This window comes from Siphonobacter sp. SORGH_AS_0500 (assembly GCF_002838835.1).
Taxonomy (GTDB): domain Bacteria; phylum Bacteroidota; class Bacteroidia; order Cytophagales; family Spirosomataceae; genus Siphonobacter.
The window spans coordinates 1-88,829 of the sequence record NZ_NHPP01000019.1; the positions used below are offsets into that span (position 1 = coordinate 1).

At 45.6% G+C, this 88,829-nt stretch carries 73 protein-coding genes and 2 pseudogenes; 37 read left to right on the top strand and 38 right to left on the bottom strand.

Features of this window, described 5'->3' with window-relative positions; genetic code table 11:
* Nucleotides 1-288: 288 nt before the first annotated feature.
* Nucleotides 289-2,069, bottom strand: a pseudogene (locus BWI96_RS18205) (ABC transporter ATP-binding protein).
* Between the two features lie 194 nt (nucleotides 2,070-2,263).
* Between BWI96_RS18205 and kduI the strand changes: the two are divergent.
* Nucleotides 2,264-3,094, top strand: coding sequence for a 5-dehydro-4-deoxy-D-glucuronate isomerase (gene kduI / locus BWI96_RS18210; protein WP_106637955.1), 831 nt, complete (start codon nucleotides 2,264-2,266; stop codon nucleotides 3,092-3,094).
* Between the two features lie 292 nt (nucleotides 3,095-3,386).
* Nucleotides 3,387-4,640 carry an amidohydrolase family protein gene (locus BWI96_RS18215; RefSeq protein ID WP_106637956.1) on the top strand — a complete coding sequence of 418 codons (1,254 nt, stop codon included), beginning with the start codon at nucleotides 3,387-3,389 and terminating at the stop codon, nucleotides 4,638-4,640.
* On the opposite strand, the gene BWI96_RS18220 is transcribed toward BWI96_RS18215, so the two are convergent.
* Nucleotides 4,641-5,969 (bottom strand): Nramp family divalent metal transporter, encoded by a 1,329-nt coding sequence (locus BWI96_RS18220; RefSeq protein ID WP_106637957.1) that lies wholly within the window; start codon nucleotides 5,967-5,969, stop codon nucleotides 4,641-4,643.
* Between the two features lie 159 nt (nucleotides 5,970-6,128).
* Between BWI96_RS18220 and BWI96_RS18225 the strand changes: the two genes are divergently transcribed.
* The 5 genes and pseudogenes from BWI96_RS18225 (at nucleotide 6,129) to BWI96_RS18245 (ending at nucleotide 13,601) form a co-directional block, all read left to right on the top strand.
* Nucleotides 6,129-6,791 (top strand): metal-dependent transcriptional regulator, encoded by a 663-nt coding sequence (locus tag BWI96_RS18225; RefSeq protein ID WP_106637958.1) that lies wholly within the window; start codon nucleotides 6,129-6,131, stop codon nucleotides 6,789-6,791.
* A gap of 141 nt (nucleotides 6,792-6,932) precedes the next feature.
* Nucleotides 6,933-8,011 (top strand): annotated as a pseudogene (locus tag BWI96_RS18230) (LptF/LptG family permease).
* Nucleotides 8,012-8,149: 138 nt separating this feature from the next.
* The gene (locus BWI96_RS18235; RefSeq protein ID WP_106637959.1) at nucleotides 8,150-9,061 is read left to right on the top strand and encodes a DMT family transporter; all 912 of its coding nucleotides are present in this window, start codon (nucleotides 8,150-8,152) and stop codon (nucleotides 9,059-9,061) included.
* A 66-nt stretch (nucleotides 9,062-9,127) separates the two neighbouring features.
* The gene (locus BWI96_RS18240; protein ID WP_106637960.1) at nucleotides 9,128-11,608 is read left to right on the top strand and encodes a prolyl oligopeptidase family serine peptidase; all 2,481 of its coding nucleotides are present in this window, start codon (nucleotides 9,128-9,130) and stop codon (nucleotides 11,606-11,608) included.
* A gap of 175 nt (nucleotides 11,609-11,783) precedes the next feature.
* On the top strand, nucleotides 11,784-13,601 hold the full coding sequence (locus BWI96_RS18245; protein ID WP_198555300.1) for a M61 family metallopeptidase: 1,818 nt from the start codon (nucleotides 11,784-11,786) through the stop codon (nucleotides 13,599-13,601).
* A gap of 1 nt (nucleotide 13,602) precedes the next feature.
* Here BWI96_RS18245 and BWI96_RS18250 read toward each other — a convergent pair whose 3' ends face one another.
* From BWI96_RS18250 to BWI96_RS18265, 4 genes are all read right to left on the bottom strand, one after another.
* Nucleotides 13,603-14,007, bottom strand: coding sequence for a phage holin family protein (locus BWI96_RS18250; protein WP_106637962.1), 405 nt, complete (start codon nucleotides 14,005-14,007; stop codon nucleotides 13,603-13,605).
* Between the two features lie 68 nt (nucleotides 14,008-14,075).
* Entirely contained in the window at nucleotides 14,076-14,327 is a 252-nt protein-coding gene (locus BWI96_RS18255; protein ID WP_106637963.1) for a DUF6582 domain-containing protein, read from the bottom strand.
* Nucleotides 14,328-14,389: 62 nt separating this feature from the next.
* Nucleotides 14,390-14,746, bottom strand: coding sequence for a hypothetical protein (locus BWI96_RS18260; protein ID WP_106637964.1), 357 nt, complete (start codon nucleotides 14,744-14,746; stop codon nucleotides 14,390-14,392).
* A 212-nt stretch (nucleotides 14,747-14,958) separates the two neighbouring features.
* Nucleotides 14,959-15,723, bottom strand: a complete 765-nt coding sequence (locus BWI96_RS18265) for a hypothetical protein (protein ID WP_106637965.1) — start codon at nucleotides 15,721-15,723, stop codon at nucleotides 14,959-14,961.
* Between the two features lie 393 nt (nucleotides 15,724-16,116).
* Here BWI96_RS18265 and BWI96_RS18270 point away from each other — a divergent pair, with 393 nt between their 5' ends.
* The 5 genes from BWI96_RS18270 (at nucleotide 16,117) to BWI96_RS18290 (ending at nucleotide 23,951) form a co-directional block, all read left to right on the top strand.
* A complete protein-coding gene (locus BWI96_RS18270) occupies nucleotides 16,117-17,313 on the top strand; it encodes a glycosyltransferase family 87 protein (RefSeq protein ID WP_106637966.1) in 1,197 nt (398 codons plus the stop codon).
* Between the two features lie 37 nt (nucleotides 17,314-17,350).
* Nucleotides 17,351-18,058, top strand: a complete 708-nt coding sequence (locus tag BWI96_RS18275) for a glycosyltransferase (RefSeq protein WP_232793800.1) — start codon at nucleotides 17,351-17,353, stop codon at nucleotides 18,056-18,058.
* Complete coding sequence (locus tag BWI96_RS18280) at nucleotides 18,033-18,821, top strand: polysaccharide deacetylase family protein (protein ID WP_106637968.1); 789 nt, start codon at nucleotides 18,033-18,035, stop codon at nucleotides 18,819-18,821. The genes BWI96_RS18275 and BWI96_RS18280 overlap by 26 nt, the downstream gene beginning before the upstream one ends.
* 594 nt (nucleotides 18,822-19,415) lie before the next feature.
* Nucleotides 19,416-22,487 (top strand): amidohydrolase family protein, encoded by a 3,072-nt coding sequence (locus tag BWI96_RS18285; protein WP_106637969.1) that lies wholly within the window; start codon nucleotides 19,416-19,418, stop codon nucleotides 22,485-22,487.
* Between the two features lie 168 nt (nucleotides 22,488-22,655).
* A complete protein-coding gene (locus BWI96_RS18290; protein ID WP_106637970.1) occupies nucleotides 22,656-23,951 on the top strand; it encodes an amidohydrolase family protein in 1,296 nt (431 codons plus the stop codon).
* A 146-nt stretch (nucleotides 23,952-24,097) separates the two neighbouring features.
* On the opposite strand, the gene BWI96_RS18295 is transcribed toward BWI96_RS18290, so the two are convergent.
* Nucleotides 24,098-25,024, bottom strand: a complete 927-nt coding sequence (locus BWI96_RS18295) for an NAD(P)-dependent alcohol dehydrogenase (protein WP_106637971.1) — start codon at nucleotides 25,022-25,024, stop codon at nucleotides 24,098-24,100.
* Nucleotides 25,025-25,215: 191 nt separating this feature from the next.
* Here BWI96_RS18295 and BWI96_RS18300 point away from each other — a divergent pair, with 191 nt between their 5' ends.
* The 4 genes from BWI96_RS18300 to BWI96_RS18315 all read left to right on the top strand — a co-directional run bounded on the left by BWI96_RS18300 (nucleotide 25,216) and on the right by BWI96_RS18315 (nucleotide 28,866).
* Nucleotides 25,216-25,755: an RNA polymerase sigma factor gene (locus tag BWI96_RS18300; RefSeq protein WP_106637972.1), complete on the top strand. Its 540-nt coding sequence runs from the start codon at nucleotides 25,216-25,218 to the stop codon at nucleotides 25,753-25,755.
* A gap of 136 nt (nucleotides 25,756-25,891) precedes the next feature.
* Nucleotides 25,892-26,458: a DUF4136 domain-containing protein gene (locus tag BWI96_RS18305; protein ID WP_106637973.1), complete on the top strand. Its 567-nt coding sequence runs from the start codon at nucleotides 25,892-25,894 to the stop codon at nucleotides 26,456-26,458.
* A gap of 167 nt (nucleotides 26,459-26,625) precedes the next feature.
* Nucleotides 26,626-27,306 carry a response regulator transcription factor gene (locus BWI96_RS18310; RefSeq protein ID WP_106638018.1) on the top strand — a complete coding sequence of 227 codons (681 nt, stop codon included), beginning with the start codon at nucleotides 26,626-26,628 and terminating at the stop codon, nucleotides 27,304-27,306.
* A gap of 174 nt (nucleotides 27,307-27,480) precedes the next feature.
* The gene (locus BWI96_RS18315; protein WP_106637974.1) at nucleotides 27,481-28,866 is read left to right on the top strand and encodes a HAMP domain-containing sensor histidine kinase; all 1,386 of its coding nucleotides are present in this window, start codon (nucleotides 27,481-27,483) and stop codon (nucleotides 28,864-28,866) included.
* Nucleotides 28,867-28,912: 46 nt separating this feature from the next.
* On the opposite strand, the gene BWI96_RS18320 is transcribed toward BWI96_RS18315, so the two are convergent.
* Nucleotides 28,913-29,386 (bottom strand): DinB family protein, encoded by a 474-nt coding sequence (locus BWI96_RS18320; RefSeq protein ID WP_106637975.1) that lies wholly within the window; start codon nucleotides 29,384-29,386, stop codon nucleotides 28,913-28,915.
* Nucleotides 29,387-29,678: 292 nt separating this feature from the next.
* Here BWI96_RS18320 and BWI96_RS18325 point away from each other — a divergent pair, with 292 nt between their 5' ends.
* A complete protein-coding gene (locus BWI96_RS18325; protein ID WP_106637976.1) occupies nucleotides 29,679-30,899 on the top strand; it encodes a sulfite oxidase in 1,221 nt (406 codons plus the stop codon).
* Nucleotides 30,900-30,988: 89 nt separating this feature from the next.
* The gene (locus tag BWI96_RS18330; RefSeq protein WP_106637977.1) at nucleotides 30,989-31,384 is read left to right on the top strand and encodes a hypothetical protein; all 396 of its coding nucleotides are present in this window, start codon (nucleotides 30,989-30,991) and stop codon (nucleotides 31,382-31,384) included.
* Nucleotides 31,385-32,205: 821 nt separating this feature from the next.
* Here BWI96_RS18330 and BWI96_RS18335 read toward each other — a convergent pair.
* From BWI96_RS18335 to BWI96_RS18355, 5 genes are all read right to left on the bottom strand, one after another.
* On the bottom strand, nucleotides 32,206-32,751 hold the full coding sequence (locus BWI96_RS18335) for a YceI family protein (protein ID WP_106637978.1): 546 nt from the start codon (nucleotides 32,749-32,751) through the stop codon (nucleotides 32,206-32,208).
* A gap of 12 nt (nucleotides 32,752-32,763) precedes the next feature.
* A complete protein-coding gene (locus BWI96_RS18340; RefSeq protein ID WP_106637979.1) occupies nucleotides 32,764-33,675 on the bottom strand; it encodes a DUF5777 family beta-barrel protein in 912 nt (303 codons plus the stop codon).
* Nucleotides 33,676-33,704: 29 nt separating this feature from the next.
* Nucleotides 33,705-34,148, bottom strand: coding sequence for a ubiquinol-cytochrome c reductase iron-sulfur subunit (locus BWI96_RS18345; RefSeq protein ID WP_198555302.1), 444 nt, complete (start codon nucleotides 34,146-34,148; stop codon nucleotides 33,705-33,707).
* Between the two features lie 154 nt (nucleotides 34,149-34,302).
* Nucleotides 34,303-35,631, bottom strand: a complete 1,329-nt coding sequence (locus tag BWI96_RS18350) for a hypothetical protein (RefSeq protein WP_157830430.1) — start codon at nucleotides 35,629-35,631, stop codon at nucleotides 34,303-34,305.
* The gene (locus BWI96_RS18355) at nucleotides 35,603-36,187 is read right to left on the bottom strand and encodes an RNA polymerase sigma factor (protein WP_232793801.1); all 585 of its coding nucleotides are present in this window, start codon (nucleotides 36,185-36,187) and stop codon (nucleotides 35,603-35,605) included. The genes BWI96_RS18350 and BWI96_RS18355 overlap by 29 nt, the downstream gene beginning before the upstream one ends.
* A gap of 220 nt (nucleotides 36,188-36,407) precedes the next feature.
* Between BWI96_RS18355 and BWI96_RS18360 the strand changes: the two genes are divergently transcribed.
* From BWI96_RS18360 to BWI96_RS18370, 3 genes are all read left to right on the top strand, one after another.
* Nucleotides 36,408-36,920 (top strand): hypothetical protein, encoded by a 513-nt coding sequence (locus BWI96_RS18360; RefSeq protein ID WP_157830431.1) that lies wholly within the window; start codon nucleotides 36,408-36,410, stop codon nucleotides 36,918-36,920.
* A complete protein-coding gene (locus BWI96_RS18365; RefSeq protein ID WP_157830432.1) occupies nucleotides 36,917-37,234 on the top strand; it encodes a cytochrome c family protein in 318 nt (105 codons plus the stop codon). Before BWI96_RS18360 ends, BWI96_RS18365 begins: the two co-directional genes overlap by 4 nt.
* Nucleotides 37,235-37,364: 130 nt before the next feature.
* The gene (locus BWI96_RS18370; protein ID WP_106637983.1) at nucleotides 37,365-37,802 is read left to right on the top strand and encodes a nuclear transport factor 2 family protein; all 438 of its coding nucleotides are present in this window, start codon (nucleotides 37,365-37,367) and stop codon (nucleotides 37,800-37,802) included.
* Between the two features lie 63 nt (nucleotides 37,803-37,865).
* Here BWI96_RS18370 and BWI96_RS23460 read toward each other — a convergent pair whose 3' ends face one another.
* Nucleotides 37,866-38,183, bottom strand: a complete 318-nt coding sequence (locus tag BWI96_RS23460) for a hypothetical protein (RefSeq protein WP_369804216.1) — start codon at nucleotides 38,181-38,183, stop codon at nucleotides 37,866-37,868.
* A complete protein-coding gene (locus BWI96_RS18375) occupies nucleotides 38,180-39,334 on the bottom strand; it encodes a peptide MFS transporter (protein ID WP_369804217.1) in 1,155 nt (384 codons plus the stop codon). The genes BWI96_RS23460 and BWI96_RS18375 overlap by 4 nt, the downstream gene beginning before the upstream one ends.
* A gap of 77 nt (nucleotides 39,335-39,411) precedes the next feature.
* Between BWI96_RS18375 and BWI96_RS18380 the strand changes: the two genes are divergently transcribed.
* Nucleotides 39,412-40,095: a peptidoglycan DD-metalloendopeptidase family protein gene (locus tag BWI96_RS18380; protein WP_106637984.1), complete on the top strand. Its 684-nt coding sequence runs from the start codon at nucleotides 39,412-39,414 to the stop codon at nucleotides 40,093-40,095.
* A 376-nt stretch (nucleotides 40,096-40,471) separates the two neighbouring features.
* Here BWI96_RS18380 and BWI96_RS18385 read toward each other — a convergent pair whose 3' ends face one another.
* Both BWI96_RS18385 and BWI96_RS18390 read right to left on the bottom strand, forming a co-directional pair.
* The gene (locus BWI96_RS18385) at nucleotides 40,472-42,100 is read right to left on the bottom strand and encodes a hypothetical protein (protein WP_106637985.1); all 1,629 of its coding nucleotides are present in this window, start codon (nucleotides 42,098-42,100) and stop codon (nucleotides 40,472-40,474) included.
* A 135-nt stretch (nucleotides 42,101-42,235) separates the two neighbouring features.
* Nucleotides 42,236-42,775: a hypothetical protein gene (locus tag BWI96_RS18390; RefSeq protein ID WP_106637986.1), complete on the bottom strand. Its 540-nt coding sequence runs from the start codon at nucleotides 42,773-42,775 to the stop codon at nucleotides 42,236-42,238.
* Between the two features lie 456 nt (nucleotides 42,776-43,231).
* Here BWI96_RS18390 and BWI96_RS18395 point away from each other — a divergent pair, with 456 nt between their 5' ends.
* Both BWI96_RS18395 and BWI96_RS18400 read left to right on the top strand, forming a co-directional pair.
* Nucleotides 43,232-44,506: an aminotransferase class I/II-fold pyridoxal phosphate-dependent enzyme gene (locus tag BWI96_RS18395; protein ID WP_232793802.1), complete on the top strand. Its 1,275-nt coding sequence runs from the start codon at nucleotides 43,232-43,234 to the stop codon at nucleotides 44,504-44,506.
* A gap of 221 nt (nucleotides 44,507-44,727) precedes the next feature.
* The gene (locus tag BWI96_RS18400; protein WP_106637987.1) at nucleotides 44,728-44,910 is read left to right on the top strand and encodes a histone H1; all 183 of its coding nucleotides are present in this window, start codon (nucleotides 44,728-44,730) and stop codon (nucleotides 44,908-44,910) included.
* Between the two features lie 61 nt (nucleotides 44,911-44,971).
* Here the strand turns inward: BWI96_RS18400 and BWI96_RS18405 are convergent, their stop codons facing one another.
* Entirely contained in the window at nucleotides 44,972-45,373 is a 402-nt protein-coding gene (locus tag BWI96_RS18405; protein WP_106638022.1) for a MaoC family dehydratase, read from the bottom strand.
* A 379-nt stretch (nucleotides 45,374-45,752) separates the two neighbouring features.
* Between BWI96_RS18405 and mdh the strand changes: the two genes are divergently transcribed.
* The gene (mdh, locus tag BWI96_RS18410) at nucleotides 45,753-46,673 is read left to right on the top strand and encodes a malate dehydrogenase (protein ID WP_106637988.1); all 921 of its coding nucleotides are present in this window, start codon (nucleotides 45,753-45,755) and stop codon (nucleotides 46,671-46,673) included.
* A gap of 93 nt (nucleotides 46,674-46,766) precedes the next feature.
* Here the strand turns inward: mdh and azu are convergent, their stop codons facing one another.
* Nucleotides 46,767-47,243 carry an azurin gene (gene azu / locus BWI96_RS18415; protein WP_106637989.1) on the bottom strand — a complete coding sequence of 159 codons (477 nt, stop codon included), beginning with the start codon at nucleotides 47,241-47,243 and terminating at the stop codon, nucleotides 46,767-46,769.
* Nucleotides 47,244-47,999: 756 nt separating this feature from the next.
* Between azu and pgeF the strand changes: the two genes are divergently transcribed.
* The gene (gene pgeF / locus BWI96_RS18420; protein WP_369804219.1) at nucleotides 48,000-48,752 is read left to right on the top strand and encodes a peptidoglycan editing factor PgeF; all 753 of its coding nucleotides are present in this window, start codon (nucleotides 48,000-48,002) and stop codon (nucleotides 48,750-48,752) included.
* A 50-nt stretch (nucleotides 48,753-48,802) separates the two neighbouring features.
* Here the strand turns inward: pgeF and BWI96_RS18425 are convergent, their stop codons facing one another.
* The 9 genes from BWI96_RS18425 to pyk form a co-directional block, all read right to left on the bottom strand.
* Nucleotides 48,803-49,933: an alpha/beta hydrolase gene (locus BWI96_RS18425; RefSeq protein ID WP_106637991.1), complete on the bottom strand. Its 1,131-nt coding sequence runs from the start codon at nucleotides 49,931-49,933 to the stop codon at nucleotides 48,803-48,805.
* Nucleotides 49,934-50,430: 497 nt separating this feature from the next.
* The gene (locus BWI96_RS18430; RefSeq protein WP_106637992.1) at nucleotides 50,431-53,055 is read right to left on the bottom strand and encodes a glycoside hydrolase family 2 TIM barrel-domain containing protein; all 2,625 of its coding nucleotides are present in this window, start codon (nucleotides 53,053-53,055) and stop codon (nucleotides 50,431-50,433) included.
* Nucleotides 53,056-53,165: 110 nt separating this feature from the next.
* Nucleotides 53,166-55,457: a GH92 family glycosyl hydrolase gene (locus BWI96_RS18435; RefSeq protein ID WP_106637993.1), complete on the bottom strand. Its 2,292-nt coding sequence runs from the start codon at nucleotides 55,455-55,457 to the stop codon at nucleotides 53,166-53,168.
* A gap of 444 nt (nucleotides 55,458-55,901) precedes the next feature.
* Nucleotides 55,902-56,867: a lipid A deacylase LpxR family protein gene (locus BWI96_RS18445; protein ID WP_106637995.1), complete on the bottom strand. Its 966-nt coding sequence runs from the start codon at nucleotides 56,865-56,867 to the stop codon at nucleotides 55,902-55,904.
* Between the two features lie 716 nt (nucleotides 56,868-57,583).
* Nucleotides 57,584-60,694, bottom strand: a complete 3,111-nt coding sequence (locus BWI96_RS18450) for an efflux RND transporter permease subunit (RefSeq protein ID WP_106637996.1) — start codon at nucleotides 60,692-60,694, stop codon at nucleotides 57,584-57,586.
* A 28-nt stretch (nucleotides 60,695-60,722) separates the two neighbouring features.
* Complete coding sequence (locus BWI96_RS18455; RefSeq protein ID WP_106637997.1) at nucleotides 60,723-61,805, bottom strand: efflux RND transporter periplasmic adaptor subunit; 1,083 nt, start codon at nucleotides 61,803-61,805, stop codon at nucleotides 60,723-60,725.
* A 36-nt stretch (nucleotides 61,806-61,841) separates the two neighbouring features.
* Entirely contained in the window at nucleotides 61,842-63,131 is a 1,290-nt protein-coding gene (locus BWI96_RS18460) for a TolC family protein (RefSeq protein ID WP_106637998.1), read from the bottom strand.
* Nucleotides 63,132-63,425: 294 nt separating this feature from the next.
* The gene (locus tag BWI96_RS18465) at nucleotides 63,426-64,244 is read right to left on the bottom strand and encodes an ion transporter (protein ID WP_106637999.1); all 819 of its coding nucleotides are present in this window, start codon (nucleotides 64,242-64,244) and stop codon (nucleotides 63,426-63,428) included.
* Between the two features lie 115 nt (nucleotides 64,245-64,359).
* On the bottom strand, nucleotides 64,360-65,871 hold the full coding sequence (gene pyk / locus BWI96_RS18470) for a pyruvate kinase (protein ID WP_106638000.1): 1,512 nt from the start codon (nucleotides 65,869-65,871) through the stop codon (nucleotides 64,360-64,362).
* Between the two features lie 523 nt (nucleotides 65,872-66,394).
* Here pyk and BWI96_RS18475 point away from each other — a divergent pair.
* Both BWI96_RS18475 and BWI96_RS18480 read left to right on the top strand, forming a co-directional pair.
* Nucleotides 66,395-67,462, top strand: coding sequence for a plastocyanin/azurin family copper-binding protein (locus BWI96_RS18475; protein WP_106638001.1), 1,068 nt, complete (start codon nucleotides 66,395-66,397; stop codon nucleotides 67,460-67,462).
* 2 nt (nucleotides 67,463-67,464) lie between these two features.
* Nucleotides 67,465-68,955 (top strand): hypothetical protein, encoded by a 1,491-nt coding sequence (locus BWI96_RS18480; RefSeq protein ID WP_106638002.1) that lies wholly within the window; start codon nucleotides 67,465-67,467, stop codon nucleotides 68,953-68,955.
* A gap of 334 nt (nucleotides 68,956-69,289) precedes the next feature.
* On the opposite strand, the gene BWI96_RS18485 is transcribed toward BWI96_RS18480, so the two are convergent.
* Together BWI96_RS18485 and BWI96_RS18490 are read right to left on the bottom strand one after the other, a co-directional pair.
* Nucleotides 69,290-69,706: a biopolymer transporter ExbD gene (locus BWI96_RS18485; RefSeq protein WP_106638003.1), complete on the bottom strand. Its 417-nt coding sequence runs from the start codon at nucleotides 69,704-69,706 to the stop codon at nucleotides 69,290-69,292.
* A gap of 83 nt (nucleotides 69,707-69,789) precedes the next feature.
* Nucleotides 69,790-70,482: a MotA/TolQ/ExbB proton channel family protein gene (locus tag BWI96_RS18490; RefSeq protein WP_106638004.1), complete on the bottom strand. Its 693-nt coding sequence runs from the start codon at nucleotides 70,480-70,482 to the stop codon at nucleotides 69,790-69,792.
* Nucleotides 70,483-70,742: 260 nt separating this feature from the next.
* Between BWI96_RS18490 and BWI96_RS18500 the strand changes: the two genes are divergently transcribed.
* From BWI96_RS18500 to BWI96_RS18530, 8 genes are all read left to right on the top strand, one after another.
* Nucleotides 70,743-71,537, top strand: coding sequence for a hypothetical protein (locus tag BWI96_RS18500; RefSeq protein WP_157830433.1), 795 nt, complete (start codon nucleotides 70,743-70,745; stop codon nucleotides 71,535-71,537).
* A 105-nt stretch (nucleotides 71,538-71,642) separates the two neighbouring features.
* The gene (locus BWI96_RS18505) at nucleotides 71,643-73,859 is read left to right on the top strand and encodes a M16 family metallopeptidase (protein ID WP_232793803.1); all 2,217 of its coding nucleotides are present in this window, start codon (nucleotides 71,643-71,645) and stop codon (nucleotides 73,857-73,859) included.
* Entirely contained in the window at nucleotides 73,820-74,437 is a 618-nt protein-coding gene (locus BWI96_RS22600; RefSeq protein ID WP_232793804.1) for a pitrilysin family protein, read from the top strand. The genes BWI96_RS18505 and BWI96_RS22600 overlap by 40 nt, the downstream gene beginning before the upstream one ends.
* Nucleotides 74,438-74,775: 338 nt before the next feature.
* Nucleotides 74,776-76,056 (top strand): MFS transporter, encoded by a 1,281-nt coding sequence (locus BWI96_RS18510; protein WP_198555303.1) that lies wholly within the window; start codon nucleotides 74,776-74,778, stop codon nucleotides 76,054-76,056.
* A gap of 154 nt (nucleotides 76,057-76,210) precedes the next feature.
* On the top strand, nucleotides 76,211-76,858 hold the full coding sequence (locus BWI96_RS18515) for a GDSL-type esterase/lipase family protein (RefSeq protein ID WP_106638007.1): 648 nt from the start codon (nucleotides 76,211-76,213) through the stop codon (nucleotides 76,856-76,858).
* Between the two features lie 133 nt (nucleotides 76,859-76,991).
* Complete coding sequence (locus tag BWI96_RS18520) at nucleotides 76,992-77,948, top strand: D-2-hydroxyacid dehydrogenase (RefSeq protein WP_106638008.1); 957 nt, start codon at nucleotides 76,992-76,994, stop codon at nucleotides 77,946-77,948.
* A 430-nt stretch (nucleotides 77,949-78,378) separates the two neighbouring features.
* Nucleotides 78,379-78,729 (top strand): BlaI/MecI/CopY family transcriptional regulator, encoded by a 351-nt coding sequence (locus BWI96_RS18525; RefSeq protein ID WP_307142239.1) that lies wholly within the window; start codon nucleotides 78,379-78,381, stop codon nucleotides 78,727-78,729.
* A 1-nt stretch (nucleotide 78,730) separates the two neighbouring features.
* A complete protein-coding gene (locus tag BWI96_RS18530) occupies nucleotides 78,731-80,071 on the top strand; it encodes a M56 family metallopeptidase (RefSeq protein WP_106638009.1) in 1,341 nt (446 codons plus the stop codon).
* A 33-nt stretch (nucleotides 80,072-80,104) separates the two neighbouring features.
* On the opposite strand, the gene BWI96_RS18535 is transcribed toward BWI96_RS18530, so the two are convergent.
* The 8 genes from BWI96_RS18535 to BWI96_RS18570 all read right to left on the bottom strand — a co-directional run bounded on the left by BWI96_RS18535 (nucleotide 80,105) and on the right by BWI96_RS18570 (nucleotide 87,477).
* Nucleotides 80,105-80,899, bottom strand: a complete 795-nt coding sequence (locus tag BWI96_RS18535; RefSeq protein ID WP_106638010.1) for a YgcG family protein — start codon at nucleotides 80,897-80,899, stop codon at nucleotides 80,105-80,107.
* Between the two features lie 77 nt (nucleotides 80,900-80,976).
* Nucleotides 80,977-81,408 (bottom strand): TPM domain-containing protein, encoded by a 432-nt coding sequence (locus BWI96_RS18540; protein ID WP_106638011.1) that lies wholly within the window; start codon nucleotides 81,406-81,408, stop codon nucleotides 80,977-80,979.
* A 49-nt stretch (nucleotides 81,409-81,457) separates the two neighbouring features.
* A complete protein-coding gene (locus BWI96_RS18545) occupies nucleotides 81,458-82,039 on the bottom strand; it encodes a LemA family protein (RefSeq protein WP_106638012.1) in 582 nt (193 codons plus the stop codon).
* 162 nt (nucleotides 82,040-82,201) lie between these two features.
* Nucleotides 82,202-83,152 carry a glycosyltransferase family 2 protein gene (locus BWI96_RS18550; RefSeq protein WP_106638013.1) on the bottom strand — a complete coding sequence of 317 codons (951 nt, stop codon included), beginning with the start codon at nucleotides 83,150-83,152 and terminating at the stop codon, nucleotides 82,202-82,204.
* A 52-nt stretch (nucleotides 83,153-83,204) separates the two neighbouring features.
* Entirely contained in the window at nucleotides 83,205-83,426 is a 222-nt protein-coding gene (locus BWI96_RS18555; protein WP_106638014.1) for a hypothetical protein, read from the bottom strand.
* A gap of 71 nt (nucleotides 83,427-83,497) precedes the next feature.
* Nucleotides 83,498-84,853 (bottom strand): hypothetical protein, encoded by a 1,356-nt coding sequence (locus BWI96_RS18560; RefSeq protein ID WP_232793805.1) that lies wholly within the window; start codon nucleotides 84,851-84,853, stop codon nucleotides 83,498-83,500.
* A gap of 40 nt (nucleotides 84,854-84,893) precedes the next feature.
* On the bottom strand, nucleotides 84,894-86,306 hold the full coding sequence (locus BWI96_RS18565) for a DUF6056 family protein (protein WP_106638016.1): 1,413 nt from the start codon (nucleotides 86,304-86,306) through the stop codon (nucleotides 84,894-84,896).
* A gap of 34 nt (nucleotides 86,307-86,340) precedes the next feature.
* Nucleotides 86,341-87,477, bottom strand: coding sequence for an acyltransferase (locus BWI96_RS18570; protein ID WP_106638017.1), 1,137 nt, complete (start codon nucleotides 87,475-87,477; stop codon nucleotides 86,341-86,343).
* Between the two features lie 530 nt (nucleotides 87,478-88,007).
* Between BWI96_RS18570 and BWI96_RS18575 the strand changes: the two genes are divergently transcribed.
* Entirely contained in the window at nucleotides 88,008-88,769 is a 762-nt protein-coding gene (locus tag BWI96_RS18575) for a polyprenol monophosphomannose synthase (protein ID WP_106638025.1), read from the top strand.
* Nucleotides 88,770-88,829: the final 60 nt, after the last annotated feature.

Sequence of the window (88,829 nt, forward strand, 5' to 3'; positions counted from 1 at the left end):
AACGATGGGGTTGTTATCACTTTCCACCAATCCACGGACGGCGTTAGCAACGCGTTTCTGCATTTCAGGGTTTGAACGCTGAATGGCGTTTAACTCAATATAGGCCTCTGGCCGAGTGATATTGAAATATATTTGGGGTAAGATGCAGTATTTCGTTACCTGGACTTTTTTGAGTCAGACGGCCAGAGGCCTACAGCCAGGTAGTCACTCGGCTAGAGCCGAGCGACTGCGGGTGTCTCTACCATTGGTAACTGGACTCAAAACGCTCAATCCAAAACTCCCAACCTACTAAGCTTCTTCGCCTTGCAACTGCTTTTCGTATAACTCACGGTACGCCCCGTTTTTCTTCATTAATTCTTCGTGCGTGCCTTGCTCTACAATTTCGCCTTCGTCGAGTAATACAATCTGGTCGGCTAGTTTAGCAGAAGATACCCGGTGGCTGATAATCAGTGAAGTACGATTTTGCATAATACCTTTCAGGTTCGAAAGAATCGTCGATTCCGTTTTGGTATCAACGGCAGATAAACAGTCGTCCAAAATCAGAATTTTAGGTTCCCGGGCAATGGCTCGGGCAATGCTTAACCGTTGCTTTTGACCCCCGGAAAGGGTGATGCCGCGTTCTCCGATTTTAGTTTCAAAACCTTCGGGAAAATCCACGATGTTCCCGTATAATCCGCGTCTTTCGTGGCCTGAACTACTTTATCTTGAGGTAAGTCGGGCAGCCCGAACCGTACGTTATTCGAAATATTATCCGAAAACAGGAACACATCCTGTGGCACATAACCCATCTGACGACGCAGCGTCGGAATGTCATAGGCCTGAATAGCTTCCTGATCAATCAGAATTTTCCCCGAAGAGGTATCATACATGCGAGTCAGCAGGTTCGCCAGCGTACTCTTACCCGAACCCGTTCCACCGAGAATGGCTACCGTTTCTCCGGCTTTTATACGCAGGTTAAAATTCTTCAGAGCAATAATACCTGAATCGGGATAAATGAAGGTAACGTGCTTGAATTCAACGTCTCCTGAAATTTCTTTTTGTAGATTTTCGGTAGAAACAAGATCCGTTTTCTGTTGCAGGAATTCATTGATCCGGGTTTGTGAAGCCGCCGCCCGCTGAATTTGTGAGGTCGTCCAGCCCAGAGCCGTTACTGGCCAGGTCAGCATGTTCACATAAATGAGAAATTCGGCAATGTTACCGGGTGTTAATCGACCCGCGATAACTTCCTGACCACCAATGTATACGCAAAGAATGTTGGAAAGCCCCACCAGCAGGAAAATCAGCGGCGTGAATAACGAATCGACTTTAATCAGATTTAATGATTTATTACGATAGTTTTCTGACTGATTTTCAAACTGTTTAGTCGAGAACGATTCCTGAACGTACGCCTTTAACACCCGAATGCCCGAGAATGCTTCCTGAGCGTTGGTCGAAAGCATGGAAAGATTCCGCTGAATTTCCTCTGAACGTTTATTGATAATGTTAGAAACGAAGAAAATACTCACGGAAAGAATCGGTAGAGGTAATAACACGTAAAAAGTTAGGTGTGGACTTACCGAAAGCATGTAACTAATGACCATTACAAAGAGCGTAATGAGGTTCAGTCCGTACATGATACTCGGTCCGACATACATCCGAACTTTCGAAACGTCTTCGGAGATACGAGCCATTAAGTCCCCCGTGTTATGCCGGCGATAAAAACTTAAGGGCAGGGTTTGGTAGTGTTCATAGATTTCGTTTTTCAGATCAAACTCAATGTGACGTGACATCACGATAAGCGTCTGTCGAACGAGGAACAGAAAGACACCTTTGAGTAGGGCCATGGCGAGGATTAATACGCCGTAAATCAGAATGTTATAGGCAAAATCTTCGTAAATGTTAGCCTGAACTTTCGATCCGTCAAAAAGAAAATACAGATCCAGTGTTTCTTTGACCAGATCCAGGGCATGCCGGACGATCTGAGCCGGAATAATTCCGAAAAGATTGGAAACTACGGTAAATAAAGTGCCCAGCAAAAGGGTGCCTTTATACTTCCACAAGTATTTGTTAAGATAAGCGAGGGATTTCAAGAGTATAAATGTTCGATGTATGAATGCAATCAGGGCTCGTCGTAAGGGTGGCCATTTCAGTCAATTACCGCAAAAAATGAAAGACTGTAGACTGAAAACAAAGATACATCGGAATGGTTCGCTTCTTTTGCAATTGAAGGGTATTCGGCACGGAAGTCGTCTATTTCTTAGCTGTAGCAACTATTCAAACTCCTATGCAGACTCGTTATGCACACCATCCCGACGACGTTCGGCACTACGACACCGACCGTTTACGGGAGCAATTCCTGATTGAAGACGTCATTGCCGACGATCAGTTTCAATTTACGTATTCCCATTATGACCGCTTTATTGTAGGCGGTGTGAAACCCGTTAACGAAGTATTAAGCTTACCCACGTATGACGAGTTACGCTCCGGGTTTTTCCTCGAACGCCGCGAGTTAGGAATCATTAACGTAGGTGGCCCCGGCGTAGTTACCGCTGATGGCGAAACCTACGAATTAAGCAAACTGGAAGCCCTTTATCTCGGTAAGGGCACGGTTGATGTAACTTTTGCCAGTGCCGATGCGACCAGCCCGGCAGTATTTTATCTGGCTTCTACACCCGCTCACCGCGTGTGCCCTAATGCCAAACTGACGAAAGAAGGAGCTTCTCCCGTTCAGGCAGGAACCAAGGAAACAGCTAATGAGCGTACCATTTATAAATACATTCACGCCGAAGGTCTGGAGTCTTGCCAACTGGTGATGGGGCTGACTATCCTGAGTACGGGTAGTATCTGGAACACCATTCCCGCCCATGTGCACGATCGTCGAATGGAGGCTTATTTTTATTTTGATGTTCCTGAAAATCAGCGGGTGTTCCATTTCATGGGCGAGCCTCAGCAAACCCGTCATTTGCTGGTGAATAACTATCAGGCGATTTTGTCGCCACCGTGGTCGATTCACTCTGGGGCGGGAACGGCAGCTTATTCCTTCATTTGGGCGATGGCTGGTGAAAACTATACGTACACCGACATGGATCTGGTGGACCTGAAAGAATTGAAGTAATACAAACTTTTGAAAGTAATAAGCCCGAAATCGGTATGGTTTCGGGCTTATTACTTTTCAAAACGCTGCCAGCTTCTTTCTTCTTTAGATTATCCCCTAGTGCTATTTATGTTACCCCCGCTGGGGTTATGGTAACTAATTAATTACAAAGCAGAGCTGCGAACTACTTAAATTAATACTTGATAATAACCCCAGCGGGATTAAATTTACAATAGTCCCGGGTGTTAACCTGCGGAAGAGGATGATTTCATTAACCTCATCTTAAAAGCATAACTCCTCATTTCCCATCCTGATGAAACGACTTTTAGTATTCTTGGTTTTCCTAAGCACGCTAGTGAATGCTCAATCTTCAAAACCGTACTTATTGATTCCTGATCGGGTTTTTGATGGGAAAGAGGTGCATACGAACTGGCAGGTATTAGTCATTAATAATAAAATTGAAGCCGTGGGGGCTAACCTCAAGAAGCCGGAGGGAACGGAAGAAATCATTCTCAAGAATCAGACTTTGTTACCCGGTTTAGTAGAAGGTCATTCCCACCTGTTTTTACATCCGTATAACGAAACGTCCTGGGACGATCAGGTCTTGAAGGAATCACCGATGGAGCGAGCTGCCCGGGCGGTTATTCATGCGGAAAAAACCTTATTAGCTGGGTTTACCACCGTTCGGGATTTAGGAACGGAAGGAGCCGATTTCGATGATGTGGGTCTGAAACAGGCCATTGAAAAAGGCATTATTCCCGGCCCGCGGATGATTACGGTCGGACGGGCGTTGATTGCTACGGGAAGCTATGGCCCGAAAGGGTATAATACTCGCTCGAATGTACCGCAGGGAGCCGAAGAGGCCGACGGTAACGACCGATTAATACAAGCTGTTCGCGGACAAATAGGGCGTGGCATTGACGTCGTGAAAATTTACGCCGACTATCGCTGGGGGTTAATGGGCGAAGCGAAAGCGACGTTTCTTCAGGAAGAAATTGAGTTAATGGTGAAAGTAGCTGCCTCATCGGGCCGGTCGGTAGTGGCCCATGCTTCTACCGAAGAAGGCATTCGCAGAGCGATTTTAGGCGGATGCAAAACCATTGAGCACGGGGATGCCGCTACCGCAGAGCTATTTCAGTTAATGAAAGATAAAGGCGTAGCCTATTGCCCAACCTTAGCGGCCAGTGATGCCATTTCGCAGTATCGCGGCTGGAAAAAAGGGCAGGAAGCTGAACCCGAACGTGTTCAGCAAAAACGGAAAAGCTTCAAAGCCGCTCTGGAATCGGGCGTGGCGATTGTGATGGGGGGCGATGTGGGTGTCTTTACCCACGGTGATAATGTTCGGGAAATGGAATTAATGAACACCTATGGCATGAAACCACTGGACGTGTTACGCTCGGCGACTTCCGTTCCCGCGAAAATATTTGAAATGAAGCAGTTGGGGGAAATAAAATCGGGTTACCTCGCCGACTTGATTGCCGTAGAAGGTAACCCGACTGAAACCATTTCTGCCTTAAGAAAGGTAACGATGGTGATGAAAAATGGACAATGGTATAAGAGACCCTGACTAAATCGTTTGGATCAGCAGGTAGCTATTCAGTAACAGAATAATTCCTGCAATAACCCAGCTCACAACTTTCAGTACCGAAGAGTTTACAAATGCTCCCATCATTTTGGCGTTCGAGGTAAACATAACTAATGGGATAACCGCGAAACTCAATTGAATGGAAAGCACTACCTGACTGAAAACCAGTAACTCGGAGGTACCTTTTTCGCCGTACCATGCTGTAGCTACAAAAGCCGGAATAATGGCAATCGAGCGGGTTAACAAGCGGCGAACCCAGGGCTTCAGTCGCAGATTCAGAAAACCTTCCATAACGATTTGCCCCGCCAGAGTTCCAGTAACGGTAGAGTTTTGTCCGGCGGCAAGTAGAGCTACGGCAAATGAAATACTCGCCAGCTTCACCCCCAAAACGGGATCGAGTAAACGATGGGCATCGGTAATGTCGGCCACATCCTGATTGCCGGTAGCGTGAAAAGCAGCGGCGGCTACGATCAGAATGGCGGCGTTGATGAAGAAGGCTAGGAATAGCGAAATCGTGGAATCAAGCGTGGCAAACTTAATGGCTTCCCGCTTGCCAGTATCGTCCCGATTAAAATTACGGGTTTGCACAATGCTACTGTGCAGGTATAGATTATGCGGCATCACAGTCGCTCCTAAAATGCCGATGGCCACGTAGAGCATGGGGCCGTTGGTGATGATTTCAGGTTTGGGAATCAGGTTCTGAACAATCGCTGGGAGGCTGGGATTAGACGCAATCATCTGATACACAAAGCAACAGAGAATCACGAAGATTAACCCCCCCACAATACTTTCCAACGCTCGGAATCCCCTATTCTGAAAATACAGAATCACCAGAACGTCCAGAATGGTAATGACCACGCCCACCGTAAGGGGGAGTCCAAAAAGCAGATTCAGGGCAATGGCAGAACCTAAGACTTCGGCCACATCGGTAGCAGCAATGGCAATTTCGGCAAATATCCAAAGGATAAATCCAACGGGTTTGGAGAAATGATCGCGACAAGCCTGGGCTAGATCTCGTCCGGTCGCAATGCCTAGCTTTAAGGCTAGATGCTGCAGAACCATCGCGAAGAGATTGGAGATCAGTACCACGGAAAGAAGGGTGTAGCCAAACCGCGAGCCACCTTCAATATCGGTTGCCCAGTTACCGGGGTCCATGTAACCCACCGCTACCATTAAACCAGGACCAACAAAAGCCATGAACTTTTTCCAGTTGCTGGCATTGTGCGGAATCTGGATAGACGCATGAGATTCGGGAAGGGACTGCTCCAATAAATTATATTTATGATCTGTGTTGGGTATAGGCGTATTCATCTATTATTGATCTATTCGTCTGATTGTGTGTGCAATGTCTGAATGAGTAAAACAAATGTAATGAAGGTTTTGTTAAATCAAAATAAAAATTTAGACTCACCTAAATTTTTATTTTGCACGGTGAGAATCTACCTTTGCAGCCAACTTCCGAAAACTTGAATGGCTTCATTAGCAGAAGAGAACTATCTGAAACTGATCTATCATCTGTCCGGCTCCGGTGCAGATGAAGTCAGTACCAACGCCCTGGCGGAACAAACACAGACGCGAGCGGCTTCGGTGACGGATATGTTACGTAAGCTAGCTGAAAAAAATCTAGTCCACTACAAGAAGTATCAGGGCGTTCGGTTAACTGCGGAAGGGCAGGAGGTAGCTTTGCAGGTGATCCGTCGGCATCGGCTCTGGGAAGTCTTTATGGTTCAGAAGCTGGGTTTTCGCTGGGACGAAGTACATCCCATTGCGGAAGAACTCGAACATATTGCTTCGGAAGAACTTATTAATCGTTTGGATGCGTTTCTGGATTTTCCCGTTTCTGATCCGCACGGTGACCCCATTCCGACGGCAGCGGGGAAGATGCCTTCCGCTGAATACGAGAAGCTTTGCGAAGTAACCGCCGGGAAACAGGTAACGATGATGGGCGTTTCTGAGCACGCCGCTTCTTTTTTGCAATTTTTAAGTAAAGCGGGATTAATTCCCGGAAGTGTAGTTTCGGTGCTGGAAATCAATGACTTCGACCGATCCATGCTATTGAAAATAAACGAATCCGGCCCTTCTTTTGTCAGTTACGAAGTGGCCAGAAATATTTTGATTAAGTTTTCAGTTTAAGTTCAATGAGGGAATGAGTGAAGGATAGAATCAGGAATGTTCAGAAGGCTGGGTTGACATTGATAAATCAGGGCTGAAGGATTCCATTTTTTACAAGTCATCCCTGAAAACCGCAAACTGACCACAGACAAATCATAGGCAGTGAAAATACTAGACTGGTATATTTTTAAACGATTCCTGACGACTTATGTCTTCGTCGTTTCGCTCGTAACGCTGATTATTTTAGTAATCGACTATACCGAAAAGGTAGAAAACTTCATTCGTTACAAACCTTCCACGTACGAACTACTGGTTACGTATTACATGAATCTGGCCATTTTCTGGGCGAATTACGTAAGCCCGTTGATGGTGTTTATTACGGTCGTTTTCTTTACGGCCAACATGGCGGCAAAGACCGAAATCATTGCCATTTTTAGTACTGGCGTTAGCTTTATTCGCTTCATGCGTCCGTATATGATGGCCTCCACGCTGATTGCCAGTATTATTTTCTGTCTGGTAGCTATGTAATTCCGGCAGCTGACAAAAAGCGACTGGCTTTTGAGCAGAAATACGTTGAGGGGGGTACCTATTACTTCGACAAACGCGACGTTCATATTCAGGTAGGCCCTAGTGTGTACGCCTATCTTTCCAGTTATAACAACACCACACAGCAGGGCGATAAGTTTACGCTGGAAAAGTTTGAAGATAATAAGCTGGTTCAGAAGCTTTCGGCTGCTTACATCGTCTGGAAACCGGAGATTAAGAAATGGTCGGCGGTAGACTATAGCATTCGAACCATTACCGAAACGGGTGAAACCATGACGTATGGAAAGTTAATAGATACCACGATTGCTCTGGAACCCAAGGATTTTGAAAATACGAACAATCTGGAGAAAACCTTCACCCTTTCCGAGCTTAACAATCACATCGCCAAACTTCAGAGTCGCGGAGCCGAAGGGGTGGTGTTATTTCAGATTGAACGTTATACCCGGATCGCTAATCCTTTCGGTATCATCATTTTGACCGCCATTGGCGTTATCGTTTCGGCCCGTAAATCACGCGGAGGCGTGGGGTTCCAGATCGCTCTCGGTTTTGGTCTGGCCTTTGTTTATATCCTCTTCTTCATGATGAGTAGCGGCATTGCCAAGAAAGGAGCGTTCGATCCCTTCCTGGCCGTCTGGCTACCCAATATCGTATTCTCTCTCATTGGCCTGGTTCTATACCGAACCGTCCCTAAATAGTTTTCAGTTGTCGGTTTATAGTTTTCAGTAGGTTGCTCACCGTAAAGACAGGATAGTGAATTAAAATTCTATCATTCACGCCTTCTATTATTCAAAATTCATTGAAAACTGTAAACCGAAAACGGCACACTGGATTCCATGAAACCATCGTTACAATCGTATTTGCAGCTACACTTTGTGGTGCTGATTTTTGGCTTTACGGCCATTTTAGGTCAATTGATTAGTATTCCGCCGCTGGCTTTGGTCTTCTGGCGAACGGGGCTGGCTACGGTCGGGATGTGGGCTTTTCTAAAAACTCAGAAAAGTACGTCTAAAGCTTCCGCCGGATTAATCATTCGTCTGTTGCTGACGGGTGGATTGGTGGCTCTGCACTGGATATTATTTTTCGGCTCGGCCCGGGTTTCCAACGTTTCGGTATGCCTCGCAGGTTTATCGACGAGTTCTTTATGGACGGCTTTACTCGAACCCCTTTTTACCCATCGTCGGCTGAGTCTAGTGGAGGTTTTTCTTGGATTATTAGTGATGGTAGGCTTATACCTGATTTTCCTGTTCGAGTTTAACCATGCCTTAGGATTAACCATGTCCGTGGTGGCAGCGTTGTTATCGGCTTTATTTTCCATTTTCAATTCCCTTTTTGCAAGGACGTTAGAGCCTCGTCGGATCACGGCCTACGAAATGGCCGGGGCCTGGATAAGTACGACGATCTTTCTGCCCATTTATTACTTCCTGATTGCTCCTGAAGAAAAAATGAATCTTATTCCGCAGGGTTGGGACTGGCTTTGGGTGCTTATTCTGGCGGGTGTCTGTACCGTTTATGCCTACGCGGCTTTTGTACGTTTATTCCAGACGTTCTCTGCTTTTGTCATGAATTTGACCACTAACCTGGAGCCGATTTATGGGATTATCCTCGCCTTTCTCATTTTTGGTAGTGCTGAAAAAATGACGGCGGGCTTCTATGCGGGAGCTTCTTTGATACTGGGAGCAGTGCTGTTGTATCCGATTTTAAACCGTTGGTCGAATCGGCGGGCAAAGGCTTCGGTAATCTCTTAACTTGTTCATCCAATTAGAGCATTGGATTACCGAAGTACTGAACTTCATCTCCTAACAAATTCTTGCATGAAAAAACAACTCCTTGTGCTGGTTCTGGCCTTGGGTATGGTTTCGTTTGTACAGGCTCAGGACGCCACGTATCAGACGCCGCCGAAAGCTCTGGCCGATTTAGTGAACACGCCGCCAACGCCCGGTTTTAGTGTAGACTCTAAAGGGCAGTGGGTCATTATTACCGAACGGGCTGCAAACCCTTCCATCGCTGAGTTATCTCAACCTGAGTTACGCATCGCTGGTCTGCGAATTAACCCCGCTAATAACGGTCCCAGCCGTGGTTTTCCGCTCATCAACCTAAAGTTGCGTAAACTAAATGGTAAGGAAGAAATTCAGGTCAAAGGCTTACCTCAAAAGGCCGCGATTTCTAACCTGAGCTGGTCGCCCGATGATGCGAAAATCGCCTTTACTAACTCGACAGATACGAAAATCGAGTTATACGTCATCGACGTGGCTACGGCTACAGCTCGCAAGGTTACCGACCTGGCCCTGAATGCCGCTTTAGGTTCCCCCGTGAGCTGGGTTTCTGATGCTCAGTCTCTGATCGTTACTACTGTTCCTGCCTCTCGAGGAGCGGCTCCCGAAGTAAGTCGCGTACCCGTAGGGCCGACCATTCAGGAAAACCTGGGTAAAAAAGGTCAGGCTCCTACGTATCAGGATTTGCTGAAAAACCCATCGGATGAAAAGCAGTTTGAGTATTACGCCACCGCTCAGGTCGTGAAATTAGGACTGGATGGTTCGGTGAAGAATATCGGTCAGCCCATGCTGGTACGTGACGCAACGCCTTCTCCCGATGGTAAATACGTGTTAGTGGAAAGCGTGCACCGTCCTTTCTCGTACATCGTTCCGCTGCGTTATTTCCCTTCGAAAGTAGAGATTTTTGATACGAACGGATCCGCCATTAAAATGCTGACGGATAACCCGCTGGTAGAAAATGCTCCCTGGGGTTCTGACGCCACGATTCCTTTTCCTCGTAACTACAACTGGCGGGCCGACGTGCCTGCAACGGTAACCTGGGTAGAGCCTAAAGATGGCGGCGATTCCCGTAAGAAAGTAGCGATTCGCGATGTATTGAAAGCTCTGGAAGCTCCCTTCTCTGGCGAAGCAAAAGACTTATACTCAAGTGCGTTGCGTTTCGGTGGCGTGGTTTGGGGGAACGCTACAACGGCCATCGTTTCTGAACGCTGGTGGCAAAACCGGAAGCTGGTGACGAAGATTCTGAATCCTTCCGACCCTGCTAATCCCGTTGTGCTGTTAGAACGTTCGTTCGAAGACAAATACTCCGATCCTGGTCAGCCCGAAACGAAGAAAAATCAGTACGGTCGTCAGGTGCTGGACATTAATGCGAAAAATGAAGTCTATTACCTCAACACAACCGGAGCCTCTCCCGAGGGCGACCGTCCGTTTGTGAGTGTGCTAAACCTGAAAACGAAGGAGAATAAAATCATTTGGCGTTCAGAAGCACCTTATTTTGAAATTCCAGTAAGCATTCTGAATGCGGAAAAAGGCGAAGTATTGACCCGTCGCGAAGCCGTTGACCAGAATCCGAATTACTTCGTTCGTAACCTGAATTTCACCGCCAAAAAGAAGAAGAAAAATGAAACAGCTCTGACGCAGGTAAGCTTCTTCCCCGATCCTTATCCACAACTGAAAGGGATTCAGAAACAGGTGCTTCGCTACAAGCGTAACGACGGCGTAGACTTAACGGCAACGTTATACCTGCCTGCGGGGTATAAAAAAGAAGACGGTCCATTGCCTACATTCCTGTGGGCGTATCCGGCTGAGTTCAAGAGCAAGGATGCGGCTGGTCAGGTGAGTGGTTCGCCTTATAAATTCAACGCCATCAGTTTCTGGGGTGCGGCGGCTTTCGTTACGATGGGTTATGCGGTTCTCGACAATGCCTCTATCCCCATTATCGGCGAAGGTGACAAAGAGCCTAACGATACATACGTTGAACAATTGGTAGCTTCAGCCAAAGCCGCCATTGAAACGGGCGTGAAAATGGGTGTGGTAGATTCCAGCCGCGTAGGCGTAGGGGGGCACTCATACGGAGCTTTCATGACCGCCAATTTATTAACGCATAGCAAGTTGTTTAAGGCAGGTATTGCCCGGAGTGGTGCGTATAACCGGACGTTAACGCCATTCGGTTTCCAGAATGAGCAACGCACCTACTGGCAGGCACCGGATGTCTACAATACGATGTCGCCGTTTATGAACGCTGATAAAATGAAGACCCCCCTGTTGCTAATTCACGGGGAAGCGGATAACAACACGGGCACTTTCCCAGTGCAGTCCGAGCGTTATTTCAATGCGTTGAAAGGAATGGGAGCAACAGCGAAACTGGTATTTTTACCTTACGAAAGTCACCATTATGATTCGCAGGAGTCACTCATGCACATGTTGAGCGAAATGAATAACTGGCTCGACAAATACGTGAAAAATGCCGGAAAAACCACGGGAGCTTCGGGTTCTGTGGGTGGTAAAGGTGAAAAGTAATTAGAAGTTTATTGTTGATTAAAAAGGCCTGCTGAAAACTCAGCAGGCCTTTTTATTGTCTTAATTAATAGTTAATAAGAGATTCAGGCCCGGCTCAGCCGGGCTTTTTCATTAAAGGACCTTTTGGAATATTGCTTTGTAAAAGGATCAATATGCGGTATTATTGATGGTGATTATGGAATATGACATTCTTTCTTCCATTGATATGCTGCGTTTTTACAAAGGTATGATAAGCCTTCTGCTTCTCTTCTTTTCTAATACCATCTGGGCTCAGTCGATTGCCTATACAGTTCGGATGGAAAACCCTCAAAACCATACTTATCAGGTAAGTCTTACGTATACCGGGCTGACCTCCTCCGTGCTTGAGCTGAAAATGCCAGTCTGGACGCCGGGATATTACCAACTGATGAATTATGCCAAATCGGTAGAAGGTTTCGAGGCCAGTGATGAAGCAGGTAAAATCCTGCCGTTCGAGAAGTCCACACCTAGTACCTGGCAGGTTCGGACGGGTGGTAGTAAAACCTTAAAAGTAAAGTATCAGGTTCGGACAGGTATGTCTTTCGTAGCTAGCAACTATCTGGATGAAAACCGGGCCTATATCTCTCCAGCGGGTTTATTCCTATACCCGAGGGGCCAGTTGAATCAGAAGGTAATGGTCACTTTTGTACCTGATTCTTCCTGGAATCCTCGTATTGCGACGGGACTGGATTCCCTGGCAGGTTCGCCAAAAACCTACATTGCTCCGAATTTTGATATTTTATACGACAGCCCCATTCTGATTGGAAAGACGGAGGAATTAGTACCGTTTGAAGTGAAGGGCATTCCGCATTATTTCGTAGGATATAACATGGGCGAATTTGATCGGGTAACGTTCATGACTGATCTTAAAAAAATTGTAGAGCAGGCTTCCCAGGTTATTGGTGATATTCCCTACAAACACTACACCTTTATTGCGATTGGTCCCGGTGGAGGTGGGATTGAACATTTGAATTCCACTGCCGTGAGTTTCAGTGGCAAGCAGATGAATACACGATCCGGAAAATTGAAGATGTATAACTTTCTGGCTCACGAATATTTTCATCATTACAATGTTAAACGTATTCGTCCCATCGAACTGGGACCTTTTGATTATGATCAGAAAAATAAAACCAAAATGCTCTGGGTATCAGAGGGATTTACGGTTTATTATGAATACATGGCGGTAAAGCGGGCTGGATTGATGACAGACGAAGAGTTAATCAAAGCTTTCCAGAAGGAAATTCAGAGTTATGAAAATAAGCCCGGCCATTTGTTTCAATCGGCTACACAGTCGAGTTACGAAACCTGGGAAGATGGGCCGTTTGGACGAACAGGGGATGAGGTTAATAAAACGATTTCATATTACAACAAAGGCCCTGTGCTGGGAGCCATGCTCGATTTCGCTATTCGACATGAAACTCACAATAAGAAGTCGCTTGATGATGTCATGCGATTGCTCTATCAGCAATATTACCAGAAAAAGCAAAGAGGTTTTACAGAAGATGAATTTAGAAAAGGCTGCGAGAGAATCGCTGGAACTTCGTTGCAAGAAATCTTCGATTATGCTTCTACTACGCAGGAAATCAATTACCCAAAATATTTCGGTTACGCTGGGCTGGCGATAGATACCACCACAAAAGCCCTAGCCGGCGGGTGGTTGGGCATTAATGCGGCAACCAAAGGTGATTCATTACTCATTACAAACGTAGAGTACGAATCTCCTGCCTGGAAAGCGGGCTTGAGGAGTAAGGTCGCTATACTTGAAATAGACGATCAGCGGCCAACAGCGTTAGATGCTATTTGGAAGGATCGCAAAGTAGGAGAAATGGTGAAAATGAAGGTATGGCAGAATGGAAAGATCAAAGAAATAACTGTGACGCTTGGACAAAAAGGAACGAAAGATTTTACCCTTTCTTACCTGCCACAAGCTTCACCGTTACAAAAAGAAATTTTACAAAGCTGGCTGGGCCAGTAGCTTAAAAAGTTTGTATTGATGACACCGGCATGAGTTGCGTAACCGAGTCATAAGTAGCGGCATGAGTAGGAGCAAGCACCTGATCCAGAACAGCTCCAGCCACGGCAACTGCCAGGGCGATGACCAACGCGGGCCAGAAACCCTGAATGGTGAGACTGCTCATAAACGAGTCGACCAGCTTTAGTAAAAGAGCCGTAACGACCAGCCGAATGACAAATGACAAAGCGAAGAAGGTAACCAGATTACCGACTCCGCGTAAAAGCCAGCCAATCGTAACGTTTAGAAAAGCCAGGATAATAGCGACCAGAAAAGCTTTTCCAAAACTCTTCACGTCAACTTGGGGCATCACATAAGCCAGACCAAAAATGACAGCTGCGTCAAGTAGCAAATGCAGAATTAAATTCATCGATGAAATAATTTAAGGTTGAAAATACTTACTCAAACATAAAAAATGAGTAACAATGCGACGCATTATTACTCATTTTTTATTTCAATATGGTGTTGGTCGGCAGCTCGCCGAATCCGACTTTTAATTAATTCCAATTCATCTGAGTCATATGTAGAGGCATTGTCTTTGTGATGGATATAGCTCCAGGCCGCCCGGATGTGTTCTGGCGTATCGATGGGATATTTGTTATTGGTAGTATCGGCGAAGGAAACATCTCCGTATTTCCGTTCCCCTTCTTCGGGATTGACATCGTCCCGACGATCAATTTTTGTACTCATGGCTTGGTAGAGTTGGTTCAGGAAACCTGTAACAAACACTGTACCAGCCTCAGTATCCTCAGCTACCAGTTGTAAAGATTTTGTTCAAAAATTACTTTCTCATCTGTTAATTGCGAATATATTTCGCATAGACCAGGCTGATTATAAATGCGTACTAACATGAAATCACACAGCTTGGTACCATCGCAGCTATAGATCGTTACAAATGGACCAGCAATGCCACGGCTGGAAGTTACGGTTACATAAACCGTCTGATCCTGATAACGAGCCTGAGAAATTGACTCAACTGTCTGCGTCTTAGCCTTTAACCAGGACAAATCTTTGAGCGGACGTTTAACGCCACAGGTGTTGGGTATTACGTCTTTTTTGTTACAGCTCAGACCTAGGCCGAGTAAAAGAATAAGTAAAAGATAACGCATAATAAAGTGGGTTTTTACTAGTAAGACCCTTGAACAAGGGAGAAGGTTGGATTGAGAAAATACTAATTTCCAGGCATCCGCTGCCAGTGTGGTCGGCCCACTTTTTGCTAGTAGCGGTGCATGAACGCACTGTTAGCCCGCGTATGCGACGCTGAAGCATTATCCATGCATTTTTCTACTATTTGCGACGTCGAAATGTAAGGCATCACTCCTTAGGGCAAACGGTTTACCGCCATTACAAAACTCTGCAAATCCTGATTAAGCGAACGAATGCTGGATTGTAACTGATTCAGCAAATCAGCCCGGGTGTGCAAATCTTCGGCTTTGTATGTGCCGCCTTTACCAAACAATAATTGCTGTTTTTTCCCTCCCTTGTCACCATCAAATGCCAGGGTTAACCAGCGGTCGTGGATGGAGCGGATAATTCCCTGTTTATGCTCATTGCTGAAGCTTTTTTCATTGAGCATGTACCAGATGAAAGGCGTGTAGATTTCAGATTTCTCAGGCATTAACCAAATGTCCCTTAGTACATTTCTGGGATGATCGAACTGTACTTTCCGACCTTTAATCAAACTACTTCCCCCTAAGCCCCCGCTCATCAGACCACCCACCAGACCTACCGTTTTCTGGGTTGCGTCGGAGGGAATAGCTACGGTTAAAATGGTGGTTAAAGCACCCACGGTGATGGAGGCTACCGTGAGTAAATCGTTTCGGTGATCCGCCCGTTCGTCCAGATACGAGGCCAGTTGATCGGCTCGTTCGCCCTCGCAGTCCAGCTCGGCTGAAAAGGAATTAAGTTCCGTACTTACTAACAGAAGTCGGTTCTGTAGTTCATTCTTCAGGTGAAGCCGATTCACCTTGCCTGCCAGCGAAGAATCTGCCTGATTCTGAATCAGCTTTTCCAGAAAAGTCAAGGTTCCGGTGGCGTTTGCCATCAGAAGATCATGACTGGAGAAGTAAGGACTTAAACCCGTCATATGCTTGAGTAGCGAGTCCGTATTGGTTAATGGAATATAGGGATCTTCGACATGAAAAGCAGGTTGACAATAACTAGTTCTGACTGATGAGTGAATTCGGCTACAGCCTGAAATTACCAGACCTAAACCTATAAATAGTACAAGAGAGGATGACTTTAGATACATTCAATTCATTGATTAACAGATACTGAGATATGCTTATTAGTAAGATGAACCTATTTATTACTTCTACCAAAGCAACATTCTAAGCGACCACTGCTATAAAAGAAAGAAAACCTGAAAAACCAGATAAGTTGGATTGAATATTAAAATAATTTAATTCTTATTAATTATTAAGTATGTAATACTTCACTTAAAAAGTCTATACTTTTGCTTTCATAGTTACTCACCCCATTGCATGAAAAAAGTAAGGCCTTCTTTTCGAAAGAAGGGACAGTGCTCGTTAGTTTTCTGCTAATGGGTCTGATCGTGGGCATCCAGCATTATTTCATGGGCCCCAAATATTACAACAATTACCTCATCTTCCGGCAGTCGTTTGTACACCTGCTGGCGGGTACTAATCCGTACGTAGAGTACCCGGCTGAGTACTTTGATATTTTCCTCTATCATCCCAGCTTTTGCCTTTTCTTTAGTCCTTTTTCCTACCTCCCCATTTGGTTAGGCATGCCACTCTGGACGGCTGCGAGTGCTCTGGTACTCTTTTACGCCATCCGGCAGTTGCCAGTGACGTACTCGCAAAAGCTATTTTGCTGGTGGTTTGTTTTTCTGGAAGTAGTATTTGCGTTGCATTATCAGCAAACCAATCCACTTATTATAGCTCTGGGTTTGTTAACCTTCGCTTTTCTTGAAAAGGGGAAAATGGGCTGGGCTGCTTTATTTCCACTGTTGGCCTTCTGCATCAAGGGGTACGGGCTGATTTTCGCCGGAATGTTCTTGTTTTATCCGCGTCCCTGGCGGTATATCTTCAGTTCGCTGGGCTGGTTACTGATCCTGACTTTTCTGCCCTTACCTCTGCTGGGCTGGAGTCGTTTTGTAGAAGTATATCAGCAATGGATGGCCTGCTTACAGGCCGACTACAAAGTCAATTACGGCTTTTCCATCATGGGCCTCATCAAACTGGTACAGCCGACTTTTGAAGCCGTGGGAAAGGTGCAGGTGGTAGGTTTGTTACTACTGGCCTTAACCTGGGGCCTCTACTTCCTGAAATCGCTTTACCGGCCCTTGGATCTGGCTACCCGTTTGAGTTTACTGGCTTACTTATGCTTATGGGTCATTCTCTTTAATCATGCCGCTGAAGCTCAAACGTACATCATCGCTATTCAAGGGGCGGCTCTCTATATTTTACTCGAAAAAGAAAAGCGGCCCCGCTGGGCGTATACCTGTGCGGTGCTGGTCGTTTTGCTGGCCATTTTTCCTGCCACGGACCTTTGTCCCCCCCTCTGGCGTAGGGAGTTTTTCTATCCCTACCTCATGAAAGTCATTCCCTGTACGCTGATTTGGTTTGTTTTACAATTTGAATTGATTAGTCGTGGGCTTCAACAACGTAAGTACCGAACCCCTGAGAATCAGCCTAGTTATTCCGTGCTATAACCCCTCGGAAGGCTGGAGTAATTTGATTCTGAAACGTATGCAGGAACTCAAGGCCATTTGGCCCGCATACGAACTTGAATGCATCATTTCAAACGACGGTTCTACCCGTTTGCAAATGGAAGAAGTCGAACGCTTGAGCCGGGAGACCGGTATCCTTTTCTTAAACAATCAGGAAAACCAGGGCAAAGGAGCGTCCATTCGTAAAGGGGCGGCTTCTTCGCACGGTGAAATTATTATTTATACCGACATTGATTTTCCCTTCGGCATCGAACCGGTGGTAGAGATGGTGGAGTTACTACAAGTCAACCCGAGATGCCAGTTTGTGTATGGGGCTCGCAGTAAACAGTATTTCCGGCAGTTACCTTTCAAGCGGAAGGTAATATCCCAGTGTCTGAAAATGCTGAATGTATTTCTGCTTTCCCCCCGAATCAAAGATACGCAGGCGGGTATCAAGGCTCTGCGTCGGGAGGTGTTGAATGAAATGCTGGCCACGCAAACCAATTCATTTGTGTTTGAAATTGAGTTGATTCGAAAACTCATGCAGAGAAAAGTAGAGATTCGTTCGGTGGCGGTAAGTCCTGAACCCGGTTTGGTATTTAGTGACTTTGGCTCGCAGACGCTTTGGCGGGAACTCATTAACCTGGTTCGTATCTTTACCCGGAAAGCTCCCGTTGCGACGGCAGTGGAAATACCCATGATAGAAATCCAACCCGAGACGTATGCAGGCGGTTACGCTGACTTTTGATCTGGAAGAATTCGATATTCCCGAGGAGTACGGGCAGCTCGTACCTGAGCGTGAGCAAATGGAGGTCACGCGGCGGGGCACGGAGGCTTTATTAACCCTGCTGGATCAATATAAGGTTCGGGCTACCTTTTTCACGACGGGCCATTACGCCCGTATGAATCCTGATTTAATCAGGGCCGTAGCCGAACGGCATGAAATTGCTTCGCACGCACTGTATCACTCGCCCAGGCATGAATTCCAGATGGAAGATGTACGGGAGTCCAAGCAAATACTGGAAGCCTTAACCGGGCAGGAGGTAAAGGGGTTTCGAATGCCCCGACTGAAGCCTTTTGCGATGGAAAAGTTACTGGATTATGGCATTACCTATGATGCCTCCATTAATCCGGCTTACCTGCCCGGACGTTATAACTTGTTGCACGAAAATCCGCAGCCTCATCTTCGCAACGGTCTGATGGAGTTACCTAGTTCAACAACGCCTTTGCTTCGTTTACCCTTATTCTGGTTATCGTTCAAGAATCTGCCTGCGGCTTTATTTCGCTATTGGGCGGCTCAAACGCTGAACAAACGGCAGGTTTTAATGCTGTATTTTCATCCCTGGGAATTTGCTGATATTCATTCGTATAACGTGCCTTCTTACGTCAAAAAAGTGGATGGGGAAAGGTTACTGCAAAGACTTGAAAAGCTAATCGTATCGCTTCAAAAACAGAAAGCAACGTTCCTGACCTGCCAGGAATACATCCGGGAAATGCCTACGGGTCAATAGGTTTCTTCTTTCGTAGAAACGTCGATTTATCGCGTCTGGGTAGAGGCGGTTTTCAGGTACCTTGCTATCATTTCCATTACCCGGCGGAGACGCCATAAATGGATGTCTCTACGTTTTCGAATGTCCTTAACCTGACTGTCAACGAGTGAAATCCAGCTTCAGGTAAGGTTCTTCGCTTTGCTCTGAATGACAGCTGGAGGTAGAAAATAGGCCCTTATGCCGCAAACAGCGGTTGGTGAGACACCAACCACGGCGTAAAAGTTACTCCTCGATAAATTTCTTCAAGGTAGAGACGTCGATTTATCGCGTCTGGGTAGAGGCGGTTTTTATTACCTTTCAATTATTTCTATCTTCCGACTGAGACGCTATCAATGGACGTCTCTACATTTATTCAATATCCTGATTCTGTTATCCTGAACACAGAATAATTTTGTTTTTCGCAGAGAAAACAGTACAAAAGGAATGACTATTACACATCGTCGCAACTTTTCTTTTACTCGTCGTTGGGATGGATGAGGTTTCTTCTGAATTATCTTATGAAGGTTATCTTTGGTTTTTACTTCTCTAATTTCCACATTGATACTTCATCTATTTATGAAGAAACGATTACTCTTCTGGCTATGCCTCATTCTGGCAGGAATGCAGGCCATGGCCCAAACGCCGACGTTCCCTACGAACGGTGTTCAGGATGAGCGGCCCGGTCGGGTAGCGTTCACCAATGCCACCATTGTTACCGATGCCCAAACCACACTTGAAGGAGCTACGCTGTTGATTCAGGGCGGCTTGATTGAAGCGGTTGGCAAAAACGTAAAAATTCCCACGGGTACGCAGGTAATTGACCTGAAGGGCAAGCGAATTTATCCTTCGTTCGTCGAAGTGTATGCGGCTTATGGTATGCCCGAAGTAAAGCGGGAGGCTCGCATGGGTCGCGGAACGCCGCAGATGGAATCCAAGAAAAAAGGGGCTTACGGCTGGAATCAGGCCGTGTTACCCGAAGTGAAAGCCGCTGAAATGTTCAGTGGTAATGCTAAAGAAGCAGCAGAGTTACGGAATATCGGCTTTGGCTCGGCAGTAACCCACTCGCAGGATGGTATCGTTCGTGGAACATCGGCTCTGGTTGCTCTTTTGGATGCTAAAGATCAGGAAGCCCTTTTAAAATCGAATGTTTCTGCTCATTACTCGTATTCCAAAGGCAGTTCTACGCAGGATTATCCCAACTCACTTATGGGCTCAGTAGCTCTGGTTCGTCAGACGTATTACGATGCTCAGTGGTATAAAGGCTTGAAGGGTCGCACGGAAACAAACCTTTCGCTGGAAGCCTTCAATCAGAATCAATCTTTACCCCAGGTTTTTGAAGTAACAGATAAACTCGGGGTCTTACGCACGGCTAAAATTGGCAAGGAATTCGGCGTAACCTATATCATCAAAGGCAGCGGCGATGAATACCAGCGTTTACCCGAAATTAAGGCTACGGGTTTGTCCTTCATCCTGCCCGTGACTTACCCTACGGCTCTGGATGTGGAAGATCCTTTCGATGCAAGCGTAGTTTCGCTTTCAGACATGAAGCATTGGGAAATGGCTCCGGCCAATGCTGGGTTACTGGCGAAGCAATCCATTCCCTTTAGCTTTACCACTAGTGGTCTTCGCAGTAAAGCGGATTTTATGGCTAACGTTCGGAAAGCCATTGCGGCGGGTCTGGATGAAAAAGCGGCTTTGGCAGCTCTGACGACAGTTCCGGCTCAGTTGATGAAAATTGAAGATATGGTAGGAAGTCTGAAACCCGGAATGCTGGCCAACTTCCTGATTTCTTCTGAAAGTGTATTCAGTGAATCGAACACCCTGTACGAAAACTGGGTGAAAGGGACACGCTACATCGTGACCGATATGAATGCAAGCGATTTCCGTGGCTCCTACGATCTGGCCTTAGGTTCTCGCTCTAATCTGAAACTGAACATTACCGGGAAGGCGGATAAACCTACGTATCAAATTCAGGTAGATACCACCAAAATTACCCCGAAAGTAACTCGTCAGGGCGATTTATTAACCCTTTCGTTTAAACTCAATAAAGCCGAAAAGGGAGAGAACCGGATTTCTGCTTATTACGATGGTAAGAACATCAAAGGGGATGGGTTCGATGCGACGGGAGCTCCGTTGACCTTCCTGGCTACTTACAAATCAGCTCCCCAGGCGGATCGTGCTCGTTCGGATTCTAGTAGAAAAGCGGCTCCTTATGAAATGGGTAAATTGATTTTCCCATTCGCCGGGTACGGAAGCGAAGAAAAAGCCAAAGCTGAGACGATTCTCATTAAAAACGCAACGGTTTGGACGAACGAAAAAGACGGTATCGTTCCCAACACGGACGTGCTCCTGCAAAACGGTAAGATCGCGAAAGTAGGAAAAAGCCTTTCCACGCCTTCAGGGGCAAAAGTGATTGATGGCACGGGTAAACACCTGACTACTGGAATCTTCGATGAGCACTCACATATTGGCCTGTACTCCGTAAACGAAGGCACGCAGTCGGTTACTTCCGAGGTTCGGATGGGTGACGTAGTAAACTCGGAAGACGTCAACATTTACCGTCAGTTGGCGGGTGGGGTTACTTCCTCACAGTTATTACACGGTTCCGCGAACTGTATCGGTGGTCAGTCGGCGGTTATTAAACTCAAATGGGGCGAAACGCCAGACAATCTACTCATTCCCGAAGCTCAGTTTATCAAGTTTGCCTTGGGTGAAAACGTAAAGCAGGCGAACTGGGGCGATGCGGCCCGTGTGCGTTTCCCACAAACCCGGATGGGTGTGGAACAGGTGATGATGGATGCCTTCATTCGTGCCAAAGCTTACGAGAAAGAGTGGAAAGAGTATAACGGTTCTTCGAAGAAAGCTTCGATGGTAGCTCCCCGCCGTGATCTGGAGTTGGATGCTCTGGTGGAAATACTCAACAAAAAACGCTTCATTACCTGTCACTCTTACGTCCAGTCGGAGATCAACATGTTAATGAAAGTAGCCGATTCACTGGGCTTTACCATTAACACCTTCACGCACATTCTGGAGGGCTACAAAGTGGCCGACAAAATGAAAAAACACGGAGCCAACGGTTCGACGTTCTCTGACTGGTGGGCGTATAAAATGGAAGTAAAAGACGCGATTCCTTACAACGCGGCGATGTTATCGAAAGTGGGGGTAAATACGGCTATTAACTCCGATGACGCAGAGATGGCTCGTCGATTGAATCAGGAAGCGGCGAAGACGGTATTGTATGGTGGGGTTTCGGAAGAAGAGGCCTGGAAAATGGTAACGCTAAATCCAGCGAAAATGATGCACCTGGATAACCGTCTGGGTAGTATCAAAGTAGGTAAGGATGCCGACGTAGTACTTTGGAATAACAATCCTTTATCCGTATACGCCAAGCCCGAAAAAACCATCATTGAAGGAGCGATTTACTTCGATCTGGAAAAAGACAAAGTATTACGTAAGGAAATTGATACCGAACGGAACCGTTTAATCCAGAAGTTACTGACGGCAAAAGCTTCCGGTGCGGCAACGCAACGTCCAGCCATGCAACGTCCCCGTCACTTCCACTGCAATACCCTGGGTGGTTTGTCGGAAGAAGAAGGCCACATGCGTTTCTTCGGTCAGTTCAACTGCGACGGTTCTTGCGGGTTTTAATTGGTTTGATGAAGTTTGACAGAGTTAGATATAGTTTGAGATGTTTGAAAGTTTGATAGGATACAGATTGAATAAGTAAAGAATGTTTGATCAAACTTCTCAAACTTATTCAAACTTTTCAAGCCCAATATCTCAAACCTTTTCAAACGCTATCCTAAAGATATTTTAATGAAAAAGATAGTATTTACCCTACTGGCACTCAGCACGATGCTGAAGACGGCTCAGGCTCAGAATGAGGCTGCTGCTTCACCACAAACGGCTCCCATTGCCCTGACGGGAGGCACCATTCACGTAGGAACGGGCGAGGTCATTCAGAACGGGACTGTCGTTTTTGATAAAGGAAAAATTACTTACGTAGGCAGCGGAACGCCGACCTTACCCGCCGGAACGCAAAGCATTTCGGTCGCTGGAAAGCACGTGTATCCGGGATTAATCTCTCCTTCCAATCAATTAGGTCTCGTAGAAATTGCCTCCGTTCGGGCGACGAACGATCAGGAAGAAGTAGGCGATTATACCCCCAACGTGCGGGCTTTGATCGCTTATAATACCGATTCAGAAGTCATTCCAACCGTGCGGGGTAACGGGATTTTATTAACACAGGCTACGCCCGTTGGTGGAGTAGTGTCGGGCATGTCATCCGTTATGCAATTGGACGGCTGGAACTGGGAAGATGCCGCTCTGAAGAAAGACGACGGCGTTCACGTGAACTGGCCGGGTTACTTCCGCCGGGGATATAACTTCGAAACGGGGTCATTCAGTATCGGTAAAAATGATCGTCGTGAGGAGCAGTTCCGCGAATTGGATAAGCTGTTTAGCGATGCCATTGCTTATGCTCAAACGCCAGCGGCTTCGCCTGTTAATATGAAGCTGGAAGCTATGCGAGGGCTGCTTGACGGAACGAAAAACCTGTACGTAGCGGCTGATTATGGCAAGGAAATCATTGAAGCAGTACGTTTTGCGAAGGCTAAAGGCGTGAAAAAAGTAGTCATCATTGGTGGAGAAGAATCATTAATGGCGGCTGATTTCCTGAAAGAAAACAATATTCCGATTATCGTGAATACCACGCACCGTTTACCCAACCGTACGGACGATGATACGGATTTGCCTTATAAACTGCCTTACCTGCTTTCCCAAAAAGGGCTAACGGTAGGTTTGGGGTATGTGGGTCTGAACTGGCGGACGCGTAACCTGCCTTTTTTAGCTGGAACCGTGGGCGGTCATGGCATGACGGCGGAAGAGGCTTTGAAGCTGGTTACGCTGAATAATGCGAAGATTTTGGGGATCGATAACGTAGTAGGTTCACTCGAAAAAGGGAAACACGCCACGTTAATCGTTTCAGCCGGAGATATTCTGGACATGCGGACGGCTAAGGTTGAACAGGCTTATATTCAGGGTAAATCCTTAAACCTTGATGACAAGCAGAAGAAACTCTATCGTACGTTTTCCAGTAAATATGCGAAGTAGTTACTTCTGACTTTTTTACTAAAAACGGCCCTGAATCGAAAGACTCAGGGCCGTTTCATTTTGAGAAGGCGGACTATCAATCCGAAACAGCATTCGAGTATGATAGCAGCTTAACTATCGTGGAAGTTGAGCGGTCAAATCCACCTTTAAATAGTCACCGCTACTTTTCCCACAAAGTGCCCTTCTTCCAGTTTCTGGTGAGCCTGCGTAATATTTTCCAGCGGAAAAGCTTCGGCGACGTATGGCTTCAAGTGTCCTTCCTCCACCAGCATTTTAATCTTTTCCAGATCGTTGCCGTTGGGTTTCGCCATAAAAGGCCTTACCTGTTTACGAAAGATGACATCAATTGCCGTACTCACATCCTTAATTTCCGGGCGAGTAGTTACGTAATATGCATCTTCCGTCAAATGATCCTTGATGTCGTCGAAAGAAAACTTACCCGAAGCATCAAAAATCAGATCATAGCGTTTGGTGGCGGGAATGGATTGGGTTTTGTAGTCAATGACTTCGTCGCAACCCAGGTCACGGGCCGTTTGCACGTGCTCAGTGCTACACATACCAGTGACAATGGCTCCCCAACTTTTGGCGACCTGAACGGCAATGCTCCCTACGCCGCCCGTACAGCCATTAATCAGCACTTCGTCCCCTGCTTCGATTTGGCCATGGTCCACCAGACCCTGCCAGGCAGTGGTCGCTACCAGCGAAAGACTTCCGGCTTCTTCGAAGCTAATGTTCTTGGGTTTGATCGCTGCGATGTCTTCATCGACAGCGAGATATTCGGCGTAAGCTCCGCCTTTTACCGGACTAACATGTCCAAAAACTTCATCACCAATATTAAACTTATCAGACTTGGTAGCAATAACGGTACCGCTGAAATCACTGCCAATGATCTGATCTCCGAAGAGCCCAGAGGCTAGTTTCATTGCTCCTGAACGAATAATGGTATCAACCGGATTAACAGAAGAAGCCTCGTTCCGAATTAGAATTTGCCCTTCTTTGATGTCTGGGGTGGATGCTTCTCTGATAATAAACTGCTCCGCAGAGCCATAGGATTCTAACACAGCTGCTTTCATAAGGTTGGATATTAATTGGTTACTAAAAAATAGAAAGGACTCTCATGGAACCCTTCTATTACACCTATCTCCCCACACTAAAGCTGTTCCATCTGGACTTTAATAGCGTTTTAATGTGGCTTTAAATTCACCTTAACTCAGTTGCGGGACTTTTGGGTCAGAAATCGCCACAGTCTTAACTCTGTAAAGCCATGCAAACGGTCACTTTCCAACCTGAGAATCGCTTTGGCACTTTTAATGCCATTGTCAAAGTATACGAACGTAAACTGAACTATCACATTCGCCGCTACGTACGCGATCCCGAAGATGCCCGGGATGTGACTCAGGATGCTTTGTTAAAGATTTGGCAGGGGCTCCCTAATTTCAGAGGGGACTCTCAACTGTTTAGCTGGATGTATCGGATTGCGACCCACGAAGCCCTGAATTTTCTTCGTAAACAAAAGCACCACGTAGGTACGCAGATGGATACGGAAGTTCTGGAAAATCGTCCCGTTTTCGCGGATGTAGATACGACCTGGAACGGTGAAGAAGTAACCATCTGGCTTACGCAGGCCATTGAGCATTTACCCGAAAAACAGCGTCAGGTCTTTCGCTTACGCTATTTCAAGGAGTTACCCTACGAAGAAATTGCTACGCAAACCGGAACGTCGGTAGGAGCTCTTAAAGCTAATTACCACTTAGCCGTACAGAAAGTAGAGAAGTATATTCTCGGTCGTCGCAATGATTTTTAATCCTGCTATAATCTTGATTTTATACGGATTTCAGGTCGCGTTTCTACGTTTATGATACTCAAACGAAGCGTAAAGAATCGGAAGATACCCGATGAAACGAAAGGGGTTTTGAGATTAACTTAAACGACGGATTGCCATGAAAAAAATCCTGCTTCTGACAACGCTATTCCTGGGTCTGGTAACGCTCCATAGCTCCGCTCAGGTAACTATTGATAAAGATAATCAGGCCAATTTTAGCCAGTATCACACCTTTAATTGGGCCCCCGCTGACGTACGTACGGGAGCAAATCCGGTCTACCACAGCGATCTGATTCTTCAGAATATCCAGAATAATCTGGCCGACGAATTAAACGCTCGGGGCATTTCCCAAAGTGATGAGCCCGATTTACAAATCACCGTTCATACCTACACCGAAAATAAAACGCAACGGGTAATGAATGGCGGTTATGGCTACCCTTATTACGGTTTTGGCTGGGGCCGTGGATTTTTGTATAGTCCTTTCATGTATGGCTATGGTCCCAGCTACCAGAACTATCACTATACCGAAGGAACGCTGGTAATAGATATGATGGATACCCATACGCACCATCTGGTCTGGAGAGGCGTAGCTCAGGGAGCGTTAAATGGCCCTCGTGGACTGGAACGGGAAATTGCCAGAGGTATTCATAAAATGATGAAACACTATCCTGCCGGATTGGCTTAGGATCTGAAAATAAAAATGTTAGGTCGGTGCCTGATGCAGATTGCTTCTGCTCATCAGGCACCGATTCCTGCAGGAAAACCAACCGATTTTCAATATTAAAGTCGAAAGAGATGATGCTCTATCAAAATATTACTACTTTCCGGGAAGAAAATGTACCGACAACTCCTATGAAAGTATTGATTGTAGAGGATGAACCTAAACTAGCCGCCTTTGTAAAGCGTGGACTGGAAGCGGAAGCATTTGACGCAAAAGTAGCCTATGACGGAATGATTGGCCAGAAAATGGCTCTGAGTGAGTCTTTTGATGTGATAATTCTGGACGTTAATCTTCCCCATATTAATGGTTTTGATTTAGTAAAAAAGCTCCGGGCTGAAGGAGTTAATACACCCGTATTGATGCTGACGGCTTTAGGAGAGCTGGAGGATAAAGTAACCGGACTGGATTCAGGAGCGGATGATTACTTGGTAAAGCCTTTTGAATTCCGGGAGTTACTGGCTCGTCTACGGTCCTTATACCGCCGAAGCCAGTCGGGGCCGGTGAGTCAGCATATTTTACAGGTAGCCGATCTAGAGCTGGACCTGGAAGAAAAAGTAGCCCGCCGGGGTGGCCGTCGCATTGACCTGACTGCGAAAGAATTTAGCTTACTTGAATACCTTCTCAGAAATCGCGGACGAGTCGTCTCTCGCGTAGATATCGCCGAAAAAGTCTGGGATTTACATTTTGACACCGGAACCAATACGATTGAAGTATACATTAACTTCCTCCGTAAAAAAGTAGATAAAGATTTCCCCAAAAAGCTCATTCACACCGTGATTGGGATGGGTTATGTTTTGCGGGAAGAAAACTGAGTGAGTTTCCTGTGACGATAAAATAATAGCATGGCTGGTGTTTTCGCCAGCCATTTTTGCTATAGATTAAAAAGGCGAAATCTATCCCTTGGAGGGAATGAATTACTTCATTTCCTTTGTTAAACTGCGTGGCTTGGGCCTTTGTGGCGAACCAGAATATAACCTCGTACCTAGATGCTTATACGTAATAAATTAATCCTGCTTTTTACGCTCCTGACGATGGGCGTACTAATTCTGTTTTCAACCTTTCTTTACTCAACGTTTTCCTTATACCGTCAGGTCATTTTCCGGACGCGGCTAACTGAAAAGGCCCAGACAGCAGCGAGCTTGTTAATCAATCGTCGGCACCAGTTTGATGACTTTTTCAATCAGCTCATGGAGAGTGATATGCTCACGATTGTTGACGAGCACATTATGATTTTTGATGATCGTGATACGCTGGTGTATACCAACCGTCGTGGAGAATCGTCGCCGAGTTTGATGAACTTTATTCATACTCTGAAAACAAACCAACCCACCTTTGCTCAACTGGGCGAAAATGAAGCCGTGGGCATGGCTCACCGGGATTCTTCGCAGACTTTTCGGGTCGTGGCGATGGGGTATGACCGGGTTGGGTTCACCCGGCTCATTATGCTGAAACAGTTAATGATCTGGGGAAATCTGGGAAGTATAATTTTGCTGGTAGCGGTGGGGTACTTTTTCGTAAAAAGAATGCTGAAACCTATATCCAAAGCTATGGATGAGGTCGATACCATCACGGCCCAGCATTTGGACAAACGGCTGGACGAAGGAAACCGACGGGATGAAATAGCCCGATTGTCGATGACTTTTAACGAGATGTTAAACCGTCTTCAAAAGTCTTTTGAAGCTCAGAGGAGTTTTGTGTCCCATGCCTCCCATGAGTTGCGAACACCGCTGACCAATATGCTCGGTACGCTTCAAATCTCGCACGATTACGATCAGGATTCTGAAGAACTGAAAGCGTCGATTCGTTCGGCGATGGAGGAAATCCGGCAGTTAATTTCCTTAACGAACAGTCTGCTTTCGCTGGCCCGAACGGGCGAAGGGCTGGTTGGGCTGGAAACCATTTCGGTGGATGATTGTGTCACAAATGCTCTTGCACACATTCATAATAAATACCCCGATCGACAGATTCATTACGATTTTGGAATATTACCCGGGGATGACTCCGGGACATTTTTCGAAACCCAAGGGAATGGTTCTCTACTAACGACTTGTATTCTGAACGTGCTTGATAATGCCTGTAAGTATTCGGAAGGATCGGTAGAAATCGTATTAAGTCAGGAAGATATGATTTCGCTTTCGATAAAAGATCATGGCAACGGGATTAATCCCAGCGATTTACCCCATTTGATGGAGCCATTTTTCCGAAGTAATGAAGTTTCCAGCATAAACGGATTTGGCATTGGGCTGGCTGTTGTTCAGAAAATTATCGCTCTGCACGGGGGCACGATCCATTTTCAGTCGGAAGTAGGAAAGGGGACTAACGTAATGATTAAGCTACCGGTATCGTTGTCGAAGAAACTCATTACCAGTTAATTCATGAAAAAGCCTTCTCAAGTTATGCTGAGAAGGCTTTTTCATCTTATACTAACATCTTTTTCAAATGAGCCATCTGCCCGCTGTGATAGGCTTCGTGGTGAAGCATACCGTGTAAAAGCGTATAATAGTTATACCGTCGACCGGGAACCTGATCGTTCAGTTTATGGCTGCTAATTCGGCCCAGCGTTTCTACTAACTCTTCCTGCGTTTCCTGAAGATTATCTAAAATTTCCTGCCATTTGTCATCCGTTAATTCGTTAATAACCGACCAGTCGGCTTCAGAATTCAGGATGATATCGAAGCTCACGGAATCCGTTAGCTTTTCCAGGACAAAAATTCGCCAGTTAGTTAAGTGAACGGCAAGTTCAGCGATATTATGAACTGTTGGGGAGGGACGAAAAACTGCCATTTCAGGCGTAATCCCCGTCAGAATTTCCTGTGTGCTGGGGCCATGCCAGGCTTCCCCGTCATAGATGGCGGTTAACAAAGAGGTGATCCGATCAACTTCTACTCTCATTATTAGGTATATGTTTGGAATAAATGCTAGAAAATAGGGTTACTATTAAATTTTATGGAGGAAAATGCACTTCTTCCTGTAAAAGGTATTTTTTTTGAACTACTATCTTCCTTAGAATCAGTCGCAGCCGGATAGCTCTTCATCAGTCAAATATAGGAGCTTGTGCGGTAAAAATTGGCAGGTTTAGGGCAGGAAAGGCCTTGAAAAGAATCAGGTGTTAATCACGGATGAAAAGAGTAGCAGAGGGAATGCAAAAATTACATCGGTGAGTCATTATAAAACTTCTAAATCAATGCGTGAAAACGACCGACGGCGGTTTATCAAACAATCCGTTTTAGGAACTCTGGGGACCATTTTAAGTACAGAAGTAGTCTTTGCTATTCCAGAAGGATACAAGCCGCTTTTTTTTGACAATGATCGAGACGCCCTAAAGGGGAAAAGTGCAGAAATGGTGGTGCTGAACGACCGTCCCTGGAACGTAGAAGCTCCCGCTCATTTACTGGACGATGCCGTAACGCCTGCTGAGAAAATGTTCATTCGTAACAACGGCATTGTGCCCGAAACGATTGACGTAAATGGCTGGACCTTAACAATCAATGGCGAGTCAGCAAAGAATAAAAAGGTATATACGCTGGAGGATCTGAAGAAAAAGTTCAAGCACTATACTTATCAACTGACGCTCGAATGCGGCGGAAATGGTCGGGCAGGTTACTTCCCGAGCACCGCCGGCAATCAATGGACGAACGGCGGAATCAGTTGTGCGGAATGGACGGGTGTACGCCTGCGGGACATTCTTGAGGACGCAGGCATCAAGGATGATGCGGTGTACATCGGCTATTACGGAAAAGATATTCACCCCAGTCGCGAACCGGGCAAGGTGGTAATCTCGCGTGGTGTACCCCTTAAAAAAGCTCTTGAAGATGAATCGCTCATTGCCTGGGCGATGAACGGAAAAGATATTCCGGTGGTGCACGGGTATCCGCTGCGATTGGTTATCGGAGGCTGGCCAGCTTCGGTTTCGGGCAAGTGGTTGCATACGATTTCGATTCGTAATAAAGTGCACGACGGGCCTAAAATGACGGGGAAAAGCTACAAAGTGCCTATCAACCCCGTTGAGCCAGGCGTTGATCCACCAGAAGATCAGTTTCGGATTATTGAGTCCATGCCCGTAAAATCACTCATTACCTATCCACAAACGGGAGCGATGCTGGATTTCGGGAAAACCCTGGCCTTACGAGGCCACGCCTGGGCGGGAGACCTGGAAGTGAAACAGTTGGAAATTTCTATTGACTTTGGAGCTACCTGGCAAAAAGCAAAACTACAGGCTCCTAAGAATCGGCTGGCCTGGCAACACTGGACGGTAGAGGTACAATTTCCGAAAAAAGGTTATTACGAAGTTTGGGCTAAAGCCACGGATTCGAAGGGTGTAAGTCAACCCATGGTAATGCCCCAGTGGAATCCTGAAGGATACATTAATAACTCCTGCCATCGGATTGCGATAAAGGTAGTCTGAGGCTAGAGACGTGATGAATCGCGTCTGGGTAAAAGGCAATTTTGTACTAATACTGATTGGTGGAGGATCGGTAGACAGAAATCTATTTTATGAAATACCTATTCATGTTATCGGCCTTCCTGCTGCTGGGAAGTGTGGCCTGGACTTCGCAGTCCGGTAATAAGCCTACGACCATAACCAGGCAAGCCTGGGCCGATTCTGTAAAGAAAGACCCGGAAACGGGATTGGCTGTAGATACCAATTTGCCTTTGATCAAGGCTCATTGCACGGCTTGTCATTCCAGTAAGTTAATTACGCAAAATCATTTTACCCGAACGGGTTGGGTCGATAAAATTCGATGGATGCAGAAGTACCACAAACTCTGGGACTTAGGCCCATCCGAAGTGGCGGTACTGGATTACTTGGAAAAGTATTACGGACCCTCGAAACAAACCTTCGACGGACGTAGAAAACCACTGGAGAAACCAAGCTGGTACAAGCTTTAGAGTTTTGAGCGGCCGCCGCTGCGGTTTTGAGTTTTGAGTTTTGAGTTTTGAGTTTTGAGTTTTGAGTTTTGAGTTTTGAGTTTTGAGTTTTCAGTTTTCAGTTTTCAGTTTTCAGTTTTCAGTTTTCAGTTGGAAAGAGAAACCCGTAAAGGTAGGCAAGACGTTTGGAAATGGCAGGTATAACCCCAGCGGGGTTCAACACCAATAGCCCCGGATGATAATCCGGGTTTTTTCTTTGGCTGGTGTCTTCACCAGCAATTAATAGGAAGCCTAGTGGTTGGTGAGGACACCAACCATGGTGGAAATCGTATCTCCCTAGGCATGTTGCAGTTTTGGAATTACGTACTCGCCCCCCGGGTTGTCACCCGGGGCTATTCATATTAAACCCCTCTGGGGATGTTGTTTTCTCCGGCCATAGCGGATAATAATAGGAACGTCAGCGTCTGGAAGTATCAGATAGTAGACAAGGGTTTCATAAGTAGAGACGCGACTTCATCGCGTCTGGGTAAGAGGCGGTTTTAACACTAGTCCGTTATTTTCATCTCCCGGCCAGACGCAATGAAGTCGCGTCTCTACTTGCAGGATCGCCTGCCCTTTAGGGTTGTAATCAGAAGTATCCGACACCTAAATATTGGAATAAAAGATCATAAAGAGTGCCGAAAATACCTGCCCAGAAGCTAGCGAACTTCATTCTCAAGGATATTGTCGAAGAAAGTGAGGGCAAACCAACAGATAGATGAGCTTCTAAGAACACTAAAAAAGGTCTCTTAGGCGGCTAGTGAAACATGAACGTTCACTCAAAACCCAAAACAACGAAATACTCACTTCTTCGTAAGGGTAAACTGATTTTTCACGTCTATAACTTCGGCGATCTTTGCAAAGACCAGCTTGGGAACTTCGATCTTATGATCAACTAATGCGACTTGAAAATCAGATTGAAGGGTAATCTTATCGCCCTGAACGGTCAACTTTCCATTTAACGTTCGCTCTTTTTTTACGCCGTGCAAGTCAAAAGTCCCTACCGCCGACACGTCGTAAGTTCCCGGTTTATTAAGGTCAGGTATGGGTTGAATCTTTCCCCGAAACATCGCGTATGGATACTTTTCCGACTCCACGTAGTTTTCATTGAAGTGTTCCTGCATCAATTTATTGGGGAAATTAAAATCCGTCATAGTCATTCGTACGACGATCTCTCCCGTTTGCGTATTCAGCACCGATCCTACTTTTTTATTAACAGCCGATATATTTTCCATCGGCGTTTTTGAGAAAAAACTCGTTTCTCCGGTCTGAGTAATAAAGAGCTGAGCCTGAGCTGATCCTGCTGCCAAAATCAGCAAGGTTAGTATTCTGAAAATGGAGTTGGACATAAAAATCAAAGGTTAACGTTTGCGATCAAAACTAAACGTGCGGGAAATATTGAAGCCGTAATGAATATCGCCTTTGAAGAAGTTACCCGTCGTTTGCGTCAGGAATTGCTTTTCAATCATGCCCTGAGCGTTCGTGAAATGCAATTGAAAGACGTGACCACCCGTTTCAATATCCACACCTACGGCAAAAGCATTGTACGTATTAGCTCCGCCGGGAGCAATATTCTTCTGATCCGAACTCAGGAATCGTGCATAGTATTCAGCGTTAACAGATACCCGTTTACTGATTTTATAACGACCACCAATGCCCAGGGCTGTGACCGCCTCGGTTTCAGTGTCAGCCTTGCCCAACGTCACAAACGTGGGCATCAACTGTAAAGAAAACTTATCATTGAACTTACGAGCAATCAGAGCCTGAAACGTCCAGTTCTGGCGTTCGCCGTTGTTATAGTACAGCGTACTGGTGGCATTCTCCCGCGTGGGTTCGGTAATGATAGCATCCGAAGCAAAAAGGGTAATACTCACCGGAGATGAATGCTCGCCGGTGCTTTGGCGGAGCAGACGGTATTTGGCGTATAAATCCACCGTTTTCTGGATACTGCTACGACCAACGCCTACGGTTAAGCGGTCCGTAACTCCGTAATCAAGTCCGAGTCTGATGTAAGCTTCGTCGAGGCCATAAAAGTTATCTATGCCCGAATTTAAACGGCCAAAACGGTGAGAAATCAGAAAATCCAGGTGTTTCCTTTTTACCGTTTCAACGGTATGCCCATTCATGAGTCGAGTTCCCTTGAAGGTTGCTGACGTATAGGTTTTGACGGCGGGCTGGTCAAGTGATTTCAGTAAGTCATCGTCCTGAGCAAAAGATTTTTGCCCGCACAGACTCAACCCGGATAGGAGAAAAAAGAACAGAGAATGTTTCATAGAAGCTTGATGCTCTCGTGGAAAAAGGATTACTCAAATACTCGCAGAGTGGTGCCAGTCAGCTCCGTTTTGTACTGTTTTAGGGCTGAAGAAGCGGGGCCAGCCAATACCGTCCCTGTGGTACTAAAGCGTGAACCATGAGCCGAGCAATAGAAATCATTGTTTGCGGAACGATACTGCACCGATACGCCCTGATGCGTGCAGGCCTGAGAAACCGCAATGTACGCTCCGGCTGAGGTACGGGCCACGATAATTCCGCTGACATATACGTAACCTCCATTGGCATTTAGAGCGGAATAGGCGGTATTCGATAAATCAAGGGATAGACCCGTGCTACCACCCCCAGAACCGCTGCCTGGATTGACGGCTTCATCCTTTTCATTTTTACAACCTGAGAGGCAGTGTTGTAGTACAATAGCCCCGATGCTGGTACCTACCAGGGTCATGAATTGCTTGCGGTCCATCGATTTCATGTCGTTGATAATTAGTGTAAGCGTTTGGGTAAGGCAATAGTTGTGCTATAGCCCGAAAGAGCTACCAACCATTACGAGTGGTTTAAACACGGCGTTGCAAAAAAACTGTAAAATGTATGTTACTACAGGTAATTTATAATTAAACTATTGAAAATCAGTGCTTTTTAAGTTGGTACCGCAACGAGAAAAATACACCGCTACTGCGGAGCCGTACCTTGCCAAAGCCTACGCCGCCCAGTGGTGTCTTTACGAATGGTTCTATACGTACCAGTAGGCGTGGGAGGATAGGTCGTTCCAACCCTAAAGAGATATTGGCGGTAGCTAACCAGTGATTTCCCGTTCGTTTTTTCTCCAGTTCGTAGGTATACGTCGGATATTGGTAATAATAATCTTCCTTGAGCATCAGGTAAGACGTACTCCCCAGACTAACGAAAAACTGGTTTTGCTTCCACTTCCAGGCATCATACGTAATAGTTAGCGGCACGTCGAGCATCCGACAGGCGGCATCGATGACATCCGGGCGTTTGTACGTGGCCCAGTAACCCTGGTAAGGTCGGTAATCATAACTGCTGGCGGAGTAATTTTTGAGCGAATAAATAACCCCCGCCGAAGCCCGCCAACGCGGAGCGAAACGATATTCCAACTGCAAGCCGGTATTATAACCTGTGGCTGCTTGCCGCCCTGGCACTTGCGTGAAATCAGGAGAAAGTAGCAATTGCAAGGCCCAACGGCTAACCAACGGTTGAATCGGAATTTCTGGAGCTGATGCCAGGTCGGGCGTTTGCCAGCTTAAATTCACGGGTAACTTTTGCCACTTGGACGGCTTCAATCGGGATAATGCAAGGGTTGCTAAGGTATCAATAGATGTAACGTGGGAGTCCGAACTGAGCTCGGAGTGGATTGTTGCTGGGGTTGAATTCAATAGGATAGTATCAGAAACGGAGCGTTGTTGACCTGACTTCTTCTGAGCGGTAATGGGATAAAAGGGTTCATGTAAAACCTGTTTTCTAGGAATGGATTTTTGAGAAATCTTTGCCTTTTTAGCCGACGTTGCGGGTTGTTCAGCAAGGGCAGAGGAAGCGTTTGAGTTAAGTTCAGGAAGCCGCTCGTTCGCTTCCTGGGCATGCTCATGGCTACCTGGTATAACGTTTGACGATTTGTGTAAGGGATTTCTAGAACTGGATGGAAGGGTAGAGTGGGTCGGTGGGGCCGGCTTCTCTTGATGCTCTAACAGGGTTTGTTGATCCAATTGCGTAACAGCCCGGCCAGTGGTTAACCAGAACAGGCCCATCATAACCAGAATAACAATTCCTTCAATCAGTGTAAAACGTTTTAGTTTGGTTTGAAAATACTGATCCCCATCGAGCTTTTGCTCCATGCGTTTCCAGGCCTCTGGATCGAACGGCGGTTCGAATCCCGAAGCAGCTTTCCGGAACAGGTCGTCCAGCTGATCGTCAGGCATATTTGGAGGATCGTTCTTCATGACTTTTTTTTAATAGTTCCTTCAAATGCTGACGGGCTTTGGCCAGGTTTGATTTAGACGTGCCCACGTTAATGTTCAGTTGCTGGGCTACTTCCTCGTGCGAATACCCGTCAATAACGTAAAGGTTAAACACGGCCCGGTAACCCGGACTCAACTGCTGAATCAGGCCAATCAAATCTTCATAAGCCAGCCCGTCGAGCGGACTTTCGGTGATGGATGCAGGAACATGAATGTCTTCCAGTCCAACCTGACTGGAATATTTAAGCGTACTTCGATATTGATCAATCGCCGTATTAATGACGATTCGTTTGAGGTAACCAATGAACGACGGAACCGGATCGTGCTTTTCGATCTGATACTGACTCATGCCCTGGAAAACCTTCAAAAACCCATCATTCACTACCTCCAGACTCACTTCCTTATCGGGACAATACCGAAGGGCAATACCCATAGCGAACGAATAAAAAAGCCGGTATAGGGTCTCCTGGCTTTTTCGCTCGTTCCGGGTACACCCTTTTAGCAAGGGGAGTAGCTCTGCGGCGGTGATTTTCGTCACGGTTAAGGTCGTTTCAATCCCTTACTCGGTAGAAAATGCGGAAAGGTTGCCTGTGTGACCATATTTTTTAAAAATTTCATCGATAATAAGTAATGTATTGATTGTTAATAGATTATAATCTAAATAAATTTTTGGAACCGCTCTTTTTAAAGAAAAAACAGGCGAGTCATTGCGAATAAAAATTGCCTGTTACCACTGATCTTTTACCATATTTGTGCCTATGCAACGAGCCTTACTTCTGCTTTCATTTATACCCTTTTTAGCCTGTCAGCCTTCCTCTAAAAATACGCAGGAAAAGCCATCAGTCGATTCGACGCAAACGCTGGTTTCAGAGCTTGATTCCACCTCTATTGATCTGGTGGAAAAAAAAGCAACCCTCGGCAAAGCGGAAACCATTACGATTACCAATGACCCCGTTTTTCACAAAACTAAAACCTTCGAAGCCATTCCTTTAGTGAATGTTTTGAAGCAAATTCCAGCTTACGCCCATCTGAAACCAGAAGAAACGCAAGTGGTTTTTGAGTGTGAAGATGGCTATAATCCTTCGATGCCTTTAACCAAAATAATAAGCAGTAAGGCTTATCTGGCCATAAGAGATAAAGACGCTGCGGCAGGCGAAGACTGGACAACTTTGCAGAAAGGCCCGGAAACAAAAAAATTGCTCCGTTTTACATTTGTTATACGGATGGAAGGGATAACGATCCAACCTATAAATGGCCTTACAATCTGGTGAAAATTAGCCTGACTTCGGCTTCGAAAGAAACGGCAGCTTTGTTTCCGAAGCATGATGATTCGGTAGTGAAAGGGTACGGATTATTTAAAACCCATTGCCTGACTTGCCATGCCCTAAACGGCGTAGGTGGAACGTTAGGACCAGAATTAAACAGACCCAAAAGCGTAACGGAATACTGGAAAACGGAAGATTTGAAAGCCTTTATTGCTAACCCTGAGCGTTATCGGGACAAGGTAAAAATGCCGAATCTGGGTTTGAAGAAAAAGGAAATTGATGAGATCGTAGGGTATTTGTCTTACATGGCAAAACAGTAACTTCAAAGCGGTAGAGACGTCCATTTATGGCGTTTAGGTAAGAGGCGGTTTTATTAATAGTTATTGATTCCCGTTTTCTAACTATACGCAATAATGTCGCCTCTCTACCGAAATAAAACCGAATTTTTTTATGAAAATAATGATAACCCTTGCCTTAGCCCTGACAACCTTAAGTTTGAAAGCTCAGGATACAGAAGCAGTGAAAAGCGTCATTGACCGACTATTCGAAGGAATGGCAAAACACGATACAATTCTGGTGCGAAGTGTTTTTCATCCGACGGCTCGACTGCAATCAGCGGGATTAGATAAGCAGGGTACACCCGTGTTAACCTTAACTTCTATCGATGCTTTTGTAAAATCCATTGGCTCCATTCCAGCAACAGTTACAGTTGAGGAACGTCTGAAAAACTATGAAATCAGGGTAGATGATCGGTTAGCAACGGCATGGACCCCTTATGAATTTTACGTTAATGGCAAATTGAGTCACTCGGGCGTAGACGCTTTTCAGTTATACAAAACCGATCAGGGCTGGAAGATCATCCAGATTAGTGATACCCGTAAGAAATAAAAAATGCCCCCAAGTAGTGTCTAACTTCTGGGGGCACTCCAAAACCTTCAGCGTCGTTTTTTATTATTTAATTCCTCCCGTCCAGTTTTTCAAGGGTCGCTGTAATATAAAAATGATACTTCCAACCACAAGGCAGAACCATACAATGCTCATAAACATTTCGGGCATTTGATGAATATTTTCTTCGTCAAATCCACCAGCGAAGAGCCCTGCGAAAAGATTTCCTAAAGCAGCTGCAACAAACCAAATACCCATCAGCTGACTCAGGTATTTTTTAGGGGCAAGCTTTGTATAAGCACTGAGGCCGACCGGACTCAGGCAAAGTTCTCCGAGTGTATGGAATAAATAGGTAAAGGTCAGAACCCATGCGGAAGCTTTCACGCCGGAAAGTGCGGTTTTGCCCCAATCACCATGATGTAATAGCCAAGAGCTAGTAGAAAAAGTCCAATAGAAAACTTAATTAGTAAAGGAGGGTTGAGTCCCCGTTTTTCTAAAAAGACCCAGATACCACCTACAACAGGGGCAAATACGAGAATGTAAAACGGATTGAAGTTTTGAAACCAGCTAGAGGGCATTCCAAATGGAAGTTCAGAGTAACGATCTGCAAAAATCTGCAAAGAGGAGCCTTGCTGTTCAAAACCTGCCCAAAATAGTACGGCACCCCAAAATAGTATAAATAGAATGGCTAATCGTTTTTGTTCAACTCTATCAAAACCAGATGCGAAAAACATATTCAAAAAGTAAGTCATAACCACAGCAATGGCTAAAACTCCCATTGATGCTGCCACTGCCTGTTTACTATCCCACTTGAATGTGCCACTTACTTGCATGATAACCAGGAAGATGAATAATGAGCCGATCAGAATCCAGGTAAGCGTTTTGACAGGAGTTTTCTCTTCGGTATCTATACTGGCTTTGGGATATAACCCTTTCTCACCTAGATAAGTACTGGCAAATAAGCGATAGGCGACGAGGCCTAGTAACATGGCAATAGCGGCAGCTCCAAAGCCATAATGCCAACCTATTTTCTGTCCGAGATAGCCCACAATCGTGATTCCTAAAAAGGAACCCATGTTGATTCCCATATAAAATATTGAGAAGGCTGCATCTCGAATAGCTCCTCCTTCAGGATAAAGCTCACTGACAATTGAGCTGATGTTGGGTTTTAATAAACCTGTTCCAATGGCAACTAAAGCCAGCCCCGCAAAAAATACCGTTTGACTGGCAGGAAAAGCAAGAACAACGTGGCCCGCCATGATAGCAAGACCACCATACCAGATGGATTTACGTTGACCAAAGATATTGTCAGCTAGCCAACCCCCAGGTAAGGATAACAAATAAACGGAGAAGGTATAAAGCCCATAAATAGCTCCACCTTCTCCTTCATTCAATCCCATTCCTCCCTTTGTTTTGTCAAGTAGAAATAGTAATAATATGGCCCTCATACCATAGTATGAAAAACGCTCCCACATTTCTACAATAAATAAAAGAAAGAGGCCTCTAGGATGTCCTAGAAATTTTTTATCAGACATATTTTTTTAATTGTTGATAGAAATAAAAAATGGTCAAATATAAGCGAAGTTTGAGGTAAGCCAAATACAGGCCATCTATGAAACTTACTGAGACTCTTCAAAAATACCAAATTTCCTTTGCTCCGGTCATGTCTTTTGACTGGAAAAAAATGCCCGTAAAGATTCTGGATTTTACGGCGGGTAATCGGGCACTGGAACAGCAAAATCTGACACAAACGGCGGATTTTGCCGCTTTTGTAACCCAGGAAATTGAAGCGGCAGGGGCCGTTTATGGGGTAGGGGGGTATAATGAACACCGGGTTTTATACCGCCGAAGTCCGCATTTTCAGCAAGCGGAAGAACCCCGGGAAATTCATTTGGGAATTGATATTTGGGCAAAAGCCGGAACCCCAGTGGCTGCACCCCTAAAGGGAAGAATTCATAGCTTTCGGGATAATGCTAATTTCGGAGATTACGGGCCAACAATTATTCTTGAACACGAGCTCGACGGACAGCCGTTTTATACCTTATACGGTCATTTGAGTCGAACGTCTTTAGTGGGGAAAGAAGTTGGACAGCATATTCAGGCGGGAGAGGTATTTGCTGAATTAGGTCCCTTTCCAGAAAACGGCGACTGGCCGCCGCATTTACACATTCAGGTCATTGAAAATCTGGAAGGCTGGTCGGGAGATTATCCGGGCGTGTGTGCCGTTAGTCAGCGTGAAAAGTATCTGAATAACTGCCCCGATCCCAACCTGATTTTGCAGATCCCAGGGTTGTAAAGAATACTTTTTTACTACCCTGTCATCCAGAGCAAAGGACCTTCCTTATGTCCTAGCTAATTTCTTACAGGTAACTAGTAATTAGGGCCTTACAAAACGTAGAGACGCGACTTCATCGCGTCTGGCCGGGAAATGGAAGTATTTTAAAGGTACCTAGGCTGTGGTTGGTGTCTCACCAACCACGGTTTGCGTACAAATGACTGGTGAGACACCAGCCATGGCGGGGAGAACAGACGCGATATAGATGATAGAGAAAGGAACATTCAAGGCAACAGATAGAAGGAACAATAGATAATCTGAGCTAATCGATCTTTCGGATCTGTGATTCGAAATCCATCTGCAAGGGATTGGTAATCCTCTGCCGCCAACATCCTACTTAGAAAATGCTCCGCCATTCATAAGGCTTTAGCGTAATTACTACTGCCCCGGGCAAGCGAACGGCGAACGTTTCGTCGGTATGATTAGCGATTAAGGTCGTTTTCCAGCCGTTTGCTTTCTCCAGAATTAAACTGCTGCAACGCAAAGGTTGAGAAGTTCGGCTGGGAATAAGCTGCTCGGGCTTAAACTCACTTAAAAAAGCAAAAAGCTCGTAAACGGGCGTTGGACTCTCTTCATAGATAATGCCATCGGGACCGAAAAGGTCATAATAGGTGATCGCTTCAGCTCCGGCTTCGGCGAGGTATTTATAACTGCCAATGGTCCAACTGGCGGCAAAAGGTGTCTGAAGCCGTTCATCCGTTTGATCGGCAAATCGTACGGGCGAAATCTGAACAGGCTTTTCAGAAAGCTGAATGGCTGACCGAACGGTTTCGGCTTGTCCAGCCAGATTTTCAACAATAGAAACTTCATCAAAGCAATGGACCTGTGGACAGATGGAATAACTTACAAAGTCAACCCGTGCGTATTCAAAAGGATTACGGTTGAATTCTACGAAGAAGTTAGTCGTTCCTCCACCCATGCGTAAGGTAGGCCAGCGAGATTCTAACAGGGGTAAGGCTTGCTCCAATAACTCATTCGTGGTCAAACCGTTTTCGTTAAGCAGGACGACTTCTTTGATGAGTGACTTGGACTTAAAGACATTCAGATCGGGTACTGCATTCAAGTCAATTAAGACCGCCAGCAGAATAGGGATATTCAGCTTCTCGATTTCCCTGAAAGCGGCAAAAAATGTCTCCTGCCAGTGCTTTTCGGTTAAATCCAGTTCCAGGCGAATATGCGAAGGCGAAAGCTTCCGCAGCAGCTCAATTTCTTTTTCAGTAAGGGTACGGTTTTCCTTGGGCCAGCATAGACCCCACTTAGCCAGTGGCTGCGATTCTCCTGCTAAATCCACCCGTACATTTGGGTTGGGACTGATATACAAAGGCCATTCTCCCGAAAAAGATAAAAAAGCTTTTTGCTGAAAAACTTCACCTTTGCTTACGGCCACGGGCTTGGGTAAGCTCTGGGGTGTAGCGTAAGTTTTATAGGAAGTATCCGAGTAGTTCCGCTGATCTTCCGTTTCAAAAATGTCGCCTTCAAGCTGTAGCTGAGCTTTCAGGCCGTTGATGGCGTGCCATTCCAGGCCGGCAACGGTCATGAAAGGTTGATGCGGTAAGATCAAGTCCGGGAAGGTTGATGGCGTTTCTTCTCCGTTGGGATGAATAACCCTGACAATCTGATTTTTGAAGCCTTCAATGGGATGCAAAATGCAAAGGCCAAGTCGATTTTTAGAAAAATCTTCCAGAGCCGTACCCTGCCAGTCAAACGTGACGGTGCCGTCTGCTTCACCTGTAATGGTTACTTCACCTGCCATCTTGGGTTCGTCAGTCGTCCAGCGATAATATACCTTAAAAGTATCTTCCGATGGTTCAATGCGTTCGTCCTGAATAGTAATGTCAGCCGTGCCCCAATTTTCATCGCGGATGGCCACGTAAATCCTCCTCAGAATTTCCTGATCATTAATGGTAAAGTAGCGTAATGAGCCTTCGTGGTAAAGTAGCGTGAGGTTTCCGGCACGTAATAACATGGGGCATTCCATTTAATAGTGATCACTCAACTCGCAAAAAAAGAATGCCTGTGAAGCTTAACGTTTGGCTAACGATCAAGCATAATAGAGTCAACGGATGCGGGAGTTATGAAGTTGACACAAAACCATTCGAACTTACTCCTCTACCCTTCGAGGCTTAATCTTCCATTCCTGTAATAAACTATCTCTGAACAACTGAGCCGTCTGGGTAGTGGGAATTTCGAAGGAACTGATGGTCGGTAGACCCGCTACTTCAAGCCGGGTTCGGAGTTGCCGTTTGGCTGTGCTGTCCGGGTAATAATCAAAGTGCATCAAATGATGACCTTTAGGAAGGGGATAATAATAAGTATCTGTTTCGCGAATGAGTTTTTGCTGACGAATGACCATCTCTTTCTTCCAGAAATAAGGTCGATTAATAGCGGGAATCTGTGCGGGAAGCCAGTACAAATGGTACATTCCTGAAGTATCCTGCGTGACTTGGGGCTGATCACTGTCCAGGACGGGTTCTAACTTTAATGCTTTTCTCTGTTCGTTGAGACGTACACCGAAAGGCTCCGTGTGAAATAGATTTTGAGTACGCTGAGGATACGTTTGAATGAGATTCCAGGTTAGAATGCCTACACCGACGACTAAGATGAAAAAGATAAACCGATCAATTCTACGAAGAAAATGCATAAGGAGTATGGCTGTACAGCAAGGGTAACTTTCTAAAACAATAGTGGGAATTACAAACTACCATTAACGACCGATCTGGAAAATATAGACTGTAATTTATTGCAAGTCAGTAAATTACCGTTTCGGCCTATGGGTTTGATTAATGCTTGGAAGAGACAGGACAATTACTCGTAAAACAATTGATTCATGCTAGGGTTTATGGCTTTATACTTTTGTATGAAATCGTTAATATTTTTAAATTCGTCGCAAAATAGCCAAACTACTTAGACCCAATCAAAAAGCAAAAAACAATTGCTTGGTGTTATCGTAGAAAAATCCTATTTTAGCGGCGTAGAAATCGTGAAAAAGCAGTAATCAAACGGATGAAATTTTCGGGATGAAATCTCGGAAAAGTACTAGTAAAGAGCACCATTTTTTGATTACTGCTCAATGTTAACAATAAAAATCTGATTGAACGTGGCAGATATTTTTGAACGTCGTCTGGCTAACCTGGGGCCTCTCGGACAGTATTCCGACAAAGTCCATGGGTACTTTGCTTTTCCTTACCTTGAAGGAGAGATTGGCCCTCGTATGAAGTTCCATGGAAAGCAGATGCTGAACTGGAGCCTGAATAACTATTTAGGGTTAGCCAATCACCCGGAAGTACGGAAAGCAGATGCCGAAGCTGCTGCGGAATGGGGTATGGCCGCTCCGATGGGAGCCCGGATGATGTCGGGTCAAACGCCGTATCATGAGGCTCTGGAACGCCAACTGGCTGACTTCGTAGAAAAAGAAGACGCCTTCCTGCTTAACTTCGGTTATCAGGGGGTTATGTCCACCATCGAAGCCATTGTTGATTATAAAGATATTATCGTTTACGATGCAGAAAGTCACGCCTGTCTGATTGACGGTATTCGGCTGCACAAAGCGAAATTAGGTAAGTACTTTACCTTCAAGCATAACGACATGGAGTCCTTGGAGAAAAACCTCCAACGGGCTACGAAACTGGCCGACGAGCAGGGTGGTGGCGTTCTGGTTATTACGGAAGGTGTGTTTGGAATGTCTGGTAACATCGGTAAACTTGATGAAATCGTAGCTCTCAAGCAAAAGTACAATTTCCGTTTATTAGTAGACGACGCTCACGGTTTTGGGACGATGGGTAAGAATGGTTCAGGCGTAGCCGAGCACCTGGGTGTGCAGGCGGGTGTGGACTTGCATTTCTCAACGTTCGCTAAATCAATGGCTAGTATTGGTGGTTTCATTGCTGGACCTAAAGCCATCATCCAGTACCTGCGTTACAACATGCGTTCACAAACGTACGCCAAGTCACTGCCGATGCCACTGGTATTGGGTGCGATGAAGCGTCTGGAACTGGTTCGTACGCAGCCTGAATTGCGTGAAAATCTCTGGAATATCGTTCGTGCCGTGCAGAATGGTCTTCGCGAACGTGGTTTTGATATTGGTACGACGCAGTCGCCTGTTACGCCTGTGTTCTTACACGGACAATACGATGGTAGTGTGGTAACTCAGTTAGTAGCTGACTTACGCGAAAATCTGGGTATTTTCTGTTCTATCGTGGTGTACCCCGTTGTGCCGAAAGGAGTAATTATGTTGCGGATTATCCCAACGGCTGTTCATACGCTGGCAGATGTTGAAGAAACGCTGGATGCTTTTGATATCATTCAAGAGAAACTTACTAAGGGCGAATATGCGAATAAAGGATTTGCTGACGTAAGCAAAACTACGGTTTAGTAGCCCTAAACGCTGTTTACCCTTTACCTTTTATTCAGAAAAGACTGGATAAAATGGGGTATTTTTCTGCTCAAAGGATAAAATTGTATAATTTTTCCAAGAACTTTCACATTTTCGAGCCGGGTTCACTTGCGGGAATAGCGTAAATGCCTAAATTTCGCCAAAAATGCACTTTTGCATACTTTCAATCATTCGTTATACATTATAAACACCAGACTCACATGAGCAGATTCTCAGAACTCAAAGAATTGGTATTATCCCTAGAAGGCGACTTCGAAAAATTCTACGATAAACAAAACCAGGCTGCGGGCACACGTGTTCGCAAAGGTATGCAAGACCTAAAAGTGTTGGCTCAGGATATTCGTTCTGAAGTACAAGAAAAGAAAAATGAAAAAGAAGGCTAGTCGCCATCCTCTTTATCGATAACCCTCGAATGATCGCATTCGAGGGTTTTTTATTGCCTTGTTAGAAATGCTCTTTGTTCATTACCGCGGCCACGCCCCGGGTGGTTACTTTCTTGGTCTGGGCATCAATAATTTCGGTAGAGATCTCGGCAGTGTGTTTATCAGCATTAACGCTGAGCACTTCAAAACGAGCTTCATAAGCCACGTCTACAAACATGGGGCGTAAAAATTCGAGTGACTGCTTCACGTATACGCTACCCGCTCCGGGGAACTTCGTACCAATAACATTAGAAAAAATGCTGGCTCCCAGAATGCCGTGGATAATCGGTTTCTTGAACGGAGTTGTCGCTGCAAATTCAGCGTCTAAGTGTAATGGATTATTATCACCGGAAACTTCCGCAAAACGGATGACATCTTCTTGTGAAAACTGAAAGGAATGCTGGTAATTATCGCCAATAGTCATGATATGGAGTGATAGATAAGGAATGCAAATGATCCACAAAGGAAGGGGCTTCGCTTGATAAATGCATAGAAATAAATCAGCTTCTGAAGATTCATTCGGTCTTTTCTCTACAATATCAACGGGTTTCAGTAACATTGTCCTTTAGTCGAATTCAGCACTAGCATTTTGAGTTATGAAAAAAATCTGGGCGGCAATCCACAAATATCGCCAGTATATTGGCGTCGATGGAGCCATGTATTTATCGTTCATTATCGTCCTCATAATTCTCTTCATCTTTTTCTCGTGAATAAAGTTCAATAGTAAATGTTCTATTAATTGTTGGAATATTTACTTAATTGCAACGTATTCACCTTCGTTCACGATTTTAAACGTAGATTCCATGAAAATCACCGTTGTAGGAGCTGGAGCCGTTGGAGCTACCTGTGCTGATAACATCGTTCGGCGAGAATTGGCTCAGGAAGTAGTCTTGCTTGATATTAAAGAAGGACTGGCAGAGGGAAAGTCACTGGATATGTTTCAAACCGCCACTCTGCTGGATTTTGATTCCCGGATAGTCGGTTCAACCAATGATTACGCCAAAACGGCTGGCTCTGATGTCGTCGTGATTACCTCGGGAATTCCGCGAAAACCCGGCATGACCCGCGAAGAACTGATCGGTATTAACGCGGGGATTGTGAAAACGGTTACGACGCAGATTCTGGAACATTCGCCCGAAGCGATCATTGTTGTGATCTCCAATCCAATGGACACCATGACTTATTTAGCTCTGCAAACGGCGGGAGTTTCCAAGCATAAGATCATCGGCATGGGTGGAATTCTGGATTCAGCCCGATTTAAAACCTACCTGTCGCTGGCGATGGATGTGCCACCGTCGGATTTACAGGCTACGGTTATTGGCGGTCACGGCGATACCACGATGATTCCTCTGACTCGACTGGCAACTTATTCAGGAACGCCCGTCAGTCAATATCTGGATGAAACTACCTTACAGAAAGTAGCCTCAGATACGATGGTCGGTGGAGCAACGCTGACGGGATTAATCGGGACTTCAGCCTGGTATGCTCCGGGAGCTGCGGGAGCCTTACTCGTTGAAAGTATTGTCAGAGATCAGAAGCGGATTCTTCCCTGCTGTGTGTATCTGGAAGGTGAATACGGTCAATCAGATATTTGTTTGGGCGTGCCTGTAGTAATCGGCAAAAATGGCTGGGAAAAAGTCATTGACTTTGGTCTGACTGAAGCTGAACAGGCCGCATTCAATAAGTCAGCAGAAGCCGTTAGGAATATGAACAGTGTACTATAGTTTGAGAACGTTTTTAATAAAGTAAAAGCGGTCTGGAGAACCTCCAGACCGCTTTTACTTTATTAAAAACGTGAAGAATAGCTTCGTTTACGCTTATTCTACAACGAACTTACCCTGCATGATGCCATAGTGACCGGGGAAGCTACAGATATACGTATACGTTCCTTTTTTAGGAGCCGTAAATTCGATGGTATCGCTTTCGCCACCGCCTAGCAGTTTGGTATGAGCCACGATACTAGCTGACTCTGACTTAGGAATATATTCTGTACTGGAAGCCATATTAGCTTTCGAGGCAAAAGCTTGTAAATCGGTGCCGGGTTTTAGCAACACGAAGTTATGACCCATGGCTTGTTTGGCAAATTTACCCGTATGTTTGAGCGTCAGCTTTACTTTCTGGCCAGCTTTCACTTTAAATTCTTTTTTATCAAACTGCATGGCATCGTTCGCATTCAGGACCAATGCTTTAGCAGGTTTACCAGCTTGAGCGGAAGCTTCAGTTGCAGGTAGGAAAGTAGATACACTACATAAAGCAAGAGCAGCCGCAAAGAGCCGGAAACGTTTCGTGTTCATAGATTTATTTTTATTTAGTTTAAATTAGTGGCAAATTAAATCAAAACTCCTTACACCTATAACAGAGATCAGACGTTTTTTATTCCATCTGTCTAGAATACTTAACACTTATTAAGGAGTTTGGAGCGGCCGCCGCTGCGGTTTGGAGTTTGGAGTTTGGAGTTTGGAGTTTGGAGTTTGGAGTTTGGAGTTTGGAAAGGTAAAACCTATAAAGGTAGGGGAGTTGTTTGGAAATGGGAATCATAACCCCGGAGGGGTTGAACCTGAATAGCCCCGGATGTTAATCCGGTTTTTTGTGTGAGGTACATACTCCTGCCCTGGCTGGTATCCTCACCAGTCAAAGAGCCTAGTGGTTGGTGAAGACACCAACCACGGTGGATGGGAAGAGGTTTGGAAATGGGAGGTATAACCCCAGAAGGGTTGAATGTGGATAGCCCCGGGTGATAACCCGGGGTAAACGTTGGACGGGCCATACGCTCCCGCCCTGGCTGGTGTCTTCACCAGCCAAAAAGTATAGTGGTTAGTGAGGACCCCAACCAGGGCGGAAAAAGCATACAATCAAGCATTCAAGTAGAGATACGACTTTACTGCGTCTGGTCGGTAAATAAAAATCCTTTCAATCGTGATGAAACTGCCTCTTACCCAGTTGCGATGAAGTCACGTCTCTACCAGAGGGACGGGCTGAAACTGAGGTTTGCTCATGGGTCAAAACAATAAATCATTAGTTTTGAGCTTTCTTATCAAGTTTAGATGGCCATGAGTACTAAGTCTCTTTTTTATACACCCCCCATATTCCAAGCATTTTCAGAATTAATTGCCGCTCAGAGCACGCGTCACGGTGGCGTGAGCCAATCGCCCTATCATAGTCTGAATTTGGGCGGTTCTACGCAGGATGATCCTGAAGCGGTTCTTGAGAACAAACGCCTTTTTTACGAGAGTTTAGGAATCAAAGAAAGCCAGGTGGCTTCTTCTCATCAGGTGCACGGAACGGAGATATTTATAACCAATCAACCTGGACGAGAACAGGGGCACGATGCCGTCATAACTAATCAGGCTGGGGTAATGGCTTTGGTAACCATTGCCGACTGCACACCAATTCTAGTATATGATGCCCGTACCCAAGCAGTTGCTGCCATTCACGCAGGGTGGCGGGGGACAGTAGCTGGAATTGTAGCAAAAACACTAAAAACGATGCAGGAAACCTACGGAACTCAACCTGAAGACTGTTATGCCTGGGTTGGTACTTGCATTGACGAGTGTTCGTTTGAAGTAGGGAGCGATGTGTCCGATCATTTCGCCGATCGTTTTAAACGTTGGGACGAAAGCAGGCAAAAATTCTTCGTGGATTTGAAAGCCGCTAATGCCTACCCCTTGCAAAGCTTTGGTATTCCTGATTCTCAAATTGAAATATCACCTTATTCAACGGTCCTTCACAATGAAGATTACTTCTCCCATCGTCTTGAAAAGGGCATAACGGGACGAATGGTCGCAGTCATTGGCAGAAAATAAAAGAGGGACGCAAAACGTTTGCATCCCTCTTTCTATAAAATCATCACTCACTATCGACCAAAAGCACTTCTCAGTCGTGAAGCCGCGTATTCCTGAGCATCCTGAGCATTGGGCTCGATGGCATAAGTTCCAAAGAATTCGTGGGTTACACCTTCATACAGACGGTATTCCGTACTTACTCCGGCAGAAGTAAATTTGTCTGCCAACTGTTTGCCTTCCGTTTGCAGGGGATCGATCTCCGCTCCGATGATAGTCGTGGCAGGTAAACCACTTAGTGTGGCTACGTCAACCAGCGAGATATATCTGCTATCGCCGTCAGACATAGTGCGGAAATATTTGTCCACAAACCACTCTACCAGAGGCTTGCTTAGCGGTTTTGCGTTTGCATACGTATTATACGAGGCGGTAGTTAAATCATTATTAGCTACTGGATACACTAGGAGTTGGTGAATCGGCATTGGGAAATTGTTCTCACGAGCCATGATACTTACCCCAACGGCCATATTACCACCGGCACTTTCACCGGCTACGGCAATTTTAGTAGAATCGCCATTGAGTGAAGCGGCATTTCGTCTTACCCATTTGTAGGCTTCGTAACTGTCTATATGAGCCGTTGGGAACTTATTTTCGGGTGCTTTACGGTATTCAACAGAAACGACTATTGCTCCAGTATTGCGAGCCATTGCACGGGCTGAAGCCTCATACACTTCGGGACTGGCAATAACCCAGCCACCGCCGTGGTAATACACAATGACGGGTAAATTACCACTAGCCCCTTGCGGACGATATACTACTGCCCGGATGTTTGTACCACCATAACCGGGAATCAGGCGTTGACTGGTATCTACCTGCATGTCAGGAGGCGTAATGTTGTTTCTGCTCAGCAAAGAGCTAACGGCGTCTTTAATGGATGGTTTGGTACGGGCCTGCTGAGGAGTGAGGGTATAAAGGGGAGTCGAATCCAGACGAGCCATTTCTTCGATAATAGCCTGCATTTGTGGCTTAATGGTGGGTCCCCAGGAAGGCTTGGGACCAGTCGGTTGAATATCCTTACCCGGATCCGTGTCGTCATTTTTGTTGCAAGCCGTTAAGCTTAGCAGAGCGAACATCGCCAGAAGATAACCTCCCTTCAAAAGAAGTCGATGCTTCTTTTCTGCATACGTATTCAATGTTGATTTCATGTGGAGTTGGATTTGTTAAATGACTTTTTATTTCCTTAACTCCCTGAAATTCACATACCATACTTAAATTCATTAGCCTTAATAACTAGGAGAAAAGTAGCTAAACTAGTAGGGTTTACTTATTAGATTTATTTGAATAAATTAATGAATCAGCTAATGACTCACCTAGTTAATAGACTCGAGATAAGATAATTACTTGAAATAACGGAGAACTAGACAGTTGAAATAACGGAAAGAAGGGCATTCATCCAGAATTGATGAATCCGGTCAGGAAGGGTGAGCATACCTTCAGAGTAAGCTTATGCTTTGATAAGATCAAATGGCAAAATAATATACGCCGTTCAGGATTATTCGCAACCTTTTGAGCAAGCGATACCTCAGATGAAATATTTGTTGTATAGCTGTCTAGCCTCCAAATTTCCGTTAACAACCCTCTAAAACAGACCTTCCCGAAAGTTCTTAAACTTCCGGGAAGGGCATAAACAACGAATAATCCATTACAATCCAATAGGAATGAAACGGTCCCCTATATTCCAGCCTTCCAGCGAAACGAGCGGTTTGTCTTCGGTTTTGGGTGTATATTCCAGCGTTATGGTTTTTTGTTCCCCCGGTAATATCGAAATGTAATTATCGCTATAAAAGACGGGTAACACGCGTTGCTTCGTTTGCGAGTGTACCAGCGAGATTCGATTGAAAAACGCTACCGGATTATTGGCTTCATTGCGTAGCGTTACTGCAATTTTACCTTTGGCTACTTGTCGGGCCGTAGCCTGAATGTCTACTTTCTTTAACTGCTGTAAGCCCGTGTAGGTGCCTTTCTCATTTGGTAACCAGTACAGGTTATCACTCACCACTTCCTTATTCAAATTCAACAGACGTAAGGACAGAAACACGCCGTCTTCTTTCGCAGCTTTTTCCAAAGCTTTCGCTATGGACAGGTAAGGGCGTGCCGTGCTGGGGCCAATTTCTGTGAATACCTGTGTAATCACCGTTTCCTTGCCCTTCATGTCGTAGAGCTTCACGACCATCATTAAGTCGCGTTGCGTCTGAAAGGTATTATTCGCCATCATTACCATGCTGTCCACAGGATTATACATGATGTGCAACGGCTCGCTACCGCTATGCAAGCCATACAAGCAGGCATTCGGATCGAGGTAATAATCGTACATCTGACCGCGAAGAGCCGTCCAGGGGTTTTGCGTTTTCCAGATGATACTTCCCGTATACCATTCCCACATGTGTGAAGAGAAACCTTCCATCAATGCCCGGTACTGATCGTAATTAACGACCTGAGCTTTCAGTCCGAAATCGCGGGTATCTTTAGCCTTACCGTAAGGGTCAATGTACTCGTCGTATCCAATGTATTTATGGTAGTCCCACACCGAATCCACTTTTGATTTACCATTACTGAATTGGGGAGCAGTAAGATTTTCCTTCGGAATAAAGCGTTCGAGCGACTGAATATCTCCTACACCCACTGAACCCACTTCGGAGTTGAAAGGCCAGGTTTTGAAGGACCAGAATTTAGCAATGGGTTGAATGCCATAAGGCCCGTCACCATTACCGCCGAGTGAATTGAAGGACATATCATCCGAGTTGGAATAATCAATGAACCAACGCGTGCCATCCAGAGCAGGTAACAGGGAATCACGGAGTGGTAACATGATGTCAGTAGGCAAGGTAATTTCGTTCCCTCCACACCAGATGGCCAGCGAAGGGTAATTCCGAATCATCTTAATCTGATCGGCGGCTGATTCAAGGAATAGCGAATGGTCGTCGGGATATTTTCGGCGAGTCCACTGATCTTCCAGTTTCGCGGGATCTACCCAACGGCCATTGCAGTCGCCCGAACCCCAGAAATCCTGCATAACCAGTAATCCATATTTATCACAGGCTTCGTAAAATTCAGGACGTTCGGTAATGGCTCCTCCCCAGATGCGAATCAGGTTGAGGTGCATATCGCGGTGAAAGCGAATCTCGGCATCATAACGTTCAGGGGAGAAGCGTAGCATGGCATCCGAGATAATCCAGTTACCGCCCTTGATAAATACTTTCTGTCCGTTTACCGAAACCTGCTTGCTGCGGGTGGTGGCGTTCCATTCCGTTTGAATTTCCCGAACACCAATATTGATTTTTTCTTCATCTGAAACGTTCGCTCCCGCTACAAACTGAATCGTGACTGGATATAAATGTTGCTGACCATACCCATAAGGCCACCACAGTTTAGGATTGTTCAGCGTTAAGGCGGGTAAGTCAACAGTTACCGTAGATTTAGCGGGGATACTTACTTTTTTAGAAATTTTAGTGCCTTCAAGCGTGTATTGAACCATTCCCTCCACGCGGTTGGCTGTAGGATTTTCCAGCTCCGTAGATACTTTAATCGTTGCGGGTTTCTGTGGGCCCTCGGGCATCCGTTTGCCGGGAACGAGCGTAACCACGTGCGGATTTTTCAGATGAATGGCTCCCGTTTTTTCAATCGTTACCTTATCCCAAATGCCCGTGTTACGATCGCGGATGGGTTGAATCCAGTCCCAACCCGCTACGTATTGATGCGAAACGTTTTTAGCAATCGTACCGTCGCCGCCCTGTCCACCGTTAGGGTTACCTACCGGATCGGGAGGATAGACAATGACCGCCAAACGGTTGGGGCTGCCTTTTTTCAGGTAAGGCGTAATGTTAAACGTCTTCCGCAGAAACATGCCCGTGTGGGGCTTATCGGTTAATTTTTTTCCGTTCAGGAATACTTCACAACTGTAATTAATGCCCCGAAACTGAAGCCAGACCTGCTCACCTGATTGAGCTTCTTCCTTAAAATCTTTGACGAACCAATAGGTGTAATAATCCCGACCCGTGTGGTAAATGTCTGGAATGTGCTTGTTATTCATTCCGTAAAAAGGATCGGGAATCTGCTTATTATTCAGCAGGGTCGTCAGCACCGTGCCGGGAACGGTGGCGGGTTGCCAGTTGGCCAGGCTGTACGAAGGATTGGAAAGTTCCGTGCCTTTTACCGCTACTTTCCCAACGGGGGCACACTTCCAGCCCGCGTTGAGTTCATAAGGTTGCTGAGCAAAACCCAGAGCCGAAGTCAGTAGGGATGCCAGAGCAAGTAAGGTCTTTTTCATAGAATTGAGGGAAGAAATGTTTGAGGATTAAAAAAATAACCTCCGGCAAAACCAGATTCAACGGTTTCGCCGGAGGTTACATAAGGCCCTCCGGGCGGGTAAAAGATTAGTTAGTCGTGAATGGAACGTGGACGGTCGGCGGGATTGACGCCAAACGTTTTGCTGGGTTCTTTACCCATCAGAATTTCCATTTCACCACCATTCATCAGGTCTTGGTGTAATAAATAAGACCGGGTATAAGGCTTTCCATTCAGCTTAATGCTCTGAATGTACTTGTTCTCCGGACCGTTATTCACCGTTTTCAGGTGGAAGGTTTTTCCGTTACCCAATTGCAGAGCTACCTTGTCAAACACAGGACTACCAAATACGTAAGCTCCATTGGCAGGGTTTACGGGGTAGAAGCCCATCGAAGACAGGATATACCAGGCTGACATTTGACCGACATCTTCATTACCAATGATTCCGTCAGGTTTGGTAGTGTACATATGGTCAAGGATGTAGCGTACTTTTTCCGCCGTTTTCCAGGGTTGACCTACGTAAGTATACAGGTATGTTACGTGGTGACTGGGTTCATTTCCATGGGCATATTGACCAATCAGACCTGAAATGTCGTTGGAGGCCTCGGCTCCCATGTCACCTTTAATGATAAAAAGGGAATCCAGTTTTTGCGTGAACCCTTTTTCTCCACCCAGTAATTCAATCAAACCTTCCACATCTTGAGGCACCAGCCAGGTGTATTGCCAGGCATTACCTTCGGCGAAATCATCTTTTTCGTGACGCGAAACGAAAGGATTGAAAGGCGTCCGCCATTCTGTATCGGAAACCCGACCCCGCATGAAACGCGTGCTGGCGTCAAAGTTATTCCGGTAGTTTTTCGCCCGCTTGCTGAAGTAGGCGTAGTCTTCCATTTTACCCAGCCTCTTTGCTACCTGAGCCACGGCCCAGTCGTCGATGCTGTATTCCATGTTTTTCGCTACACTTTCCGTTTGCGTATCTGCTGGAATGTACCCTTTTGCTTTGATGTAATTCAGGCCGCGTTCATCCAGCATAGCCGATTTTTTCATTGCCTCAAAAGCCAGATTTACGTCAAAACCATTAAATCCTTTCAGAATGGCATCCGAGATAATGGGTAATGAACTGTTACCGGGCATGGTGTTTGTTTCATTACCTACTAAATGCCAGATGGGTAACTTACCCTGCTGCTGATAAATGTGCAGCATTGTGTTTACAATGTCATTCACGCGTTGACCCTGCGTAATCGTCAACAACGGATTTGCTGCCCGATACGTATCCCAAAGTGAAAAGGTAGTCAGGTTTTTGAACTTTGCGTTCGGGTATACTTTCTGATCTGCTCCGCGATAATCGCCGTTATGATCGTTGAACGTTGACGGAGCAATCATGGTGTGATACAGAGCCGTGTAAAAAACCTTCAAACGATCCTGATCTTTGGTCTGCACCTGAATTTTGCTCAGTTCCTTATTCCAGGATTCATCGGCATTTTTCGCTACCTGATCAAAATCCCAGCCCGGTACTTCGGCTTTAATATTAGCTAAAGCGTTGGCTTCACTGACGGGAGAAATTCCCACTTTTACAAGCACCTGATCGCCCTGTTTAGTAGCAAAACTCAGCACGCCTTTCACCTGATTCCCCTTGGCTGATTTGCCGGAAATGGCAGTGGTGGCATTGTATAAATCGAGTTTTTCGATGGGTTTCGAGAAAACGATGGCGAAGAATAACCGCTGATCTTTAGCCCAACCCGTTGAATAACGATACCCTGTTAAAGTGGTCGCGTCTTTTTGTTCGAGATACGTATCCGTTGCCCGATCCCAGCCAATGCCTTCTTTTAGATCAATGAGAATGTGTGATTCGTCAGATTTAGGGAAGGTATAGCGATGCATTCCCACCCGCTCGGAGGCGGTTAACTCCACACCAATATCATAGCGTTGCAATTTTACGGCATAATAACCGGGGTAAACCACTTCGTCATCGTGCGAGAAACGAGACATGTACCCGCTTGGTGAATTACCTGCTACGCTACGCTCTAGCCGGACTTTACCCGTCGTTGGAATCATGAGTACATCGCCTAAATCCCCGATACCCGTTCCGCTTAGGTGCGTGTGAGAGAAACCGGCAATCAGCGAGTCCGATACGTGGTAACCCGAACACCAGTCCCAGCCATCCCCTAACTTCCCGGGGTTCGCCTGTGTAGGTCCAATCTGTATTGCCCCAAAAGGAACGTTCGCCCCTAAAAATACGTGACCGTGAAAACCCGTACCAATGCGGGGATCAACATACTGGGTAAAATGCCCCGGCTTCGCTTTGGCAGCGGAAGAATGGGGTTTACTATGTTTGCCGCAAGCGGCAGCCAGCAGGGCCAAAGCCAGAATACTTACTTTTTTCATAAAAACAGAACACGCAAAGGCAGCAAGAGCCTCGGTAGAAATGTATCAATAGTGTTAGGTAACCCTAAGAAATCGTATTAAGGGAGTTGAAGTTAAGGAGCTTAGAAGGCGAATCCTTATTTTTTAAAATATTTTACAAATATGGGAAATGGTTTGGGCTAGAAAAGAAAACGATTGAAATTCTGGGAAGGCTACAAATACTTGGTGAAAAAATGATGGTTTTAAGGAAGTATAAAATTCTAAAACCGCCTTATAACAGAATTGCCGAATAATATTTGGAATCTAAAACGGAACGCATCGACTGTAGAGACACGGTTTATTACGTCTAGCCGAGCATGAAATACGATACGGATAGTTCCCGTTGGCGTCGAAGACGCAATTCTCATGAATCCGTATTGAAAACGCGGAATAACCGTGTCATTTGATACGATGAGTCGCTTTTTGTTAGTTAAATCGATAGGCAATGGCAAATCCTCCGTAATGCTCGGCTTTTTCACGCATCAAACGAGCTTCGCGTTGCGTGTAGGAGAAGGTAGAGGAAAGGGTTAGCCGATGAAATGCTGCCGTTATTCCCAGTTGATGCAAGTAAACAAATGGAGTGATAGGTCCGGTAGCGGGACCTTTGTCCTGAAGAAAAAGACCACCCTGGATGGTGGAGTTATAGAGCTGGTATTTGAGTTGAGGATGGAAAAAGAAATAAATCTCCGGTTTCTGATGATCGGAATTACGACTGATTTGGGCATTAAATAAAGAGGACTCCGAAGCCTTTTGAAAGAGGCCGAGCTGGAATAACAAACCCGCTGAAGCACTGGTAAAAGGCGTACCGAGCTCCACTTGTGCCGACGTAAATACTTCTAGCCAACGCTGACGTTTGGGAGGTAATAAGCTGTGAAAATATTGTCCGCGAAGGTTTAGGGAGAACTCGCTATTCAACTGCTTAACCCAGCCTTCGGGAGGAATAAAATTAAAGGTTTTGTGAATAAGCGTTTGTATCTGCTTGGCATACGAATGCTTACCTGTAAAGCCGAGGGAGGCCGAAACATTTAAAACCTGATTTTTCCGGTAGAAAAAAGAAAAGCCTTTTTGGGCATAGAGATAGCCCGTATAGGGTCGATCAATTTGGCGAGTCGTTACTAAAAAAACGTTTTCTGGATTATAAATCATTTGCCCGATCTGGTACGTAGATGTGATTTTGGTAACCTTACGGGTGCTATCAAGACGATTATTAAGCTTTGAGGGTAGGTAATAAAAGCTGGCAAAAATGCCGTTGGTATAATAACCATCGTGCCTGTTCCAAAGGTAGGCATCGTTTTCAGAGATGACTTTCAGTTCATGACTTTGAGCTAACAGCAGTTGGGGGAGAAGTAGTCCAAACCAAAGAAAAACAAACCGTAAAAAGGCAGAAGGCATAAATGGCAATGTATAGAGGTATCAGGCATTAGAGAAGCTAAGCTAATAAACTGAAAAGGAAGGAAGATGGTTTGGAATGCCTGGGTATCGCCGCTGCGGTTTGGAGTTTGGAGTGAAAACCAGTAAAGATAGGGGAGACGTTTTGAAATGCAGACCATAACCCCAGAGGGGTTTAACATGGATAGCCCCGGATGATAATCCGGGGTGAATGGGCCGGATAATGTGAGAGTGCGACAATTCACATGAAGATGCGACTTCATCGCGTCTCTAACAAAGAGGGAGACTAGAACTCTACTTCTGTTGTTCTTACGAACTAGCTTTCCCGCCCTGGCTGGTGTCTTCACCAGCCATTCATATAAAGCCTAGTGGTTGGTGAGGACACCAACCATGGTGGAAAGTTAGACAAGACGTTTGGAAATGGGAGGTATAACCCCTCCGCAGTTTGGGATAGATTATACTGTGGATAGCCCCAGGTTGGACAGCCCTGAATTGACAATCCGCAGAGAAGAATCCACTATCCTGCTTTCACAGCGTCACAGACGCGGTTCTCTCAAATCCGTGTTAAAAACTTGGACTAACTTCCGCATTCTTGCGTCCCCACAACAGCATTTCTTATAATTCCGTCTTGATAGACTTAGGCTTAACAAAACAAAGGGTTTGAGGAAAATATGTTCCTCAAACCCTTTCTAACCTTCAAACGAAATCAAAGCCAAATGCTACTGCATCAGCTTTTTCCGACGTTCGCGGCCACTGTAAACCCATTCGTATACAGCGGGTAGAATCAATAAGGATAATACCGAAGCAGTTATCAAGCCCCCAATGACTACAATTGCCAGTGGTTTCTGCGTTTCGGAACCAATACCGTGGGACAGAGCCGCAGGTAACAGACCTAACGAGGCCATCAGAGCTGTCATAATTACTGGACGCAAACGTGACTTAGCTCCTTCTTTAATGGCTTCGCCGAGTGGCATTTTCTCGTGTAGATTCTGACGGAATTTATTGACCAGAATAACCCCATCCTGTGTGGCGACACCGAAGAGAGCGATAAAGCCCACACCGGCTGAGATACTGAAATTCATACCTGTCAGCAACAGAGCCATAATACCACCGATGAGAGCAAAGGGCACATTGAGCAGAACCAGAATCGAATCCAGAGCATTGCCGAAAGAGGCAAAGAGAATAAAGAAAATCAGCAGAATACTGATGGGAACTACAATGGATAATTGACGTTCAGCCCGTTGCTGGTTTTCAAATTCTCCATTCCACTTGATTTCATACCCTTTATCGAGTTTGACAGCAGCCTGCACGCGTTGTTGGGCTTCTTCAATCGTGCTACCCAAATCCCGGCCACGAACCGAGAATTTTACTGCAATGAAGCGGGCGTTGTTTTCCCGGTAAATGAAGGCTGGGCCAGCTACGTTACCAATATTGGCAATTTCCTTGAGCGGAATCTTACCGCCGTCCATGGTTGGTACTCGTAAAGCTCCGATCTGTTCGATGGACGAACGGAAGGGTAAATCATAGCGTAACCGAAGATCGAATTTGCGTTCTTCTTCGTAGACCTGACTTACGGCTTTACCACCAATCGCCATTTCAATAACGGCGTTTGCATCGGCAGCATCTACGCCATATTGAGCCATTTTATCGGGATTCAGCGTAATGATTAACTCCGGTTGACCGAGGTTACGAAACACGCCTAAGTCCTGAATGCCGGGTACTTTCTTAAGAATAGCGTAGACCTGATCCGCTTTTTTGTCCAGTACGTTTAAGTCTCGTCCCTGTATTTTGACGGCAATCGAGCCTTTGACGCCGGATACGGCTTCTTCAACGTTATCCGAAATGGGTTGGGAAAAGTTAAAGTCAATGCCCCGGTATTTATGCAGTTTCTGTTGCATTTCGGCGATTAACTCATCTTTGGTAATGTCGCGTTTCCACTCTTCCTGAGGGTATAAGTCCACGAAGAATTCCTGATTGAAAAAGCCCGTTGCATCCGTTCCGTCGTTAGGACGGCCCGTTTGGGAGATTACGCCGCGAACTTCAGGATACTGCTCAAAAACCTGACGGAATTTGCGGGTATAGTGATAGGAATCTTCCAGACTGATACTTAAAGGCATACTGGCCCGCACGTAAATCGAACCTTCGTTAAGGTGAGGCAGGAATTCCGTTCCTACAAAGTGGAAGGAAGCGAGGGATCCGATGAGGAAAAGAACGGCTATCGTGATAGCCCGTTTGGGGTGATCCATCACCCGATTCAGCAGTGGAGCGTAGTTCCGGTTTAGAAATTCAATAACCGGATTATGACGTTCGCGGACGTTTTTATTGAGTAAAATGCTACTTAAAACTGGAACCAGTGTCAAGGCCAGCAATAAAGCACCGAGCAGAGCAAAACCCATCGTGAAAGCCAGCGGACTGAAAAGCTTACCTTCCACTTTCTGGAACGAGAAAATGGGTAATAAAGCCGTAATAATGATAAGCTTGGAGGTAAAAATGGATTTACCCATTTCTACCGAAGTTTTCAAAATTCGGCCCATTTTGGCTCGTTTATTAAACCTCTCCATACCCTCATGCTCGGCCCAGTGAGCCAGCATTACAAAGAGCCCTTCCACCATTACTACCGCTCCGTCAATGATAATTCCAAAGTCAATAGCTCCGATGGATAAGAGATTGGCTGACATTCCTTTCATCCGCATCAGGATAAAAGCGAAGAGTAAAGCCAAAGGAATGACGATGGCTACGGTAACCGTTGTCCGCCAGTCCGCCAGGAAAATCAACAGAATGACGGTGACCAGCGTAATACCCATAATCACGTTTTCGCCCACGGTGTGCAGCGTGTGATTGTTGAGCTCCGTTCGGTCGTAGAAAACCTTGATTTTTACATCAGAGGGTAAGACAACCGAATTGAGATAGGCAATTTTCTCCTTAAGTTGGGGTAAAACCAGTCCTGGGTTTTCACCTTTCCGCATCAGAACAATGCCTTCTACCACGTCATCATGATTATCCCGACCGACGATGCCTAGTTGAGGTAAAGCCGATTCGTGAACGGTTCCCAGATTGGAAAGCCGAACGGGAACGCCTTTTACGTTCTTAACGATCACCTTCTCAATGTCAGAGACATTTTTTACAATCCCGATACCCCGAACCACAAATGCTTGCTGCCCTTCCCGAAGGATATCCCCGCCGACATTCACGTTAGCTCGTTGCAGGGCACTGTAGACATCAAGAGCCGTCAAGTCATATTTGGCCAGTAAAGCAGGGTTAATACTTACTTCGAAGGTCTTAACGTGTCCACCAAAACTGACCACATCAGCAATGCCCGGAACGGCCTTGATCGCTTTCTCTACCGTCCAGTCCTGAATGGTTTTTAATTCCGTGGTATTCTTGGTATTGGAAGTCAGCGTGTAGCGATAAATCTCCCCCGTAGGGCCAGCGGGAGGCTGAATTTCAGCATCTACGCCATCGGGTAAGTTTACATTCGCCAGTTTCTGACTGGCCTCCATGCGGGCGTTGAAGTTATCAACGCCATCTTCAAAAACGATTTTAATGAAAGATAATCCGAACAGGTTAATGGAACGAATCGCCGTCTTATGGGAAATGGAGTTCATTTCTGTTTCAATCGGACTGGAAATGAAACGCTCCACTTCTTCGGCACTACGACCCGGCCATTGGGTAATAATAACCACTTCGGTATTGGTTACGTCGGGGTAAGCTTCCACCGGCGTATTGTAAAAACTAACGGCTCCCGCAATGACAACCAGTCCGGTCATCAGAAACACAATGCCTTTGTGTTTAAGGGAAAAGCCAATGATATTTTTAATGAACTTATTCATGATCGGACCCGGGAAGGGAGTGGGGGGATTAGTCCGTTAATTCATTGAAAAGTAATAAGGCACCTTCGGTAACGATGGGATCACCATCTTTCAAGTCGCCTTTCACATAGCTATAGCGGGAAGTGCTACGGATGACTTCCACGGGTACTGCCTCGTATTTTCCTTTGCCCATATCCTTGATAACAAAGTATTTATCTTCGCTAAAAATGACCGACTTCGGATTTACCGCCAGTAAGCTTTCGGGTTTTTCAATGTGCAGTTTAATCGTGCAGAACATCTGAGGTTTCAAAAGTCCACCGGGGTTAGGTAATACCACGCGGGCTTGTAATACCTTACTGTCGTTATCAATCACCTGGCTGATGTTTTCAATTTTTCCCTGAAAAACTTTATCAGGATACGCCAGAGTTGTGATATTCACTTGCTGTCCCACTTTAACGGCTTCAATGTCCGATTCGTAGATATTAATCAGAATCCAGACATCCGACAGATTGGAGATGGTGAACATGCTGTTTCCATTGTCCGAACGAATTTGGGTATTGGGGTTCACGTTCCGTTCTACCACGTAACCACTCACGGGAGATTTCACCAGGAAGGTCGGCTGGTTAGTAGACGAGGTTCCGCCGTACATTTTCAATACCTGCGTCGAACGATCCAGTTCTGAAGTCGCAATTTCAAGTTGCTTACGGGCATTAATCAAATCCGATTCGCTCGAAAATTTGCTTTTATAAAGCTGTTCGGCATTATCTGCATTGCGTTTGGCAATGTCGAAACCGGCTTTGGCCTGATTATAATCGCGTTGAAACTGGCTTACATCCGCACTTTGCAGTTTGGCTAATATTTGGCCCTGTTTCACATAGGCTCCAAGCTCGGCGTTTACTTCCAACACATTACCACTAACAATGGGGAAAACGCGATCTACCTGTTTCTGATCGAAAGACACTTCGCCCGTGAATTGTAACTCCTGCTCGTAATTTCGAATGTGAACCGTATCTGTCTTAAAGGCCGAATCCGTATCCTTCGTATTTACTTCCTGGGGTGTTTTGTTTTGCTGACAAGCCGCAAGAGTCAGCAGACTCAGCAGGTAGAAAAACGGCTTTAAGTTCGTTTTCATAAAAAGTGGGAAAAGGGATGGAAACCTGGAGTGGAGTTAAAAAGTCTTGGAGTTAGTAACGTAATTGATTTGTTGCTGAGCCTGATACAACTGGTTACTCAGGTTAATGAAGTTCAACTGAGCATCTTTATAGGAGCGAACTTTATCAATAAAACTGACCAGATCAATCACCCGTTTTTGGTAGTCGATGGTCGCGTTTTTACTGATGTCCTGAATGCGTTGACGGTATCCTGGATCAAGATTTGCCTGTAGTTGCTGAGCATGCTGCCACTGTTCGTAGGCGGAAATGACTTCCTGTTTTACCTGTAACTGACTTTGGTTAATGCTCTGATTGCTTTGTTCGATTCCAATTTTAGCCGCCTGAATGTTTCCCTGATTGCGATTTTTGAAAGGAAGGTCCATGGCTACCTGCAAACCGTAATAGTTAGGATAAGCATCCCCAAATCTTGCATAGTTGGCCCCAACCATTAGCTGTGGAGTTGCCAGCGATTTCTGATACGTAAGGTTTTGCTGAGCGTATGCCGATTGGCGTTGAGCTGCTTTTAAATCAGGACGATTAGAAACTGCCTGATCCAGTAATTGATTGAGCAGGGGTGATGCCGAATCAAGGTTTTGAAATTCAGTGAGGTAGTAGGTAGAGGACGAATCGGCTAGAAGTATACGTAAGGTGGCTTCGTCCTGACTGATCTGGTTACGTAGGTCATTGATGGAAGCATCCGTATTCCGTTGTTCCAGTTCCAGACGGGTAACTTCATATTCAGAAATGACACCTAGTTTTAATTGAGCCCGGAATGCCTCAAGTAGATTGGCCAGGCGAGCCCGTTCTTCCTGAATGAAGGCATACTGAGCCTGCTCGCTGGCAAGGTTACCAAACGTCTGAGCTAATTGATAACGCAAACTCCGCATCACATCCTGAAAAATGGCTTGCTGAACTTCCGTATTTGCTTCATTTAAGGCCACCAGTTTACTCCGGCGACCCGCCAGATTCAGTACTTGCTGTAGTTGCCAGCTATAGGCACCCCCCGTAGGATTAAGTATGTCTCCCGATGGGTTTCGTAGCGGAATCACTTTTGACGTATTGGGATTGTAGGCATTAAACCCAAACTGAAAGTTAGGATTATCCCAAAGCTTCGCCTGCTGCACAGCCGCTTCCGATAAATTGATGTTGTATTTCTGAGCGATCAGCGTAAAGTTTTTTTGCAAAAACTGCTGCTCGGCCTGAGGTAAGGTCAGGCGAAGCGTATCGGTCTGTGCAAAAGACGATTGAGCAACCGAACCTAAAAAAAGGACGCTCAGTAAGACTCTGAATAATGGAATAAGCTTCACTGTCTGGTAGTTTAAAAGTGGGATCAGCGGGTAGTAAACGGGCTGTACTTTCTGTGCTTGACGTCAGCAAAGGTTCTTTCAAGAACTTATAGGAGCTTTAAAGGAACTTTAAAAACGGATTAAAATAGTTTGAGTGGGTTAGAGCAGGTTTGAGTTCGTTAGAAAAAGGTTTGAAGAAGTTTGAAAAGATTTGACAGGAATAAGTTAAGGCCTGCGATTGTTGCAACACCTTACACTCATCCTAACTCCAATTCACTTAAACTTCTTCAAACCTTTTCTAACGTACTCAAACCCTTAAAGTCTTGCTCCGCAAAATTTACAAAAAACGGCATCCATATCGTGACCCTCGCGACCGCAGGAGGGGCAGGCTTCACTGCTGTGATTCCTTTTGCGGGCGGCAGCGGCAATTTCATTGGTAATGATACCCGTCGGAACGGCGATGATACCGTAACCAATCAGCATGACAAGGCTGGAAATAAACTTACCCATGGGAGTGACGGGCGAAATATCGCCATACCCTACGGTGGTAATAGTAACAATGGCCCAGTAAATGCTTTCGGGAATGCTGGAAAACCCATTTTGATGATTTTCAACCAGGTACATCACCGAACCCAGGATCGTTACCAGGGTAATAACCGTAAGCATAAAAATACTGATTTTCTTAAGGCTGGATCGAATCGCAACCGTCAGAAATTCCATTTCAGTAAGGTAATGGGTGAGCTTGAAAATTCGGAAGACCCGTAGCAGACGCAAAGCCCGCAAGACGAGTAAGGATTGAGCACCTGCGTAAAAAATACTGAGATAGGAAGGAATAATAGAGAGTAAATCAATCAGCCCCAGCGGGCTCAGCACATAACGAATAGGTTGCCGGATACTGATGAGTCGAAGAATATATTCAATCGTAAAGAGAAAGGTAAAGGACCACTCCAGAAAGAAGAATAATCGGCCATAATGCTGGTGGTATTTATCCACGCTATCCAGCATTACCACAAGAATACTGGTGAAAATGGCAATCAATAAAGCAATATCGAAAGCTTTGCCGGCCTTGGTATTCGACTCATAAATCACTTGCTGAAGCCGTTCCTGCCAGGTTTTTATAGGTTGGTTTTCCATGACTAACAAGGTAAAAAAAGAAGGCTAGGGCTGCAAGTGTATGAGGCTCACAAACACAAACCCCCGTTACTCAAAGATTCAAGTAACGGGGGTTTGCTACTATTGATAATGAAGATTACTGTTCCGCAGCTACTTCATCCGCGATTTTGTCGATTACACCCATTTTCACGGTGTTCGTACGTAAATCCTGCTGAGCAGGAACGCTCAGTAAGGTTACGAATACATCGCCTTTTTGCAGATGACCCTGTTGAACCAGAATTTTCGCAATATCGTGTGAGATTTGTTCGGTGCTGAGGTTGGCACTGTCGTAATTGAATACGCGTGTGCCCCATAACAGTCCCATCTGCGTCATCAGTTTTTCGTCCGCCGAGAATACGAAAATATCCGCTTTGGGACGGTGTGAAGACAGACGGTAAGCTGTGTAACCACTGTTCGTAATGCACAGGATGGCTTTCGCCTGTACGTCACGAGCCAGACGGCAGGCCGCCGCAATAACCCGATCGTTCAGGATGGTAGGAGAGTTTTCTTCTCCTTTCAGCATGTGATTTTTGAAGTAAATCGCTGATTCATCGCCATAAATAATAGGAATATGGTTCTGCTGTTCTTCCACGGCTTCGATGATGTGTGTCATCGTCGAAACCGCTTCTACGGGATACTGACCAGAAGCAGATTCTGCCGAAAGCATGGTTGCCGAAGCTCCATCCAGAACGGCGTTGGCAACGTCAGAAGTTTCCGCACGCGTAGGGCGGGGAGAGCTCGTCATCGATTCCAGCATTTGCGTGGCTACGATTACGGGTTTCGCCTGCTTGATACACTTGCGAATCATGGTTTTCTGTAATTCAGGAACCATGGCACCATCTAACTCTACGCCTAAGTCACCACGAGCGACCATTACCCCGTCCGTAGCTTCGATGATGGCATCGAGTACTTCGGGAACAACGGCTTCGGGTTTTTCGATCTTAGCGATGATTTTCGAACGACCGTTTTTCGCCTTGATTTTTTCCTTAACGGCCATAATATCTTCAGCGGAACGAACGAACGAAAGAGCGATCCAGTCTACGTCATGCTCCAGACCGAAGATCAAGTCTTCTTCGTCTTTTTCAGTTAGAGCGGGTAATCCTACTTTCGTGCCGGGCAGGTTAATGCCTTTCTTCGATTTCAGGATACCACCGTACACCACTTTCGTGTGTACTTCTTTTTTATCGTAATCGATAGATTCTACCAGTACTTCCAGGTTACCGTCATCCATCAGGATGCGTTCGCCGGGTTTTACGTCCAGGTACATAGAAGTATAAGTCGTACCTACGCGTTCAGAAGTTCCCAGCAGATTTTCGTCCATAACGAAAGTCAGTGGGTTTCCGGCTATGAGTTCAACGCCGTTATTTTCTACGAGTTGGGTACGAATCTTAGGTCCTTGTAAATCCTGAAGGATGGTAAGGTTTAAGCCATGTTCGGCGTTAATTTCGCGAATAGCCTGAATGCGACTCAGGTGGTCAGCGTGCGTTCCGTGGGAAAAGTTAAGCCGAAAGATGTTCGCACCAGACTGGGCGAGCTTCAGCAACATTTCTTTGGATTGGGAAGCCGGACCAACGGTGGCAACAATTTTGGTTTTTTTCTGGTAAGGCATGTGTACGGAATACAAGTGTTCAAGTTTCCAGGGCCGCAAGTTAGGATTTCGTCCCGAAAAATCCAGCTTTCAAGAAGAGAATCCTTTAGTTGGGGGAAAAGAATTTCCTTTGGCTCATTTCCCGAAAAAAGGTATAAATTTTTCTTTTTTCGAGTAGAAATGGATTTTTAAAAGCTCTTCCTTCGCGAAAGGTGAAAGCCCTGTCAGACCTCAAAATTGATAAATTCTGGTGGAATACTCAACGAAGTAGCCTGATTCTTCGGGGATTGCCTGCTAAAAATCGGTCTATACCCTGAAAGTAAGTAGAGTAATGAAGAAAAAAATATAAGTTAGCGGGAATGGAAATAAGCCCTCAGGGTTTCAGAAAGAAGATTCTGGTTCCTTTCTTGCACAGATTTAACGTGAAGATGGCCTACTTGGTCGATTTTCTCGGTGTAGAAAATAATTACCGTGAAATTTTGTAAAAGGCTGGTCTGAGCAAGTCAGCCGGATTTAATAAAGCTCTGATTTACTCAGAAATTCGATGCCTCTAAAACGTATTCAACTAATACTCGTGCTGTTGTGTACAGCGTCACTGGCGTGGGCTCAGTCGGACACAACCATTGTTATCAAAGCCATTGCAGGTCTACAGTACGACCCACCCCGAATTCAGGTTAGACCTAATACCCAGGTTACGTTTATTCTGGAGAATTACGACGACATGGCCCATAACCTGGTTATTACCAAAGCCGGCATGCGGAAAACCGTGGTAGAACAGGCTCTGAAGGTCCCTTCCGAAAAAAATTACGTCCCTGAAACGCCAATGGTTATTGCCGCAACCAAAATTGTTGCTCCAGGTAACTCCGAAAAAATAACCTTTACGGTAGGCGAGGGCGTGTATTCCTACGTTTGCACCTATCCGGGTCACGGCTTTGTAATGTACGGAGCTTTATATGCCCGAGACGCGAAATTGCCGCCGCTTGAACTAGACCCGCACGTGGCTCAAATCGTGAAAGACAAAGTGGCTGGACAGCAGGTAGGGCCGCATGCTTTTCCGCTGGAATATCCTCTGTTATACCGAACCTGGGTTTCTGGAGCCAGTCCGGCGGCTATTGTCGTGAGTTTCGACGGGAATAGTTCTTACTGCTGGGACGCCGGGCAGTGTCGTCTGCGGTATGCCTGGACGGGGGGATTTGTGGACAACTCCGAGCAGTGGTATTCAAAAGGGGATAAGTTTACAAAGATCATAGGAGATGTCTACTGGAAAGAAGATTCGCTGAATTACCCCATCCGGGTAGGCACGCCCGAACACATTCCCGTAGTGAAATTTCTGGGGTATAAGTTGAAAGACCGATTGCCCACATTCCGATACCTCGTCGACGGCATTGAAATTCACGAAACCCTACGTGTATTACCCGGCGAAATAGGCATTACCCGTGATTTTCTGGTGATCAAAAATCCTGCTCAAAAGAAGATCTATTATAAAACCGGAACCTACCAGCAAACGACCTATCAGCCGAAATTTTTGAAAGCAGATCCTTCCAGTCGGGAAGTTTATGTCCTGAACCCCGGTAGTGCCAAATTTTCTGTTACCATTAAACCCAATTCTTAATCATGCGGAACCTCATTACTCTCGCCATTAGTCTGGGTTTGGTAACGAAAGCGATGGCTCAGGATCATAGTCACCACATGAGCAGCCCGTCTGCTCTGGGCGATACCGTTTACGTGGCTGAAAATATTGCACTCCCGGTAGGATTAAAAGGAGAGGTCGGAGCGATTGATTTTTTACCTGACGGTCGTTTAGTCGCTACTTTTCACCGGGGCGAGTTATATTTTTATAACCCCAAAACAAAAGAGTGGAAACTCTTTGCTGAAGGCATTCACGATGCCCTGGGTTTGATGGCCATTTCTTCCAAAGAAATACTGGTATTACAACGAGCCGAATTAACCCGAATCCGGGATACGGATGGCGATGGGAAAGCCGATGATTTCAGCACGGTAACGGACGATTTCGGTATTTCGGGTAATTACCATGAATTCAACTTTGGTCCGGTGAAGGATAAAGAAGGCAACCTTTACATTGCCCTGAATACGGCTTCCAACGGAGCGGGTATTCGGCCCGAAATGCGGGGCGAGTATAACCCCCTCGGTCGTCCCGGTCGGATGTATTCCTGCGTGCCCTATCGAGGTTGGGTAATGAAGCTGACCAAGGATGGAAAGTTACACCCTTACGCTTTAGGGTTCCGTTCGCCGAATACTCTGGCGTTTGACGCAGCGGGCCGCTTACTGGTCAATGATAATCAGGGCGACTGGCTGGGTACAAGCAAAATGTACGTAGTGAAGCCCGGCAAATTCTATGGCCATCCCTCTAGTCTGGTCTGGAAGAAGGACTTTCCCAAAATCGATCCTTTGACTTTACCAGCTAAAACGCTGGACTCTATGCGAACCCGGGAATCAGTGGCTTTTCCGCATGGATATGTTGCCAATTCTGTCACACAACCCATTGTTGACCGGACACAGGGAAAATTTGGACCTTTCATCAACCAGACTTTCGTCGGTGATATGGATCATCGTTACCTGATGCGGGTCTTGCTTGAAGAAGTAGGCGGCGAAACGCAGGGAGCCTGTCTTCCGGTACATATTCAGGGAATGCGAGTAGGTAATAACCGTTTTGCTTTTGCTCCCGACGGTAGTTTGTGGGTAGGGCAGACCGATCGTGGCTGGGTTGGTAGTGAAGGCATTCAGCGGATTCACTGGAATGGCAAAACGCCGCTGGATATTATGGATTTCAAGCTTACAAAAACGGGTTTTGACCTGACGTTTACCAAACCCATAGATGCAAAAACAGCGACAGACATAAGTCAGTATGCGGTGAAGCGTTTCTATTACGAATACCACCGGGAATATGGTTCAAAGAAATTTGACGAAAAACCCGTAGTAGTGAAGCAGGTGAAACAGTCGGCCGACGGAAAGAAGATTTCGTTAGAACTGGAAGATTTACAACCCGGCTTTATATACGAATTCCGATTGGGCAACTTAAAAGCCAAATCGGGTGAAGGCTTGCTGAGTCGTTGGGTTTGTTATACGTTAAATCATTTGAAATAGGGGTTACCTTGCCTATTCTCTCGAACTTAATGGGACATTTTTTTAAAAGTATCGTATACCACAACTCCAGCGGGGTTAAATTATGAATAGCCCCGGATGAATCCGGGGAAGTAACGTATAAAGTAAAAATAGATACGAAGTAGAAATCTTATGCCAGTCGCTAATGGGTGTCCCCGGATTTCATCCGGGGCTATTCGTATTGAACCCCTCCGGGGTTATCTATTTCATAAAAGTATCGTATACCACAACCCCAGCGGAGTTAAATTAAAGGGGAAGCAACAAAAACACCCCGACAGGTTAACCTGTCGGGGTGTTTTTGTTTAAAATCTATGACTTACTTCGAGCTAGTCGCGGCGGGTTTTGCGGAGGTTGCTAAGACGAGTTTAGCTCCTACTTTGGCCGTAACGTCGGCTACGTCGACCAGATCCTGAACGGAGCTGGTTTTTTCGATGCGAACTAACACAACGGGAGCTTCCTGCCCTTCGGTGCGGCTTTGTAACGCACTCTCCAGTTCAGCCAACCCAACGACCTGGCCTTCCACATTATACTGCTGATCCGGCATTACCGACAGGTTAATGACTTGTGATGGGGTCGAAGGGGCCGTAGATGATTGCGGTAACAACATCTGCATCGCCGAAGGACTCGCCAGCGTCGCAATCATCAGGAAGAAAATCAGTAAGAAAAATAGAATATCCGACAGCGAAGCAGCCTCAATATGCCCCTTATGCCGGTTACGACGTTGTATTTTCATGAGAGTATGTTTAGAGTTTTGGGTTTTGAGTTTAGCGTTGCGAGTTCTTTTACTCCAAACGCTAAACCCCAAACGCTAAACTCTTATGCTGAAACCGGTTGGTAAAGAACGTCCAGGAATTGGTTCGTGGCGGCCTGGAGACGAGCTACGGCCCGGTCTACCATACCGTTCAGGATCGTCAGCAGAATGTAGGCCAAAATACCAACGGCCAGACCCGAAGCCGACGTAATCATTTTCTCATAAATACCCCCTGAAATCGTACCGATGCTCAGGTTATTGGAAACGGAAATATCGTGGAAAGCCCGGATCATCCCGGCTACGGTTCCGAGGAAGCCGAACATGGGGGCAATCGCGGCAACCGTACCTAACAAGCCCAGGTTCTTTTCCATGTAGGAAAGCTCAAGTTGAGCCGTGTTACCCATGGCCTGCTCAATTTGTGGAATAGGCGTTCCAATGCGGGACAGGCCTTTTTCCAGCACGCGGGAAACCGCTGAACTATCATTCTGGCAAAGCTGACGAGCGGCATTCAGGTTACCCGACTGCACAAGTCCCCAGAAGCTGGCCTCGAAGGATGCCCCCAGAGCCGTTGATTTTTTAAGGTACAGCCAGCGTTCTACGAAAAGATAAATCGTGAGGAAAAGCAATACCGCAATGGGAATCATAATCCAGCCACCGGCGGCAAGCAGATCAAGAAGGCTAATCGATTTTTCGGCACCCGCCGCTACAGGAGTAGCAGCAGTCGAATCAGGAGTCACGGAAAGAGTCTGTAGCAGCATGCGTACGGAAATCAAATTGGTAGGTTATCAGTTCTTTATTAATACGAAAACAGGTACTTATTCCTTGTATGAACTTGGATTTCAACGCGAAAATACTTTTCTAAAAGCCATTCAGATACGCAATCAGGAAAAACTTTCACGTTATTGCTCCAGCTACCTAACGGAACCTACGCGATTTAGTTTTGAATTGGATTTAATTTGTACGGAGAAGTCTATGAAAATGAGTATCCCACCTAAACCTTATTAATCAGTTGAAAGCAATGAAGCGAATACAACCGCTTATGGTATTAATGCTTTTTATGGCATTAATGGTTGCCTGTACTCAGCCAGGCGACCAGTTTATGAAAAGCTGGAAAACAACGGACGTAGACATTGAAACCGTATCCGGCTTACCTCCCGATACAGCAGATGGTTTTCCTCCCGAATCTTATCTGAATTTTTATCCCGGCGGTCGCGTCGTCTGTTATACCCGTAGTGGTCATTACCGAATGTTTGACTGGGAGATCTCTGCCGACGAACAGACCATTTACCTCAAGCGGCAGGCTCTTTCCTTACCTAACTTACAGCTAAAGATCTATACGTTCTTCCCGAATTACTGGTCGGCGAAATTACCGGGTCTGGACAGTGTCCGGCTTTTCAAATACACCACCGTTTTCACGCATGAAGATCACGATTTACTCGACCCGAAAAGCAATACCTGGCGACTCCGGCCCGATCATCGCCTGTCAGATGCCGAGCTGAAGGCTAAAGTGGGTCAGCATATTCAGTACGCGGCTCATTACTTCGACATTGTCATTAAGCGGGAGCAGGGGTACTTCGAGCCACGGTTTATCAATCTTCCCGTCCGGTTTTATCGTGGAGCCGTTGGTATTCAGAAATTTGCAGGCACAAAATTGCTCTGGCGGCAGATGTTTTATGACGATCAGGAAGCCATTAAAGCTCTGCGTTATTACGAGGCGGCGTTTAGAAGCTTACGTTCCATGCCGCCTGAAAAAGATATGCTGAAAGGCCTGCGTCGTTCGTTCAGCAAAATGGCGGAGACATTCAATGAGTAATACCGCTCATCAGATTACTTTTTCCGCTTACTAATTCTCATTAGCATTCTTACCTAAAACTTTCCTTTATTGCATCGCTTAGCAAACTAATAACTTATACTTTACATGAGAGTTCGCTCCAGTTTATTCATCGGAATGATGATGGTAGCCATAAATACGGTGGCTCAAAACCTAAATCAGCCCATTCCGTTTGACCCACAAACTAAAGTAGGAAAACTACCCAACGGACTGACGTATTACATCCGTAAAAATGCCGAACCGAAAAATCGGGCCCATTTGATGCTGGCGGTAAAAGTCGGCTCTATTCAGGAAGAAGATCCGGAAAATGGTCTGGCTCACTTCACCGAGCACATGGCCTTTAACGGAACCAAGAGTTTTCCTAAAAATGAATTGGTGAGCTTCCTGCAATCCAATGGCATTAAATTCGGAGACGATCTGAATGCATTCACCAGTTTTGAACAAACGGTTTACTTTCTGCCCGTTCCAACGGATTCCATGAAGGTTTTCCTGCGGGCTTTTGATATTCTGGAAGACTGGTCGCACGATCTGACCATGGACGAAACAGAAATCAATAAAGAACGTGGCGTTATTCTGGAAGAGCTTCGCGGTGGAAAAGGTGCCCAGCAACGCATGCGGGATGCTTACTTTCCCGTGATTATGAACGGCTCGAAATGGGGTCAGCGGAACGTAATCGGAACGGAAGAGATTCTAAAAAACTTCAAACCCGAAACCATTCGTAACTTCTATAAAACCTGGTATCAGCCCCAAAACCAGGCCATTATTGCGGTAGGTGATTTTGACGTAGCTCAGGTAGAAAAAATCATTCAGGAAAAATTTGGAGCCATTCCGGCTGTTACCAATCCTAAGCCCGTGGGCGTATTCCCCATTCCTGATAACAAAGACACGAAAGTGGCCATTGTAACGGATAAGGAACAACCTTATACCATTGTTCAGATCCTGACGCGTTTACCCGAGCTGAAGGAGAAAACCTTTGCTGATACCCGCGAGAAAATCAAACGGACTCTGTTTAATCAGATGTTGAATAACCGTTTGCAGGAATTAACGAAAAAGGCGGATCCTCCATTCCAATACGGATTCAGCTCAACGAGTAGCTTCCTGGGCAACTACGATTCGTATGTAAGCGGCGTTGTGGCGAAAACGGGTGGCATTGAAAAAGGCCTGAAAGCCGTTCTGGACGAAAATGCACGCGTAGCTAAGTTTGGTTTCACGGCAACGGAGCTGGAACGGGCCAAACAAAACCTGATGACGTCTACGGAAAAACGTCTGAAGGAAAAGGATAAAACCAAGTCTGAAGCCTTCGCAATGGAGTACATGAACGACTTCATCAATGACGTGCCTTCCATGGGAACCGAGCGTTATGCTGCTTTCGTGAAAGAAGAGTTACCCGGTATCAAACTCGAGGAAATCAATGCCTTACCCAAAGAATTGATTTCGAAAGAAAACCGGGCGGTCATTGTAATGGCTCCAGAGAAAGACAAAGCCACCTTACCCAAAGAATCTCAACTGCTGGAATGGATTGATAATGCCGGACAAAACGTAACGGCCTACGTGGATGAAGTGGTGTCGAAACCCTTGCTGGCGAGTGAACCTAAAGCTGGTAAAGTAACGGCTGAAAAACAGATTGCTGAAATCGGGGTAACCGAACTGACGCTTTCGAATGGGGTGAAAGTGGTACTGAAACCGACGGATTTCAAAAATGATGAAATCCTGTTCCGATCGTACAGTTTTGGAGGGACTTCGCTGTATCCTCTAGCCGAAAACCTGGATGCCGATCAGTCCAATGTGATTGCGGCTCAGGGTGGCTTGGCTGATTTTTCTGCTATTCAACTTAGAAAATACCTGACGGGGAAAGTCGCTAACGTCTCGACGTATGTAGGTGAAACCACGGAAGGAATGTCGGGCTCGTTCTCTCCTAAAGACGCAGAAACAGCTTTACAGCTAATCTACGCCAACATTACTGCTCCCCGTAAAGATCCTGAAGTGATCAAGGGATACCTGGCTAACCTGAAAGATGAGTTACAGCAAAGCTTTGATACGCCCGATCCACAGGCGGTTTTCAGAGATACACTTTCGGCGGCTCTGAGCAGTTACAACCCCCGCCGGATGCCCATGAAGCCCTCTGACGTAGATAAAATTAACGTTGATAAGGCGTTCAACATCTATAAGGAACGCTTCGCTAATGCGGCTGACTTTACGTATTTCTTCGTAGGAAACTTCAAAGTAGAAGAGCTGAAGCCTTTGCTGGAAAAATACCTGGCAGTTTGCCATCGACGGGTAAGAAGGAATCTTACAAAGATCTGAATATTCATCCTCTGAAAGGAAAAGTAACCAAGACGGTATATCGGGGTATTGACGATAAATCAGCCGCTCGTCTGGTCTATTCGGGTGACTTTGTGTATACGCCTGAGAACGTAACCAACCTGAGTGCCATCGAGGAAATTCTGAATATCAAACTGATTGAAGAAATCCGCGAAAAGGAAAGTGGGGTGTATTACATCGGGTCTCAGGCAAGTGCGGAGAAGTTACCCAAACCTCGCTACACGTTGTTAGTGGCTTACGGAACGAACCCCAGCCGCGTAGATGAGTTAGGTGCCAAAACGATTGCCTTACTGGATGGGTTGAAGAAAAATGGCCCTTCACAGACGGACGTGGATAAATTTAAAATTGAAACCAAACGTCAGTTGGAAGTACAATTGAAGGAAAACCGTTACTGGCTGGGAGAATTACTTTCCAGCTACGAAAACGGCGAAGATCCCCGCGACATCCTGAAAGAAATGAGTCTGGTTGATAAGGTAACGGTAGCCTCCGTAAAAGCACTGGCCGCCAAAGTTTTCGGCCCCAACCTGATTCAGGTGAAGCTCATGCCAGAGAAGAAGTAAGCGTGTTGGATTGTATTGGAGAGGGTTTGAAGGTTAGATTCAAAGTTTGATTGTGTTTGAAGTTAGAGAGTTATTCTAAAACGTTAGACATCATCAAACGATCCAACTTCTTCAAACTGATCATCAAACCTTTCAAACGGGCCGCTAAAGAGCCGGGTAGTCGGAAAATTCCGATTATTCGGCTCTTTATTTTTGGGGGAGTGAGGGTAAAACCGAGCCGGGAACGTCTATTTCGCATAGACCGGGTTATTTCTAAGCCCCAATACCTCTTTACGTACCCAACTGCTATGAATATTAATCCTCCGCAGGTAGGCCAATCACTGTCAACTCCAACGAAAATGGGCAATTATCGCTGGACGGTGGTTATGTTACTTTTCTTTGCAACGACGATCAATTACGTTGATCGTCAGATTATTGGCCTGCTTAAACCTACCCTGGAAAAAGAATTCAGCTGGACCGAATCAGATTATAGTCGTATCGTAACCTTCTTCTCGGCGGCCTATGCTATCGGGTTATTACTCTTTGGGCGTATCGTTGATAAAGTCGGTACCAAGATGGGGTATACCATTTCCATCATTTTCTGGAGCATAGCGGCTATGTTACACGCTATTGTAAGCAGTACCATGGGTTTCATTACCGTTCGGGTGTTATTAGGTTTAGGCGAAGCAGGTAACTTCCCTACGGCTATTAAGTCCGTTGCCGAATGGTTTCCTAAAAAAGAAAGAGCTTTAGCTACGGGTATTTTCAATTCAGGAGCTAATATCGGAGCCGTTGTAGCTCCCATTATGGTTCCCTGGATTCTTGGGGTGTATGGCTGGGAGGCTGCTTTTATCATTACCGGAGCCATCGGCTTTATCTGGCTTATTTTCTGGTTGGTGATGTATGAAATTCCTGCTAAGAAAAAGAACATGGACCCTGCTGAGTACGCTCACATTCACAGTGACAGCGACTTAGCCGCGGCCACAGCCGAGGTAGAGGGTGGTTCGGTTTCCTGGGGCCGTCTGATTGGTATCAAGCAAACCTGGGCGTTCATTTTTGGCAAAATGCTGACTGACCCCATCTGGTGGTTCTTCCTGTTCTGGTTACCTTCCTATTTCGCAGAGCGTTTCCAGTTGGACTTAAAGAAACCTAGTTTACCGCTAATCATCGTTTACACGGCGACAACTATTGGTAGTATCGGTGGCGGTTATCTGTCGGGTTATTTCATCAAACGCGGGATGCCCGTCTTCAAAGCCCGTAAAATGGCGATGCTGATTTTTGCTCTGGCCGTTGTTCCCATCATCAGTGCCAAGTACATTAATGACATCTGGATTGCCGTTGCTCTTATTGGCTTGGCCGCTGCCGCTCACCAGGCCTGGAGTGCGAACATCTTCACCACGGCTTCCGATATGTTCCCCAAACGTGCCGTAAGTTCGGTCGTGGGCATGGGCGGCATGGCCGGCTCGATTGGCGGTATGCTGTTCCCAATTCTCATTGGCTCTATTCTTGATTCCTATAAAGCTCAGGGTAATATCGTTGCTGGTTATAACCTGGTATTCATCATCTGTGGCTTTGCGTATCTGCTGGCCTGGGGTGCCATGCACATCTTCGCCCCAAAAATGGAAGAAGTAAAACTTTGAGTTTCGGAGAATTTCAGACTTTATTTGAAGACGAATGGATTTCCATTCGTCTTTATTTTTAAAACGGGTTGAGGTTTGCAAGACCCCTGTAACACTCCTGCCCGGATTTCGTTATACATTTGACTACTACCTCAAACCCATTAACTATTGTGAGATGAAAGTAACCCTTCTTTATGCCTTCGTACTGTTATTTACTTTTTCCAGCTATGCTCAGAATAAGTATGAAGGAGAAATTAAAGCATTCGAAGAGCAGGACAAAACCAATCCTCCCGTAAAAGATCCCATTCTCTTTGTGGGCAGCTCGTCCTTACGTTTATGGTCAGATATCAAAGAAGCTTTTCCCGATAAACCCGTACTCAATCGGGGATTCGGAGGTTCTACCTTAACTGACGTTTCGTATTACTATAAACGCCTTATTCCCGTCTATAAGCCCAAACAAATTGTTATTTATTGCGGAGAAAACGACATTGCTGGCGGCAAATCGGCGAAAGATGCCTATATGGAATTTTTTAAGCTATATGCCAAAATCCGCAAGGATATGCCTCAGGTTCCGGTGCTTTTCATCTCTGCTAAACCCGCTCCTTCACGTTGGGCTAAAAGAGCTGAAATGCAGGAATTCAACCGTCTGGTTAGCTCATTTCTGGATGGTGAGGAAGATGCTGACTACCTGGATGTATGGCCTGTAATGCTAAATGCCGATCTTCGTCCAGAACCGACTTTATACAAATCAGACAGCCTGCACATGACGCCCGAAGGGTATCGTCGCTGGGCTGAAGTAATCAAACCCTTATTGGTGGATTAAATCATTGAAGAATACATCGAGAGAGACGCGATTCATCGCGTCTTTTTTGCTAAGATTAATGCCACTGAAATTTTGACGGAGAAGGAGACGCGATCCATCGACGTCTTTACCATTGAAAACCGTAGCTAAACGCATGAAAATCGTATTACTCGACGGGTACACGCTTAATCCCGGCGATCTGAACTGGGCACCCTTGCAGGAAATCGGTGATTTCACGGTATATGACCGCGTGAAACCGGACGAAATTGTAGAAAAAGCAAAAGAGGCCGATATCCTCTTAACTAATAAATCGAAGTTAACGGCGGAAATTCTGGAGCAGCTACCCAATGTCAAATACATTGGTGTAACGGCTACAGGCTATAATATTGTAGATACGGAAGCCGCCCGCAAACGGAATATTCCAGTTACCAATGTCAGTGAGTACAGCTCACGAGCGGTGGCCCAGCATACCTTTTCGTTGATACTTCATTTCACCAATGACGTAGCTCGACTGAATGAATCGGTTCGGCAGAAACAGTGGGCGAAAAGCCCCGATTTTTGTTACTCGTTTAGTCCTCTAACGGAGCTTTCCGGCAAAACATTAGGTCTGATTGGCTTTGGAAGTATTGCGAAAGAAGTGGCTAAAATTGCTCATGCCTTTGGAATGCGGGTCATTGCTCATCGTCGCAGCGAAAAGCTCGCGACCGGTTTTGAATTCGTTGAAATACTGCCTTTAGAAACGGTTTTCCGGGAAAGTGACGTGGTATCGTTGCATTGTCCGCTTACCGAAGAAACGAAAGGAATTATTAATGCCGAACGATTGGGCTGGATGAAACCTACGTCTTACCTCATTAATACAGGAAGAGGGCCTTTGATTGTCGAGCAGGACTTAGCTGATGCGTTGAATCAGGGAGTAATCGCCGGAGCAGGACTAGATGTTCTTTCGGTAGAACCGCCTTCGCTGGATAATCCTTTACCCGAAGCTAAAAACTGTGTGATTACCCCGCACGTAGCCTGGTTGGCCTTTGAGGCTCGGCGGAGATTGTTGCAAATGACGGCGGATAATATCAAAGCTTTTCTGAACGGAACGCCAATTAATGTAGTGAATTAGATACGTTGTGGACCACGCTGGCAGCGGCTATCAGAGTAACAGGTTATAAGTACTTCTTTGGGTTGATAAGCCATTCCCCAAAGCCTTTAATGTATTAGTTAAGACTGCCGCTGCCAGCTTTTTTCGCTGGCAGCAAAACGTTATAAGGTTAACAAACTCCATATATTATTGAATACTGCCAGCGAAAAAGCTGGCCGGGCCACGCTGGCAGCGACTATTCTAGTAATAGGCTAGAAACACTTCTTTGGATTAGTAATCCATTCGCTCAAAAGCTAGTAGCAAAACGTTGGGAAGTGAACAGCTATTAAATGCTGCCAGCGGCTGTGTTATCAACAGGTTATGAATGCCACCTAAGTTTGATAATCCGTTCCCTAAAAGTCTTTAGTTTATTATTTATTACGTAGATTTCCGAAAAATTCGGATGCAACTGATGATGGAAAAATTAACTCCGGCAGAAGATGCCGCTATGCTAACGCTCTGGCGATTAGAGCGAGGTACCTTAGGAGTAATCTTGGAAGCCATGCCAGAGCCTAAACCGCATTATAATACATTGGCTTCGACTTTTAAAAACCTGGAAAAGAAAGGGTATGTGAAGTTTCGTCGGTATGGCAATGTGTATGAATATTATCCTGCTGTGGAACGGGAAGCTATGGCGGGGCAGGTAGTAAAAGATTACTTTGATGATTCGTACAAGAATCTGGTAACCCACTTTGCCAAAGAACAGAAAATCTCGGCAGACGAGCTGCGGGAGATTTTATCCATGATTGAAAAAGGCCAATAAGATGGAAATCCTGATTTATCTGATACAGGCGAGTTTGAGTCTGGCGGGTTTTGCGGGCTTGTACGCTTTACTTCTGCAAAAGGAAACCTATTACCGCTGGAATCGCTGTTTTTTCTGGCTTGCCGGATTAGCCTCGCTGATTATTCCGGCCTGGAACGAGTGGTTATCGCAAAGGAACACGATCCAGCAGGTAACGACGTATGTACCTGATCTGAGTTTCCAGTACAAAGCTCTTCAGCAAACGCAGTCTCAGTATCCCTCCCTTGAAGGGCTGATTCTGAGTATTTGGGGAGTGGGAGTAGTAATAATGATGATTCGATTCATCCGGCAACTTGTCAGCGTTTATCACTTGTATCAATCTTCTCAACGCTCAGTCGTTGAAAAGCAGGTGATCTGGGTGCCCTTACAAGAAACCGCTCCCTTTTCCTTTTTCCGCTGGATTTTCATGAATCCTGCTCAGTTCAATTCCCATGAGTTAAAAGAAGTGTTGTTGCACGAACAGGTTCACGCCCAACAGGGACATTCCTGGGACGTGATTATGGGAGAATTCCTTCGAATCATCTTCTGGTTTAATCCGCTGATCAATTGGTGGGTGAAAATCATTCGTCAGAATCTGGAATATCTGGCGGATAATGGTGTATTAACGAGCGGACTAAATGCTCGCCATTATCAATATCATTTACTCCGCCAAAGTGGACTGGCCGTCCCCGTTCGGACGCATTTCAACGTTTCAGAACTTAAAAATCGAATCCGTCAGATTAATACGCCCTCCTCGGCTCCCTGGAAAAGTATCAAGTTTTTATTGATCTTTCCTTTACTAGCCTTCTGGGGTATGGCCTTTACCCCGCGTCGGGTATTAGAAAAAATCACGATTCATACCAGCGTCGCTAAATCCTTAAAGTTAGCTGAAAAAACCACTCAGGATGAGCCAATTCTGCTTCAGAAAAAAACAGTTGTTGAAGCTAAACCTAACCCAAAACGGCAGGTAAGAGGGCATCCTGAAAAAAGTAAGACAACGGAATATTACCTGGACGATGAAAAAGTAACCCAAAAAGAAGTTGAGAAAGTAAACGCAGATCAGATAAAGTCGGTAGAAGTGGTAAAAGCCAATTCAGGCGATGAAAACGCGACCAGTCAAGTAAAAATCTCTTTACTAAAGACAGATACTCAGGTCAAAACCCCGATGTATATCGTGGATGGAAAAGAAGCAACCGATGTAAGTAACATTGAGCCGAATACGATTAAAGAAGTTCACGTGCTGAAAGACGCATCGGCTATGGAAAAGTACGGGAGTAAAGCGAAAGACGGAGTGATCTTAATCTTTACCAAAAATAAAAACTAACCCATAAGGCCTTTACTCAAGGCCTTATGGGTTTTAATAATCACCACCAGCACCACCACCGCCGAAGCTCCCTCCACCAAAGTCAAAGCCGCCACCGCCGCTACTTCCACCGCCCCAACTACCCGAAGAACTGCCCCAGCCGCCCATGGTAGTATAAGGACCAAACCAGGGCATTCCAGCACCCGGACCACCGGAATTTCGACAGCTGTTACCCATGGATCGGGCAATGAAAATAAAGACTACAACGGCTATCCCTAGGAAAATAAGCACCGTACCAATGGGAAGATCACCTTCGGCATTACCCTCGCTTTTGTATTCACCGCTGGCTCTTTGAATAATCTCGGTAGTAGCCTGGTCTAATCCCTGGTAATACTGCTGTTCCCGGAAGGCGGGTGTGAGTGTATTCGAAACAATTTGCTTGGCTACCGCATCTGGAATAGAGCCTTCCATGCCGTATCCCGTGGCAATGTATAACTTCCGGGTTTCTGTGGCCCAGAGGATAATTAAACCGTTATTTTTTCCTTTCTGACCAATGCCCCAGCGTCTACCCACTTCGAAGGCATAATCGCCGGGCGGATAATCACCCGTGGTTTTAACAACGAGAATGACAATCTGGGTAGAGGTAGAATCCATGTAACTTTTCAGCTTACGTTCAAGCTGGGCTTTTTCGTTACCGGAGAGCATTCCTACATAATCATTCACCAACCGGGCGGGTACGGGACGTTCAGGGATGTCCTGAGCGTAGGTAAAAATGAAACTGAGTAGGGAGAAGAACAGCCAGAGTCCCTTCCGTAGGTACTTGAAAAATGGAGCGGGAATTGTGACCATTACTGTTAGGAGTTTTGAGTTTGGTGTTTTGAGTGGATCTGGCTCAAAACTGCAATCTGCCGAAGGCAATTCTTACGTTAACTGAAGGAAATTTCGTCGGGTAATTCGTTCTGGTCGTCAGACTGGCGGGGAAAGTAGGTCTTGAGCTGCACTCCGGCCATTTCAATACCTGTGCATAAGCCTTGTACCAGATCATTCTGCCGGAAATGCTCCCGCATGGCATCACGGGTACTATTCCAGAATTCCGCTGGAACGACCTCATTGATTCCTTTATCGCCGCAGATAGCAAATTTTCGGGCTTCTATAGCCACGTAAAACAATACACCATTACGCTGGGCGGTCTGGTGCATGTTGAGCTTCATGAAAATTTGCTGAGCCCGTTCCAGTGGATCTAGATCGGCTTGCGTTTTCTCTTCGATATGAACCCTAATTTCACCCGAGGTTTGCTTCTCTGCCTCTTTAATATGCTGAATAATTTCCTGCGTCTGATCTTCCGTAAGCATAGCCATTCTGGAGAAAAGCTGGTCTTTACCTCTCGGGTAAAGACCAGCGACCGACTTAAAATTTAACCGTTGGGGCTTTTTCTGCTCCGGCATCGGCTTCAAAATACGCTTTGGCCGAGAAGCCGAACATACCAGCCAGGACATTGGTCGGGAAGGAACGAACCTTACGGTTGTAGCTCTGAACGGCGTCGTTAAAGTCGTTGCGAGAAACCTTAATCCGGTTTTCAGTGCCCTCTAGTTGAGCCTGTAAATCCCGGAAATTCTCGTTTGCTTTCAGTTGAGGATAGTTTTCAGCAACGGCTAACAATCGAGATAAAGAGCCATTTAACTGAGATTGGGCTTGCTGGAAACGTTGAATGTTTTCGGGCGTTAACTGATCTGCAGTAAATTTGACAGAAGTGGCATTGGCCCGGGCATTCACTACATCAGTAAGCGTCGATTTCTCAAATTCAGCCGCACCTTTGACAGTATTGACCAGGTTCGGAATCAGGTCAGCCCGGCGTTGGTAATCAGACTGAACTTTACTCCAGGCCGTATTAACACTTTCATCCTGTTGAACCAGACCGTTGTAGGAACAGCCGCCCATAATGACAATCAAAACTATGATGGCAATCGTAGCAATAATTCCGCGTGACATATTTGTTGAAGTTTAAATCTGTGTGAGAACGTTCGTATAAAATTATGGGCCAAAGCTAAAATTTTCCGGGAGTCAATAACAACATTTTGGGATGAAATGGCAATAGCCGGATCAAGAGTCCGGCTATTGCCTGATGAGTGGAAAAAGCTCCAAGAATCTGACTTAGTTTTCCCACTGTTTATTGCGAATCTTCGAACGAATGATAAATAAAGGTCGGCCTTTGGACTGGAAGAAAATTCGAAGCACGTATTCGCCAATGATACCCAGTCCGAACAGATTCAAACCTCCGAAGAAAATAATGGTGAAAAGCGTGGCCGGGAAACCCGCGGGAACGTCCATACCTAATACAAATTTCTTGATCAGGTTATAGATAAAATACAGCATTGCAAAAACAATCGCTGTAGAACCGAGCCGGGTTAAGAGCTTAATGGGAAATTCGCTGAAATTGAAAATACCGTTATACGCCAGTTTGAAGAGCAACGCAAATGAATACTTCGACTCCCCGGCAATGCGTTCATCCCGTTCGTATTCTACTCCAATTTGCTTGAAGCCCACCCAGGTACGCATGCCCCGCAGGTATCGGCTTTCCTCGGGCATGTTATTCATGACATCTACTACCCGACGCGAAACCAGAGCAAAATCACCACTGTCCAGAGGAATATCAATGTAAGAAATAGAGCGTAAAATGCGGTAAAAACTGTGATAGGCCATTTTTTTGATGAATCCTTCTTTCCGCTTGCGGCGAACGGCATATACTACATCATAGCCTTCTTTGTATTTGGAGTAAAAACTTTCGAGTAATTCTGGCGGATCTTGTAAATCGCCGTCAATAACCATAATGGCTTCTGTCCCACGAGCTTCACTCATCCCTGCCGTTAGAGCTAACTGGTGACCGTGATTTCGAGCCAGAAAAACGCAGTGGTACCGGGAGTCCGATAAAGCCAGAGCCTGCATTAGCGTTGCGGTATTATCCCTGCTGCCATCATCAATCAGAACAACCTCAATGCTTTGAGGTAACTTATCCATGAGTGCATTTAGCCGTTCAATGAGGTGAGGAAAGGTTTCACTTTCATTATACAGCGGAGCAACGATTGATATTTGTGGACTATCCAATGGGAAATTAATAAGAAGGTTGTTGAAACAGAATTAAGATGCAAAAGTAATGTCAAATGGTCAATTTCGTCTCAGAAGCATAGCGTTTGGCTTCCTGACCCTCCATTTGAATGAGCTCCATCTCGTAAGAACCCGGCTTCAGCAGATCGTGTGGGAAGCTCGCTCTGCCACCAATCCCCGGTAAAAACGGGTTTTTACCCGTATTAGGCACGCCACCAAATGGCACGAGGTATTCATCCGTATTAAAGGTCGATTTCAGGTGAAGTAACACCATGCCGTTTCGACTCCTGGGGACAGGGAAGTTCGACTGTACGACACTAATTTCCTTAGTGGTAATAGTTGGAATCAGAGAAATGTTTTGAGCCTCCTTATTTTTTTCAAAGCTTCATCAAAAAAATGAACGGGTGGTTGAAATACTCCCATTTTTATGGGCTCCTTGAAAGCCCAGATGATGTAAGGCTCCAGAATGGTTCCGCGAGTGGCGGCAAGCCCGATGTTACTATGGTATTGATTGAAGGCGTTCGTTAATAACAACTTGCGGCGTTCGACTACTAATGGGTAATAATTGAAATAGGATAGAAAACTAAATAAAACCCCCAAAGCGATTAGCGGTGCCGGACTGAAGGACACCCCCTTTTGACCTTTTAACCAGGCCAGATATAATAAACATAAAAACAGCAAAGGGTATAGCCGGTAGTTACTAATCAACATCACGAAATACCCGAAGTGTGGACGTAGAATGGCGATTACACCTGCATTGATCAAGAGGAAAAGCATGCCGCCGAGGAGAAAGTCCTGAACGAAAGTAGATTCCTGTGGGTCAATGGAAGGTTGGAAATAGTAACGAATCAAAGGCCAGAACTGCTGAATAAACCAGCGAACGGCGATCCACATGATGACTAAACCCGCCAGCGTGGGTAACACAAATCGCCAGGGTTCAGGCATAGAGGGGAAAAAGTCAAATGGCCCCCCCATGTAGGTAAAAAAGCCACTGACGGATAAGTGCGGCATTTGCAGGAATTTACCAAAGCTGCGTTCATTACCCGAATAGGGGAAGTTGTAGTAATAGCCAGTTATTCCAACGGCCATTCCAAAAGCCCAGATAAAGACTTCACGGAAGCGTCTGCGAAGCAAAAGTACACCTAACCCCGCTAGCCAGACAAACATGCCATTACTCATCGTGAAGGTCGTGATTAGGCCTAAAACTAAAGCTAGGGGGAAGGAAAGCCGGGTGCGTAAAGCTAGAACATATAAAGTCAGTAAAACCAGAGCTAGTAAAGGTTCGTGTTGTAAGCCTGTAATAGACCAGAACGTAAGCAGGTAATACTGAGGCTGAAACAGAATGAGCGTTAATGGCAGAAAATACCAGTACGATAATTTAAATCGGCGGAAGGTAAGCAGTAATAATCCCCAGATAACGATCACCGAGAAATTTGCTAGCCCCTGAATCCAGCGGAAATCGAGAAAACCCGAACAGTAATATACCAGCACAGTAATAAGCTTGCCCGTCGCCATCCGGTGTTCATTATTAGGAACAATCAGCCAGTGCCATTTTTCAGCCCAGGTTTTGGATTTCAGGAATTCCAGAAAAAATCCTGACAAAGCTTCGAAATCATCGAACCACGGAACATTGACAACGTATAATAGAAAGAAAATAACGAAACCAATAATGGGAATCGTATTGACCAGAAGTGGGAACAAACGGCTGGTTTTCATATAAATTCAATCAATAAGGCAAAGGTTAAGGAGTAATGACGAGAGCTTTTTTCTGGAAAAACTTAGTCTCGCAATCATTCCAGGGGTGCTTTGGATTGTCTTTAATGTCTTCCAGGAAAAGCGATCGAGGAACGTGCTTCAGGGGCTGAATGGTAACCATTGCATGAGCGGGAGCCTGCCGGATTTTCTCGTAACGATCGTAGAGTTCGCGGCTGTAAGCCGCCGCAGTTCCATTTTTTAGATCACTCGCCATCATCCGAACGTTCGTGTTTTTCCAGATAAGTAAAGGCAAAACAAGAATGGATAGCAGCGTTAGCACCCGCACAATACCGGGACTCAGAAAACCAAGATTCCACTTTTCCTGAATCCAGAGCATGGTTACCAGTACGTTATAAAAGAACCCGATTAAATAGAAGAAATAGACCGAGTTATGAATACGTGGTGAAACGCTTTCGATACCTACGCCGTAAAAAATCGGGAAGTAAAGAACCGGAACCACCACGGCCCATACCAGCCAGCCCACCCAAACCGGGATGCGAACGTACGCACTGAAAAGAGACGAATGACTGATTTTATTACTCAGCCAGTTAATCCAGAAAACCAGAAATACGAGCGTTAAGGGTAACCATTTAATGCCAACCATTACCGCTGTTTTGAAGGAAGTAAGGATGGAAAAAGAAAGATTACCGCCTAGGGGATTACTCCCCTGACGAATCTTCGAACCGGGGGATTCGAGTACTAGGTAGCAGCAAATCACAGCTTCGAGGAAAAGGATAAGCAATAGCCAGTCTAGTTTTCGCTGAAACAGAAGCCGATACCCCATAAAACAAAGTAGCAAGCCCGTCGTGAGTAAGAGAAACATCTCGCAAAGGCCAATCATGGCAAAAACCAAAAACGCTGCCCAAATGATAAGTCCGTATTTAATACGTTTATTTTCAGGTTTGTAGGAACGGATTAAAGCGACCCAAAATAGTAAGGTCAGGATTTGGGGCAAAGCATAGGTATACGAACCCGTTACCCAGAAAAAGCTCTCTACAATACTGTCTAACTGAAGAATGTATAAGACTAAAAAAGCAGTGCTGATTAACCATTTCTGTGCACGGGAGGTGTGAATTAACTCACCCAGCAACAGGTATACGCTGCCGACCGTTGCGAGCATATAAACGATGGGAAGGGCCTGGTAATACCAGAACCAACCCTTGAATAGGGGCGTGGAATGGAAGAGCAGGCAGGCAAAATAACGTCCTGTCCACTGGTCGTAATAGAATTTGGTGGACCACAGAATACCATAATCCCGAGCCATGTAGGCAAAGCAAAAATCGTCGGCGGCAGAGGGATGGTTAAAGAAACTAAGCACCATCATAGGGACGATGGTAATGGCTACCAGAAACGCCCAGCCGAGGTTCGTCCAATATCGTTGCTGTAAAAAACCAGACATAAAGGTTGTAAAATGATTAAGCAATAGGGAAGGATTAATACTTAAATCGACTTTTTAGGTTATTGATCGGTTTCTCAATAATATACCAGGAAAGCGTGGCAACGAAAATGGTTAATACGATGTAGGTAGCGAAATTGAAAACCAGATTTTCTTCGAGCGAGGGGAATGAACGGTAAATCCGGTGCATAAAGCGATATACGGGATGCGTAGGCGTAATGTGATAATGATTGAAAACAAAATTATGATACAGGTATAGCCCATAGCTGATTCGCCCCAGATAGACACTGACCGGGTTTTCGAGAAGCCATTTCATTACACCACTGTAACCCGTAATGGCCTTACCGATTAGGAAGAAGGCAAAAATAGAACCCGCTAATCGTTCAAAAACCGAGTTAAGGGACAAATGAGGATCGGGCGAAAGATGATACCATAACAAACTTCCCCCGAGAATAGCCAGACCCAGCCAAACCAGACTTCCCCGTTTAAAGGTAGAGTCAAACAGATCTCGCTGGTAGATGTACATATAGGCCATGAGTCCGCCCAGGCCGAAGGCATCCAGACTGGTCGGCATTAATACATAGGCTACAAACCAGGGAGCTCCCGTCAGGAAGTAATACAGACGCAGTAATACGCTACCGATAATAAAACCGACGAGTAATTTAGGCAAATGTCGGTTTGGAATAAAGAATACAATGAAAGGGAAAAAGATATAGAACTGCTCTTCAACGGCCAATGACCAGAAATGATCCACCACGCCCAGCCAGTGTTCGTGATGGGCGATGTAAATATTAGAAGTATAAGTTACCAGCCACCAGAATTTTTCACGGGCGGGCGGCACATTGAATACCACGAGCAGGAAGATTGTCAGGTAATAAATCGGGAAAATCCGAATGGTCCGGCGGATGTAAAACTTTTTCAGATAAGTCTTAAAGCCATCTTCACGGGGCTTATACTGATTTTTACTTTCAATGAGAATGCGGGTAATGAGAAACCCACTTAGCACGAAAAAAATGGTAACCCCGATAGGCCCAATGGGAAGCGTATTAAATCCCGCCAGCAAGTGATCATATAGAACCAGAAAAACAGCTAAGAAGCGGATTCCATCTAACTGGTTAAAATAGGTCTCCTGCTTCTTAGCTACTTCCTGCAAGTGTATGGGCGTTGTTGACATTTCGAACGAATGATTTGAAGCAGACTGAATTCATAACTCAGGTTGAAAAAGTCAGAGCGGTCTGTCATCTGGATATAACTTTAAAAAGAGGTGGTAAGTTGGCAAAATAAGTCCAGCCGCTTAGATAATTCCCAGTGCCGCCGAAGCTCTTTTTCTTTACCTAAACCAATAAACTCCTTTTAATCAGTACTTTATTGTCCAGGCACAAGCCAAAATCAAAAGCTAATTTCTTAAAGTTCTTCGAGAATGCCTCAAAATATTTTCTTTGTTACTATTTCTTATTTTAAGAAGGTAAAGAAAGAAATGTAAGTCAGGGTCTTGGAAATGAGTTAGTTTTATTAAAAAAAATAGCCGAAATTGCACCATTATCCTTTTGACAGAAAGGATTTTAAGACGTCTTAATGAATGATTTTGATTCAAAGATTCGTTAGTAGTATAGATTCAGCATTGCTGAAAAATTTATTCATTTCCTAACCAAGTAATACATGGAAACAGTCTCTGTATTTACAGATACTTCTGCATGTTTGACCATGAATCATTCGAAAGATCGGATGGTTATCATTCCAACCTATAACGAAATTGAGAATATTGAAACGGTCGTTCGTCGCGTAATGAGCCTCGAACCTTCGTTTGATTTGCTCATTGTGGACGACGGTTCGCCGGACGGCACTGCTCTGAAAGTTCGTCAGATGCAGGATGAATTTGGAGACAACCGAATTCATTTGCTGGAGCGGAAAGGAAAACTAGGTTTAGGTACTGCCTACATCGCAGGTTTTAAATATGCTATTTCCAGTGGATACGAGTATATTTTTGAAATGGATGCGGACTTGTCTCATAACCCGGACGATCTTGTGCGTTTATGGAAAGCCTGTGCCATGGATGGTAATGATGTAGCCATCGGTTCGCGTTACATTCAGGGCGTAAACGTGGTGAACTGGCCCATGGGACGCGTGTTAATGTCATACTTTGCCGGCGTTTACGTTCGCTTTATTACCGGAATGCCGATTATGGATGCTACCGCTGGTTTTAAGTGTTACCGTCGGATTGTGCTGGAAACCATTAACCTCAATAAAATCAAGTTTGTGGGCTATGCCTTTCAAATTGAAATGAAGTTCACTTCCTGGAAATTTGGGTTCAAGCTCAAAGAAGTCCCCATTATATTTACGGATCGGACGCAGGGCGTTTCTAAAATGTCTCCCAAAATTTTCAAGGAAGCTTTTCTTGGGGTTGTTCAGTTAAAGATAGATAGTTTCTTCAAGCGTTATAACCGAGAAACGGTGTACGTGAAATAAAGATATAGAGTAAACAAAAAAAGATATGCTAAGTTTCCTGAAAGTTTATTGGATGACGTT

What these genes read in the sequence shown, in the direction of transcription:
- kduI (WP_106637955.1), top strand. Translation starts at nt 2,264, where the DNA reads ATGCAGACTCGTTATGCACACCATCCCGACGACGTTCGGCACTACGAC.
- BWI96_RS18215 (WP_106637956.1), top strand. Translation starts at nt 3,387, where the DNA reads ATGAAACGACTTTTAGTATTCTTGGTTTTCCTAAGCACGCTAGTGAAT.
- BWI96_RS18220 (WP_106637957.1), bottom strand. Translation starts at nt 5,969, where the DNA reads ATGAATACGCCTATACCCAACACAGATCATAAATATAATTTATTGGAG.
- BWI96_RS18225 (WP_106637958.1), top strand. Translation starts at nt 6,129, where the DNA reads ATGGCTTCATTAGCAGAAGAGAACTATCTGAAACTGATCTATCATCTG.
- BWI96_RS18235 (WP_106637959.1), top strand. Translation starts at nt 8,150, where the DNA reads ATGAAACCATCGTTACAATCGTATTTGCAGCTACACTTTGTGGTGCTG.
- BWI96_RS18240 (WP_106637960.1), top strand. Translation starts at nt 9,128, where the DNA reads ATGAAAAAACAACTCCTTGTGCTGGTTCTGGCCTTGGGTATGGTTTCG.
- BWI96_RS18245 (WP_198555300.1), top strand. Translation starts at nt 11,784, where the DNA reads ATGGAATATGACATTCTTTCTTCCATTGATATGCTGCGTTTTTACAAA.
- BWI96_RS18250 (WP_106637962.1), bottom strand. Translation starts at nt 14,007, where the DNA reads ATGAATTTAATTCTGCATTTGCTACTTGACGCAGCTGTCATTTTTGGT.
- BWI96_RS18255 (WP_106637963.1), bottom strand. Translation starts at nt 14,327, where the DNA reads ATGAGTACAAAAATTGATCGTCGGGACGATGTCAATCCCGAAGAAGGG.
- BWI96_RS18260 (WP_106637964.1), bottom strand. Translation starts at nt 14,746, where the DNA reads ATGCGTTATCTTTTACTTATTCTTTTACTCGGCCTAGGTCTGAGCTGT.
- BWI96_RS18265 (WP_106637965.1), bottom strand. Translation starts at nt 15,723, where the DNA reads ATGACGGGTTTAAGTCCTTACTTCTCCAGTCATGATCTTCTGATGGCA.
- BWI96_RS18275 (WP_232793800.1), top strand. Translation starts at nt 17,351, where the DNA reads ATGCAGGAACTCAAGGCCATTTGGCCCGCATACGAACTTGAATGCATC.
- BWI96_RS18280 (WP_106637968.1), top strand. Translation starts at nt 18,033, where the DNA reads ATGCAGGCGGTTACGCTGACTTTTGATCTGGAAGAATTCGATATTCCC.
- BWI96_RS18285 (WP_106637969.1), top strand. Translation starts at nt 19,416, where the DNA reads ATGAAGAAACGATTACTCTTCTGGCTATGCCTCATTCTGGCAGGAATG.
- BWI96_RS18290 (WP_106637970.1), top strand. Translation starts at nt 22,656, where the DNA reads ATGAAAAAGATAGTATTTACCCTACTGGCACTCAGCACGATGCTGAAG.
- BWI96_RS18295 (WP_106637971.1), bottom strand. Translation starts at nt 25,024, where the DNA reads ATGAAAGCAGCTGTGTTAGAATCCTATGGCTCTGCGGAGCAGTTTATT.
- BWI96_RS18300 (WP_106637972.1), top strand. Translation starts at nt 25,216, where the DNA reads ATGCAAACGGTCACTTTCCAACCTGAGAATCGCTTTGGCACTTTTAAT.
- BWI96_RS18305 (WP_106637973.1), top strand. Translation starts at nt 25,892, where the DNA reads ATGAAAAAAATCCTGCTTCTGACAACGCTATTCCTGGGTCTGGTAACG.
- BWI96_RS18310 (WP_106638018.1), top strand. Translation starts at nt 26,626, where the DNA reads ATGAAAGTATTGATTGTAGAGGATGAACCTAAACTAGCCGCCTTTGTA.
- BWI96_RS18315 (WP_106637974.1), top strand. Translation starts at nt 27,481, where the DNA reads ATGCTTATACGTAATAAATTAATCCTGCTTTTTACGCTCCTGACGATG.
- BWI96_RS18320 (WP_106637975.1), bottom strand. Translation starts at nt 29,386, where the DNA reads ATGAGAGTAGAAGTTGATCGGATCACCTCTTTGTTAACCGCCATCTAT.
- BWI96_RS18325 (WP_106637976.1), top strand. Translation starts at nt 29,679, where the DNA reads ATGCGTGAAAACGACCGACGGCGGTTTATCAAACAATCCGTTTTAGGA.
- BWI96_RS18330 (WP_106637977.1), top strand. Translation starts at nt 30,989, where the DNA reads ATGAAATACCTATTCATGTTATCGGCCTTCCTGCTGCTGGGAAGTGTG.
- BWI96_RS18335 (WP_106637978.1), bottom strand. Translation starts at nt 32,751, where the DNA reads ATGTCCAACTCCATTTTCAGAATACTAACCTTGCTGATTTTGGCAGCA.
- BWI96_RS18340 (WP_106637979.1), bottom strand. Translation starts at nt 33,675, where the DNA reads ATGAAACATTCTCTGTTCTTTTTTCTCCTATCCGGGTTGAGTCTGTGC.
- BWI96_RS18345 (WP_198555302.1), bottom strand. Translation starts at nt 34,148, where the DNA reads ATGAAATCGATGGACCGCAAGCAATTCATGACCCTGGTAGGTACCAGC.
- BWI96_RS18350 (WP_157830430.1), bottom strand. Translation starts at nt 35,631, where the DNA reads ATGAAGAACGATCCTCCAAATATGCCTGACGATCAGCTGGACGACCTG.
- BWI96_RS18360 (WP_157830431.1), top strand. Translation starts at nt 36,408, where the DNA reads ATGCAACGAGCCTTACTTCTGCTTTCATTTATACCCTTTTTAGCCTGT.
- BWI96_RS18370 (WP_106637983.1), top strand. Translation starts at nt 37,365, where the DNA reads ATGAAAATAATGATAACCCTTGCCTTAGCCCTGACAACCTTAAGTTTG.
- BWI96_RS18375 (WP_369804217.1), bottom strand. Translation starts at nt 39,334, where the DNA reads ATGTCTGATAAAAAATTTCTAGGACATCCTAGAGGCCTCTTTCTTTTA.
- BWI96_RS18380 (WP_106637984.1), top strand. Translation starts at nt 39,412, where the DNA reads ATGAAACTTACTGAGACTCTTCAAAAATACCAAATTTCCTTTGCTCCG.
- BWI96_RS18385 (WP_106637985.1), bottom strand. Translation starts at nt 42,100, where the DNA reads ATGTTATTACGTGCCGGAAACCTCACGCTACTTTACCACGAAGGCTCA.
- BWI96_RS18390 (WP_106637986.1), bottom strand. Translation starts at nt 42,775, where the DNA reads ATGCATTTTCTTCGTAGAATTGATCGGTTTATCTTTTTCATCTTAGTC.
- BWI96_RS18400 (WP_106637987.1), top strand. Translation starts at nt 44,728, where the DNA reads ATGAGCAGATTCTCAGAACTCAAAGAATTGGTATTATCCCTAGAAGGC.
- BWI96_RS18405 (WP_106638022.1), bottom strand. Translation starts at nt 45,373, where the DNA reads ATGACTATTGGCGATAATTACCAGCATTCCTTTCAGTTTTCACAAGAA.
- mdh (WP_106637988.1), top strand. Translation starts at nt 45,753, where the DNA reads ATGAAAATCACCGTTGTAGGAGCTGGAGCCGTTGGAGCTACCTGTGCT.
- azu (WP_106637989.1), bottom strand. Translation starts at nt 47,243, where the DNA reads ATGAACACGAAACGTTTCCGGCTCTTTGCGGCTGCTCTTGCTTTATGT.
- pgeF (WP_369804219.1), top strand. Translation starts at nt 48,000, where the DNA reads ATGAGTACTAAGTCTCTTTTTTATACACCCCCCATATTCCAAGCATTT.
- BWI96_RS18425 (WP_106637991.1), bottom strand. Translation starts at nt 49,933, where the DNA reads ATGAAATCAACATTGAATACGTATGCAGAAAAGAAGCATCGACTTCTT.
- BWI96_RS18430 (WP_106637992.1), bottom strand. Translation starts at nt 53,055, where the DNA reads ATGAAAAAGACCTTACTTGCTCTGGCATCCCTACTGACTTCGGCTCTG.
- BWI96_RS18435 (WP_106637993.1), bottom strand. Translation starts at nt 55,457, where the DNA reads ATGAAAAAAGTAAGTATTCTGGCTTTGGCCCTGCTGGCTGCCGCTTGC.
- BWI96_RS18445 (WP_106637995.1), bottom strand. Translation starts at nt 56,867, where the DNA reads ATGCCTTCTGCCTTTTTACGGTTTGTTTTTCTTTGGTTTGGACTACTT.
- BWI96_RS18450 (WP_106637996.1), bottom strand. Translation starts at nt 60,694, where the DNA reads ATGAATAAGTTCATTAAAAATATCATTGGCTTTTCCCTTAAACACAAA.
- BWI96_RS18455 (WP_106637997.1), bottom strand. Translation starts at nt 61,805, where the DNA reads ATGAAAACGAACTTAAAGCCGTTTTTCTACCTGCTGAGTCTGCTGACT.
- BWI96_RS18465 (WP_106637999.1), bottom strand. Translation starts at nt 64,244, where the DNA reads ATGGAAAACCAACCTATAAAAACCTGGCAGGAACGGCTTCAGCAAGTG.
- pyk (WP_106638000.1), bottom strand. Translation starts at nt 65,871, where the DNA reads ATGCCTTACCAGAAAAAAACCAAAATTGTTGCCACCGTTGGTCCGGCT.
- BWI96_RS18475 (WP_106638001.1), top strand. Translation starts at nt 66,395, where the DNA reads ATGCCTCTAAAACGTATTCAACTAATACTCGTGCTGTTGTGTACAGCG.
- BWI96_RS18480 (WP_106638002.1), top strand. Translation starts at nt 67,465, where the DNA reads ATGCGGAACCTCATTACTCTCGCCATTAGTCTGGGTTTGGTAACGAAA.
- BWI96_RS18485 (WP_106638003.1), bottom strand. Translation starts at nt 69,706, where the DNA reads ATGAAAATACAACGTCGTAACCGGCATAAGGGGCATATTGAGGCTGCT.
- BWI96_RS18490 (WP_106638004.1), bottom strand. Translation starts at nt 70,482, where the DNA reads ATGCTGCTACAGACTCTTTCCGTGACTCCTGATTCGACTGCTGCTACT.
- BWI96_RS18500 (WP_157830433.1), top strand. Translation starts at nt 70,743, where the DNA reads ATGAAGCGAATACAACCGCTTATGGTATTAATGCTTTTTATGGCATTA.
- BWI96_RS18505 (WP_232793803.1), top strand. Translation starts at nt 71,643, where the DNA reads ATGAGAGTTCGCTCCAGTTTATTCATCGGAATGATGATGGTAGCCATA.
- BWI96_RS18510 (WP_198555303.1), top strand. Translation starts at nt 74,776, where the DNA reads ATGGGCAATTATCGCTGGACGGTGGTTATGTTACTTTTCTTTGCAACG.
- BWI96_RS18515 (WP_106638007.1), top strand. Translation starts at nt 76,211, where the DNA reads ATGAAAGTAACCCTTCTTTATGCCTTCGTACTGTTATTTACTTTTTCC.
- BWI96_RS18520 (WP_106638008.1), top strand. Translation starts at nt 76,992, where the DNA reads ATGAAAATCGTATTACTCGACGGGTACACGCTTAATCCCGGCGATCTG.
- BWI96_RS18525 (WP_307142239.1), top strand. Translation starts at nt 78,379, where the DNA reads ATGATGGAAAAATTAACTCCGGCAGAAGATGCCGCTATGCTAACGCTC.
- BWI96_RS18530 (WP_106638009.1), top strand. Translation starts at nt 78,731, where the DNA reads ATGGAAATCCTGATTTATCTGATACAGGCGAGTTTGAGTCTGGCGGGT.
- BWI96_RS18535 (WP_106638010.1), bottom strand. Translation starts at nt 80,899, where the DNA reads ATGGTCACAATTCCCGCTCCATTTTTCAAGTACCTACGGAAGGGACTC.
- BWI96_RS18540 (WP_106638011.1), bottom strand. Translation starts at nt 81,408, where the DNA reads ATGGCTATGCTTACGGAAGATCAGACGCAGGAAATTATTCAGCATATT.
- BWI96_RS18545 (WP_106638012.1), bottom strand. Translation starts at nt 82,039, where the DNA reads ATGTCACGCGGAATTATTGCTACGATTGCCATCATAGTTTTGATTGTC.
- BWI96_RS18555 (WP_106638014.1), bottom strand. Translation starts at nt 83,426, where the DNA reads ATGGTGTTACTTCACCTGAAATCGACCTTTAATACGGATGAATACCTC.
- BWI96_RS18565 (WP_106638016.1), bottom strand. Translation starts at nt 86,306, where the DNA reads ATGTCTGGTTTTTTACAGCAACGATATTGGACGAACCTCGGCTGGGCG.
- BWI96_RS18570 (WP_106638017.1), bottom strand. Translation starts at nt 87,477, where the DNA reads ATGTCAACAACGCCCATACACTTGCAGGAAGTAGCTAAGAAGCAGGAG.
- BWI96_RS18575 (WP_106638025.1), top strand. Translation starts at nt 88,008, where the DNA reads ATGAATCATTCGAAAGATCGGATGGTTATCATTCCAACCTATAACGAA.